The 108800-nt window shown below is 50.2% G+C and carries 112 protein-coding genes, 2 pseudogenes and 2 riboswitches (1 of these 116 cut by a window edge); of the genes and pseudogenes, 82 read left to right on the forward strand and 32 right to left on the reverse strand.

Annotated features, from left to right (window positions below):
• The 6 genes from pheT to sleB all read left to right on the forward strand — a co-directional run.
• Positions 1 to 1196, forward strand: the final stretch of a protein-coding gene (pheT, locus tag JQC72_RS06020; protein ID WP_205493763.1) for a phenylalanine--tRNA ligase subunit beta. Its footprint begins 1228 nt before the window's first position; the window shows 1196 of its 2424 coding nt (coding positions 1229-2424); the start codon falls outside the window, past its left edge; the stop codon is at positions 1194 to 1196.
• 203 nt (positions 1197 to 1399) lie between these two features.
• The gene (gene zapA, locus JQC72_RS06025) at positions 1400 to 1660 is read left to right on the forward strand and encodes a cell division protein ZapA (protein WP_419179842.1); all 261 of its coding nucleotides are present in this window, start codon (positions 1400 to 1402) and stop codon (positions 1658 to 1660) included.
• A 7-nt stretch (positions 1661 to 1667) separates the two neighbouring features.
• A complete protein-coding gene (locus tag JQC72_RS06030) occupies positions 1668 to 2219 on the forward strand; it encodes a CvpA family protein (RefSeq protein WP_205493767.1) in 552 nt (183 codons plus the stop codon).
• 470 nt (positions 2220 to 2689) lie between these two features.
• Positions 2690 to 3649 (forward strand): MTP-1 family protein, encoded by a 960-nt coding sequence (locus JQC72_RS06035; RefSeq protein ID WP_302104551.1) that lies wholly within the window; start codon positions 2690 to 2692, stop codon positions 3647 to 3649.
• Positions 3650 to 4714, forward strand: coding sequence for a BtaManbiosPhlase (locus JQC72_RS06040; protein ID WP_205493769.1), 1065 nt, complete (start codon positions 3650 to 3652; stop codon positions 4712 to 4714). It abuts the gene before it with no gap.
• A 301-nt stretch (positions 4715 to 5015) separates the two neighbouring features.
• On the forward strand, positions 5016 to 5858 hold the full coding sequence (sleB, locus tag JQC72_RS06045; protein WP_302104552.1) for a spore cortex-lytic enzyme: 843 nt from the start codon (positions 5016 to 5018) through the stop codon (positions 5856 to 5858).
• A gap of 42 nt (positions 5859 to 5900) precedes the next feature.
• Here sleB and JQC72_RS06050 read toward each other — a convergent pair whose 3' ends face one another.
• Positions 5901 to 6263, reverse strand: coding sequence for a cupredoxin domain-containing protein (locus tag JQC72_RS06050; protein ID WP_205493770.1), 363 nt, complete (start codon positions 6261 to 6263; stop codon positions 5901 to 5903).
• Positions 6264 to 6399: 136 nt separating this feature from the next.
• Positions 6400 to 6753, reverse strand: coding sequence for a phage holin family protein (locus JQC72_RS06055; protein ID WP_205493771.1), 354 nt, complete (start codon positions 6751 to 6753; stop codon positions 6400 to 6402).
• A gap of 109 nt (positions 6754 to 6862) precedes the next feature.
• Between JQC72_RS06055 and JQC72_RS06060 the strand changes: the two genes are divergently transcribed.
• Together JQC72_RS06060 and JQC72_RS06065 are read left to right on the forward strand one after the other, a co-directional pair.
• The gene (locus JQC72_RS06060) at positions 6863 to 9220 is read left to right on the forward strand and encodes an endonuclease MutS2 (RefSeq protein ID WP_205493772.1); all 2358 of its coding nucleotides are present in this window, start codon (positions 6863 to 6865) and stop codon (positions 9218 to 9220) included.
• Between the two features lie 295 nt (positions 9221 to 9515).
• The gene (locus tag JQC72_RS06065; protein WP_302104575.1) at positions 9516 to 10175 is read left to right on the forward strand and encodes an NfeD family protein; all 660 of its coding nucleotides are present in this window, start codon (positions 9516 to 9518) and stop codon (positions 10173 to 10175) included.
• A gap of 108 nt (positions 10176 to 10283) precedes the next feature.
• Here JQC72_RS06065 and JQC72_RS06070 read toward each other — a convergent pair whose 3' ends face one another.
• Complete coding sequence (locus tag JQC72_RS06070) at positions 10284 to 11447, reverse strand: S8 family peptidase (RefSeq protein ID WP_419179844.1); 1164 nt, start codon at positions 11445 to 11447, stop codon at positions 10284 to 10286.
• 599 nt (positions 11448 to 12046) lie between these two features.
• Positions 12047 to 13216 carry a S8 family peptidase gene (locus JQC72_RS06075; RefSeq protein WP_205493775.1) on the reverse strand — a complete coding sequence of 390 codons (1170 nt, stop codon included), beginning with the start codon at positions 13214 to 13216 and terminating at the stop codon, positions 12047 to 12049.
• 173 nt (positions 13217 to 13389) lie between these two features.
• On the opposite strand from JQC72_RS06075, the gene JQC72_RS06080 reads away from it, so the two are divergent.
• Entirely contained in the window at positions 13390 to 14010 is a 621-nt protein-coding gene (locus JQC72_RS06080; protein WP_205493777.1) for a hypothetical protein, read from the forward strand.
• A gap of 519 nt (positions 14011 to 14529) precedes the next feature.
• Here the strand turns inward: JQC72_RS06080 and JQC72_RS06085 are convergent.
• On the reverse strand, positions 14530 to 15900 hold the full coding sequence (locus JQC72_RS06085; protein ID WP_205493779.1) for an RsmB/NOP family class I SAM-dependent RNA methyltransferase: 1371 nt from the start codon (positions 15898 to 15900) through the stop codon (positions 14530 to 14532).
• Between the two features lie 193 nt (positions 15901 to 16093).
• Here JQC72_RS06085 and JQC72_RS06090 point away from each other — a divergent pair, with 193 nt between their 5' ends.
• A complete protein-coding gene (locus JQC72_RS06090) occupies positions 16094 to 16570 on the forward strand; it encodes a VOC family protein (RefSeq protein WP_205493780.1) in 477 nt (158 codons plus the stop codon).
• 388 nt (positions 16571 to 16958) lie between these two features.
• Here JQC72_RS06090 and JQC72_RS06095 read toward each other — a convergent pair whose 3' ends face one another.
• Positions 16959 to 18287: an NCS2 family permease gene (locus JQC72_RS06095; protein WP_205493960.1), complete on the reverse strand. Its 1329-nt coding sequence runs from the start codon at positions 18285 to 18287 to the stop codon at positions 16959 to 16961.
• 521 nt (positions 18288 to 18808) lie between these two features.
• On the opposite strand from JQC72_RS06095, the gene JQC72_RS06100 reads away from it, so the two are divergent.
• From JQC72_RS06100 to trxA, 6 genes are all read left to right on the forward strand, one after another.
• Positions 18809 to 20524 (forward strand): long-chain-fatty-acid--CoA ligase, encoded by a 1716-nt coding sequence (locus tag JQC72_RS06100; RefSeq protein ID WP_205493782.1) that lies wholly within the window; start codon positions 18809 to 18811, stop codon positions 20522 to 20524.
• Between the two features lie 224 nt (positions 20525 to 20748).
• Complete coding sequence (locus tag JQC72_RS06105) at positions 20749 to 21432, forward strand: cell wall hydrolase (RefSeq protein WP_205493784.1); 684 nt, start codon at positions 20749 to 20751, stop codon at positions 21430 to 21432.
• Positions 21433 to 21606: 174 nt separating this feature from the next.
• Positions 21607 to 22194 (forward strand): fatty acid metabolism transcriptional regulator FadR, encoded by a 588-nt coding sequence (gene fadR, locus JQC72_RS06110; RefSeq protein WP_205493963.1) that lies wholly within the window; start codon positions 21607 to 21609, stop codon positions 22192 to 22194.
• A gap of 123 nt (positions 22195 to 22317) precedes the next feature.
• Entirely contained in the window at positions 22318 to 23091 is a 774-nt protein-coding gene (locus tag JQC72_RS06115; protein ID WP_205493786.1) for an electron transfer flavoprotein subunit beta/FixA family protein, read from the forward strand.
• Positions 23092 to 23107: 16 nt separating this feature from the next.
• Entirely contained in the window at positions 23108 to 24094 is a 987-nt protein-coding gene (locus JQC72_RS06120) for an electron transfer flavoprotein subunit alpha/FixB family protein (protein ID WP_205493787.1), read from the forward strand.
• 263 nt (positions 24095 to 24357) lie between these two features.
• Complete coding sequence (gene trxA, locus JQC72_RS06125) at positions 24358 to 24675, forward strand: thioredoxin (protein WP_205493788.1); 318 nt, start codon at positions 24358 to 24360, stop codon at positions 24673 to 24675.
• Positions 24676 to 24723: 48 nt separating this feature from the next.
• Here the strand turns inward: trxA and JQC72_RS06130 are convergent, their stop codons facing one another.
• From JQC72_RS06130 to JQC72_RS06140, 3 genes are all read right to left on the reverse strand, one after another.
• Entirely contained in the window at positions 24724 to 25653 is a 930-nt protein-coding gene (locus JQC72_RS06130; protein ID WP_205493789.1) for a hypothetical protein, read from the reverse strand.
• Between the two features lie 150 nt (positions 25654 to 25803).
• Positions 25804 to 27114, reverse strand: a complete 1311-nt coding sequence (locus JQC72_RS06135; RefSeq protein ID WP_205493790.1) for a hypothetical protein — start codon at positions 27112 to 27114, stop codon at positions 25804 to 25806.
• Between the two features lie 175 nt (positions 27115 to 27289).
• Positions 27290 to 28342, reverse strand: a complete 1053-nt coding sequence (locus JQC72_RS06140; protein WP_205493791.1) for a proline-rich domain-containing protein — start codon at positions 28340 to 28342, stop codon at positions 27290 to 27292.
• Between the two features lie 286 nt (positions 28343 to 28628).
• Between JQC72_RS06140 and uvrC the strand changes: the two genes are divergently transcribed.
• On the forward strand, positions 28629 to 30431 hold the full coding sequence (uvrC, locus tag JQC72_RS06145; protein ID WP_205493792.1) for an excinuclease ABC subunit UvrC: 1803 nt from the start codon (positions 28629 to 28631) through the stop codon (positions 30429 to 30431).
• The gene (gene mobA / locus JQC72_RS06150; RefSeq protein WP_302104553.1) at positions 30415 to 31065 is read left to right on the forward strand and encodes a molybdenum cofactor guanylyltransferase; all 651 of its coding nucleotides are present in this window, start codon (positions 30415 to 30417) and stop codon (positions 31063 to 31065) included. The genes uvrC and mobA overlap by 17 nt, the downstream gene beginning before the upstream one ends.
• A gap of 72 nt (positions 31066 to 31137) precedes the next feature.
• Here the strand turns inward: mobA and JQC72_RS06155 are convergent, their stop codons facing one another.
• Entirely contained in the window at positions 31138 to 31944 is an 807-nt protein-coding gene (locus JQC72_RS06155; protein ID WP_205493794.1) for a DUF2935 domain-containing protein, read from the reverse strand.
• Between the two features lie 125 nt (positions 31945 to 32069).
• On the opposite strand from JQC72_RS06155, the gene JQC72_RS06160 reads away from it, so the two are divergent.
• From JQC72_RS06160 to JQC72_RS06210, 11 genes are all read left to right on the forward strand, one after another.
• Positions 32070 to 32816 carry a pseudouridine synthase gene (locus JQC72_RS06160; protein ID WP_205493796.1) on the forward strand — a complete coding sequence of 249 codons (747 nt, stop codon included), beginning with the start codon at positions 32070 to 32072 and terminating at the stop codon, positions 32814 to 32816.
• 250 nt (positions 32817 to 33066) lie between these two features.
• Positions 33067 to 33253: riboswitch (Lysine riboswitch) on the forward strand.
• Positions 33254 to 33378: 125 nt separating this feature from the next.
• Entirely contained in the window at positions 33379 to 34629 is a 1251-nt protein-coding gene (locus JQC72_RS06165) for an aspartate kinase (RefSeq protein WP_205493798.1), read from the forward strand.
• 623 nt (positions 34630 to 35252) lie between these two features.
• Complete coding sequence (locus JQC72_RS06170; RefSeq protein WP_205493800.1) at positions 35253 to 36875, forward strand: peptide ABC transporter substrate-binding protein; 1623 nt, start codon at positions 35253 to 35255, stop codon at positions 36873 to 36875.
• Between the two features lie 91 nt (positions 36876 to 36966).
• Positions 36967 to 37899: an ABC transporter permease gene (locus tag JQC72_RS06175; RefSeq protein WP_205493802.1), complete on the forward strand. Its 933-nt coding sequence runs from the start codon at positions 36967 to 36969 to the stop codon at positions 37897 to 37899.
• Between the two features lies 1 nt (position 37900).
• A complete protein-coding gene (locus tag JQC72_RS06180; RefSeq protein WP_205493804.1) occupies positions 37901 to 38818 on the forward strand; it encodes an ABC transporter permease in 918 nt (305 codons plus the stop codon).
• Between the two features lie 11 nt (positions 38819 to 38829).
• Complete coding sequence (locus JQC72_RS06185) at positions 38830 to 39846, forward strand: ABC transporter ATP-binding protein (protein ID WP_335342411.1); 1017 nt, start codon at positions 38830 to 38832, stop codon at positions 39844 to 39846.
• Positions 39847 to 39908: 62 nt separating this feature from the next.
• Positions 39909 to 40046: riboswitch (SAM riboswitch) on the forward strand.
• A gap of 15 nt (positions 40047 to 40061) precedes the next feature.
• Positions 40062 to 41225 (forward strand): homoserine O-acetyltransferase MetX, encoded by a 1164-nt coding sequence (metX, locus tag JQC72_RS06190; RefSeq protein WP_205493808.1) that lies wholly within the window; start codon positions 40062 to 40064, stop codon positions 41223 to 41225.
• Positions 41226 to 41446: 221 nt separating this feature from the next.
• Positions 41447 to 42097, forward strand: coding sequence for a succinate dehydrogenase cytochrome b558 subunit (locus JQC72_RS06195; protein WP_205493810.1), 651 nt, complete (start codon positions 41447 to 41449; stop codon positions 42095 to 42097).
• 16 nt (positions 42098 to 42113) lie between these two features.
• Positions 42114 to 43874 carry a succinate dehydrogenase flavoprotein subunit gene (gene sdhA, locus JQC72_RS06200; protein ID WP_205493812.1) on the forward strand — a complete coding sequence of 587 codons (1761 nt, stop codon included), beginning with the start codon at positions 42114 to 42116 and terminating at the stop codon, positions 43872 to 43874.
• A complete protein-coding gene (sdhB, locus tag JQC72_RS06205; RefSeq protein ID WP_205493814.1) occupies positions 43871 to 44623 on the forward strand; it encodes a succinate dehydrogenase iron-sulfur subunit in 753 nt (250 codons plus the stop codon). The genes sdhA and sdhB overlap by 4 nt, the downstream gene beginning before the upstream one ends.
• Positions 44624 to 44691: 68 nt before the next feature.
• Positions 44692 to 44973: a hypothetical protein gene (locus tag JQC72_RS06210; RefSeq protein ID WP_205493816.1), complete on the forward strand. Its 282-nt coding sequence runs from the start codon at positions 44692 to 44694 to the stop codon at positions 44971 to 44973.
• A 106-nt stretch (positions 44974 to 45079) separates the two neighbouring features.
• Here JQC72_RS06210 and JQC72_RS06215 read toward each other — a convergent pair whose 3' ends face one another.
• From JQC72_RS06215 to JQC72_RS06235, 5 genes are all read right to left on the reverse strand, one after another.
• Positions 45080 to 45964 carry a DUF1002 domain-containing protein gene (locus JQC72_RS06215; protein WP_205493818.1) on the reverse strand — a complete coding sequence of 295 codons (885 nt, stop codon included), beginning with the start codon at positions 45962 to 45964 and terminating at the stop codon, positions 45080 to 45082.
• Between the two features lie 88 nt (positions 45965 to 46052).
• On the reverse strand, positions 46053 to 48062 hold the full coding sequence (locus JQC72_RS06220; protein WP_205493820.1) for a penicillin-binding transpeptidase domain-containing protein: 2010 nt from the start codon (positions 48060 to 48062) through the stop codon (positions 46053 to 46055).
• A 79-nt stretch (positions 48063 to 48141) separates the two neighbouring features.
• Positions 48142 to 49683 carry a fumarate hydratase gene (locus tag JQC72_RS06225; RefSeq protein WP_205493821.1) on the reverse strand — a complete coding sequence of 514 codons (1542 nt, stop codon included), beginning with the start codon at positions 49681 to 49683 and terminating at the stop codon, positions 48142 to 48144.
• 472 nt (positions 49684 to 50155) lie between these two features.
• Positions 50156 to 50401 (reverse strand): DNA alkylation repair protein, encoded by a 246-nt coding sequence (locus tag JQC72_RS06230; RefSeq protein ID WP_205493822.1) that lies wholly within the window; start codon positions 50399 to 50401, stop codon positions 50156 to 50158.
• 45 nt (positions 50402 to 50446) lie between these two features.
• Complete coding sequence (locus JQC72_RS06235) at positions 50447 to 50779, reverse strand: winged helix-turn-helix transcriptional regulator (protein WP_205493823.1); 333 nt, start codon at positions 50777 to 50779, stop codon at positions 50447 to 50449.
• A 294-nt stretch (positions 50780 to 51073) separates the two neighbouring features.
• Here JQC72_RS06235 and JQC72_RS06240 point away from each other — a divergent pair, with 294 nt between their 5' ends.
• Positions 51074 to 52687 carry a M2 family metallopeptidase gene (locus JQC72_RS06240; protein ID WP_205493824.1) on the forward strand — a complete coding sequence of 538 codons (1614 nt, stop codon included), beginning with the start codon at positions 51074 to 51076 and terminating at the stop codon, positions 52685 to 52687.
• Positions 52688 to 52735: 48 nt separating this feature from the next.
• Here JQC72_RS06240 and JQC72_RS06245 read toward each other — a convergent pair whose 3' ends face one another.
• Both JQC72_RS06245 and JQC72_RS06250 read right to left on the reverse strand, forming a co-directional pair.
• The gene (locus JQC72_RS06245) at positions 52736 to 53470 is read right to left on the reverse strand and encodes a hypothetical protein (RefSeq protein ID WP_205493825.1); all 735 of its coding nucleotides are present in this window, start codon (positions 53468 to 53470) and stop codon (positions 52736 to 52738) included.
• Positions 53471 to 53596: 126 nt separating this feature from the next.
• Positions 53597 to 53806 carry an alpha/beta-type small acid-soluble spore protein gene (locus JQC72_RS06250; RefSeq protein WP_205493826.1) on the reverse strand — a complete coding sequence of 70 codons (210 nt, stop codon included), beginning with the start codon at positions 53804 to 53806 and terminating at the stop codon, positions 53597 to 53599.
• A gap of 185 nt (positions 53807 to 53991) precedes the next feature.
• On the opposite strand from JQC72_RS06250, the gene JQC72_RS06255 reads away from it, so the two are divergent.
• The 4 genes from JQC72_RS06255 to JQC72_RS06270 all read left to right on the forward strand — a co-directional run bounded on the left by JQC72_RS06255 (position 53992) and on the right by JQC72_RS06270 (position 57481).
• On the forward strand, positions 53992 to 54405 hold the full coding sequence (locus tag JQC72_RS06255; RefSeq protein WP_205493827.1) for a hypothetical protein: 414 nt from the start codon (positions 53992 to 53994) through the stop codon (positions 54403 to 54405).
• 27 nt (positions 54406 to 54432) lie between these two features.
• Positions 54433 to 55635, forward strand: coding sequence for a M24 family metallopeptidase (locus JQC72_RS06260; protein WP_205493828.1), 1203 nt, complete (start codon positions 54433 to 54435; stop codon positions 55633 to 55635).
• Positions 55636 to 56082: 447 nt separating this feature from the next.
• Positions 56083 to 56274: a helix-turn-helix domain-containing protein gene (locus JQC72_RS06265; protein ID WP_205493968.1), complete on the forward strand. Its 192-nt coding sequence runs from the start codon at positions 56083 to 56085 to the stop codon at positions 56272 to 56274.
• Between the two features lie 937 nt (positions 56275 to 57211).
• Positions 57212 to 57481, forward strand: coding sequence for a hypothetical protein (locus JQC72_RS06270; RefSeq protein ID WP_205493830.1), 270 nt, complete (start codon positions 57212 to 57214; stop codon positions 57479 to 57481).
• On the opposite strand, the gene JQC72_RS06275 is transcribed toward JQC72_RS06270, so the two are convergent.
• Positions 57465 to 57842: a helix-turn-helix domain-containing protein gene (locus tag JQC72_RS06275; protein WP_205493970.1), complete on the reverse strand. Its 378-nt coding sequence runs from the start codon at positions 57840 to 57842 to the stop codon at positions 57465 to 57467. The two genes, JQC72_RS06270 and JQC72_RS06275, sit on opposite strands and share 17 nt — an antisense overlap.
• Positions 57843 to 58037: 195 nt before the next feature.
• Here JQC72_RS06275 and JQC72_RS06280 point away from each other — a divergent pair, with 195 nt between their 5' ends.
• The 16 genes from JQC72_RS06280 to JQC72_RS06350 all read left to right on the forward strand — a co-directional run bounded on the left by JQC72_RS06280 (position 58038) and on the right by JQC72_RS06350 (position 66745).
• Positions 58038 to 58325, forward strand: coding sequence for a helix-turn-helix transcriptional regulator (locus JQC72_RS06280; RefSeq protein WP_205493832.1), 288 nt, complete (start codon positions 58038 to 58040; stop codon positions 58323 to 58325).
• A 10-nt stretch (positions 58326 to 58335) separates the two neighbouring features.
• Complete coding sequence (locus JQC72_RS16475; protein WP_302104555.1) at positions 58336 to 58470, forward strand: hypothetical protein; 135 nt, start codon at positions 58336 to 58338, stop codon at positions 58468 to 58470.
• Positions 58471 to 58623: 153 nt separating this feature from the next.
• Positions 58624 to 59139: a helix-turn-helix domain-containing protein gene (locus tag JQC72_RS06285; RefSeq protein ID WP_205493834.1), complete on the forward strand. Its 516-nt coding sequence runs from the start codon at positions 58624 to 58626 to the stop codon at positions 59137 to 59139.
• Positions 59140 to 59336: 197 nt separating this feature from the next.
• Positions 59337 to 59702, forward strand: a complete 366-nt coding sequence (locus tag JQC72_RS06290; RefSeq protein WP_205493836.1) for a DUF7667 family protein — start codon at positions 59337 to 59339, stop codon at positions 59700 to 59702.
• The gene (locus JQC72_RS06295) at positions 59699 to 59953 is read left to right on the forward strand and encodes a hypothetical protein (protein ID WP_205493838.1); all 255 of its coding nucleotides are present in this window, start codon (positions 59699 to 59701) and stop codon (positions 59951 to 59953) included. Before JQC72_RS06290 ends, JQC72_RS06295 begins: the two co-directional genes overlap by 4 nt.
• Positions 59954 to 59966: 13 nt before the next feature.
• A complete protein-coding gene (locus JQC72_RS06300; protein WP_205493839.1) occupies positions 59967 to 60791 on the forward strand; it encodes an ERF family protein in 825 nt (274 codons plus the stop codon).
• A gap of 17 nt (positions 60792 to 60808) precedes the next feature.
• Positions 60809 to 61000, forward strand: coding sequence for a hypothetical protein (locus JQC72_RS06305; RefSeq protein WP_205493840.1), 192 nt, complete (start codon positions 60809 to 60811; stop codon positions 60998 to 61000).
• 72 nt (positions 61001 to 61072) lie between these two features.
• A complete protein-coding gene (locus JQC72_RS06310) occupies positions 61073 to 61267 on the forward strand; it encodes a hypothetical protein (RefSeq protein WP_205493841.1) in 195 nt (64 codons plus the stop codon).
• Positions 61268 to 61314: 47 nt separating this feature from the next.
• Complete coding sequence (locus JQC72_RS06315; RefSeq protein ID WP_205493842.1) at positions 61315 to 62253, forward strand: hypothetical protein; 939 nt, start codon at positions 61315 to 61317, stop codon at positions 62251 to 62253.
• Between the two features lie 14 nt (positions 62254 to 62267).
• The gene (dnaB, locus tag JQC72_RS06320) at positions 62268 to 63584 is read left to right on the forward strand and encodes a replicative DNA helicase (protein ID WP_205493843.1); all 1317 of its coding nucleotides are present in this window, start codon (positions 62268 to 62270) and stop codon (positions 63582 to 63584) included.
• Positions 63581 to 63745: a hypothetical protein gene (locus tag JQC72_RS06325; protein WP_205493844.1), complete on the forward strand. Its 165-nt coding sequence runs from the start codon at positions 63581 to 63583 to the stop codon at positions 63743 to 63745. Before dnaB ends, JQC72_RS06325 begins: the two co-directional genes overlap by 4 nt.
• Positions 63733 to 64032: a helix-turn-helix domain-containing protein gene (locus JQC72_RS06330; RefSeq protein ID WP_205493845.1), complete on the forward strand. Its 300-nt coding sequence runs from the start codon at positions 63733 to 63735 to the stop codon at positions 64030 to 64032. The genes JQC72_RS06325 and JQC72_RS06330 overlap by 13 nt, the downstream gene beginning before the upstream one ends.
• A complete protein-coding gene (locus JQC72_RS06335) occupies positions 64029 to 64406 on the forward strand; it encodes a RusA family crossover junction endodeoxyribonuclease (RefSeq protein ID WP_205493847.1) in 378 nt (125 codons plus the stop codon). The genes JQC72_RS06330 and JQC72_RS06335 overlap by 4 nt, the downstream gene beginning before the upstream one ends.
• The gene (locus tag JQC72_RS06340) at positions 64403 to 64624 is read left to right on the forward strand and encodes a hypothetical protein (RefSeq protein ID WP_205493848.1); all 222 of its coding nucleotides are present in this window, start codon (positions 64403 to 64405) and stop codon (positions 64622 to 64624) included. Before JQC72_RS06335 ends, JQC72_RS06340 begins: the two co-directional genes overlap by 4 nt.
• Positions 64625 to 65837: 1213 nt before the next feature.
• A complete protein-coding gene (locus JQC72_RS06345; RefSeq protein WP_205493850.1) occupies positions 65838 to 66287 on the forward strand; it encodes an ArpU family phage packaging/lysis transcriptional regulator in 450 nt (149 codons plus the stop codon).
• A gap of 248 nt (positions 66288 to 66535) precedes the next feature.
• Positions 66536 to 66745 carry a hypothetical protein gene (locus JQC72_RS06350; RefSeq protein ID WP_205493852.1) on the forward strand — a complete coding sequence of 70 codons (210 nt, stop codon included), beginning with the start codon at positions 66536 to 66538 and terminating at the stop codon, positions 66743 to 66745.
• 505 nt (positions 66746 to 67250) lie between these two features.
• Here JQC72_RS06350 and JQC72_RS06355 read toward each other — a convergent pair.
• A complete protein-coding gene (locus tag JQC72_RS06355) occupies positions 67251 to 67421 on the reverse strand; it encodes a hypothetical protein (RefSeq protein WP_205493854.1) in 171 nt (56 codons plus the stop codon).
• A gap of 2417 nt (positions 67422 to 69838) precedes the next feature.
• On the opposite strand from JQC72_RS06355, the gene JQC72_RS06360 reads away from it, so the two are divergent.
• The 22 genes from JQC72_RS06360 (at position 69839) to JQC72_RS06460 (ending at position 89525) form a co-directional block, all read left to right on the forward strand.
• Positions 69839 to 70921: a GNAT family N-acetyltransferase gene (locus tag JQC72_RS06360; protein ID WP_205493856.1), complete on the forward strand. Its 1083-nt coding sequence runs from the start codon at positions 69839 to 69841 to the stop codon at positions 70919 to 70921.
• On the forward strand, positions 70872 to 71300 hold the full coding sequence (locus tag JQC72_RS06365; RefSeq protein WP_205493858.1) for an ASCH domain-containing protein: 429 nt from the start codon (positions 70872 to 70874) through the stop codon (positions 71298 to 71300). The genes JQC72_RS06360 and JQC72_RS06365 overlap by 50 nt, the downstream gene beginning before the upstream one ends.
• A gap of 106 nt (positions 71301 to 71406) precedes the next feature.
• Positions 71407 to 71736: an HNH endonuclease gene (locus JQC72_RS06370; protein ID WP_205493972.1), complete on the forward strand. Its 330-nt coding sequence runs from the start codon at positions 71407 to 71409 to the stop codon at positions 71734 to 71736.
• A gap of 97 nt (positions 71737 to 71833) precedes the next feature.
• Complete coding sequence (locus JQC72_RS06375; RefSeq protein WP_205493860.1) at positions 71834 to 72187, forward strand: P27 family phage terminase small subunit; 354 nt, start codon at positions 71834 to 71836, stop codon at positions 72185 to 72187.
• Complete coding sequence (locus tag JQC72_RS06380) at positions 72168 to 73859, forward strand: terminase large subunit (RefSeq protein WP_205493862.1); 1692 nt, start codon at positions 72168 to 72170, stop codon at positions 73857 to 73859. The genes JQC72_RS06375 and JQC72_RS06380 overlap by 20 nt, the downstream gene beginning before the upstream one ends.
• Positions 73859 to 75124 carry a phage portal protein gene (locus JQC72_RS06385; RefSeq protein ID WP_205493864.1) on the forward strand — a complete coding sequence of 422 codons (1266 nt, stop codon included), beginning with the start codon at positions 73859 to 73861 and terminating at the stop codon, positions 75122 to 75124. Before JQC72_RS06380 ends, JQC72_RS06385 begins: the two co-directional genes overlap by 1 nt.
• On the forward strand, positions 75093 to 75761 hold the full coding sequence (locus tag JQC72_RS06390) for an HK97 family phage prohead protease (protein WP_205493866.1): 669 nt from the start codon (positions 75093 to 75095) through the stop codon (positions 75759 to 75761). Before JQC72_RS06385 ends, JQC72_RS06390 begins: the two co-directional genes overlap by 32 nt.
• A complete protein-coding gene (locus tag JQC72_RS06395; protein ID WP_205493868.1) occupies positions 75761 to 76921 on the forward strand; it encodes a phage major capsid protein in 1161 nt (386 codons plus the stop codon). The genes JQC72_RS06390 and JQC72_RS06395 overlap by 1 nt, the downstream gene beginning before the upstream one ends.
• Before the next feature lie 18 nt (positions 76922 to 76939).
• Positions 76940 to 77194 (forward strand): head-tail connector protein, encoded by a 255-nt coding sequence (locus JQC72_RS06400; RefSeq protein WP_205493870.1) that lies wholly within the window; start codon positions 76940 to 76942, stop codon positions 77192 to 77194.
• A gap of 15 nt (positions 77195 to 77209) precedes the next feature.
• On the forward strand, positions 77210 to 77440 hold the full coding sequence (locus tag JQC72_RS06405; RefSeq protein ID WP_205493872.1) for a hypothetical protein: 231 nt from the start codon (positions 77210 to 77212) through the stop codon (positions 77438 to 77440).
• Positions 77385 to 77708 (forward strand): phage head closure protein, encoded by a 324-nt coding sequence (locus JQC72_RS06410; RefSeq protein ID WP_205493874.1) that lies wholly within the window; start codon positions 77385 to 77387, stop codon positions 77706 to 77708. Before JQC72_RS06405 ends, JQC72_RS06410 begins: the two co-directional genes overlap by 56 nt.
• Positions 77705 to 78067 (forward strand): DUF3168 domain-containing protein, encoded by a 363-nt coding sequence (locus JQC72_RS06415; protein ID WP_205493876.1) that lies wholly within the window; start codon positions 77705 to 77707, stop codon positions 78065 to 78067. Before JQC72_RS06410 ends, JQC72_RS06415 begins: the two co-directional genes overlap by 4 nt.
• A 1-nt stretch (position 78068) precedes the next feature.
• Positions 78069 to 78632 (forward strand): major tail protein, encoded by a 564-nt coding sequence (locus JQC72_RS06420; RefSeq protein WP_205493878.1) that lies wholly within the window; start codon positions 78069 to 78071, stop codon positions 78630 to 78632.
• 33 nt (positions 78633 to 78665) lie between these two features.
• Positions 78666 to 79052 (forward strand): HK97-gp10 family putative phage morphogenesis protein, encoded by a 387-nt coding sequence (locus JQC72_RS06425; protein ID WP_205493880.1) that lies wholly within the window; start codon positions 78666 to 78668, stop codon positions 79050 to 79052.
• A 44-nt stretch (positions 79053 to 79096) separates the two neighbouring features.
• Complete coding sequence (gpG, locus tag JQC72_RS06430; RefSeq protein ID WP_205493882.1) at positions 79097 to 79486, forward strand: phage tail assembly chaperone G; 390 nt, start codon at positions 79097 to 79099, stop codon at positions 79484 to 79486.
• Positions 79487 to 79656: 170 nt separating this feature from the next.
• Positions 79657 to 83481 carry a phage tail tape measure protein gene (locus JQC72_RS06435; protein ID WP_205493892.1) on the forward strand — a complete coding sequence of 1275 codons (3825 nt, stop codon included), beginning with the start codon at positions 79657 to 79659 and terminating at the stop codon, positions 83479 to 83481.
• An 18-nt stretch (positions 83482 to 83499) separates the two neighbouring features.
• Positions 83500 to 84942, forward strand: coding sequence for a distal tail protein Dit (locus tag JQC72_RS06440; RefSeq protein WP_302104578.1), 1443 nt, complete (start codon positions 83500 to 83502; stop codon positions 84940 to 84942).
• Positions 84942 to 87887: a phage tail spike protein gene (locus tag JQC72_RS06445; protein WP_205493894.1), complete on the forward strand. Its 2946-nt coding sequence runs from the start codon at positions 84942 to 84944 to the stop codon at positions 87885 to 87887. Before JQC72_RS06440 ends, JQC72_RS06445 begins: the two co-directional genes overlap by 1 nt.
• Before the next feature lie 14 nt (positions 87888 to 87901).
• The gene (locus JQC72_RS06450; protein WP_205493895.1) at positions 87902 to 88225 is read left to right on the forward strand and encodes a hypothetical protein; all 324 of its coding nucleotides are present in this window, start codon (positions 87902 to 87904) and stop codon (positions 88223 to 88225) included.
• Positions 88225 to 88365 (forward strand): CD1375 family protein, encoded by a 141-nt coding sequence (locus JQC72_RS16825; RefSeq protein ID WP_419179843.1) that lies wholly within the window; start codon positions 88225 to 88227, stop codon positions 88363 to 88365. Before JQC72_RS06450 ends, JQC72_RS16825 begins: the two co-directional genes overlap by 1 nt.
• Positions 88366 to 88371: 6 nt before the next feature.
• Positions 88372 to 88770, forward strand: coding sequence for a phage holin family protein (locus JQC72_RS06455; RefSeq protein WP_205493896.1), 399 nt, complete (start codon positions 88372 to 88374; stop codon positions 88768 to 88770).
• Complete coding sequence (locus JQC72_RS06460; protein ID WP_205493902.1) at positions 88767 to 89525, forward strand: N-acetylmuramoyl-L-alanine amidase; 759 nt, start codon at positions 88767 to 88769, stop codon at positions 89523 to 89525. The genes JQC72_RS06455 and JQC72_RS06460 overlap by 4 nt, the downstream gene beginning before the upstream one ends.
• A 737-nt stretch (positions 89526 to 90262) precedes the next feature.
• Here JQC72_RS06460 and JQC72_RS16830 read toward each other — a convergent pair.
• The 4 genes from JQC72_RS16830 to JQC72_RS06480 form a co-directional block, all read right to left on the reverse strand.
• The gene (locus JQC72_RS16830) at positions 90263 to 90868 is read right to left on the reverse strand and encodes a class I SAM-dependent methyltransferase (protein WP_205493974.1); all 606 of its coding nucleotides are present in this window, start codon (positions 90866 to 90868) and stop codon (positions 90263 to 90265) included.
• A 335-nt stretch (positions 90869 to 91203) separates the two neighbouring features.
• Complete coding sequence (locus tag JQC72_RS16480; protein ID WP_302104557.1) at positions 91204 to 91557, reverse strand: gamma-type small acid-soluble spore protein; 354 nt, start codon at positions 91555 to 91557, stop codon at positions 91204 to 91206.
• Positions 91558 to 91627: 70 nt separating this feature from the next.
• Positions 91628 to 91870, reverse strand: coding sequence for a WGxxGxxG family protein (locus JQC72_RS06475; RefSeq protein WP_302104558.1), 243 nt, complete (start codon positions 91868 to 91870; stop codon positions 91628 to 91630).
• A 396-nt stretch (positions 91871 to 92266) separates the two neighbouring features.
• Positions 92267 to 92914 carry a L,D-transpeptidase family protein gene (locus JQC72_RS06480; RefSeq protein ID WP_205493911.1) on the reverse strand — a complete coding sequence of 216 codons (648 nt, stop codon included), beginning with the start codon at positions 92912 to 92914 and terminating at the stop codon, positions 92267 to 92269.
• Between the two features lie 250 nt (positions 92915 to 93164).
• On the opposite strand from JQC72_RS06480, the gene JQC72_RS06485 reads away from it, so the two are divergent.
• Both JQC72_RS06485 and JQC72_RS06490 read left to right on the forward strand, forming a co-directional pair.
• Positions 93165 to 93992 carry an SDH family Clp fold serine proteinase gene (locus JQC72_RS06485; RefSeq protein WP_302104559.1) on the forward strand — a complete coding sequence of 276 codons (828 nt, stop codon included), beginning with the start codon at positions 93165 to 93167 and terminating at the stop codon, positions 93990 to 93992.
• Positions 93993 to 94266: 274 nt separating this feature from the next.
• Positions 94267 to 94684 (forward strand): annotated as a pseudogene (locus tag JQC72_RS06490) (hypothetical protein).
• A 71-nt stretch (positions 94685 to 94755) separates the two neighbouring features.
• Here JQC72_RS06490 and JQC72_RS06495 read toward each other — a convergent pair.
• The 4 genes from JQC72_RS06495 to JQC72_RS06510 all read right to left on the reverse strand — a co-directional run bounded on the left by JQC72_RS06495 (position 94756) and on the right by JQC72_RS06510 (position 98951).
• On the reverse strand, positions 94756 to 95013 hold the full coding sequence (locus tag JQC72_RS06495; protein WP_302104560.1) for a WGxxGxxG family protein: 258 nt from the start codon (positions 95011 to 95013) through the stop codon (positions 94756 to 94758).
• Between the two features lie 197 nt (positions 95014 to 95210).
• Complete coding sequence (locus JQC72_RS06500; RefSeq protein ID WP_205493982.1) at positions 95211 to 95726, reverse strand: DUF3231 family protein; 516 nt, start codon at positions 95724 to 95726, stop codon at positions 95211 to 95213.
• An 836-nt stretch (positions 95727 to 96562) separates the two neighbouring features.
• Entirely contained in the window at positions 96563 to 97600 is a 1038-nt protein-coding gene (locus JQC72_RS06505) for a cytochrome d ubiquinol oxidase subunit II (RefSeq protein WP_205493918.1), read from the reverse strand.
• The gene (locus tag JQC72_RS06510; RefSeq protein ID WP_205493920.1) at positions 97584 to 98951 is read right to left on the reverse strand and encodes a cytochrome ubiquinol oxidase subunit I; all 1368 of its coding nucleotides are present in this window, start codon (positions 98949 to 98951) and stop codon (positions 97584 to 97586) included. The genes JQC72_RS06505 and JQC72_RS06510 overlap by 17 nt, the downstream gene beginning before the upstream one ends.
• Before the next feature lie 525 nt (positions 98952 to 99476).
• Between JQC72_RS06510 and uvsE the strand changes: the two genes are divergently transcribed.
• From uvsE to JQC72_RS06525, 3 genes and pseudogenes are all read left to right on the forward strand, one after another.
• Positions 99477 to 100442: a UV DNA damage repair endonuclease UvsE gene (gene uvsE, locus JQC72_RS06515; protein ID WP_205493922.1), complete on the forward strand. Its 966-nt coding sequence runs from the start codon at positions 99477 to 99479 to the stop codon at positions 100440 to 100442.
• A gap of 219 nt (positions 100443 to 100661) precedes the next feature.
• Entirely contained in the window at positions 100662 to 102125 is a 1464-nt protein-coding gene (locus JQC72_RS06520; protein WP_205493924.1) for a recombinase family protein, read from the forward strand.
• 17 nt (positions 102126 to 102142) lie between these two features.
• Positions 102143 to 102232 (forward strand): annotated as a pseudogene (locus tag JQC72_RS06525) (helix-turn-helix domain-containing protein); the annotation flags it as partial.
• 502 nt (positions 102233 to 102734) lie between these two features.
• Here JQC72_RS06525 and JQC72_RS06530 read toward each other — a convergent pair.
• Genes JQC72_RS06530 through JQC72_RS06540 form a run of 3 tightly spaced genes read right to left on the reverse strand, consistent with a single transcriptional unit; the run spans position 102735 to position 105186 of the window.
• Positions 102735 to 102926, reverse strand: coding sequence for a hypothetical protein (locus tag JQC72_RS06530; RefSeq protein ID WP_205493926.1), 192 nt, complete (start codon positions 102924 to 102926; stop codon positions 102735 to 102737).
• Positions 102927 to 102942: 16 nt separating this feature from the next.
• Positions 102943 to 104934, reverse strand: coding sequence for a ferrous iron transport protein B (gene feoB, locus JQC72_RS06535; protein WP_205493928.1), 1992 nt, complete (start codon positions 104932 to 104934; stop codon positions 102943 to 102945).
• Between the two features lie 24 nt (positions 104935 to 104958).
• Positions 104959 to 105186: a FeoA family protein gene (locus JQC72_RS06540; RefSeq protein WP_205493929.1), complete on the reverse strand. Its 228-nt coding sequence runs from the start codon at positions 105184 to 105186 to the stop codon at positions 104959 to 104961.
• Between the two features lie 208 nt (positions 105187 to 105394).
• On the opposite strand from JQC72_RS06540, the gene JQC72_RS16835 reads away from it, so the two are divergent.
• From JQC72_RS16835 to JQC72_RS06550, 3 genes are all read left to right on the forward strand, one after another.
• Entirely contained in the window at positions 105395 to 105553 is a 159-nt protein-coding gene (locus tag JQC72_RS16835; RefSeq protein ID WP_419179845.1) for a pyocin-S2/colicin E7-DNase domain-containing protein, read from the forward strand.
• 48 nt (positions 105554 to 105601) lie between these two features.
• A complete protein-coding gene (locus JQC72_RS06545; RefSeq protein WP_205493930.1) occupies positions 105602 to 105823 on the forward strand; it encodes a bacteriocin immunity protein in 222 nt (73 codons plus the stop codon).
• Positions 105824 to 106267: 444 nt separating this feature from the next.
• Positions 106268 to 106417 carry a hypothetical protein gene (locus tag JQC72_RS06550; protein WP_205493931.1) on the forward strand — a complete coding sequence of 50 codons (150 nt, stop codon included), beginning with the start codon at positions 106268 to 106270 and terminating at the stop codon, positions 106415 to 106417.
• Between the two features lie 228 nt (positions 106418 to 106645).
• Here JQC72_RS06550 and JQC72_RS06555 read toward each other — a convergent pair whose 3' ends face one another.
• Together JQC72_RS06555 and JQC72_RS06560 are read right to left on the reverse strand one after the other, a co-directional pair.
• Positions 106646 to 106867 (reverse strand): hypothetical protein, encoded by a 222-nt coding sequence (locus JQC72_RS06555; RefSeq protein WP_205493932.1) that lies wholly within the window; start codon positions 106865 to 106867, stop codon positions 106646 to 106648.
• A 15-nt stretch (positions 106868 to 106882) separates the two neighbouring features.
• Positions 106883 to 107551 (reverse strand): hypothetical protein, encoded by a 669-nt coding sequence (locus JQC72_RS06560; RefSeq protein ID WP_205493933.1) that lies wholly within the window; start codon positions 107549 to 107551, stop codon positions 106883 to 106885.
• A 483-nt stretch (positions 107552 to 108034) separates the two neighbouring features.
• Between JQC72_RS06560 and JQC72_RS06565 the strand changes: the two genes are divergently transcribed.
• Both JQC72_RS06565 and JQC72_RS06570 read left to right on the forward strand, forming a co-directional pair.
• Positions 108035 to 108181, forward strand: coding sequence for a hypothetical protein (locus tag JQC72_RS06565; RefSeq protein WP_205493934.1), 147 nt, complete (start codon positions 108035 to 108037; stop codon positions 108179 to 108181).
• Positions 108182 to 108573: 392 nt separating this feature from the next.
• A partial coding sequence (locus tag JQC72_RS06570) for an SMI1/KNR4 family protein (RefSeq protein WP_302104561.1) occupies positions 108574 to 108800 on the forward strand: 227 nt, incomplete at its 3' end.

Consider the following 108800-nt stretch of genomic DNA (forward strand, 5'->3'; position numbering starts at 1 on the left):
ACGAGCTGACCGTGAAGCTGCGTCATGATCGGTTGACGCACGTGTTGGGCGTGAAATTGAAAGAAAAGCAAGTGCTGGATATTTTCCGTCGGCTGCGTTTTCCGGTAGAGGTGACAGATGGTGTCTACCGTGTACAGGTGCCGACGCGTCGGCCGGATATTGCCATCGAAGTCGATCTGATCGAAGAAGTGGCTCGACTCTATGGATACGACAACATTCCAGCCACATTGCCGTGGGGACAGCAATCGCCCGGCGGGTTGACCCGCGAACAACAGCTTGTCCGTGTCATTCGTCACACCCTGCGGACGTTGGGCATGCATGAGGTGATCACCTACAGTTTGACTTCCCCCGGACTGGGAAGCGAAATCGCCTCGATCAACCAAGAGGGGCAACCGATTCGGGTAGCCATGCCGATGAGCGAAGAGCGGAGCGTATTGCGGACAAGCCTGGTACCGCATCTGATCGAGACGGCCGAATACAACCTGAAACGGCAACAAGAACGCGTCGCCATCTTTGAAATCGGGAAAACCTACCATACAAACGAGAAGAAGTTGACCGATTTGCCGGAAGAACGATGGGAATTGGCCGGTCTGCTTGCCGGAAAATCGCTGCCGACCAACTGGCGTCAACCCTCGTCGCCCAATGATTTTTATACGGCCAAGGGCGTGCTGGAAGCCCTGTTGAACCGTTTGGGCATCCACAATGTGGAATACCGTGCGGTCCAACCGGTCGGTTTTCATCCCGGACGCACCGCGGAAGTCGTGGTGGACGGTCAGGTCATCGGCATTTTGGGGCAACTGCATCCGCAAGTGGCCCAACAATACGATCTCGGCCCCACGATGGTGTGTCAGTTGGATCTGTCGGCTGTCTTTGCTGCGGCACAAACGGATGTCCATTTCGAAGCGCCGAGCCGTCATCCCGCAGTAACCCGCGATTTGGCGTTGGTTGTGGATCGGGATCTTTTGGTTGGCAAAGTCGAGCAAGAGATTAAAAAAGCGGCGGGTGAATGGCTGGAATCGGTCACGTTGTTTGACGTGTTTACAGGAGAACAGATCGGGGAAGGAAAGAAAAGCGTAGCCTATTCATTGGTGTACCGTACGAAGGATCGTACGCTGACCGACGAAGAGGTCAACCGGGTACATCAGGCGGTGATCGATCATCTTGCAGCGACATGTGGTGCGCAGTTGCGCCAGTAAGGCTGTGTTCGCCAATTTCTTTTGGACGTAAGGGGAGGGTGTGCCTTTTCCCATATGCGAAAGGGGGAAAAGGCACACCTGAATGAAAGCAACCGACACACCCGGTCATTTCAAATCGAATTCTCAGGAACAACAGGGAAAACGGACCCCTTGTGTCGAAATGGATGTTGTCAGGCAGTCTCACCTTCACTTGGTGAAGGAGGTTGCAATCGATGACCAAAAACAAATTGAGCGTGGAGATTTTTGGACAACAGTACAATATCACCGGAAAAGCCAGTCCCAGCTACATGCGGGAAGTAGCCAACCATGTTGACGAAACGATGCGGATGATCTCGCAGGCCAATCCCCGGTTGGATACCACGCGTCTGGCGGTGCTTTCGGCCGTCAATATCGCGGATGCCTACATGAAACTGAAACGGGAACATGACGAGATCCTGCATCTGATCGAAGACGATCAACCGTGAGGAGCGGATGAGCATGCATATACTGGACGGGATCATCCTGCTCTTGTTTGTCGGGGGATTGTTGCGGGGATATCGGCGCGGCTTGATTATGCAGGCCGCGTCGTTGGCCGGTTTGATTTTGGCGTGGGTGGTGGCCTTTTACTTCACCGACGAAGTAACACCGGTTCTGCAGAAAAATGTCCCCTTGCCCGAATCGGTAACCGGAGACGGGTTGATGCGCCTGTTGCCGTTGGAACGCGCTCTGTATACGGTGATGGCGTTTCTGCTGTTGTTCTTCGGAACCAAACTGGTGATCTCGATTTTGTCCAGGTTACTCAATCAGTTGGCCCAGCTACCCGTATTATCGGTATTGAACCGAATCGGCGGCTTGGTTTTGGGCGCTTTGCAAGCTGTTTTGCTGGTATGGATCATGGTTAACTTGCTGCATTTCCTGCCATGGGAGAAAGGACAAGAAGCCGTGCAACAATCCGGCATCGCCCAAAACCTGTTGGAAGTAACCCCCCAATGGACAGCCGAGCTGAAACAGCTGCTGCATGACGCAATGCGGCAGAACTCATGAGGGGCGTACCTGGTGGGAACGGACGAACAGCTACATGACTGTGTTTCCGGAGCTCTGATATGCCTGACATGGTTGCTGTCAGGCATTTTTTTAACTGCGCTGCCCATCTGGATGTGCCATTTAAGTGAAGGGAACTTCCATGATAATGCCATTTTCCCATATATTTTCTGCAGTCATTTTGTTCATTCTACCGTTTTTCCTGATTCACAACGGGTTATATGATAGATTGGACGATGATCTGCAAATCCCTCAGTTGACTCATTTCGTTCAAGTCATCCTCATATTGTTTGTCAAGGTGGCGAAGTTGGACGGGGTCAGCCGGCTGCAAATTTTGTTCCAGGGGAGATGGCCATGTAAACGTCTTTTTCGCAAAAGTTGAAGGTGCCCGCTCATTCGCTTGGTTCTCCCAGAAGTTTCAACAGGGAATGCAATTTCATCTGAAATCGACATGGCATAAGGAGGATGAAACATTGCTTACCCTGAAAAAGAGCGGTGTCCAACCCTCTTCCGTGTTACTGGAGAAGTATGCGAAAAATGAACAAAAACCGTTCAACCCAACCAAAATGAATTTCATCGGAGTCGGGGAAAAGGATGTGTACAATATTACGGCACCTTTTCAAGATGGCGAAGAAACCGTGATCGCCGGCCGCGTGGAACCCCGTGACAGTGAGCATTCGGAAGTGATTTTCTTCGTTCGGCGCGGGGAGCAATGGATTCCCAAAGAAGACGCCCCGATCTTTTCGTTGCAGGACCCCTTTTTTACCCGCATCGGCGGGGAGTTGGTTTTCGGCGGTGTGGAGGTATTTCCGCATCCCGCCGATGAACGGGCGTTGAGTTGGCGCACGGTATTTTACAAGGGAGCCAACATTCATCGCCTGGAAAAGATGTTTACCGGCCCGGATGGCATGAAAGACCTTCGTCTGATCGAATTGCCGGATGGTTCCATCGGGGTGTTGACGCGACCCCAAGGGGAAAAAGGGGGAAGAGGAAAGATCGGTTTCGTGCGAATCCCTTCACTGGAACATTTGACGCTCGAAGTGATTCACGAAGCCCCCATCTTAGACCAATTCATGGAGGAAGAATGGGGCGGAGCAAACGAAGCCCATCTTCTGTCAAACGGGTTGATCGGGGTGCTGGGGCATATCGCCCGTATTGATGAAGAAGGAAAACGGCATTATTATCCAATGGTGTTTGCGCTTGATCCTATGACCGGTGAACATTCGGATATCCAGCTCATTGCGGCGCGTTCCGACTTTTTGGAAGGACCCGCCAAACGTCCGGATTTGTCCGATGTCGTATTTGGCGGCGGGTTGGTTCGCAAGAAGGATGGAACAGCAGACCTGTATGCCGGTGTGGGTGATGCTGAAGCACAGCGAATCACCATGCGTGATCCATTCCTCGCATTTGAAAAAATAAGGTGGGGAAAATAGATGGTCAACGTGTACCGGTATGAAGAAAATCCATTGATTACCCCGGCAGATATCAACCCATATCATGATGGATTTGAAGTGATCGGCGCTTTCAATGCCGGAATTGCGAAATACAAGGATGAAATATTGATGCTGCTCCGCGTTGCTGAACGCCCGATCAGTCATGATCCCAAGATCGTGAAAGCGCCGGTTTGTCATCCGGATACGAATGAATTGGAAATCATCGAATTTCACCGGGATGATGAGCGATATGATTTTTCGGACCCGCGAATGATTCGAAAGTCATCCAATCTCCAGGAAATTGAATACTTGACTTCCCTGTCCTATATTCGCATCGCACGCAGTAAAGACGGACGGAACTTTACCATAGACGAAAAGCCGTTTCTTTATCCATCCAACAAACTGGAATCATTCGGCATTGAAGATCCGCGCGTCACGCCAATCGGAGATACCTATTATATCTGTTTCACGGCCATGTCCCCGCTCGGCATTGGGGGGGCGATGGTATCGACCAAGGATTTTGTCACCATCCAACATCATGGCATGATTTTTCCCCCGGAAAACAAGGATATCGTGATTTTTCCGGAAAAAGTGAACGGAAAATACTATGCACTCCATCGCCCCGGACTCAAAAGCATTGGAAAACCGGAAATCTGGATCGCGGAATCCGACAATTTGCTTCATTGGGGAAACCATCAACACCTGATCGGTCTGAGAGACGGGATGTGGGACAGCGGACGCATTGGCGGCGGTGCTGTCCCCATCAAAACGGAAAGGGGCTGGTTGGTGCTCTATCATGGCGCGACGCCGGAGAATCGATATTGTATGGGCGGGTTGCTTCTTGACCTCAACAATCCTGCCGTCGTGATAGCCCGTTCCGACCAACCGATTCTGGAACCGGAAACGGATTATGAAAAGGAAGGGTTTTTTGGCAATGTCGTATTCTCGTGCGGGGCAATCGTGGAAGGCGACACGGTGAAAATGTATTACGGTGCCGCGGATACCTCGATGGCCTGTGCGGAATTGAGCTTGGAAGAGATTCTGGACTCCCTGACATATGGTTGAAAATGACAGGATGGGCATCACGTCGATGAACACGGGCGTTGGGGCAACGGACGACGTGATTGTGACAGAGGACAAGGCGCCTTACACGGGTCTGAAGGCGGCGCGTCGTCGCGTCCGCGATGACGCTCTGATCCGGTGTGGGCGGGCGCTGCCCTGCATGAGTTCGACCGCTTCCCGGGAAGTCAACGTGCAGAACGTTGGATGAACGGACGGATTGGTTGCAGCGTATGGGGGAATAGAATCTCATTCACACGGCATAATAACAGGAGAATTCCAACCTGAAAGAGGGTTGAACCGTGTGATGAGGCGGAAATGGCTTCTCTGTTGTGCTTTGATGTTGACCTTCTCCGTGATGGGAGAAGCGCTTGTTTCCGTGGTCAATAGCGATGCCCCCCGGTTGTTGTTTTCCGTTGTTCCCAACGGCGGACACGCTGTTTCCGTGCAATCGACGGCGAAAGCCAATGTGGAATCGCAGCACGTTGCCAAACGGGTTTCGCTGCCGGTTCCTCGTGCCAGAGTGTACAAGCCCGGCGACCGTGGAGGATATGTGTGGGAATTGCAGAGAAGGCTCCGGTTTTTGGGTTTCTACACCGGCAAGATCAACGGGATTTACACATGGCGGACTTACCGGGCGGTTCGGTTGTTCCAGTATTCGTTCGGATTGCGGGTGACGGGCCTGACCGATGCCAAAACCCGGGCAAAATTGTGGAAAGCGACGAGAAGATGGCGACCGGGTGGTGTGAGGACGGTTCAGGCGAGACGTGTATACCGGAAAACGGCTAGGCAATTGTCCTGGAATGATATCAAACTGATGGCCCATGCCGTTCACGCCGAGGCGCGCGGGGAACCGTACATCGGAAAAGTGGCCGTCGCGGCGGTGATATTGAACCGTCTCAAAAGCGATCGTTTTCCCAATACGACCGCCGGCATCATTTTTCAACCCATGGCGTTTGAGGCCGTGGCAGACGGACAAATTTGGATGCAACCGGACCGTGACTCATTCAAAGCGGTACGGGACGCGCTGAATGGGTGGGACCCCACCAACGGAGCGTTGTTTTACTTCAATCCTGCCCGGGCCAAATCGAAATGGATCTGGAGCCGACCCCAGATCAAACGGATCGGGAAACATATTTTCACCAGATGAAAACAGGGACCCACGTTTCAATGGGTCCCTTCAATCTGCTTCTTACTTGGCCACAATCGTTCCTTTCATCTTACCGTGGCCCGTTCCGCAGGGAATATTGCAGAAGAATGGGTAGGTTCCCGGCTTGGCGCGGACCACGGCGGTTTGACCATCTTCCTGCAGGTTGACATCAAGACCGGGTGCTTCCAAGCTGTGTATGCCGTTTGCTACTTTCAATTTCAGGGTGACATCTTTATTGGCAGGAATCTCAATTTTGTTTGGTTGGAATTGAAAGTTGGAAGCGGAAATTTCAATCACTTGACCAGAGGTTTTCCCGGCTTGCTGGGACTGATTGCCGCCGGCGCAACCGACCAACCCCAGCATCAGGGGCATGGCGATGGCCAGCGTGATCATTCCTTTCCTCATCGTGGACTCCCTCCTCCATTTTCATGGTAACAAAAAGTTTGCGAAAGCGGGAGTGCATCCATGAACAGTCGATGAACAAAGAAAAACCGCACATAGTGTGCGGTGAGAAGCGGGTGACATCCACCCTTCTTTCCGTTTATTTTTCCGGTTGGCTCGTGATACGCGCCTTGGTCGGCACGAACAGATCGATGATCCCGATCACAAGCGCGCCCAACAAGGCTCCCAGTAACGTGACACGCACGCCAGGTACGAAGAATTGCGTCATGTAGATCACGATCGCGCTGACGACGAACCCGACAACTCCCCTTGCATACGGAGACATGTCACGTCCGAACAGCGCTTCGATGATCCAGCCGATCACGGCGATTACCACGGCGGCGAGGAGTGCGCTCCAAAAACCTTGTACCTGAAAACCGGGGACCAGTGCTCCCACGATCATGAGCACGATGGCCGCCACAATAAATCGAATCAGATGACGCACGATGGTCATGATACAAATTCCCTCCTTTTGCTCTTAGTGTGTCATTTATCCGTCAAGTTATTACATCATGATATAATATGGTGGAAAAAACTCCTCGGAGGGAGAGGAGAGGAAACAAGTGGACCGTTTTATGCTCAATGTGTTGGAATATCCACGAATCAGGGAACAAGTGGCTGAAGAAGCCTCTTCCTCGCTGGGAAAAGAGCGGATCGCAGCACTGGAACCCACTGCCGATGCGGAGGAAGTATCGCATCGTCTGGCGGCAACGGCGGAGGGAATGGATCTGCTCAGGCTCCAAGGGGATGTGTCACTGGGAGGCGTTCGTGACATTCGTCCCTCACTGCGCCGTGCCGAAGTGGGAGGATTGCTGAATACAGGTGAATTGTTGGATATCGCCGGCACGGTGAACGCCGGCCGTAAATTAAAAAATCAGGTATTGCAGGTTGACGAAGAACATCCGCTTCCCATCATTCGCGGATGGGTGGAACGCATCGAAGGATTGCGTCCGCTGGAAGAAGAGATCACCCGACGGATTGACGAACAGGGAGAGGTATCCGACCACGCCAGCCCGAACCTGCGCCAGATTCGTCATCATATTCGGCAAGTACAGCGCGAGATCCGAACGACGTTGGAGGGCATCCTGCGGAATCCGGGTTACCAAAAAATGTTGCAGGAATCATTGATCACCCTGCGCAACGATCGGTATGTCATCCCGGTCAAGCAGGAATACCGTTCGGCATTCGGTGGCATCGTGCATGACCAGTCGGCTTCCGGCGCCACGCTGTTTATTGAACCGGCATCCGTGGTTGCGTTGAATAACCGTTTGCGTCAATGGGAGCTGGAGGAGCAGCGGGAAGTGGAACGCATTCTGCGTGAGTTGACGGCACAAGTGGCGGCCCATGTCGATGCACTCCGGCAAAATGTTGAAGCGTTGGCCGAGTTGGATCTCATTTTGGCCAAGGCCCGGTACGCCCGCCGCATTCGAGGGATTTGTCCACGGGTGGAGACGGAGCGCGTCATTCGGTTGAAACAGGCCCGCCATCCATTGATCCCGATGGAAAAGGCAGTGCCCATCGACATCACGCTGGGTGATCCATATCAGGGGATCATCATCACCGGTCCCAACACGGGTGGGAAGACCGTTTGCCTGAAAACGGTGGGGTTGCTGGCGCTGATGGCGCAAGCGGGTCTCCCCATTCCCGCGGAGGAAGGCAGCGCGTTCCCCGTATTCAGCGGGATTTTTGCGGACATCGGCGATGAGCAGAGCATTGAGCAGAGCTTGAGTACGTTCTCCAGCCATATGACACAGATCATCCGCATTTTGAAACAAGCGGACGATCACAGCTTGGTACTGCTGGATGAATTGGGTGCGGGCACGGACCCGACCGAGGGGGCGGCGTTGGCCATCGCCATCCTGCAAGATCTCCTGGATGAAGGTTGTCTGGTGGTGGCCACCACCCACTACAGCGAGCTGAAACAATTCGCCCATGCCCATCCGGGAGTGACCAACGCCAGTGTGGAATTTGACGTGCGGACACTGCGTCCCACCTATCGTCTGTTGATCGGCGTACCCGGCAAGAGCAATGCGTTTGCCATCGCCGAGCGGTTGGGACTGTCGCCATCCATCATTGAAAAAGCCAAAGCGCAGTTGTCCACGGAGGAACATCGACTGGAGGAAATGATCGCCGCGTTGTCCCGCGACAGGTCCATTGCGGAAGAAGAGCGCAAACGTGCGGAAGCGCTTCGCCAGGAAGCGGAATCCTTGCAACGGGATTTGAGGGAAAAACTGTCCCGTTGGGAGGAAGAGAAAGAACGGATGCGCGAATCGGCCCGACGGGAAGCGCAAACCATCGTCTCGCGTGCGCGTCGGGAAGCGGAAGACGTGTTGCGCCAGTTGCGTGAATGGGCCAAGCAGCGGCCGGACGAGTTGAAGGAACATCAGTTGATCGAAGCGAAGAAACGGTTGGATGACGCGGTTCCCGATGCACGACCCGTTGCCGCCGCATCCGTGGCCCAACAACGGAATGAACGGATTGAGCCGGGAGACGAGGTGATGGTGCTCACCGTCAAACAACGCGGCCGAGTGCTGGAGGACCTCGGCGCTGGGGAATATCAGGTTCAGGTGGGCATTTTGAAAATGAAAGTGCACCGCCGTTATCTGGAAAAGGTGAAGGCAAAGAAGAACGAGTCCGAATCCGGCGTTTCCACTTCGTATCGAAGCGCTTCAAACCATGTGCGTCCGGAATTGGATTTACGCGGTAAGATGGTGGAGGACGCTCTGGCGGAAATCGATAAGTATCTGGATTCCGCCGTCGTCGCCGGTTATCAGCGGGTTTCGCTCATCCATGGAAAAGGGACGGGTGCCTTGCGTACGGGTGTCCAGCAATTTTTGCGCCGGCATCCGCACGTCAAGGGATTCCGTTTGGGCGGACCGGGAGAAGGAGGCTCCGGCGTGACGGTGGTCGAACTGGCCTAAGATGTGAAAAGCGCTTCTCTCAGCAAAGCGTAACCTTGCCCATGTTCCGGCGATCCCCGGTTCCCCGGGCGGCCTTGTTTCACTTCTTTGCAGGGCACAGGCGGGTGGGCCGGGAAAAGCGATGCATGCGATATTCGCCAGAAAGGCCCCGGAGGACGGCTTTTATCATCGGGGACAACGGGAGGTTGGTCTATGGAGCATCTGCCGAAGATTCTCGGTTCGATCGCCTTGGTGTTTTTTGCTGTCGGTTTGATCTGGTTCATGTTACACGCTTAAAAGGGAGTTGGGATGTGTGATGGGAGCCGGTTCCGCTTTGCTGGTCTTTTTCAGCGCGTTTTTGTTGGCCGCTGAAATGCTCGCCAAGGCTCGGGGTTTGGCCGGGGTGGCGGGGTTGTTGTTGATGGGATGGTATGTGAGCGGACATTGGGGAACGACACCCGGTTGGTGGTTGGCCGCTGTGCTTGTCGGGATGGGACTGGTGATTCTGGATGGAAAACTGTTGCAGGACGGTACCCTGGCTACCATCGGTGTGATCCTGGTTTTGGTCGGGTTGGTGATTCCGACGGGGAACTGGCTGACGGGGACACTGGTCGCATTTGCATGGATCACGGGACTCGCTTTGAGTCCGCTGTCGTTGAAAGTGTTGCCCAAACGCGATTGGCTGGAAAAGATCGTCTTGAAGTTCGCCATGTCCAAAGAGACGGGTTACAGCTCGCTCAACCGCAACTATCGGGAACTGGTCGGACGCGAGGGGACGGCATTGACCGACATGCGCCCGTCGGGCACCATCCGCATCGGGGATGGTCGCTACAGTGCGGTCACCAACGGTCATTGGGTCCAAAAGGGAGCACGGGTGCGCGTATTGTCTGTGGATGGTGTCAAAATCCTGGTGGAAACAGTAGAGGAACCCTCTGATCCATCCACCGAAGATAACAGCGACACCATACCCGGTTGACTTGGAATACACGAATGAAAATTTCGTTGACCCGGATTCGAAAGCAGGAAAGTCCAGGCAGGATTAAGGCAGGAGCCATACAGCTCCTGCCTTGTATTTTTACTGATGTTAATATTGAACAGCCCGATAAGCGTTGATCCGGCCGTAGGTCCAGTATGTGCCGGTGCCGGAGATGGCGTCGGCCGTGTTTTGGATGGCGGCACGGATGTTGCTGTTGGAGCGGCCCTGTGCGGCCAAAAGTCCTGCCAGCCCGGCCACGTGCGGCGTGGCCATGGAGGTGCCGGAAAGCGATGCATAGGTGTTGGTCGGATAGGTGGAGTAGATGCTGGAACCCGGCGCGGCCACATCGACCCAGGAACCCCAGTTGGAGTAGCTGGCTTTCACATCGCTGGAAGTGGTGGCGGCGACGGCGATGGCGTTGCTGTAGTATGCCGGATAGCTCGGAAGGTTTGTACCGCTGTTGCCGGCGGCGGCTACAACAACGGCTCCTTTGTTCCACGCGTAATTCACCGCGTTTTGCAACGTGGTGGAACCAGCCGATCCGCCCAAGCTGAGACTGATCACTTTGGCGCCGTTGTCGGCGGCGTAGATGATGCCGTTGGCGACGGCGTCCAGGGTGCCGCTGCCGTTGTTGTCCAACACGCGGACGGCCAGAATGGACGCATTGGGAGCCATACCGGCAATTCCGGTCCCATTGTTGGTAACGGCGGCCGCAATCCCGGCGCAGTGCGTGCCGTGACCGTTGCCGTCATACGGATCGTTGTCACCGTCGACATAATCATGTCCCAAGACGACTTTGCCCGACAGATCCGGGTGATTGTATTGGACCCCGGTGTCGATAATGGCGATGCGGACGCTGCTGCTCCCCCTCGTAATATCCCAGGCGGCCGGTGCCTGGACTTTTTGCGGTCCCCACTGTTGCGTGGAGAAGTACGGATCGTTGGGTGTCCAGTCGGCGTGGTAGATGTAGTTGGGTTCGGCGTATTCCACATTGGGGTTGTTTCGGTATTCACGTACCGCTTGCGTTACGGATTTCCCGGACGGAATCTTTACGACGTCAAAGCCGATTTCTTTGCTGCGGAACAGCACCCGACCGCTTTCCTGGGAGTGAACCGCTTGCTTGGTGGAAGTGCTTGTTCCGTTTTTGAACTTGACAATGACCTCCCCGGGTGCGAAAGCGGCTTTGGCATCCGTGGAAGCTGCCTGTACACCACCGCTGGCGGGAATGGCCAACGCCGCCACCATCAGCAGAGCGACAAGAACAGACAACATGCGTCTCATAAAAAAACCTCCTTATTTTAGGAATGATAAAAATATTCGATCTTGATATCCGAATTCCTTCTGATGATTAAAAATTATTTTATAAATATTTATGAAGATGTTGGTATCTTGTCCATAGAGGGAAAGAACAGGAGAGAACTCCACCATGAATGGTGAATGGAGGGAGGAATCATTTTAAAAAAATAAAAAAATGAATATGGACGCTTATTAGCAAGAAAACAGGTGTATACTGGAGTTATTTTCGTCTCAAATGCGTAAAAAAGCGTTTTTCGCCGAATGTTGTCAATGACAGGGGGATGGGAGAGGGTTCTTGTTGATGGTTGTCGAATACAAAAAGGCTGGAATGCAGCGGTGACCACCTTGATCTTTGTTCGATTTCGAAACGGATCACTGTACGGTGCGGTGAGTATTGATCCTGTCGCAGGTCCGGCATGTGCCGGTATGGAAATTCGGTCGGCCGTGTGCAATGACGGATAGGATGGGAAGATTGAAAATATACATCCAACCGAAAAATTGAAGCTAAAAAAAGCGGGGAGTCCGCTTTCGGACTCCTCACGCTTGGCATCGATTACTCGCTTTCGGTGATAGTTTCAGTAACGGACAGCCTTGGAGGCGTTGATTCGACCGTAGGTCCAATACGTGCCGGTACCCACTGTTTTGTCCGCCGTTTTCTGAATGGCCTCCCGAATTGCGCTGTTGCTTCTTCCTTGCGCGGCCAGCAGCGCCGCCAGCCCCGATACGTGCGGTGTCGCCATCGAAGTGCCCGACATCGTGGCAAATTGGCCGTATGCAGACGGATAGGTGGAATAGATGTCTACTCCTGGCGCGGCAACGTCCACCCAATTGCCGAAGTTGGAGAAGTTGGCTTTGTTGTCGGATTTGTCGGTGGCTCCCACGGCGATGACCGAATCGTAAAAGGCCGGATAGCTGGGTTGGGAACTGTTGCTGTTCCCTGCCGCCGCGACGACAATCGCTCCTTTGCTCCAAGCATATTGAACGGCGTCTTTCAACGTTTGCGAATCATATCCCGAGCCGAGGCTCAGATTGATCACTTTGGCACCTTGATCAACCGCATGAATGATGCCGTTGGCCACATTTTCCAACGTACCGTTGCCGTTGTTGTCCAATACCCGGACGGCATAGATCATCGCATTGGGGGCTACACCCGCGATTCCCTTTTGGTTGTTGGTCGCGGCTGCGATCACGCCGGCGACATGGGTGCCATGTCCGTTACCGTCACTGGGGTCCCAATCTTGTCCCACATAATCGTATCCTTTGATGACCTTGCCGTAGAGATCAGGGTGATTGTACTGAACACCGGTATCCACGACCGCGACGCGGATGCCGTTATTGCTTTTCGTGGCGTTCCAGGCGTCGTTGGCGCGGATTTTCGGCAGTGCCCATTGTTTGGACAAAGCGGGGTCGTTGGGTGTCCAGGTCGCGTGAAAGTAATAGTTGGGTTCCGCATATTCCACCAGCGGATTGTTGCGGTAGTTTCGAAGCAGCTCCGTGACCGGTTTGCCGGAGACACGGATCACATCGAAGCCGATTTCCTTGCTTCGGAACAACAACTTCGCTTGGTTGGTCCGATGCAAAGAAGTAATTTGGCTCTGATTGATGTGGGGTTTAAATTTGACGATGATTTCACCGGGAGAATACGGTGCCGTGTCCGCGGGCGCCGCCTGTACATGCGGGGCAATGGGCAGAACCATGACCAACAGCAGTACAAAGGCGGTCAGCAACGCGAAGCTCCTTTTCATCCAATCCCTCCTTTTACATGGGACATCACTTTATTCAACGCGGTACCCAAAAATCCTGCAAAATCGGCGTTTCCAATTGTTGACCATGACCCGGCCTCAATGGATCAATCTTTGTCACAGAAGCAAACAAGCCATTGTCGGGGCTTCCGCGTAAACAGAGGATGGGAGCGTCTTTGGATCAAATGGTTGGACAGAGAGAAATGAAAGAGGGGGAATCTCCATCGATGGAATCATATCGACACTATATTTATCGAGTTTTTGAAAAGGCCATAAAATCATGGGATTACAAAGGGGACGTTTATGCCTTTTCCATTTATTTTTGGCAAGACTTTGAGGACTACAATGGATTCGACTTTGAGCAGACATGGGATATTGTCGAGCTGAACTATAACACCATACAGCAATGGGAAAAATCAAAAAATACGTCCTCTTCTTCTTTGGAGGCGAAATGGAGGTATGCATTCTGGTTACACGATGATCCGATTGTCATCGGCGATTGTCATGATACGGAAGGAAATGCATTGCGTCAAAAATGGATGCAATCTTTGGAAATTCCTTCAGACGCGGACCATTTTCAACGTGAGTCTTTCATCTTCAATGCATGGATTCATTTGGTTGTTTCAGTTGTAAAAGAATTACATCACAATCGAGTGACAGAAAAACGCTTCGGCAGACCCATCCCGTTTATTTTCTTCATGATCGGGGGTTACAGTCTGGTTGAAGAAACGGTTGAAGCAAACAAACCAGACATCCTTGATGATTATTTGGCGTACTGGAGCGCTCCCGATGGTTAAAGCGTTGGTTGGATGGATTGGGCTTGTCCCATTCAAAAAAAGAGCGGGGACTTTCAAGCAAATCATTTATCCCGCCGGGCATGTAAACGGATGCGGATCGCAGAAGGGGAGGTTGTGACAGGGGCGGAAGTGAGTACGGGACGGGGTTGGGGATCCGCATTCGTGGATTCATCTTCACGATCGAAATAATGGTAATACAGCCATTCCGGCTGCAACAATCCCATTGCGCTCATCGTGGGTGGGATGTAGTGAGGCCATGGTGGTCGGGTCGGTCTGGAAAAGTCGGATATGGTCCGCCACCTCCTTGAAAAATCGTTTTTCATAATCCAAATATATGAGCAATACGGTTTGTTTCATGTGGATAATCATGCAATATGAATGATGATCCGAGCAGTACGCACACGATGGGCGAATACTAGCGACCGCCACATTCTTCGCGTTGGACATATGGAAGTGATGGATAACCGAATCAGCAGGGGTGAACCGGAAACCCGCCCCTTTTGCGGGGCGGGATTGCACCTAATCCCAACGCAACCACTTGGGATAATGGTTTTTCAGCATGCCGCCGGATACTTTGGCCCATCCCAGCGGAAACCGTTCCACCCCCACCAGCGTCCATCCCTTGTCGCCATCGAAGGGGATCGTTTCACCCCGCAAGTATTGGTACAGACGGGGATCGTCCACTGCAAACGACACATATCGCTTTACATCGGCCGGCTTCAGGGTCATCGCCCAAGTGTGGGAAGGTTCCAACCGGTTCCGTTTGACCTGTCCCAAATACAAGCCGGGGCGTTCCACCTTCAGACCTTTCAGCGAAGGCAATTCGTCCGGCACCCGGTAGAGATGTTCACCGTACAGCGTCAGTGGCCAATCATCCCATTCGCATGTCAATGTGTCCAGGATAAAGGCGCGCAATTGCTTCACCGCATCGGCAGAGACGGGCGGCATTTTTCCCGGCCGGCGTTTGGTTCCTTCGGGGCCGTCCGTTTTTTCCAACAACGCCACGAAATGTCCTTCTCCCCGTAGATGGTGAGGCCACAGGCGGGAAGCCAACCGCAAGCTATCGGATCCGTTTACCCATTCTGGGCGGCCCGGTCGGTAATGAGATGCTTGCGGAACGGGAATGAGCGTAAACTCCGGGTGTTCGGACAAAAAGCGGTCGATGACCTGTTCGTTTTCCACCGGATTGAATGTGCAGGTGGAGTACACCAGTATACCGCCCGGCCGGAGCATGGGAGCGGCTGCGGCCAAAATCTCCGTTTGGACATCCGCGCACAGGTGAGTGGCCCGTACACTCCAGCGCTCACACACTTCCGGGTCTTTGCGGAACATCCCCTCACCCGAACACGGAGCGTCGATCAAAATCCGGTCGAAAAACCCGACGAAACGTTCCATCAATCGCTCCGGCCGTTCATTGAGGACGACGGCGTTGGTCACCCCGCACCGCTCCAAATTTTCCACCAACGCCTTGATGCGTTGAGGGGAAATCTCGTTGGCCACCAGCAATCCTTTTCCTTGCATTTTGGCGGCGATTTGTGTGGTTTTGCCGCCCGGCGCCGCACACAGGTCCAGCACCCGCTCACCCGGTTGGGGGTCCAGCGCCTCCGCGGGTGCCATGGCGCTGGGGTCCTGAATATAATACAACCCGGCCGCATGATAAACGTGCTTTCCGGGACGATCCCGTTCGTGATTATAATAAAAACCTTCCGGGCACCACGGGATGGGCTGGAGATCAAACGGACTCCTCTCTAAAAACGCCTTCGTCTCGATCTTGAGCCGGTTCACCCGCAACCCGCGTGCCGGTACTTCCTCGTAACTGGCGAGAAACGCCGGGAACTCGTCTTGCAACCAGGTTTTCATCTGTTCGAGATAATCTGTAGGAAGGTGCATGGTTTCAGTTCCTCCCGCGTTTCAGGTACCTCCCCATTGTAACAAAAAAAGCGATGGGGAGGAAAACGCCCCGTGACTCTTTGGTGCCGCTTTTCCGAGCGGAGTGGTAAATTTAATAAATGAAAAAGTTTGAAAAGTATCTGAATCGGGAAAAGAGCCGGTGTACACAACTCATTCACGGGAGGAATGAAGGATGAACCGTTGGGTGGAACCTTCGGGAATTTACGAAACACATCTGCATGTGCGGGATTTGGAAAGATCAGTCGCTTTTTATCGGGATCAATTGGGGCTGACCCTTTGTTTCACAAATCCCAAAAGGAATCTGGCATTTTTCTGGGTAGGTCAAGCGCGTCAACAAATGTTGGGGTTGTGGGAGAAGCCCGAGGATCAGATCGTTCGCAGTCATTTCGCTTTTTCCGTGTCATTGCGAGATTTGGAACAGGCTCCGGCATTTCTGGCCGAGCGGGGAATAGCCTGTCGCGATTTCTTTGGTAATCCCGAAGGGGAGCCTACCGTCCATACGTGGATGCCCGCCGCGTCACTGTATTTTGAGGACCCGGACGGGCACAGCCTGGAGTATATCGCCTTGCTGCCGGAAGGGCCGCGCCCCGAGTTGGGATCGATCCCGCTCAGCCGATGGCGGGAACTGCATCGTCAAACCGGAAAATAAAGGACAACTCGAGACAAAAAAGCGGGAACATGCCGCTCACGACGAGAACGATTGCGTTCGTATCCATCATTCCGTCAGGAGGCCATGCTTTCCCAGGTATCGACCATACCAAGCCCAACCGAGCGGAGAACCGGGAAAGGTGCGAGGAATCAACCACAGGCAAATTCCGCTTTAGCGAAGTGCACTTTGACCAGCGTCCTGCGTCCGGTTCGAAGCGGTCTTGTGCGGCTTCCCTGCCGGACGCAGGTGAGAAGCAGGGAAAGTGATGGACGTTATATGGATCAGATTGCTCCGTACTGTGGATGTTCAGCAGGAGACGGGAACGGAACTCGCCGGTTTTGCAACAAATGAGCCGCCTCCTTGGCGGGAGACGGCCCTTTACGATCAATCAACCATGATACAAGAAATTGATGATAAATGCCGCAGTGATCAGGTACAAAAACAGATTCATTTCTTTGTATTTCCCCGTCAATGTTTTCAGCACCGTGTAGCTGACAAACCCGAAGGCCAATCCTTCCGCGATGCTGGAAGTCAACGGCATCAGGATGATGGTTAAAAACGCCGGGACCGTATCGGTGAAATCATCGAACGAAAGGTTCTTGATCTCACTCAGCATCAGCGATCCGACCAGAATCAGTGCCGGTGCAGTGGCCACCGAGGGGATCAGCATGATCAACGGTGTCAAAAACAGGCTCAGCAGAAACAGTCCCGCCACCACCACGGCGGTGAGGCCGGTTCGCCCGCCTTCGGAGATGCCGGCGGCATTCTCGATATAGGCGTTGAGTGCGGTGGAGCCGAACGTGGCGCTCATCATCGTACCCACGGCATCAGCTTGCAGCGCGCGGTTCAAATTGGGGATGTCGCCGTTTTTGTCCATCAGTCCCGCTTTTTTGGACAAGCCGATCAATGTGGCCAGGTTGTCAAACAGCTCCACGATCGTGAAAGAGAAAATGATGGAAAAGATTCCGTAATGGATGGCGGCCATGATGTCCAATTTCCCAAGCGTGGTGGTGATGTCCGGCACGGTGAACGTCATCACGTCGGACAAACGGTGTGGTACCGGAGTCACGCCGAATGCCATCGCCAACAGGGTGGTGACCAAAATGCTGATGATCATGGCCCCTTTGATGTTGCGCGCCATCAGGATGACAGCCACCAACAGACCGATCATGGTCAGAATCGGACCGGGTTTTGTCACTTGACCCAGCGTGACGAAGGTGGCAGGACTCTTTACGATGATGCCGGCGTTTTTCAGCCCGATAAATGCGATAAACAATCCGATGCCCACCACGATGGCGGACCGAAGGACATCCGGCACGGCTGCCACCAGTCTACGGCGTATTCCGGTCACCGTCAGCAGGAAAAAGACGAGTCCGGAGATAAAGACGGCACCGAGAGCGGTCTGCCAACTCAGGCCTTGTCCGAGTACGACGCTGTAGGTGAAAAAGGCATTCAGCCCCATGCCGGGTGCGATGGCAACAGGAAAATTGGCCCACAATCCAAACAGCAGCGTACAAAAAACACTGGCGAAAATCGTGGCGGCAATGGCTCCTTCCTTGGGAATGCCGGCGTCGGACAAAATTTGCGGGTTGACGAAAATGATATAGCACATCGTCATAAAAGTGGTGAGCCCCGCAAAAACTTCCGTTCTGACGTCGGTTTTCCGCTCGGACAATCGGAAAAATCGGTCCAAGAAGCCTTGCGTGTTTTGCGACATTTCCGTTACCGCCACGGATTGCGGCGTTTCCACTTGTGAATCGGCCATGGGAAATCCTCCTTTTTGTCCATGATGTCCAATCTCTGTCAAGTTTGTTTGCAGATCATCGAGACCGCGGTTTTTCCATTCCCCCGACCGAAACCGCGGCACCTTCGACAGCTTTTCAGATGGGAAATCGAAACCGCTGAGGTTGTCGACCGTTTCGGTTTTACTCTGCTATGTTACTACAAAGAACGGAAGGGAATCTACCATTTGGCGTCTGTTTGTCATGGAAAAATCACGTTTATGCCCCATATATACCCGTGTCTGCTTGCTTAAATGTAATAGATAAAAGAACGAAATGTCTAAATAAGAAATAAAATGGAGAATGAGATCCCGAGATCAGTGATCTGAAGGAATCGGTGATTCAAAAACAACGGAAATTTCGGTAAAATAGAATTGGACGGAATGGTCAGTTTAATGCTGTAGACTGCCTGATTATGAATGATTATTCATTCATTAATCAAAGGAGGGTGTTTTCAATGACGAAAAATGAACGCATTTGGTGGCGCAGTTATCCTCAGGAAGTTCCAAAGCATTTGGAAGTTCCCGATGTGACGCTGACCCGGTTGCTGTTGTCGGCGGCAGAGGATTTTCCCGACAGGGAAGCAATATATTTTATGGGGAAACGCATTACCTATCGGCGATTGTTGTCGGACGTGTCCCGTTTTGCCCGGGCGCTGCAATCCCTCGGCGTTCAAAAAGGTGATCGTGTGGCGATCATGTTGCCCAATTCCCCCCAAGCAGTGGTCGCCTATTACGGGGCTTTGATGATCGGAGCCGTCGTTGTGCAAACCAATCCCATGTACATGGAGCGGGAGTTGGAGCATCAACTGCGTGATGCCGGAGCGGAGACCATCGTCTGTCTCGATTTACTCTATCCCAAGGTGGCCCGTGTCAAGGAGCAGACACGCCTTTCCCGCATCATTGTGACCCGGATCGATGATTACCTGCCTTGGCCGAAAAATTGGTTGTATCCGCTGAAGGTGTGGAAGGACGGCCAGCGTGTGGATGTGCCGTATCATGAGCAGGGAGTGTTTCGTTTTTCGCGGCTGTTAAAGAAAGCGCTTGCAAAACCGGTGGAAGATGTCAACGTTGACCCCGATGATTTGGCTTTGTTGCAGTATACCGGCGGAACGACCGGTTTGCCCAAAGGAGCGATGCTTACGCATCGCAATCTCGTGTTCAATGCGATTCAGTGCGCCCATTGGACACATGAATGCCGACGCGGAGAGGAAAAGGTGCTGGGACTGCTGCCTTTCTTTCATGTATACGGCATGACCGTGGTGATGAATTTCAGCGTCCACATGGCGGCTACCATGATTCTTGTCCCCCGATTCGATGTGGATGAGATGTTGAAATTGATCAACAAGGAAAAGCCCACGGTGTTCCCGGGTGCGCCGACGATGTACATCGCGTTGATCAACCATCCCGACATCAGTCGATACGATCTGTCTTCGATCCGTGCCTGTTTGAGCGGTTCCGCCCCGTTGCCGGTCGAGGTGCAGCAACGGTTCGAAGAGCTGACCGGCGGTCGTTTGGTGGAAGGCTATGGTTTGACGGAAGCCTCGCCCGTCACCCATGCCAACCCTGTTTGGGGACAGCGAAAAGCAGGCAGCATCGGTTTGCCTTGGCCCAACACGGATTGCCGGATCGTCGACCCTCATACAGGGGAAGAGCTGCCTTTGGGCAGTGTCGGTGAACTGCAAGTGAAAGGTCCGCAGGTGATGAAAGGATATTGGAACCGGCCGGAAGAGACGGCTCAAGTGTTGAAGGACGGCTGGCTGTCCACCGGCGACATCGCGACGATGGACGAGGATGGGTATTTCTACATATTGGATCGAAAAAAAGATATGATTATCGCCAGCGGTTACAACATCTATCCGAGGGAAATCGAGGAGGTGTTGTACGAGCACCCGGCAGTAAAGGAGGCCGCCGTCATCGGCGTACCCGATCCGTATCGCGGAGAGACGGTGAAGGCGTTTCTTGTGTTGAAGGAAGGACATCAGGTGACGGAAGAGGAGTTGACGGAATTTTGCCGCGCCAAGCTGGCACGTTACAAAATTCCCAGACAGTACGAGTTTCGTTCCGAATTGCCCAAAAGTGCGGTGGGCAAGGTGCTGCGTCGGGTATTGGTTGAGGAGGAGAAGAAAAAAGCCGCATTGTCACTGGAAAAAACCAAAACAGGAAATGATTGATTTCTGCACGATCCCATCAAGCACTTTTCAAAAACCGCTAACCGCTGACTTGGTCGATCATCTCGGGCTGTGTTGGAGCACAGCCTTTTTTGCTGCACAAATATGCCGATTTGTTGGTATGGATTGAATAAATTGGATGCCACAGTCGGAAATGGGTTTGCTATAATAGCGGGGTGTTCGAAAACCAAGCGATTTGAGGCGAAAAGTGGGAAGGAGCGGCTTACATGCCTATCATTCGTACTTTCATCGGCATGTCGGCCTGTCTTTTAACCCTTGTGGCAGTGGGATGGCAGAAATCGTCACTCCACAATCCGGTGAAGGATCAAGCAGTGAACCTGCAAGCGATACAGATGAAGTCAAATTCCTACCCGATGATGGAACAACCCCGTATGGTTGCAAAGATGGCCGACAAAACCAAACAGCCCGTTCATGCAACACATACAGCATCGACCAAAATAACTGCCGCCAAAACAAAGGAAAATAAATCCAAAAAAAAGACTGTGACGCTCAGCAGTCGGTCGACATCCGGTAAACGAGCTGTGCGTTACCATCTCTCGGCGCAAGATATCCGGTGGATGGAACGTGTGGTATACAGTGAAGCTCGGGGTGAACCGTTCCAAGGTCAGGTGGCGGTTGCAGCGGTTGTGCTCAATCGATTGGAATCCCCTCATTTTCCCGATACGATCCGGGGAATCGTGTTCCAGCGCAATGCGTTTACGGCTGTACAGGACGGCCAGATATGGTTAAAGCCGGACATCGAAGCGCGGCGCGCGGTGATGAAAGCCCTGAAAGGACATGATCCCACTGGAGGGGCGTTGTATTACTATAACCCCGAAATCGCCACCGCCGAATGGAGCAAAAAACGGCCGATCATCAAACGGATCGGTAATCACGTGTTCACCCGATAATCCCCGCATGAAGGCGGGGATTTTTTTGCGAAATTGATGTATAATGACGTTTGAATGCGCTTACATCCAACGCGGGCGGAAAAAAGTTGACAGATGATCCCTTTGTGACATAAACTAAAAATTGAATGAACAATCATTCATTTCGTCGATTTTATGATGGGAAGGGAAACAATGATGGCAAAACGGACGGGGGAAAAATATGAAGCGATCATCGACGCGGCGGTGCGTGTGATTGCGGAACACGGTTACCACAACGCGCAAGTCTCCAAGATCGCCCGCGAGGCCAAGGTCGCCGACGGGACGATCTATCTATATTTTGAAAATAAGGATGATGTCCTCATTTCATTGTTTAACGAAAAAATGGGGACATTCGTCCAGCAAGCGGAAGAAGCCATGAAAGGGATCTCGTCGCCCGCCGATCAGCTTCGCGAGCTGATCCGTCTCCATTTCAAATCCATGGAGGAAAATCGGCATTTGGCGATCGTGACGCAGATTGAATTGCGACAGTCCAATCCTGCCGTGCGCAAAGCAATCGGGGAGATTTTGAAAAAATATCTCAATCTGATCGACCGAATCATCTTGGACGGGATCGAACAGGGGATCTTCCGCAACGATCTGGATGTCCGCATCACACGGAAGATGATTTTCGGCGCGATCGACGAAATGGTCACTTCCTGGATTATGAAGGATTGCAAATACAGCTTGGTGGATCAGGTGGAGCCGATCGTGTCGCTGTTTTTGCAGGGGATCGCATTGCGCTGATGCGGCGGAGCCATTGGTGGAAGTCGCCATAGACGGAACCCGCTCCCAAAAGGAGGGGGCGGTCCGTTCTCATATTTATATTCCCTTTATTCAAACTAGTCTCCAAAGGGGGAACAGGACGTCATGAATATCCTGGTTTGCCTGAAACAAACCTTTGACACGGAAGAAAAAATCGTCTTGGAAGACGGGCGCATCAGCGAGGAGGGCGTAGAGTTCGTCATCAATCCATATGACGAATATGCGGTGGAGGAAGCCATCAAGCTGAAAGAGCAACACGGCGGAGAGGTGACCGTGATCACGGTAGGGCCGGAACGGGCGGAACAAGCACTGCGCACCGCCATGGCGATGGGCGCGGATAAAGGGATCATCGTCGATATGGAAGATTTTGAGGGGGAAGCGGATGAGTACACAGTCGCCCACATACTGGCCGGTGTGATCCGGGATTTGGAATACGATATCATTCTCACGGGATATATGGCCGTGGACGACGGCTCGGCCCAGGTAGGTCCCCGATTGGCAGAATTGTTGGGCATTCCCCATATTTCCACGATTACAAAATTGACGATCGACGGTGACACGGTGGAAGTGGAAAAAGACGTCGAAGGGGATGTGGAATACATCCAATCCAAACTGCCGATCCTGGTGACCGCGCAGCAAGGATTGAACGAGCCTCGTTACCCTTCGCTGCCGGGCATTATGAAAGCGAAAAAGAAACCGCTGGAGCGGTTGGACGTGGATGATCTTGATCTGGACGAAGAACTGTTGGAAGCGAAAACGGAAACATTGGAAGTGTTCCTGCCCCCGAAAAAGGAAGCAGGCAAAATCCTTGAAGGTGATCTGTCCGATCAGGTTCAAGAATTGGTCCGCTTGCTTCAGCACGAAGCGAAAGTGATCTGAGGGAGGAGCGACGAGGATGAGCAGAAACGTATTGGTATTGGCGGATGTGCGTGATGGCGCGTTGCGGAACGTATCATTGGAATGCTTGGCTGCTGCGGGACGCGTGGCCGAAGGCGGCAAAGTGACGGCGACCGTGTTTGGAAGCAAAGCGAAATCGCTCGCGGAAACCCTCGCTCATTACGGTGCCGATGAAGTGATCGTGGTGGAGAATGATCAGTTGGATCAATATACAACGGATGCATACTTCCAGGCCTTCAAACAGGTGATCGACACCGTCGGACCCGATGTGATCTTTACCGGGCATACTGCGGTGGGACGGGACGTCAGCCCGCGAATTGCGGCTCGTTTGGGAGTGGGACTCATTTCCGACTGCACCGACGTGCAACTGATCGATGGACGGATCGTGTTCACCCGACCGATTTATGCCGGAAAAGCTTTTGTCAAAAAAGTGGTGAAGTCCGGGATGGTGTTTGCCACCCTGCGCCCCAACAACATCCCGGCCCGTGAACCAGACCCGTCGCGAACGGCGGAAGTGAAGACGTTGGATGTGACATTTGCACCGGAAACACTGCGCACGATTGTCAAAGAAGTGGTGAAAAAGACGGCGGAAGGGGTCGACCTCTCCGAAGCGCGCATCATCGTTTCCGGCGGTCGGGGTGTGAAGAGCGCCGATGGCTTCAAACCGCTGAAAGAGTTGGCGGACGTACTCGGCGGGGCCGTGGGGGCATCCCGTGGAGCATGTGACGCCGGTTATTGCGATTATGCCCTGCAAATCGGGCAAACCGGAAAAGTGGTCACCCCTGACTTGTACATCGCTTGCGGCATTTCCGGTGCTATCCAGCATTTGGCGGGCATGTCCAATTCCAAAGTGATCGTCGCCATCAATAAGGACCCGGAAGCCAACATTTTCAACGTCGCCGACTACGGGATTGTCGGAGATTTGTTTGAAGTGGTACCGATGTTGACGGAAGAGTTCAAAAAAGTGCTGGCGCAAAAGGTGTGACGAATTGCCTCAACCGAATGAATCTGAAGGAACAATGAAAGAAGTTTACCCGGTACTGCGAGTGGGAGGCGGCTCTTTGCGAGATTTTGCCGGCCGTTTCCCCATCTCGCTTCATCGCTCGGGCTACAGGCGGTCAGGAGTATCCTGCCGCCCTCTTTCATACGTCTTCTCAATATTTCGCTACCCGAAAGGGTTGGAAGTTCGTCGGGTTCGGTGGTATACTGATTAATATCTGACGAACCAATGGATAAGGAGGGCTAGGTATGGCCATTGTGGACGTGACGGATCAAACCTTTGCCAACGAAGTAGAATCCGGCGGCACCGTACTGGTGGACTTTTGGGCTCCGTGGTGCGGACCGTGCAAAATGATTGCGCCGGTTTTGGAAGAAGTGGATGGAGAAATCGGCGATAAATTGAAAATCGCCAAAGTGAATGTGGACAACAACCCGGACACCGCCAGCCGTTTTGGTGTGATGAGCATTCCGACTCTGATGGTGTTCAAAAACGGCGAAATGGTGGCCAAAATGTCCGGTTATCAACCCAAAGAGCAATTGATGCAGTGGTTGAATCAATATTTGTGACATCATGCCAAAACCCGGCAACCGATTCCGTTGCCGGGTTTGATATTCTCAAGCGGTGACGGTTTGACCGTCCTTTTTCATTTGACGGCCGTTTGTTGACTTTTCCGGTGCTTGATTGTCCGTTTTGCTTTCAAACAGTTTATTGCGGATCAGATGGACATACCGGGTGTACAGCGTACCAATCATCAACATGGCGGGGATCATGTGCAACAACGCGAAGGACAGTCCCCCGAACCCGCCGCCGATGATATTGGCAATGGTTTGGTCACCGAAAAATTGGAGAACAAACCAGGGGCAAACGATGAGCATGGTTAGCACGGTCACACATACCGTTCCCAGAATCAAGGAGTAGAGAAAAGAAAGAACGGCTGGTCCGGCCTGGAGCCATAACAGGCGAAAGCTGTGTCTCACAGCTGAAAACACTCCTGTTTTCTCCACCATCAAGATGACAGGGCTGTGGACAGCCGCCACTGTCAAACCGAGCAATACCAGTCCGCCCACGGTACAAACCACTGTTTGTCCCGGTCCCGGTGGCATTGCCTCCGCAATTTGCGCAACGCCCCAACCCGTCAAACCGATCAGGATGGCGTGGATCAACGCCATCGGAATCATCCGCAAGGGATAGCGTATCCCGTAGTAAAAGAAATGGCCGACGGAAAAACGGTCATGCAACGTGACTTCCCGCATGGCTCCCATCAGGCCGCACAACAAAAACAACATCAAAAAGAGCAACAAAGTGGATAACAATCCCAGCCCCGTTTGCCATACGGGCGACAGTCGCGTCAAGATCCGGGGCAGTACATCCGCTTGCAGTACGGACATGGTTTCAACAGGACGAGAGAAGAAAGACGGCGCGACCATCCATATAAATATCACCGTGAACGTAAACATGACACAAAACGAGAAAAAGCCGCCCACCAACATGCTGAACCAAAGTTTGATGCCGTGACGGTTCAGGACAATCAGTGTTTCACGCAATCCGATCTCCCTTTCATCAATTGATCATGGCCCCCTTTGACACTCCATACGTAACGTACACCGGCACTCCCTATGGTCGCCGTGAGCTTTCAGGCGACTTTTTCTGTAAAAAAAGACGCCCGTAGGCGTCCGTTTGTTGTAGGGAATTTTTTACTGTTGCCGGGGATAGCGCGGCGGTTGGCTCGGTTTTTCCGGTTGAGGTTGTTGAGACGGTTGCGTTAATTGCGATTGTGACGGTTGCGGCATCTGCCAAGACGGTTTCACCTGCTGTTGGGTCGGATTGAAGGTAAAGGACGGTTGGAACGGCGATTGGAACTGCGGTCCCGATGATGGCTGTTGCGAAGGTTGTTGCGGTTGGGACCCACCCGTCTGAGCGCCGGAACCACCGGATGTTGTCGACGGTTGATGGGATTGCCCCCACGCACCCGATTGACTTCCTGTTGGCGGCTGGTTGGGTTGACTCCATGAAACCGAGGGGCTTCCCATTGGCGGTTGCGCCGGTTGACTTGGTTGCTGCCACGTTTGTCCCTGCGGATTCAAGCCCGGGTTGTACCCGCTGCCGAAACCGGTGGCAGGACCCTGTTGACGGGAAGCATCGCTGTAGCCGTGTCCTTGCCCTTGCCAATTGGCGTCCGCAGTCGGTCTGCTTCCCGGATACAGTTCGCCGCGCAGCCGGTTTTGGTAGCGATGGGCGATAAAGAGATTATTCACCGTGATCACATATACCCAAAAGGGAATGATGAGCAAAAAAACAAAGAATGCGATGATGGAGCTGGTCTCGGCAAGGAACCCCAAGATCAGATCGATAATGGAAGCGACCACCCAGATTCCCAATACGCCCAAAAACGTAAGGAACACAGAACCAAATTGCTGGCGGAGCAGACGGAAAGATTGACTGATGGAACGAAACACTTTTTCGTTTTCAGCGATAAGAATAATCGGTGCATTCATAAACGCCAGGACAGGGACAAAATAAGCCGCCAATGCTAAGATGGACAGAATCGACCCGATAACCAAACTTTTGTTCGCAAATGAAATAATGGCCCCAAAAAAGAACAGCAGAAACGGAATATAGGTCAGGGACATCAAAAAAGTGAGTCCGAGCATCTTGAAAGCGTATCGGAATCCCGTACGGAAGAACGAACCGATTGATGATTGACCATGGCAAACCGCCTCAACGGCAGATCCGATTGCTCCCGAACCCCAGATGGATGCGAACAAAAAGGTAATCGCATAATAAATGATCACACTGAAGCCGAAAATTCCCAAGATTTGTGCCGGATCAAAGTTGCCGCCTTGCAGTTTGTCCATGGCGCCTGAACCCAATATCGATCCAAACGTGACGAACAACAAAATCCCCATCACGAACGAAAGCAATAGCAAAAGTGCCAGCGATCCCAACAAGGTGCTTAACCAAACTTTCAGCGAATGCCGGCTCAAAACCGTTGAGAATGATGGCATGCAAACCCCCCCATTTCTTTATGTAAATGGTTGATGGCGTCAGGCGTTTCACAGACAAGATATTTTGTGAAACCCATGTGGTCGATCTCTATTTTACCTTTTTTTATGCCGATTTGAAGAGGATTTTTCATATTTTCTCATTTTCAAGCGCCCCGGGTCCCCGAGGCGCTTGTTCTCAATAACGAGGTGGGTGATTCGGATTTGAATGGGTCGGCGAATGAGGGTGATAAGGAAACGACGGCTGATATCCGGTTTGCGGTTGATAGGGCTGGTTTTGCGCAGGATACGGCCCACCTGGGGTTCCCCGGTCAGTTGTTCCGGGTCGGGGACCATATGGTGACGGTCCTGTCCCATAGGGTCCGCCATGATGCCCCATAGGTGAACTGTCACCGGAAGGACCGGGAGGCGGTGTCGGAATGATGGCCGGCCGGATTTTCATCTTGTATCGCCAGACGATCAACAAGGGAATCACTGCGATCAAGTAAATGTAGTAAAGCACGGTGAGAACAACCAAAATCCCCATGATCACCTTCAGAGCCAGGTTGTTCTCTGACAGCGGGATCAAGGGAAGCAAGAGTGCAAACGGAGCGGCGAACCATGCCAGTATCATGAGAAACGTCAGCAGTGACTGCCCCCATTTCCGCCAACTTGCCAACCACGCAAGTTTGATGGAACGAAACACTTTTTCATTTTCGGCGATCATGATCACATGAGAATGGCCCATCCAAATGGTGAGGAACACATAGACAAGGAGATACCAGATAACGCCGATGCCTTTCACCCAATCGGACTGACCCGCTGCCATGAAAAGAACAGAGGGCAACATCAACAACAAGCTGAGAATCAGGATGATGACATATTTCCCGGCGAAACGAAAGGCAAATCGGTATCCATATCGGAAGAATGAACCGATCGTCACGCGATCTTCAAAGACGGCTTGTACGGCAGGACCGTAATACCCTCCAACAAAAAATGAAATAATGGCCAAATAGAAAAGAAAATACAGTACAATTGCCGTCAGCCCCACAATTATGGCCTGAACTGAATTCAAATGCTCCAACATGTACTTGATTTCTGATCCCCAGCCCGTCACCGCCGCGACGCCGAAGATCAACATGAGCAACCCAAGGAGAACAACGGAAGCAATGGAAGTTAACATGAAACCGACCAAATAGCTCAACCATACCATCAATGAGTGTTTTTTGAGGACTGATCCGAATGACTGCATATCCAGCCTCCCATCCATTTTTGACCCCTATTATACCGCTTTTGATCTTCACATTGTTTCATTTTCGAAAAAAATATTGTAAAAGATCTTGTAAAAGGAAAATGGGTTGTTCTTGCAGAGGAAAAAGTGTTCTCTCCATCGATCTCCCGTGTATCCAGGATTAAAACAATAGTCGCTCAGATCGGGAGGTTTTTGCGGCAGTTTGACAGGCGAGCCGACGATCCAATCGATTTGGTGTAAAATATTTGGTGTAGCCAGTCAGCCAGGAGCGGAAGGGAGGAAACCAATGCGTCAAACCATCAAGGAAAAACTGCCGCTCCTACCCGATCAGCCCGGTTGTTATTTGATGAAAAATGAAGCCGGTGACATCATCTATGTCGGCAAGGCCAAAAGCCTGAAAAACCGGGTGCGGTCGTATTTCACCGGCAGTCATGATGCCAAGACCCAACGGTTGGTCTCGGAGATCGCCGACTTTGAATACATCGTGACGGGGAGTCCGATCGAGGCGCTGATCTTGGAATGCAACCTCATCAAAAAACATCGTCCCCGTTACAACGTCATGCTCAAAGACGACAAATCCTATCCGTATATCCGGTTGACGAAGGAACGACATCCCCGTTTGGAAGTCACACGCCGGGTGCGGAAAGACGGGTCCAAATATTTCGGCCCGTATCCGAACGCGGGAGCGGCACAGCAGACGAAAAAGCTGCTGGATAAGTTGTATCCGCTCAGAAAATGCAAAACGCTGCCCAAGCGTGTCTGTCTGTATTACCATCTGGGGCAATGTCTGGCGCCTTGTGAATACCCTGTCGACCGTCAGCGGTATGAGGAGATGACGGCACAGATTGTCCGCTTCTTAAACGGTGGATACCAAGAGGTACAGCGTGATCTGCGGCGCAAAATGGAAGAGGCGGCTGAATCACTGGATTTCGAGCGGGCCAAGGAGTACCGGGATCTGATCCGTCATATCGAGACGATCATGGAGAAACAGACGATTACGTTCCACGACAACGTGGATCGGGATGTGTTCGGATACGCCCATGACAAAGGGTGGATGTGCATACAGGTGTTTTTTGTCCGACAAGGCAAACTGATCGAACGGGATGTATCCGTTTTCCCGCATTACAACGACCCGGTAGAGGATTTTCTCTCGTTTGTCACGCAGTTTTACCACGACAATCCGGCACTTCCCAGGGAGATTTTCCTGCCGTTCGAGGTCAATCCGGAGTGGTTGCGTGAGTGGCTGGAGGGCGTTCATATCCATGTTCCGCAAAGGGGACTGAAGCGAAAGCTGGTTGAGATGGCACAGGAGAATGCCCGAATCGCCCTGGAAGAGCGGTTCCGACTGATGGAACGGGATGAAGAGCGAACGCAGCGAGCCATCCGACAGTTGGGAGAAGCGCTCGGTATCGGCGTGCCGCGACGGATCGAAGCGTTTGACAACTCCAACATCCAGGGGACCGATCCCGTTTCGGCGATGGTGGTGTTTCTTGACGGCAAACCTGCCAAGCAGGAGTATCGCAAATTCAAGATCCGTACGGTGGACAGACCGGATGACTACGAAACGATGCGTGAGGTGATTCGCCGCCGTTACACGCGCGTGTTGAAAGAAGACTTGCCGTTGCCCGATTTGATCCTCGTCGACGGCGGTCGCGGGCAGATGGCGGCGGCTCGGGACGTGTTGGAAAATGAGCTGGGTTTGTATATCCCCGTCGGCGGCATGGTAAAAGACGATCGGCATCGGACCGCGAGATTGTTGGCGGGCGATCCTCCGGAGACGGTGGATTTGCCCAGAGGCAGCCAGGAATTTTATTTGCTGCAACGAATTCAGGAAGAGGTTCATCGGTTTGCTGTCGCGTTTCACCGGAAAACCCGTACCAAGACAGCATTCCGCTCCAAACTGGACGACATTCCGGGTGTGGGGGAAAAACGGAAACAGATGCTGTTCCGTCATTTCGGTTCGATTGAAAACATGAAAAATGCCACGGTCGAAGAATACCGAAAAGCGGGGATCGGCGACAAACTGGCGCGCACCATCATCCAGGCGTTGCGGCAACACGGGGAATCGGAACATGATGCGATTCCGTGATGACCGAGGTACGGGCGTGATCGTGCTTGCCGGCGGCGCATCCTCCCGCATGGGAACGGACAAAGCGATGCTGCCGATCGGGGGAGTCCCCGTCATCCGTCACATCGTGGAGAAAATGAGTCCCATCGGGCCGGTGATGGTGGTGACGAACCATCCTGAGCGGTATCATTGGCTGGGGGTTCCCATGGTGAAGGATCGTGAACCGGGCCGCGGGCCGCTCGCGGGTTTGCATGCCGGTCTGTCCGCGGCTTTGAGCGAAACCAACCTTGTCGTGGCTTGCGACATGCCGTTCGTCTCGCTGAAGACAGCGGTGTGGTTGTTGTCCAGTCTGGGCAACGCCTTCGCTTGCGTTCCCACGCTGGGCGGACGGCCGCATCCGTTGTTTGCGGTGTATCGAAAAGCATGCTTGCCCGTGTTGGCGCGACATCTTCGCGAGGGACAATTGCAGGTTCGTCGGTTTTTGGCGGAGGTGCCCACCCGTTTTGTTTCCCTGGAAGAAGCGGGTCTGGGTGAGGAGGCCGAACGGTGCGTATGGAACATGAACCGGCCGGAGGATTACCGTCAGGCGTTGCGTATGGCGGAAGCAGACCGCACCTCCCCGGATAAACGGGACAACGGCTCGTCCGAAGAGTAACCTTTCCCCGCACGGCGTGTCCGACAATGGGGTGACTTTTGACGGGAAGCGGCTTTGCCCAGATCCACCCGCTCATTCCGTACGGGGTTTTCCGGGATCGCATGCGGGCGGCTCGGCACGGGTTTCTTGGGCCAATTTGTGGAGATAGTAGCATTCTTCCCGGAACATGTGATCCGGGATCAGTGCCGGTATGGCATCCAGTACGGTATGATGAAGTTCCATCTCTTCCAATTCAAGCAAGAAAGCTTGAAACAGGCGCATCTCCATCTCCACTTCGTGATTGAACCGGGATAGTGCGGGGAAATCGCGAAGACCTGTCCGTAAATAGCCGGCCATCTCCAACGCTTTGAGATAATAGGCGTCAAAATGTCGGACAAAGGCCCGGCTTTTTTTCTTCAGTCGCCGTTCCACCCCGTCCAGTCTTCCGTCCAACGCATTTGCGTGTCCTGAGGCATCCGGCAACCATATAAGATGGTGATGGATCGGGTGGAGCGGGGGAGGTGGTTCGTTTTTTTGGAGATAATGGAGAATGCGGAGGTATTCCTCCACTTCATTCACCATGTGATTGAGAAATGTGGGGGTAAAGCCCAGTGCGATTTCGCCGATCAGGAGCCGTTGGAGCAAATGCAGTTTAAACGCGCGGATATCCGAAGCGGCCCGACAAGCCAAGCGGCTGAATTCGGCAGGGTCTGTTTTCCCCGGACGGCGAGCCTGGTTCAACAAAGCGTCCATCCGTTGGATAAAGCCCTCTGCCCGGCGCACTTCTTTTTTCTCCCGTGGGGACAAGTTGTCCAACAGGAAGCGGGCGTGATCCCCCAGCACCTGCAGCCAAAAACGATGTTCCCACCAGGCTGATCTCGTCCGTTCTCCATGACCCATCTGAAACCCTCCTTTCTCAGCCAACATATGTGCTTGAAGGCTTGGGTCATGCCGGAGCGGTTTCATCCAGGTGGAAGATCCGGTACAATCAGAGTACTTGGTCCGAAATGATGGGGGGATGCAGGATGGCAGAACGGAAACGCCAACGTTTGGACAAAATCTTGTCCAACATGGGATATGGCACGCGCAAAGAAATCAAGAAACTGATCAAAGCGGGATATGTGACCGTGAACGGCGAATGGGCGGATGACCCCGGCATGCATGTTGATCCGGACATGGATGTCATCGAGGTGGATGGCGAACGTGTCATCTATCGCCGATATATCTATTTGATGATGAACAAACCGCAGGGGGTGCTGTCCGCCACCGAGGATCGGGAAAGTGCGGTGGTGGTGGATTTGTTGCATCCCGAGCACGCCTTCTTTGAGCCGTTTCCGGTCGGCAGGCTGGACAGGGACACGGAGGGCCTGCTGTTGTTGACCAATGACGGCAAACTGGCGCACCGGCTGTTGTCCCCCAAGAAACATGTACCGAAGACGTATTACGCAGAAGTGGAGGGGGCGGTGACTGAAGCGGATGCCGAAGCGTTTGCCCGAGGCGTAACATTGGACGACGGTTACCGCACCCTGCCAGCCGAACTGAAGGTGTTGCAATCGGGGCCGAAATCCGAAGTGGAACTGACCATATATGAAGGCAAATACCATCAGGTGAAACGCATGTTCCGGTCGGTGGGGAAGCGCGTCACCTATTTGAAGCGCATCGCCATGGGACCGTTGCCGTTGGACCCGAGTCTGGAGCCGGGAGCGTACCGCGAGTTGACCGAAGAGGAAGTGGCGGCGCTGAAAGGAGCCGGCTCCGGCTCTCAGGCGTGATTGAAGGGAGGCGCGGCGATGGGATGGTTTGGCCGCGGAGATATCAGGTAATTGCCCATACCGAATGGGTATTTGCGGGCGATTTTTTCAGTGTAGGGGCACAGGCTGGATGAGGGAATGGGAATCAAAACCGTTTCACCAAAAGAGTTTGTATAAACATGCAACGAAGTGATTGGCAAAATCCCCGTTTTGTGTTACAATGCATGAAAACCTTGAAAACAACTGAATCAAAGTTTTCCTCACTGCACACATGTGGAGTAGAGGTCGCGGAGCTTCAAGAGTACCTGTCGGGAGGGCCGGTCCCCGACGATCGGCAGGGAAAGGGGAGTCCGCCGAAGTTTCTCTCCTTGCCGGAAGGGGAGGAGCTGGGGTTGTCGCCGAACAGGGGCAACACTGTCACGGGAACGTATCGCGTCCCGTGGAGCACTATCTCACAGGGGACAGGTGAGGCTGACGAGCCGCGTGCATACACAAGGCGACAGCTGTCATCTCCGCTGTCGCCTTTTCGTATACCGCGCATCCCCTGCAATCACGAAGGGCGGGAGAGGAGCCGATTGAACCGATGGGTATCGTAGTACAAAAATTTGGCGGGACATCTGTAGGCAGTATCGAACGGATTCGCAATGTGGCAAGAAGGATCAGGGATGTACATGCCCAGGGGCACCAGGTGGTCGTCACCGTCTCAGCGATGGGCAAACAAACGGACGAGCTGGTGGCGATGGCGGGACAGATCAGTGACGACCCGTCCCCGCGGGAAATGGACATGTTGCTGACGACGGGAGAGCAGATCTCGATCGCGCTTTTGACCATGGCGTTGCACGAGATGGGGTTGCCCGCACGTTCTTTCACCGGATGGCAGGCGGGCATGGTGACGGATGACGTACATGGCAAAGCGCGTATCAAGCGGATCGATACGGAGAAGATACGTCAATGTCTGGATCGCGGTGAAATCGTCGTCGTTGCCGGATTTCAGGGGATCAGTGAGGACGGGGAGATCACCACGCTGGGGCGCGGAGGATCGGATACGACCGCTGTGGCGTTGGCCGCGGCGTTGTCTGCCGATTATTGCGAGATCAATACGGATGTACCCGGTGTGTTTACGACCGATCCGCGTATTGTCCCGCAAGCGCGGAAATTGGACGAAATCTCGTTCGATGAAATGTTGGAGCTGGCCAATCTGGGAGCGGCGGTTCTCCATCCCCGCTCCGTCGAGTGTGCCATGAAACACAATGTGCCGTTGGTGGTCCGTTCCAGCTTTACCGAGGAGCCGGGAACTTGGGTAAAGGAGAGTGTCACGATGGAAGATACGTTGCATGTGCGCGGCATTGCTTACGATCTCAACGTCGCCCGGATCAAGGTGCTGGGCTTGCCCAACCGGGTGGAGACGTTGTCCCGGTTGTTCTGTCTCTTGGCCGACGCCCATATCAATGTGGATATGATTGTGCAGAGCGAACATGACGCTGAAGTGATCGATGTGGCTTTCAGTGTGGGCGAAGACGAGTGGAAGCAGGCACGGAACGTAATCGAGCAAAACCGCGAGACGCTCGGATACGTCAAAGTGATCTCGGAAACGGGATTGGCCAAAGTTTCCGCCGTGGGTGCAGGCATGGTCACCAACCCGGGTGTGGCGGCACGAATGTTTACGGCTTTGACGGATGCGGGAATCCGGATCAAAATGGTGAGCACATCCGAAATCAAAATCTCTTGCGCGATTGCGCGGGAACGCGCGAAAGATGCGGTTCGTGCATTGCATACCGCATTTGGTTTGGATGTAAATATACAACAAGAGGTACCGTTGACCGCAGGTGTGTGATGCATTCGGACGGAGTGCCCCCTTGCATTCGGTGAACAGGTAACGGACGGTGTCGGATGTCTGCCCGACTCCGGGGTGTGTCCGGTGATGGCGGGGGGCAAAGCTTACCCGGCTTGACCGAGCATCGATGCAGAGAGTGCGAGGATGAAAATCACGGGCCTCCTCCGTGCGAAGCATACTTACCCTGCGTCCTGCGTTCCGGGTCGGAGCGGCCATGCCCTGCTTCCTTGAGGGCGCAGATGGAGCGAGCAGGGAAGGCGATGGACAGTATTCACCAGGCACGCCCTGGTCGGCATCCATGACTTGCAATCAAAAACATCACGATTTTCCACTGACATCCCAACGAAACAGGGATCGGAGGTTCGTTTGATCACGGGGCGTTTCCCGTAGGTCTCTCCACCTATCCGGTTCCTACTTTTGTTGGGATGTATTCATTTGTGAAATAAATTGAAAATTGGGGAGAAGGGAAGGATTTTTTCTATTGGGACGGAATATAGTTAAAGGGACAGTGCAGGTTACTCGCCCGTGCGCGGACAGGTTGTCCATTGTTTTTGTTTTACTTATTTCATCCTAAATGGAACGGGTGATCCGTTCGCAATCGCAAAATTCAAGGGGGTTTGTCTATGAAAAAATGGGTGGCAACAACAACCGCAATCCTCATGGTGCTCAGCATGGTGTTGCTGGCCGCTTGCGGTAAGGACGGCAGCAACGCCATGGCTGAAAAACAGGTACTGAATGTGGGTTTTATTTCAAGTGAACCACCAGCATTGGATCCGTTGAAAGGTACGGATGAAATATCCAGTCTGATTATGCGTCATGTCTTAGAGGGATTGGTTCGTTTGGATGAAAAGGGAAACCCCATTCCCGGTATGGCCACCAAATGGGATGTGATGGACGGTGGCAAAAAGATTATTTTCCACTTGCGTGACGCCAAATGGTCCAACGGCGATCCGGTGACGGCGCAGGATTTCGAATATCAATGGAAACGGATGCTCGATCCGAAAAACGCGTCCGAGTACGCTTACCAGTTGTTCTACCTGAAAAACGGGGAAGCGTACAACCAAGGTAAGGCAAAAGCGGAAGATGTGGGCGTCAAGGCGTTGGATCCCAAAACGTTGGAGGTCACCCTCGAATCTCCGACTCCGTATTTCATTTCGCTTACAGCTTTTCATGCCCTTTTCCCGGTCAATAAGAAGGTGGCCGAAAAGAACCCGAAATGGGGGACGGATGCCAAGACGTATGTCGGCAATGGACCCTTCCTGCTCAAAACATGGATACATGACAAGAAAATTGAATTGGTCAAGAACCCGAAATATTGGGATGCAAAGAACGTCAAGTTGACTCAGATCAACTTCCCGTTCATCGGTGACGAGCAAACGGAATACCAAATGTATGTGTCCGGCTCGCTGGACATGAACCGGAATGTCCCCACCGATTTGGCAGCTAAGTTACTTCAAGAAAAGAAAGCCAAGGTGATCCATCAACCTTCATTGTATTTCTACATCTTCAACACCAAGAAAAAACCGTTTGACAACGCCAAAATCCGGAAGGCCTTCTCCATGGCCATTGACCGGGAAGCGATCGTGAAAAATGTTCTCGGTCAGGGACAAACGCCGGCCACGGGTTGGGTGCCGTGGGGCATTCCTGACTTTGCGCAAAACAAGGAGTGGGTCCAAACCCATCCCTCGTACATTCAGCCCAAAGCCAATCCGGCCGAGGCCAAAAAATTGTTGCAAGAGGGTATGAAAGAAGCGGGGCTCTCGCAGTTGCCGGAGATCTCCATCATGTACAACACCCATGAGGGGCACAAAAAGATCGCGGAAGCCATCCAACAAATGTGGAAGAAAAATCTGGGTGTCGACGTGAAACTGACCAACCTGGAGTGGAAGGTGTTCCTCGATAACCAGACCCAAGGCAACTTCTTGGTGTCCCGTTTGGGCTGGATTCCCGATTATATGGACCCGATGACGTTCCTGGATTTATGGGTGACCGGCGGCGGGAACAACCATGCCAAATACAGCAACCCGCAATACGATGCGTTGATCAAGCAGGCCAAATCGACAGCGGACCAAAAGGTGCGGATGGAAGCGATGCACAAGGCGGAAGAGATTCTCGCCCGTGATGTGCCGGTTACTCCGATTTACAACTACACTCAGGTATATCAGTTGAAGGATTATGTCAAAGGAGTCAAGATTGAAGCTGACGGTTCGTTCACCTTCACTTACGCTTACCTGACGGAAAAATAAGGCGAAGGGGACCACGGTCCGGAGGGTCACCTGCTATGGGTGGCCTTCCTCATGTCCTTTTTTCATACCGGACTCTAGAGGTGGTGGATGCATGCTTCGCTATCTGGGACAACGCTTTGTGATGATGTTGGTTTCCCTGTGGCTGATCGCGACGTTTACATTCATGATGATGCTGGCAGTACCGGGCGACCCGTTCACCGGTGAGAAAAAATTGCCGCCGGAAACCCTGAAAAATCTCAGGGCGGCGTACCATTTGGACAAGTCTTACCCGGAGCAGTATCTCTACTATATGAAAAACTTGGTGATGTTGGACCTCGGTCCCTCGATCAAATACACCACCCGCACGGTCAACCAGATTATCAGCGAGGGATTTCCCGCATCCGCCCAGTTGGGAGTGCAAGCGATCATCCTGTCGCTCATCCTCGGTTTGACGTTGGGTGTGATTGCCGCGCTCCGGCAAAACCGCATCCCGGATTATACGGCCACCGTAATCGCCGTATTGGGTGTATCGGTTCCCAGTTTCGTGATGGCGCCGATTTTACAAAAATATTTGGGGCTGGAGTGGGAACTGCTCCCGATCGCAACCTGGGAGGGATTTGAATACAGCATCATGCCGACGATCGCGTTGGCCGTACTGCCGTTGGCGATGGTGACACGGCTGATGCGTTCCAGCATGCTGGAGGTGCTGAGCCAAGACTATATCCGAACCGCCCGGTCCAAAGGATTGTCCCCGAGCCGCGTCATCATGCGCCACACATTGCGCAACGCCATCTTGCCGGTGGTGACCATCATGGGGCCGCTGACCGCGGGCATTTTGACCGGGAGTTTCGTCATCGAGAAGATCTTCTCGATCCCCGGCATCGGGAAATACTTTGTCGACAGCGTGACCAACCGGGATTATCCGGTGATCATGGGGATCACGATCTTTTATTCCGCCTTCCTGATCCTGATGAACTTTCTCGTCGATATGATTTACAGCTGGATTGATCCACGGATCAAAGTCGGACACAAGGAGGCGAGCTGAGATGGCGATTCCGGCACAACGATTTGAACGGGTACCCAAACGGTCCCAAGAGGCGGAAACGATCAAGCGGCCCAGCGTCACCTATACCCAGGACGTCTGGCGACGGCTGAAGCAGAACAAGCTGGCGATGGCGGGGCTGGTGATCATCATACTGCTGGCGGTCATGTCGATCATTGGTCCGCATTTATCTTCCTATTCGTACTATGAGCAGGATTTGGACGGGAAAAATATGGCGCCTTCGGGCGAACACTGGTTTGGTACCGATGATTTGGGCAGGGATGTCTTTGTCCGCACCTGGTACGGTGGACGCATTTCACTGGAGATCGGACTGGCCGCCGCTTTGATCGATTTGTGCATCGGCGTATTGTACGGGGGCATCGCCGGTTATCGCGGCGGCAAGGTGGACGAAGTGATGATGCGGATCGTGGATATTTTGTGGGGATTGCCGTATCTGCTCACCGTCGTGTTGCTTCTGGTCGTGCTGGAGCCGGGTTTGGGCACGATCATCATCGCTTTGACCGCGACGGGATGGCTCAATATGGCACGGCTGGTACGGGGTCAAGTGCTGCAACTGAAACAACAGGAGTTCGTGTTGGCCGCGCGTACCCTGGGCGCCGATACCAAACGCCTCCTGTTCAAACATCTGATTCCCAATGCCATGGGACCCATCATCGTCATGCTGACGTTCACGGTACCCAATGCCATTTTCGCCGAGGCGTTTCTCAGCTTTTTGGGGTTGGGGGTGCAGGCCCCGCAAGCCAGTTGGGGTACGATGATCAACGACTCGTTGGTCGTCATTTTTTCGGAAGATTGGTGGCGGCTGTTTTTCCCCGCCTTTTTCCTCAGCTTGACGATGTTGGCATTCAACGTGTTCGGAGACGGTCTGCGTGACGCGCTCGATCCCAAGATGCGGAAGTGAGGTGGACAGACGTGGCATTGTTGGAGATTCGTGATTTGCATGTGTCGTTTCACACCTATGCGGGAGAAGTGCAGGCGGTCCGTGGTGTCAACCTGACGTTGGAAAAGGGAGAAGCATTGGCCATTGTCGGGGAATCGGGCAGCGGCAAAAGCGTCACGGCACAGGCGATCATGCGCTTGATCCCTTCGCCGCCCGGCAAGATCAAAAGCGGTGAAATCCTGTTTGACGGGAAAGATCTGTTGAAGTTGACGGAAAAAGAGATGTTCCGGGTGCGTGGCTCAGAGATCGGGATGATCTTTCAGGACCCGATGACGTCGCTCAACCCGACGATGACGGTGGGCAAGCAGATCATGGAGGGGTTGATTTGGCACCAGCGCATTTCCCCTTCAGAAGCGCGCCGACGCGCGGTGGAAATGTTGCGTTTGGTGGGCATTCCCAGCCCTGAGACGCGGATTAACAATTACCCGCACGAATTCAGCGGCGGGATGCGACAACGGGCCATGATCGCCATCGCATTGGCCTGCAATCCCAAGATTTTGATCGCGGACGAGCCGACCACGGCATTGGACGTCACGATTCAGGCGCAAATCATCGAACTGTTGAAGGAACTGCAAAAGAAAACGGACACCGCTGTCATTTTGATCACCCACGATTTGGGCGTGGTCGCGGAAATGGCGCAACGCGTGGCGGTGATGTACGGGGGCAAGGTGGTGGAGACGGGAACGGTGGAAGAGATCTTCTACCGGCCGCGTCATCCGTACACCTGGGGACTGTTGGCTTCCATGCCCCGGCTCGATTTGGACCGGAAGCAGGAGTTGAAACCGATCCCCGGGTCCCCGCCGGATTTGTTCGATCCGCCCAAGGGTTGCCCGTTTGCCGATCGTTGTCCGTACACGATGCACATTTGCAACGACGAGATACCCGAAGTGACCGAGGTTTCCCGGACGCATCGCGTCAATTGCTGGCTGGAACACCCGGATGCACCGTCCGTCACGCATGAGCCGATCATTCGCTTTTCGTCCAAGTAGACATTGACAGAAATTTCGATCCATCGTATCATAAGCTTCAAATACGAATATCAGGAAACACCTTCTTATCCAGAGCGGCGGAGGGACTGGCCCGATGAAGCCCGGCAACCACCCCGTTTACCGCGTGCATCCACGCACACGTCAAACGGCGGGGAATGGTGCCAATTCCTGCAGAACCGACAGGTTCTGAGAGATGAGAAGGGGGACGGACTGCGATGGCATGGGAGCAGACGACACCCTCTTCTGATCGAAGAGGGTGTTTCCTTTTGAAAAAGGAGAGAAAACGCGTGGTAGCCAGCGTCGATACGGTGACAAAGAAAACGGTGGCCGTGGGGCCGGTAACATTGGAATGCGGTGAAACACTTCGGGATGTGTGCATTGCGGTGGAGACAGTGGGCAGCCTGTCGGCGAACCGGGACAACGTGGTATTGGTTTGTCACGCATTGACGGGGGATGCGCATGCCGTCGGGGATGAACGGGAACCGGGCTGGTGGGACGGTTTGATCGGACCCGGTCGTTACATCGACACCAATCGGTATTTTGTCGTCACCACCAATGTACTCGGCGGCTGTAATGGCAGTACGGGTCCGTCATCCATCAATCCGGATACGGGGCGACCCTATGGTTCGGCTTTTCCTCCGGTCACCATTCGCGATATGGTCCACGTGCAGTATCGTACGCTTCAGAAAATGGGCATCGATCGGGTTCATACCGTCATCGGCGGTTCCATGGGGGGAATGCAGGTACTGGAATGGGGCATCTTATACCCTGAAGCGGTGGAGAATTTGATCCCCATCGCCACCACGGCCGCGTTGTCCCCCATGGCCATCGCCTACAACGACATCGGGCGCCAAGCCATCATGTCCGATCCGGACTGGCAGGGAGGCGATTACTATCCGGGGCCGGGGCCGAAAAAAGGGCTGGCCATCGCCCGAATGGTCGGGATGGTCACCTACCGGACGGACACATTGTTTCACCAGCGGTTCCAACGCCGTTTGCAGACCGATGTGCCGGAATGGTCCCGGGACGCGACGTTTCAGGTGGAAAGCTATCTGCGATACCAGGGAGAAAAACTGGTCAACCGGTTTGATGCCAACAGTTATTTGTGTCTGCTCAAAGCGATGGACACGCATGATGTGGGCAGGGGACGTGGCGGAATGGCGGCCGCGCTGTCGAAAATCCGCTCCCGCGTGCTGATCATCGGCATTGAGGAGGATCGGTTGTTTCAAATTGAGGAGCAACGGACATTGTTTCGGGAATTACGGGCGCAGGGAAAAGATGCGCAGCTGTGGGAATTCCGGTCCCCGTACGGCCATGATGCGTTTTTGATCGAATACGAACAGATGGGACCGGTCATCCGGCAATTTTTGGAGGGGTAGCGCCGGAGAGGTGCTGACCCCCTTTCCTTGACGCTGTTGAATGATTGGGAGTAAAATAAGGATGTTCACAAAGTTGAAACCCCTTTCTAACCACAGGGCTGCTCTTGCTGGCGGTCCGAGGGATTCGACACACTTGTCGAAACCTTTGGGAAGCGGTTTGACATCACGGCTTGATCGTACTATCAAAGTCCAATTTACAAGGGGTTATTGGAGGGCGCAAGATGAGCAATCACAGCAGTTTCTTCAACCGTCGGCTGCACTCGTTGCTGGGTGTCATTCCGGTGGGCTTTTTTTTGGTCGAGCACTTGTTGACGAACTATTTTGCGACCAGAGGCCCCGCTGTTTTCCAAGAAAAGGTGGAGTGGATCTGGGATCTGCCGTTCCTGCTCGCCTTGGAAACGGTGTTTATCTACCTGCCGCTTTTGTACCATGCGCTGTACGGTCTGCACATCGCGTTCCAAGCGAAAAACAACGTGGTGAATCACGGCACGTTCCGCAACTACATGTTTATGTTGCAACGTGTCACCGGCGTCATCACGCTCGTTTTCGTGGGATGGCACGTATGGGAAACGCGGGTTCAGGTGGCCTTGCGTGATTTGAACCCGCATGAGTTGACAGTGATGATGCACCAGATCCTCAGCAGTGACGTCAATTTTGCGTTGTATTTGATCGGAGTCTTGGCTGCTGTCTTCCACTTCAGCAACGGGCTCTGGTCGTTTTTGGTCAGCTGGGGCATTACGGTCGGGCCGCGTGCGCAATATGTATCCACTTGGGTGTGCATGGCCCTTTTCGTGGTTGTGTCGTACATCGGCGTCAGTGCCCTGTTCGCATTCCACAATCCGGAGTTTTTGAACCAGTTGGCGCAGCGTTAAAAGGGGGCAGTGTTCAATGAACGAAAAAATCATTATCGTGGGTGGCGGATTGGCCGGTCTGATGGCCGCCATCAAGACGGCGGAAGCGGGTGCCAATGTCGAGTTGTTTTCGCTCGTGCCCGTGAAACGTTCCCACTCGGTGTGCGCGCAGGGCGGCATCAACGGTGCGGTCAACACCAAAGGGGAAGGCGACTCGCCGTGGGAACACTTTGACGACACGATCTACGGCGGGGACTTTTTGGCCAACCAACCCCCGGTCAAAGCAATGTGTGAAGCGGCGCCGGGCATCATTTACCTGATGGACCGGATGGGAGTGCCGTTCAACCGGACGCCGGAGGGATTGATCGACTTCCGCCGTTTCGGAGGGACCAAGCATCACCGTACCGCTTACGCCGGCGCCACCACCGGGCAACAATTGCTCTATGCGTTGGACGAGCAAGTCCGCCGCTGGGAAGTGGCCGGTCGGGTCACCAAGTACGAGCACTGGGAATTCCTGAAGGTGATCTTGGACGATGAAGGCCGTTGCCGCGGGATCGTGGCGCAAAACCTGCGCAATCACGAGATCAAGGCTTTCCTGGCCGACGCCGTGATCCTGGCGACGGGCGGCTTGGGCATGATTTTCGGCAAATCGACCAACTCGATGATCAACACCGGATCGGCGGCGAGTGCCGTATATCAACAAGGTGCTTATTACGCCAACGGGGAGTTCATCCAAGTACACCCGACCGCCATCCCGGGCGATGATAAATTGCGCCTGATGTCCGAGTCCGCACGGGGAGAAGGCGGGCGTGTCTGGACCTATAAAGACGGCAAACCGTGGTACTTCCTCGAGGAAATGTACCCGGCTTACGGCAACTTGGTGCCGCGGGATATCGCCACGCGGGCCATCTTCAAAGTGTGCGTGGACATGAAGCTCGGGATCAACGGAGAAAACATGGTTTACCTCGATCTGTCCCACAAAGATCCCAAAGAGCTGGATATCAAATTGGGTGGTATCATCGAGATTTACGAGAAGTTCATGGGTGAAGACCCGCGCAAGGTGCCGATGAAAATCTTCCCGGCCGTGCACTACTCGATGGGCGGACTGTGGGTCGACTACAACCAAATGACCAACATCCCCGGTCTTTTTGCCGCAGGCGAGTGCGAATATCAGTATCACGGCGCCAACCGTCTCGGGGCCAACTCGCTCCTGTCGTGTATTTTCGGTGGCATGGTGGCCGGACCGAAAGCGATCGAATATGTGCGCGGATTGGAAAAATCAGCGGAAGACCTGCCGTCGACGCTGTATGAGTCCGTTGTCAAGGATGAAGAGGCCAAATACGAACAGCTGCTCAAGATGGACGGCACCGAAAATGCCTACAAACTGCATCAGGAGCTGGGTCAATGGATGACCGACAATGTGACGGTCGTTCGGTACAATGACCGCCTGTTGAAAACGGACGAGAAAATTCAAGAGCTGATGGAACGCTATCAAAACATCAATATGAGTGACACCGGCAAATGGAGCAACCAAGCCGTCTCCTTCACCCGCCAGTTGTGGAACATGCTGCAATTGGCCCGGGTGATTACGCTGGGAGCTTACCATCGAAATGAAAGCCGCGGTGCACACTACAAACCCGAGTTCCCGGAACGGAACGACGAAGAGTGGCTGAAAACGACCAAGGCCAAATTCACCGAGGACGGACCGGCGTTCGAATACGAACCGGTTGACATCTCGTTGATCAAACCGCGTCCGCGCCGGTATGACGTGGCGAAAGAGGAGGCGGCGAAACAATGAGCGAACAACAAACCGTACACCTGATCATCACCCGGCAAGACGGACCTGGTTCCAAACCGTACAAAGAAGAGTTCCGCATCCCATACCGGAAAAACATGAACGTCATTTCGGCGTTGATGGAAATCCAACGCAACCCGGTCAACGCGAAAGGCGAGGAAACCACACCGGTCGTATGGGAATCCAACTGTTTGGAAGAGGTGTGCGGGGCCTGCTCCATGGTGATCAACGGGCGACCCCGGCAAGCCTGTACCGCTTTGATCGATCATCTGAAACAACCGATCCGGATTGAGCCGATGCGCACCTTCCCGGTCGTTCGAGACCTGATCGTCGACCGGAGCCGCATGTTTGACGCATTGAAACGGGTGAAAGCGTGGATCCCGATCGACGGTACTTACGACTTGGGGCCGGGACCGCGCATCCCGGAAACGGTACGCCAATGGCGATATGAGCTGTCCAAATGTATGACGTGTGGTGTCTGTTTGGAGGCGTGCCCCAACGTCAACAGCAAATCCAAGTTTATGGGACCGTTTGTGGCCGGTCAGGTGGCATTGTTCAACTCGCATCCGACGGGCGAGATGAACAAGGACGAACGTCTGGAAGCGCTGATGGGCGAAGGCGGATTGCAGGAATGCGGCAACTCGCAAAACTGCGTGCAATCCTGCCCCAAAGGCATTCCATTGACCACCGCCATCGCCAAAATGAACCGCGAAGGAACCAAAATGCTGTTTCGCAAATGGTTGTCGCTATAACACAGAACCACGGATCATCTGATCCGTGGTTTTTTGTTGAGCGTATGAAACACCAGCAAGAGGGATGTTTGAATTCCTGGAAAACGATTTTCATGCATGTCATTGGAGCGAGCGAGAAACGACGCACCGGGAATCGAGAGTGGGTCAACCGCTTGCTCATGAGGCGTTGTCTGGTGCCCAAGGGTCACATTGCTTTCCCGGCTCGTTCCACCTGCGCCCTGCAGGACGCAGATGATAACCGTTCAGACCCGGTCAGCGCAGAGTGCGGGCAAAGTACGCTTCGCTTTGAGGAAATTGCCCGCGATTTCATCCTGCGCTTTCCGGGTCTGCGCTCAGCCGGGGCTTGGTAAGTCGCTCGCCTGGGGAAACATTGCTCTCTTACTGAATGTCGAGACACCCTGGACTCCGGAATACGCAAAACCCCCCTTGACTGTATCAAGTCAAGGGGGGTGGGTTTCACCGGAACAGAGATTTGATCCATTCGATCAACTGCGTGAACCATTCAACCAACATTGCGAAGAAGCCTTCCGCTTCCTTGGAGTTCAGGACCTGCTGGAATTGATCCTGGAAGTTTTTCAGTTGGTTGGTTACGTTGTCCCAGTTGATGTTCAGGTTGGACAAGTTTTGCGTAAACTGTGTCAGTTGGGTGATCTGTTGGTTGGTCAGATTGATATTGAGATCACCCGCCACATTGATGACGATGTCGCGGAATTCTTCCGGTGTCTGCGGTTGCTGTTTGGCTACCTCTTCCTTCAATCTCAACATGAATTCGGTCGCTTTTTCACTGCCGATCTGTTTGGCCAGTTCCGCAGTGCGCACGATTTCCTCGTTGGCGACCTGTTTTTGCTCTTCGCTGATCTTGGTACCGGTGGCCGCCTCAAACGCCTTCAGGATACCGGTCAGCCCGGCCGTGCCCGATACCGGTTTCGGTGCGGTGACGTACACGTCCGCATCTTTGACGCCGGCGGTGATCAAGGCATTGGCATACATCGTGTTGGTAATGGTTGTGATGTTGTGCGTTTGCACTTTGATACCCGACCCGGCGTCCGTCAACGTGATTTTCGCGGATGAGAGCGCCCGCGAACCGATGGTCGCCTTGCTCAAGTATTTTCCGAGGTATTGATGCTCTTCCGCATTGGTGACTTCGATGATCTTCACATCATTGGACACGTTCATTTCATTGAGAATGGCCTGGCGCTCCTGTTGGGTGAGGTCTTGTCCCAGCGTGACCACCGTCTCTCCCACCACGGCGTCGGCGGACGCGACGGACGGGAGAAACCAGGTGAATAAGAATATGCTCAGGATGCCAAGGCCGATGTTTCTCAGCCAAGTTTTCTTCATTTGCGTATAACCCCCTTCTCGTTATATATAGACGTAGTTTTCCCCGAAGATGTTTCGCTCATGGATGATTTTACATGGAAAGGAATAATCAAGAGCCGCCGGACGCATAATGTTGCTGAATAAATGTTTTCATCATCGGCTGGAGATAATGACTGCCGCCGCGATCCTTTACATCCTCCACAAACATGGTGGTGACGAGATCGGGTTGTTTGCCGGGTTTGCCGGTGATGGTGCACAACCATCCGTATTCCGTTCCGTTTTTGTCGTCTTTGCTTTTTTTCAATTCGGCCGTTCCTGTTTTGGCGGCGATACGTACCCCTGAAACGGACATACTGTGGGCGGTTCCGTGCGGATCGGTGACGACGGAAGTCAAGAGATCACTCACTTGCTGGGCCACCTGCGGCTTGATGACACCCGCTTTCCACACTTTGGGCCGGACGGGCTGTTTACCGTCCATTATCAATACGGGCTGCATGATGTTCCCCTTGTTGGCAAATGCCGTGTACATCATGGCCAGATGGAACGGACTCACTTCGATTTGCGCCTGTCCGTAGGAACTGTTGGCCAATTGCACCTCATTGTCGATTTTGCCGTTGGCGGCGATCTGAGAAGGCTCGATCGGGTAAGGGAAAGGGATCTCCTTTTCAAAGCCGAATTTTTTCAGGTACAGGTTCATGTTGCGTACGCCGATCATCAAGCCTGCCCGCGCGAAATAGATGTTGTCGGACCAGGCCAATCCTTTGCGAAGATCGATGGGGCCGCCCGGATTGTCAACCCGCGTGATATAAAAATCGCCCCAGCCGGGCTTTTGCCATTTGCCGGCGGAAGTATCAAAGGTGGTGTTGGGCTTTACTTTCCCCGTATCCAACCCGATGGCCGCCACGATGCTTTTCATCGTGGAACCGGGCGTGTAGGTGTATTTGAACCGGCTCATCAGCGGCATGGTCGGACCGTTGACCCGCTTCCATTCGGAAGAAGGAAACCCGTTGATGAACATATTGGGATCGTAGGAAGGTGCGCTCACCATGGCCAGCACTTCGCCCGTTTTCGGGTTGATGGCGACGGCGGCGCCTTTGTCCTTCCGAATACCGTTGTACAATCGGCGTTGTGTGTTCACATCGATGGTAAGACGAAAACTTTCGCCGTCTTGTCCCGGTCGTTGTGCCAACACTTTTTTCGTTTGTCCGTTCGCATCGACGATCAGCAAACGATGTCCGTGGCGGGGACGCAAACGTTCTTCCCACACTTGCTCCAAACCGCGTTGACCGACCCAGTCCCCTTGCTCATATCCCTGGTTTTTGAGTTTCTTCAACTGTTCGGAGGAGATGGGGCGTATGTAACCGATCAAATGGGCGGTCGCCTCTTTTTGCGGGTAAACACGCTTGCTCTCCATACGGATATCCACACCGGGGATTGCTTTCAACGCCGGAATTTTTCCGCGGTCTGCCAAGTCCAACGTGCCCACTTCCACCCGGTCCGATTGCTTCGACTTCAGTTTTCCGGCCAACCGGGCTGGACTCAATCCCAACAGTTGGGCCAACTTTTGCTGGGTTTTGGTGTCCGTGATTTGTTTCGGAAGAACCGAAACATGGTATTTGACTTCGTTGATGGCGAGCGGTTCACCATTGCGGTCGTGGATTTCTCCTCGTAGGTTTTCATTGGTGCGCTCGATTTTGATCAGGTCGTTTTCGCCGAGTCCGGGGAGGAGGACAGCGGTTGTCCACTGAATTCGCCATCCGGCCTCTTTTTCTTTCACCCATTGCGCAGCCGATTGAAACGTCAGATCACCGAACGCCTTGGTGGACCGGACCATCCGGAAGGGGATGACGTGTCCTTTCGGTTTGGCGGGTTCCAGTTGGATCTTTGTCTGACCGATCGAGGAAGCAACTTGACGGTGCTGCTTGACGAAATCCTGTTTGCTGATGCGCTTTTTGGATGTGGCACTCAGCAGGTCGTACATTTTTTCATATTGTCCTTGTTCCCACAATGATAGATAGTCTTCCATCGCAGGCATGGGTCCCGGGTCCGTTTCACAACCGAAAAGGAAACCGAAAGATAAGATACAAACGATAATGACAGAAAGCATGCTGGTACGCATGTGTGCTGTTCACCTCCGTCAGATGAAAATCGGGAAAGAGAAAGGGCGGCCGATTGGAACCGCCCTGGTTTGTACGAGGTCAGACGAAAACGGGGTCTTTGAATTGCGCCAGTTTCTCCAGTGCGCTTTTCTCCACGTCTTTATGCAGGCTGTTGCCGTGGGCATCCATCGTGACGATGGCGGCAAAGTTTCGCACACGAAGATGCCACATGGCTTCCGGTATGCCGAACTCCAGAAAATCGACGCCTTCAACGCCGGTGATGCAGTCCGCATAGTATTGAGCGGCGCCGCCGATGGCATTCAGGTAGACCGCCCCGTGTTCCTTCAGTGCGGACAGTGTTTTTTCACCCATGCCACCTTTCCCGATGACCGCGCGGATGCCGAATTTGCGGATGATATCCGCCTGATAGGGCTCCTCCCGGATGCTTGTGGTCGGTCCGGCGGCCTTCACTTGCCAATTGCCGTCCTTGTCTTTGAGCATCACCGGGCCGCAATGGTAGATCACGCCGCCGTTGAGATCCACCGGCGAATCGTGGTCAATCAGGTATTTGTGCAAGGCGTCCCGGCCGGTATGGATCAGCCCGTTGAGAATGACGATGTCACCTACACGCAGTTGCCGGATTTGTTCTTCCGTGATCGGCGTGGTGAGGGTGATTTCGCGGTTGCCCTTCTTTTCGCCGACCCATTCGCTCATTTCGGGTGCAGGAATATCCTCCACCTTCGGTGCGTCGGTATACAGCCATCGTTTGATCTCGCCGGTTTCGGGGTCCAGAACGACGCCTTGCCGACGAAACGCCCAACAGTTGTAAGCGACGGAGACGAAGAAGCTGGCCGGAATCCGGTTGATGGCACCGATCTTGCAGCCCAACAGTGTGACATCGCCACCGAATCCCATCGTACCGATGCCCAGCTGGTTGGCCGCTTCCATGATGTACGCTTCCAGTTTGGCCAACTCTGGATTGGGGTTGACGTCGTGCACCGGACGGAACAGTTGCTCTTTGGCCAGTTGATATCCGGTCGTCCGGTCTCCGCCGATGCCCACTCCGATAAAACCGGCACTGCAACCTTGGCCTTGGGCTTGGTAGACGGCGTGCAGGATGCATTTGCGGATTCCATCCAAATCCCGTCCCGCTCGACCCAATCCTTCCAGTTCACAGGGGAGGCTGTATTGGATGTTTTTGTTTTCACAACCGCCGCCCTTCAGGATCAGGCGCACCTCGATTTCGTCTTTTTCCCACTGCTCAAAATGAATCACCGGAATCCCCGGCCCCAGGTTGTCGCCGCTGTTTTTCCCGGTAAGTGAGTCCACGGAGTTGGGACGCAGTTTGCCCAAGCGGGTTGCTTCGGCAATCGCTTCGTGGATCGCTTCCTTCATGCGGATTTGGTTGATACCGACGGGGACCCGAATCTCAAACGTCGGCATCCCGGTGTCCTGACAAATCGGGGAAACGTTTTCTTCCGCCATCCGAATGTTGTCCGAGATGGTGGATAGCGCCAAACCTGCCCGTGTGCCCGCGTTTTCACGCATTTTGGCGCGTTGGATGGCGGCACGCACATCCGGGGGCAGATTGGTCGAGGTTTCCGTGATCAATTTCAGCATGGATTCCTTGAGCGCGCGCATGTTCGAAACCCCTTTTGCCTTGGATTTCTGTATCCTTTGATCCTATACTATCTTGACTTGCTCTGCACGGCAACGGCGCCAAAAGCACTCCTTGCCGCGGGCTTCTCGCTTCATCCGGTGTGGCAGATCCACATCCATCCACGAAGGCTTCGCCCAAGCCTTCTTCCGTTTCTCTCACGAAATCTCACCAGCATCGTGGTTTTCAGTGTTTCCGCATTCCACAGATTGATTGTATCAAAATTCGGTCGGACTGACGAGAGGGCCAAGGCCCATCATATTCGACGATTATTTATCATCCCGACCAGAATAGAGTGAACCGGATCGTGTCAGGTTGTCCCGCCAGCACCCAATCACACGAGCCGGATTTTCTTATGCAAATGAAAGAGGACGCGTTTCTTCCCTTTTCACACAGGGAGATGACGCGCCCCGTTACATGATCATCCTCTCAACGCTATGGCGGGCAGTTAACCGATTACATCAGTCGGTTCCGTTCAGCGGCTTTGATAAACTGCTGTTCCGATTCGATCAATCCGCACACACCGCACTGCACGCGGACTTTTTCGCCACTATAGGGAATGTACAACGGATCGTCGGGATTGATGCTGCCCACGATCTCCCCCGTTTTCGGGTCCTTTCTCACCGAATGCGCCACTTGTTCGATCACATGAAACCGACTGCGGTTGGTCCCGCACGAGGGACAAAGGTAGGGAGTTTCCATCCCCAACACCTCCTGTCCCTAGTAGGCTGCCCGCTTTGTCGACGATCATACCTGTTCGGCTTCTTTGAACTCCACCCATTGATCAGCCCATTTTTCGATGGACTGGATGACGGGAGACAGGTCTTCCCCTTTGGGAGTCAGACTGTACTCGATCCTGACAGGTGTCTCCGGATACACTTTGCGTTCCAGAATACCGTGTGCCTCCAGCTCCTTTAACCGTTCGGCCAGCATCCGTTCGCTCATTTGCGGAATCTGTTCACGGATGTCGCGAAAGCGGCGCGGGGCGTCCAACAATACGCGGATGATCAAACCGGTCCACTTCTTGGCCAGGATCTCCATCGCCGCTTCATATTTCGGACAGATGCAACGGTCTGCCATGGTTGGCTCACCTCACTTCTATTATTGTAACAAAGAGAAGCGAAAACGTCATTATATCGCGGTTTGTTTCAGTTTATATAAAGAAGTAACATATTTAATTTAAGTATAGCCAGTTATCCCCCTCGCTTACCCACGTCCGGTTAAAAAGGGAAATACAAGAGAGGGCGAGAACTAAGTTTACTGGGTGTGACTGCTCATCTGTCAGTCCGACATCAGAGATGCGGAGCAAAGTTGGCAGATTGCACATCGTGGATTGAAACCATTGAAAGGGCAACAGCTGAGAGGAGAGAGAGGATGGACCAAGAGGCAAAAGCTTTTTTGCAGGAATGGGTTCCGCAATGGGAGCAGGCGGATCGACGCCTGAATAAAGCATATTGGAATGCAAATACGACCGGCGAAAAAAAGCATGAGGAGGCGCTTGCCGAAGCATTGCGGGAACGCATGCGGATGATGGCCGACCCTGAGCGGTTGGACCGGCTGGCAACGTTGCGGGAAGCGGAGATCGTCGATCCGTTGCTTCGCCGACAGTTGACCCTGTTATATAACGAAATGGCCATGAGCCCGAGCGATCCCCGGCAAATTGAAGAGATGGCCCGTCTGCAAACGGAAATCGAGGGGGCGTTTGTCAGGTTTCGTTCTGAGGTGGCGGGAAAAACGGTCACCGAAAATGAGATCAGGGAAATCCTTCGCACCGAAAAAGATCCGTACAAACGAAAAAAGGCGTGGCGCGCCAGTAAGCAGATTGGTGTGGTGGTGGCTGATTCCATCCGCAGATTGGCCGAACTGCGTAACGAACTGGCGGCAGAGAGAGGGTTCCGCGATTACTATCATATGTCGCTCACATTGAACGAGATAGAGGAAGAGGAACTGTTTGCGGCTTTGGAAGCGATTCGTTCCCGGACGGATGGGCCGTACGCCGACCTGAAAAAGGAGATGGACGCTGTATTGGCCAAACAGTATCCCAACCTGCGGCCGGAAGGGTTGCGTCCATGGCATTATACTGACCCGTTTTTTCAGGAAGCGCCGCCGGTGTTTGACGTGGATTTGGATTCCCATTTCCGTGAGCGGAAGCTGGAAGAGCTGGCGGTTCAAACCTTCCGCGGAATGGGATTGGACGTGGAGGACATCCTCAGGCGCAGCGATTTGTACGAGCGGGACGGAAAAAGCCAGCATGCGTTTTGTTTGGATATGGACCGGCGCGGGGATGTGCGGGTGCTGTGCAATTTGCGGCCCAACGCGAAATGGATGGAAATTTTGTTGCACGAGCTGGGCCATGCCGTCTACGATGCCAATCTGGATCGTAAGTTGCCCTATCTGCTCCGGCGTTATGCCCATATCGCGACAACGGAAGCGGTTGCCATGATGATGGGCCGGCTGATCCACGACCCGGTGTGGTTGATCGAAGTGGCCGGCATTCCTGAATCATGGGTTGCGGAGAAAGAGGCGTCACTTCGCAAACAATCTGCATTGTCCATGCTGGTGTTCATTCGTTGGTGCTTGGTGATGATCCATTTTGAACGGGACCTCTATCGTGATCCGACGGGTGATCTGGACACGTTGTGGTGGGATTACGTCGAGCGGTTTCAATTTGTCCCCCGTCCGGAGGGACGCCGTGCTCCGGACTGGGCGGCCAAGATTCATCTGGGCACCTCTCCGGTGTATTATCAGAACTATTTGTTGGGAGAATGGATGGCATCACAATTTTTCCATGCCTTGCAATCAAACGGGGGAGCGTCCCATCCACTGGTCAACAACGCTCATGCGGGTTCATTTTTGAGAGAGCGAATTTTTCTCCCCGGTGCACGGTATCATTGGCAGGACCTGCTGGAGCAGGCAACCGGTGAACGGTTGAACGTCGAACGGTTCCTGGAGCCCTTTGTGGCTTCGGACGGGTCTGTGAGGAAATAGAGAACATGACTGGATGATTCAAGGGACCTTTGGATCATCGGTTTACCATCACATTTTCTCGTCGCTTCCTTGTTCAGACTGAATCAACTTGTGATATCGTTGTTTCACATGTTGAAAGTGTTCGCGGATTTGGGTTTTGGACCATCCCTTTTCCATATATAACAGCAGATGGTCCAACAGGGTGGGATACCAGGACAAACCCAATGAACGCTGGGCAAAGGCATGGGCGGCGATTTCCCTGGTCTTCCCTACATAGTCCCTCCGCGTGAACGGTCCCCAACGTTTGACAGGGACTTTGGGCAGGGTGCGATCCGTACGGCCGATGGTGTGTATTTCCAGATGATGAAACCACTCGTGAGTGAGATGCAATGCCACCAGATCATCTGATGAGACACGGTATTCGAAGCGTTCAAAAAAATGAGCCAACTGCTTGATGGAAGGACGATAGATGTCGATGGTCGGGGGTTTGCCGCGATATTGGGCGCGCGTTTCGATGCGAGGAGAAGCATGGTCGAGAAAGCGCACCCGGATTCCGCCGGCGATCAGGCGATTGATCAGATCGATGAGCTGACCATCATAGGGATTTTTTTGGGCGGCCTGTTCACCCCATTCCATGGATGAACGAATATACATACGCACGTCCGAGGGGGAGAGTTGGGAGAAGTATGCATCTTGTTCCAACTCCATGAAGGCCAAAACGGGTGCAGGAGGCACAGGCCAGTGTTGTTCCAGGGGGACGGAAGCGAGAGAAATGGTCGACAATCCGGGTGTTTGGCGGATCATGGCGATTCCTCCGTCGAATGAGCTGAGCGTTCACTGCAACGTTATGTCGAATACGGCTTGGTTCATTCGCACAAACGAACAACCCCCTGTAACAGGGGGTTGTGTGGAAGAAAGAACCATGATTGTTTATCGGCGAACCGCCGCAGCAGCTTGTCCGCTCATTTGTTGTTCAGCCAAAGCGACCAGACGTTTCGTGATTTCTCCACCAACGGAACCGTTGGCACGGGACGTTGTGTCGGGCCCCAGCTGAACACCAAATTCCTGGGCGATTTCGGCTTTCATCTGGTCCAGGGCTTGACGGGCCCCGGGAGCCAAAATACGGTTGTTACGTGGCATTCTTTCCACCTCTTCGTTATGGATTGGCTTGCAAGCTCTGTTTGTAGTTTGTGATACAAAGTCCGAATTATACCAATCCATCCGAAAAAATCCGATGAGTAGACGAGTCTGTTGACAAAGTCGGAAAAACCCGTGTGAGACGGCTTTTCTCGGGTATGATAAACCGAGAGGAGTGATCGATACCCATGTTTTTCCACGGGATTCCCTTTGTCCATCTGGTCAAGCAATTTCCGGTATTGCAAGCTTCCGATGGTCCGCGCAAATCTCCTGACAAACGGCAAGATGCCCGGCGTCTCATACGGCGTATCGGGTTTGAGCCGGTTCATCTGTTGCGGTCTTCGCCGGTATACTCGATCAGGCGTTGTTTGGAGGAATGTTTGCAGTACGGTGACACGGTGTTTGCTTTTTCAACCGTACCATTTCCCCGTGTGCAGCTGAGTCAGCACGAATGGGGCGTTCGCCGTTTACCTCTTCACGCGGCGGATTGGGCCGTCACGACGGACCGGCGGGCCATCAGATGGACGCGGGAGCATATTCCTTCCCTGCCCGTTCTGTTTTGTCAAGCAGGGAAGCCACCGTTTTTTCGCGAAAGGGGATAAAGACAAGAAGGATTGGGAGGGATCGGGATGGACAACCAACTACCACTTGTACCAGTGGAAGAGATCGAACGGCGTTACCGACGGTTTCAGCAGACGTTGGACCGGATGGAACTGGACGGCGCCCTGATCGCTCAAAATATCGATTTGTACTATTTGACTGGAACGATGCAAAACGGTTTGCTTTTCGTTCCCCGGAAAGGTGAGCCGTGTCTATATGTGAAAAAAAGTGTCGCCCGTGCGAAGCGTGAATCTTCCGTGCCGGTGGAGCAGATGGGACGAATGCGGGAATTGCCGCAACGGATGGCGGAGCGCTTCGGACCTGTTCAACGCGTGGGAATGGAATTGGATGTACTGCCGTATGCACAGGCGACGTTCTACGCCGATAAATTGTTCCCGAAAGCCGAATTGACGGACATTTCATTTCCGCTTCGGCTGCAGCGGGCCGTCAAATCAGATTACGAACTGAACCAATTAAAACGAGCAGCGGGTTGTGTGCGGGAGATCGTGGAAGCGCTTCCGGAGATGTTGAAACCCGGTATGCGGGAAGTAGAGCTGGTTGCCGAAATCGAACGGCGTTTGCGGATGAAGGGGAATATCAATCTATACCGTATGCGCGCCTTCAATCAAGAGCTTGTATTGGGTATGGTTGCCTCAGGAGCGGCTGCTGCTGCTCCCACTTACTTCGACGGGCCCGCTGGTGGGATGGGATTGAGTACCGCCAGCCCGCAGGGAGCCGGTTGGAAAGAAATCCGGGTGGGTGAGCCGATTCTGGTGGATATCAGCGCGGTGATCGAAGGATACATCATTGATCAAACGAGGCTGGCGGTCATCGGCGAGCTGGAAGACGATCTGGAACATGCCTACGGGGTTGCGCGTCAGATCCTGAAAGCAACGGAAGAAAAGGCGAAACCGGGAGTAACATGGGAATCGTTGTACATGGATGCGCTGAAAATGGCGGAAGAAGCCGGATTGGCGGATCATTTCATGGGATACGGCGAAGATCAGGCCAAATTTTTGGGACATGGCGTCGGATTGGAGCTGGATGAACTCCCGGTTTTGGCACGCGGGTTCGATCAACCGTTGGAAGAAGGCATGGTGATCGCGGTGGAGCCGAAATTCACCTTTCCCGGACGGGGTGTGATCGGTATCGAAAACACGTACGTCGTAACGGCGGATGGCTTGAAGTCGTTGACCACCGCTTCCGAAGAGATTGTTCGGGTGCGGGCATGACACGCCATCAGGATCATGTCCCTGAGGGACACTGCAACAGGTTGTTCCCGGATTGACCGTTCGAGGGAACAGGACACCCTCTTATGGGGGAACAAGTTCAAATTCCCCGTCGAATGCGGAGCTTCAGACGGAAAAATCAGGAGACACCAGACTTGGTCAGCAAGAGCCCTTCGTCTGTCACGAAGGGCTTTTGTGATGCTGCCGCAGGGAAAAGGAGTTGCAATGGGTGACAGAGTGTTAAAAAATCGCTTGACAATGGGTTTTTATCACTCACGGAAAGAAGACGATATGCATACGATGACACCGTGTCGAGGGTTTCAGGCTGAACAACCGGATGATCGCCTATTTTAACCTCTCCCCATCACCCGCGAATAAGCCTGTTCATACAATAATCTGACTGAGTCCCGACCCTCGTGTTCTAAGAGCTCGAGCAAAGAGGGGTGGCATATTTTGACCAACCAGAAGGGGAAGCCCCTGTTGACCAACAGGGAGAGGGAAGTGTTCGAGTTACTGGTCCAAGACAAGACCACCAAGGACATTGCTCAACAACTGTTTATCAGCGAAAAAACCGTCCGCAATCATATTTCGAACCTCATATGTACCTATTGCAGAAAAGTGTTTATGTTCTTCAACAAGTGACCTTGAGCGCGATGGTGACACACTATATATGACTTAAGAATGGGGACAAAAATGCGCTTTTCAAAAAGCACAGTAAGAAACCACCGGCAGGTGGTTTCTTTTACGATGCTCCAGAGTGGCTCCAAATTCCGCGAATCGTTGCCGGCCCCCTAAATAAAGCTGAATGCTGTATATGAAAAGAAATGAACAAAATCACTTTGCTAAAATATTCGTTAATCGAACATTTTCAATCTCAAAACTCCCATTCGCTAGGTCTTCATTGGTAGTTGCGGCTAGTGCTTCGTCGGAAAGTCTCAAAAAGGATCGTTTTTGAGACTAAGGTCTACTGTGGTCAGGCATACTGTCAAACAAAAAACGCCATCTCGGTGGGATAAGGTAGTTTGCGGTGAGGCTCGGTTGTTCTGATAAGAAAGCCGGTATCAGAAGTTAGACGGATTCACGAAAAGTCCCATCAATAACGATTACAAAAGGGAAGTAACCGAGGAAGAGGGGGATACCAGAGCCGAGTTGGATTTTTTTACCCAGCGTTTTGTAGGGTTTTTCTTTTTGGCGAGTTTTATTTCCAATAATTTACAGTATATAATGTGTGAAGAAGCACGCCGACGGGGTGTGGTTCCCACACCAGATTACGCATTACGCAAAACTCCTTCAAGCTTACCATTTGGATATTTTACACATACGAAAGGATATCTAGTTTGTGTTTACACTGTACGTTGCAATTCCTTAATCACGATTTCCCCAGGTTCATTCCTACTAAAATAATATCTCTTTATAGCTACCTCCTCTTAACAAATTTATATCATCGCCGTGATTCCCTTTGTAGTCCATCTTTCCCTCCCAAGTGACGGATGACAATTTTATAAGACGTAGGTTATAATGAGAACATACATTCGCATTAATACGAAATTCCTAAAAACACGAAAGGGGGGAGGGTATATTGGGGGAAACAAGAAAAAACCACCCGGCGGCGGGTGGTTCTGTGGAACATTATAGAAAGGATATATCCGCACTAAGTCTACTACATATTGATACGTGTGCCAATAGTGAAGATGAAGAAACGCTAGAAGAAACCTTGGAAAGGGCAGCGCGTTACTTTGGGTTCGGTCCAACAATGGATGCATATAAAGTATGTGTATGGTTACGGGACAACAAGAAATTGACCGATCATGATATTCAAGAAATTGAACGGGTTATTCGGTATGAGTAGCCGATTCTTCCCGTTCAATGGCAGCTTGGATAATTCTTTGGATAAGCTTCCGTTCTTCCTCGGTTAGCTCACGCCCACCCCAATGGGCCCTTTTTTTGTTTAACACTTCTTTTAAGTCAGCGTATTCGGTTTCACTGGTGTTTTCATTGATTTTTACATTTGGATCATCAATTCGACCTAGAAGATAGTCAGTGGTGGTGTGAAGTTCGTCTGCCAGTTTCAGTAGCATCTCATTGGAAGGTGTACTGTATCCATTCTCATAGTTTGAGATCGTTCCCTTTGTCGTATTTACTCGTCTTGCCAATTCTTCTTGAGAAAGCCCTCGTGCTTTTCTAATAGATCTTAGACGAACCTTTATCATCGACGTCTTTGACATTTTTGTTCCCCCCTTTTGTGGGGCGGTTTGTCCCAATGTACAAGTAAATTGTACACATAATCGGATTTGAATAAAACAATCGTACAAGAAAAACATACAAAAAGGGTTGACGTACAAGAAACTTGTATGTTACAGTTGGGTTGTGGTTGTTCAAGAAACTTGTACCGAGAGGTGAAGCTGATGAAAAACATTGCTCTAAGATCAGCACGTCTTGAAAAGGGATTGACTCAAGACGAATTAGCCAAAATGCTTGGATACAAGGGAAGACAGTCGATTTCAAACTGGGAAAACGGTTATGTAGAACCACCACTAAAAGTCGCAATCAAAGTGTCAAAAATCCTTGGAAAAGATCTAGAGTATCTTTTTTCATGCTACAAAGTACAAGAAACTCATACAAATAATGTGACTCAGGATGAATCCCTCGATAGTGGTCCCGTACAACTGTCCAACGTGCATAGCATACCTTGAGGTGGTCTATATGCCATCGACTAAGCGGGCCATCCTCCGGATCGGCAAGGAGACATACGGGACGAAAAAGCTGGAGGAAGCATTCCGCGAAGCGCTCGCACCTTACTTCTCCGAAGCCGAGAAGGAGAATGAGTCCAAGAACTAACACGGGCATCACCTGCGAGGCGGGTTGGTTCCCGCCTGGAGGAAAGACAAGCCCGAAGTGGGACAAGTAGTACTCATTTTATCCATTAGAACCGTACCACAAAAGTCAGTGACACAGAACAATGTGAATGTCACAAGGAGGCGACATGATGACATGAGTGTGGGGATTGTCCAGAGAGAAGCCAGAATGGGAGCGGGAGTGACACAAAAAGAGCTCGGACGAAGACTGCATCTAAGTCGATCGATGATTGCAGAGATCGAAGCTGGAAGGAAGCGATTACCACGGGATGTTGCTAAAAAAGCGGTTGAGACCCTCAACTGTGGATTCTACGCCTTGGAGGTTGCAGCGGAACTCACCGGGATAGGTATCGGAAAGTTGGACGGCGACAGTATCGACCTACATCGATCCGCATTAAAGGAAAAGTCTTTGGAAGAGCTTCAGGAAGCAATATCCCAAATCTCCGCAACCAGCTTGTCAAGAAAACCCGACCGTTTGGACCAAATGGCCCGCAACGAGATTTCCAAAGTTATTGAGGAGTCAATGGATGCGGTGGTGGTGTTGATGAACTTCATCGCTTCCATCTGTCAGGAGTACGGCTTTAGCTGGAATGATGTGTGGCAAAAAGAACGCCGAAAGCTGGAGGCGAAGGGCTACAAAAAAGCCCGCTGAGGAGGTGAAACGATGAAGGTCAAGGTTGGTGACTGGCTTAAAAAACCGTTGTTAAGCCGATGGATTATCCTTCTTAACTGTGCAGCGGTGCAAAAGCATCAGAGACAAATAAAAAAAGCCCATTAATAGGGCCAAATCACTCACTACCCTCAGCTTACCAGATCGGGAGGCTGAGGGCAACCAGGAGGATACCAAAAGTGAAACCATACCATAAGCGATTGGCGGAGCTTTACGCCAAATACAAACAAGGTCACTGGTTGTCAGTAATGGAGATCCGGGATTGGAAGGAATCACTTGATGCTATTTACCACCAGTCCCCTAAAAGCTTCGAGTTTGAACAGCGACTCGCCGACGTTTGGAAGGTGATTAAGGATAATGGGCAAATGACCGGGAACATCATGACCGCTCTACGGAAAGCACTGGATGACAATCTGGACCACTGTTTCCGGATGAGTATGTTGGGTGAGATATCCTTTATCGCCTATGAGATGCAAGATATCGACTGGCAACACGAGATCTGTACGAAGATCGACAAAACCCTGGGAGGAACGATCCCATCATGATGGTGGATGTGATAAAGGTTCTTGACCACGAAAAAAGTCGGGACACCTTGTCATACAGTCACCGAGCAACGGTGGAGATGAAAAATCCAGTGAATCTGGCTGATCCGCAGGCAGTTTCTCGCTTTGCGTTTGAGACGGCGATCCGGGTGCATTATCATCCTGCCGGCTACGGGATGTGGCACGTGGGTGTAAAACAAGTTGCCGATGGGTTGTATGAGGTCAGTTGGTGTTCAATGACATCCTGCGATTAAGGGGTGACCAATGATGAAAATCACTGATAGCATTGCAAACATCTCCATGGCACTCAGTAAGTTTCAGGCTGCCGTAACCAATCCAAAAAAAGAATCGGTGAACCCTCATTTCAAATCCAAGTATGCCGATCTTGACTCCATTATCAACGCCATTCGGCCGGCATTGAATGAGTGTGATCTAGCGTTTATACAAAACCCCGTCAAAGATGAAAACGGAATAGGCGTCTATACAATCCTCCTTCACAAATCAGGCGAGTACATTCAATTCGATCCGGTATATATCCCGATCAAAGCGGAGACACCCCACCAAGTAGGAGCCGCGATGACATACGCCCGCCGTTACTCATTGGGTGCAGCTCTCGGGATCGCCACAGATGAAGACGATGATGCAAACTCTATCCAACCGATGACCGGAAGAGAGACGACTCAACAAGCGAAACGGCCAGTCAGACAGGAAACGAAAGGTCACCAGGCTGGACAACGAGCGGAACGGAACCTGAATCAGTGGAAGCAGTTGGCCAAGGCCAATGAACACACCCAATCGGAAGACAGCGAACGTAAACGGTTTTTCGCCATATGCGCCAAGAAGAAAATCACTGAAAAGGCACAAAAGGCTTTAGTCTTCGGTTTCACTGGAAAAGAGAGCCGGAAAGATGTCACGAACGAGGAGTTTAAGGTGATCTCTGATTTCTTAGAAAAAGCCACAAGGCAAGAGATCGAAAAAGCGATCAATGAAGCGATTGAGTCAGTAAAGAGACAAAACACTCCAGACATGAGTGGTATCTCCGATGAAGAGATCATGAATCTTTTGGGTGATCCTGATAAACAAGCGGTATAACAGGAGGATGATTTCCGATGGCATTGGAGGCAAAACGGTTGCAGAAATTGTGGCCGATTAAGGAACGGATCGACTTCCACCTGGATGATCTGGAGAACGATTTGCGTGGGTTGAACCAAGCAATTGAGTTGGGGCACTACGAAGCTGTTCGGCAGATTGCGAACGATATGAGCTGGACCATTGAGAAACTGAGAGAGCTGAATGGATAAAGGCACTCCGGGCCAGACAAAAAACATCTCTCTGGGAACTGGCAGAACTCACTCTTGAATGAGGTGATAACGATGGCGGTATATCAAGCGGAGTATTTCTTTGAAGGCAATTATGGCATGGACTATTTGAATCATGGTGATTTGGTGCAACTTCCAAACGGAACACGGTTCCGTGTTCTTTGGACCAAGAAGCACGGCAAAGAGTTAGTTTACAACACCGATACCTTAGGTCTGATCTACGCACGTGAATTGAAACGAATTGGCTAACGGGCGGCCACTGCCGCCCATCCAAACCAACAGGGGAGTGATTGAATATGGCAAGACGCCGGATGGTTGACCCAAATTTTTGGGAGTCCGAGGATGTAGCCGCATTGACCCATCGCCAACGGTTGCTGTTGATTGGCCTTTTTTCTAATGCTGATGACCACGGGCGTGGTCGTGCCCATCCCTCCTATGTTCGGTCGAAGGTATTTCCCTATGATGACATCACTTTACGGGAGATCCAGCAAGACCTTGATTGTATTGCTCAACGAATCAATATTCGTTTCTACACCGTAAATGAAAGCCGCTATTACGCCTTCATGAACTGGGATAAATGGCAGACCGTCCAGAAACCGCAACCCAGTAAGATTCCGGAGCCACCAACTGAAGTAGTCCAAGAGATTAAACAAGATGAGACCGAGGGCGTACCAGAACCAGAACCTTTTGAGAATCATTCCGGAACGAGTCTGGAACAAGTCGAGAATGATTCCGGAATGGGTCAAGAATCATTCCGGAACGATTCTCTCCTAAAAGAAAAGAAAGGAAAAGAAGTAGTAGTAGTAAACGCTGCTGCTACTGACGGTGATGATTGGTTCGAGAATGATTACTCCCCTGAACAACAGGAAGATATCAAGAGAGTGTCCGATCACTGGAGAAAGAAACGGGCGATCCTTCACATCTCTCCTGATGATCTTACCGCCATTGAGGACTTGGTGGTAAGGGAAAAGGTTCCGGCTGACGAGATCATCCAGGGTATTGATCGGATCTTTGATGAGTTTGCCAAGCGAAAGAAATACCGTGGTCAGAAGATCAACACTTTCCGGTATTGTGTACCAGCGATTCTGGAGGGCTTTGATCGTAAGCAGGCGGGGGCTAATGTCCGACCATTCCGCAATGCGTATCCTGAGCCGGCACGGCCTAATGTGATTGATGAAGGTGCGGTGGCTAAATACCGGGCGATCCTTGACAAGCAGAAAAAACAACGCGCTTAGTGGGAGGGGCCACAGTGGAGGAGTTCGTGCCTTACGATGCCCGTTTGGAGCAGGAAATTATCGGGTGCATGATCTACGAGCCCACTTGTGTAGCGGATGTAATCGAAATGGTCAAACCACAGCACTTTTATATCCAGAAACACCGGGTACTTTGTCAGGAGATCTATCGATTATGGCAGCAGGATGAGAGCTTGGTCAATCTCACAGAGTTGGCTCCTTTCCTGCAGAAAGAGGGCATCAAAGTCAGCGATGTGGTAGCCATGGTTGATCTGGTGACCTCAACCAGGACTGTACGTCATCATGCTGAGCGCTTGAAGCTGATTGCCTCACTTCGGGCAGCCACGGAATTGGGCCGGGAGATGGCATCCAACGTACACCTTCGGGATCGGACAGAGATCCGGGAGACGCTCAACCGGTTTGAGCAGCGCCTTTCGCAAATCACGGAATCATCGACGAATATGCAGACGATGACCTGTATCAACGATGCCCTATTGCGGTTTAACGATTGGTTTGAACGCGTATGCGATCGAGGTGCAGGTGTAACGGGTATACCGACCGGATTTGATGACCTGGATGCTATCACGGCCGGATACCAGAAGCAGGACCTGATCATTTTGGCTGCTCGGCCATCCATGGGGAAAACAGCCTTTGCTCTTGCCTCCGCTATTCATATGGGCCAGAAAGTACCAGAACCCATCCTGTTCTTCGAGCTGGAGATGAAAGAAGAGGATTTGATCAAGCGAATGATCGCAAACAAGGGTATGGTCGACATTCACCGGATCACGATGGGGGACGTGGATGAGGAATTGCTGGAGAAGGTCACCTTTGCCCAATCGGAGCTGTCCAAGTTGAATCTGGTGCTGGATACACAACCTAGCATCACGATCCAGGAGATGAAGGCCAAGGCACGGCGGTTGAAACGGGAACAGGGTCTTTCCTGTGTCATCGTGGACTATATTGGCCTAATCCCTGGGGAACGCGGAATGTCTCGATATGAGACGGTGTCCGAGAACACGCGGCAACTGAAAAACATGGCCCGGGAGTTGAATGTTCCAGTAATTGCTCTTGCGCAATTGTCGCGTGGGGTGGAACAACGGCAGGACAAGCGACCGATGCTCTCTGATCTCAGGGAGTCTGGAGAGATCGAACAGACGGCGGATTTGGTGATGTTCCTGTACCGGGACGATTACTATCATGCGGAATCTGAGAAGAAAAACGTTGCGGAAGTCATTGTGGCCAAGCATCGCAACGGGCCGACGGGCAAGGTGGAAATGTTGTTCCTGAAGGAATACGGGCAGTTTTTACCGCTCACATGGAGGGATGAACGGTGAGAAACCGCTGGCACGTCTATGAGTTTATGAAGGCCGTCACCTTGGAAACCGGCAAGCCACCGCGCTGGGAGGACGTATTCGCGGCTTTCCCAGATGTATCCCGTGAGGAGATCGGCGAGGGAGTAGCCGAGTTTGAGGCGGTGATGACATGGGGGATGTAGTCAAGGTTAAGAAGTGGGCATATGATCCGGAAGTCTTGATCGAACGGATGCATATGACCAGGAGGCGCCGGAAAGTATACGTTGCCCTGGAGGATCTGGACCTCATTTTTGATGAGCGGGATTTACCAGAGATTATCCGGATGTGGGAGGACGGTTTAGCTCTGACTGACATTGCACGTTCATTCAAGAGGGATCCCGATGAGATTACATGCCTGATCATGAGTCTTGCGAGAGAGAATCGAATCCGCCCACGAATTGTCGGGGCATATGGGAGGCGGAGAAGATGATCTGTTTCAGTGTACCAGGTCGACCGGTGCCGGCGGTGAGGATGACCCAGCGTAGTAAGTGGGTGAGTAAACAAGCTGGTCGGTACCTGGCATACAAAAATCAGGTAGCCTGGGCAGCTAAGGCGGCACGGATTCAGCGGATTGACGGACCGGTTGAGGTGGAGGCAGCGGCATATCTGTACGGCCGGCGAGAACCGGACGCGGACAACCTGGCAAAGGCTTTTCTAGATGGATTAAACGGTATTGCTTGGACAGATGATCGGCAAGTGAGGAAGCTAACAATTGAAAAGGTGAAAGTGGCCACTAGAGAAGAGGAACGAGCGGAAATCATCATCAAGAAGGCGGCCCAGGTTAGTGGAGGGATGCATGAATGACGAGATGGGAATACAGGATCATTCAAAGAGAGCTGACTGAAGTGGAGTTGAACCGATTGGGAGAAGAGGGGTGGGAGCTTGTTGCAAAAGAGCGGTTCGTACAGAGAAAAATCCATCACAAATGGTATTTCAAACGACCAAAGGAAGAGTCGGAGGAGCGTGTCCGGGTAGAAGTCACCAATTACACACCCGAAAAAGAGGTGGCCGGAAGTGCTTAAAGTCTTGTCCCTTTTGGTTTTCATTGGTGGAGCGTTGATGTGGATCAACAATGATGTTGAATTAGCAGCTACTCTGATGGCTTTCGGGTATTTGTTCGCGATGCTTGCAGATTAAGGAGGCCACTGGATGAAGGACAGATACCCATGTCAAAAACTTATGCAGTTGATGGGACGGCGGCGGTATCTGGAAGAGTTCCTGCTTGAACCGATTCGGATTAGACGGGGGTTGTCCCGACGTGAATTTTTGGACCAAGCAACCGAAGGGCTTTTTAAAGAGATGAGGCGGAAAGTGGCAGAAAGGCATAAGAAATATTTTGGGAAGGAAATTTTGTGATCAAGCGAGGGGGCAGCGAAATGAGTAAGAGCGCGAACGAAGAAGGTAGGAGGCAGGTATGATGAAAAAAACCTACCGAGGATGGTAGGCGAGGGGTTGTCATGGGCCATACAACAGGATATGTGGTGAAAAGATGTTGTTGATAAAAATAAAAAGTTTCCCCCGCCAATCGGGCAGGGGGTCGCCTTTACATCGAGGCCTTAACAATGTACTTTTAGCCCCGTTAATGTGTTGCCCAATTCAATGAAAAAAAATTCATTACCACAGAAAAAACCGATCGTCGAGATCGGCTCATAGAAGCTATAGGGAAGCACCGGGGGTTACTAGCCCTGAGAATAAAGTATTCATCCTATGCTCTAATTAGTACAAAGCTGTATATAAAATGTGAATAATTTGTGGATAAGCTCACCTAAAGGTGAGCAAAAAGAGGTGTGACCGTATGTGACAATATATATGTTGGTTTGGATCATGGGATGACAAAAATGGGCTTAGCCTAAGGTAAGAATAACTGACGAGACCACACATTAGTGTAGCCTCGTCCTCAAGAAGGTGAAACTAGCGGCACTACCCAGGTAGGTGGGTAACCTAGGTGTGCATTATTATCATATATTAAACCCCTTTTGGAGATTCGTGTCGCAAAGGCTGAAATCGATGTGCTAGGTGAAAGCATGAGCCAGAAAGGGCTTTATAGCAAAAAAATGGACCCGCATCTCGTGGGTCCATCAATCGGCAGAACGTGAAACAAGTTATGGAGTGAACATCACGTATTATTTTACAAATAATGTAAATCTAGATCAAGGTACATGATTCAATTTCACCGTTACGTAAAAAATGGCTGGTCATGTAGCCAGTAGCCAATCACAAAAAGGAGTGAGAGAAGTGGGAGCAGTACCAAAGAACGTGCCTGTTATTAAATATAAAAAGCCGTCTTACCGGCGTCAGGTAGAGCATTTGTTACGGGAGTACCCGGTCCTAAAAGCGGCTATTGAAAACGAACGACAATTGGAGCGGGAGGGCCTTGGGAATCTGTTCCCCACCTGCACTCCGATGTATGAGGAGTCGGTGAGCCGTGGGCATAGCGAGTACCAATCCACCACGGAACGATATGCCATCATCCGGGCTACCAAGATGGTCAGACTCCAACAGATTGAGCGGGCATTGTTGGTTTTGAATCTGGATGAGCGGTATTTAATCGAAAAGCGGTACATGGATCAATCTCCTGCAGACGATATGATTGTTTGTGATGAACTTGGGTGGAGTAAGCGAACCTATTACCGGATCAAAAGACGGGCATTGGATAAACTGGCTATAGCGTTGAATTTAATTTAAACGGCCGGGCACTACTTCCCGTACTTAGTTAGGAAAGAAAATCGCATATCCCGCGATTAGAAAAAAACCTAAGTTGGAAAAGGAAAATCACCAATTCAAAAAATCTACTTTTACCCTAGTTAAGAAACCTAATCAGGTGTTGATTCACCGAATAGAATATAGCACAAGATACAGGAGTTCACTTTGTTGTTGTTTCTTTGAAGAGAATACTAGTAAATCTAGTTCAAAAACGACTAGGAGGTGATATCATGGAATTTTGGAATACTGATTGGAAAAAAGATGATGATCGGAAAGATCATGATCGGAAAGATCATGATAGGAAAGATCGGAGAAAAGATTTTTTCAAAAGACACGATGATGACAATGACAACAAAAACAAAAACACCAACATTATTGACATTGAAATTGATATTGATGTCAGAAAAAAACATGATCACAGAAAGAAAAAAGACGACTAAGACTAATTAAGGTTTCACCAATCTCCTGTATCTAACGACCGCAATTAGCGGTCTTTTTTTAGTAATAAAGACCGTTTGGCAACTTTTTGGCAACCTTATGGCACCAATTGACCGTTTTTCGGTGTTAACATGGTATTGGGGTTAGTTGCAACACCATCGCAATATGTAGGTGGTTGGAGCGGGGACAAATCAAATTATCAACGGAGGTGAAATCCTCCGTTACTGACGCTCATCACTTCCCCGCTTCATTCTAAAGTTCGGAGTTTCCCGGAAGAGGGTGCAACCGAGTGAACAACACCTATTACACCCTCATTTGATTCTTTACAATTACTCGTTTTGATTGTCCATGTTCTCAAAGTGGTCAGTAGGTTGGATGATTGTTCCACAGTTAGGGCATTGGATTAAGCTGTTAAGATACTGTTTTTTGTCGACTTGAAATACATTACCACATTGACAGGCTATGGTTACGATTTCGTCCAATGGCTTCACCCACCTTACGCCTACTTTAGTTTTTTGTCTCTTTAAAGTCAGAAGTAGAAGATAACTGTTTGATAAAATTGATAATCCCATTTTTTGTTTGTGGATCTAGGTACTTCTCATATAAATTGATATTAACCGGAGGATAATTATGTTGCTCTTCTTTGTTGTTTGAATAACTTATTTGTTGAGCTTTCATAATGTGTGTCCTCCTATATAGTATAGTTAATATAAAAGTGTATAAGCGGTGTATCTAATTAGACGTGAAAATCCTTATCCCTTTTTTGGTTTTTGAACACTTTATAAATCCAGTGTAATCCAAACATATTAATAGATTGTCATTTCTATTAGTGATTAGAAAGATTACTTCCCGGATGAGGGTACAACCGGGTAAACAACACCCTCCCAGGGCAACATGCCCAAAATACTACGCCGATCCAATCTCAAATGACCCGGACTTAGGTTGATGATCTGGATTGTTGGCACAAAACCACGGAGCGACGGTGAGCCATGATTGCGGACCCATAGGGGTCTTTTTTTATTATGGGTTGCATGGAGGGGTAAAGATGCCCAACGATCACAGGTTCGAATCCCGTGCAACCCACCAAAAAGAAATGGCCTAAAAAGTTAATCCCCGACTATGGGCAAGGGGTTTTGCCTTTGCAATGAGGCACAAACAAAAACGAAAAAACCGATCGTCTGATCGGTTAATTGAAGCTTATAGAGAAGCACCAAGAGCTGACAAGCCGGATTTAACTCCATTTAAAAAAGCTAAGGAACCTCTTACATATATTCCATATCGGTTGGATTTTTTTCCAAAAACCCATTATCGATTGAATCGCCTTGGGCATGGGAATGAAATTCAACAATTGTGCCATTAAACCGCTGATATTAATTCCTCTCAAAGTAGGCAAAGAAGTGGTGGACATTTTTTTAAAAATCCCCCTTTCGTTTTCTGAGGATAAGTTATTCCGATGTTCTATTTGTGGAAGGGCAATAGTTTACAGTCATATGTGCATTTTTTGAAAAGGTAAATATCCTAAACATAATTATGTACTTGACTATTTAAAAATAATGACATTAGCGGTTTCCTAAAGAAAAGAAGATGAATAATGTGTTTTGGAGGAAAGGAGGGAGATGGGATGAGCTTTGGTTTCGGTGGTGGTTTTAGTAGTATTGGGCTGCGTCGTCTTTTGATTTTCCTGCTGGTCATCGCTACGATCTTTGTCTTTGCTGGAGTTGGATTTGGTTACTAGGGTGTGTCTTACAAATTAGGAGCACATAATGGCCCTATTTGGCCAACTTTGTGACACCAATTGACCGTTTCATCGCAGTATGTAGGTGTTAGTATGAAAACCGATCATCCGATCGGTTTTTCAAATAGCCCTGAGGCGAAATAGGAAGCACCGGGATAGTTCATCCAAATAGGTTAGACACGTTACCATGACAATGCTGGATTAACCGTTAAGAGGGAGGCCACACATCAGTGTGGCCTCTACCTCAATAAGGTGCTCAATCAAGGTATGGTGGGGATAACCTGGCTTGTGCATTATAATTGTTTTCTAATCGTTTTGCAAAGCTGTACAGAGTAAACATTTGATTCAGATTATAGGGATAATTGGGTAACAGTTTCACAACGTAGCTGTTGATCAGGAACTACTATCCCTCCAATAAGAACTGCTAGAGGAACTATCCCAATGTGCGCTGTCCCAGTAATGGCGATGATGATGCTTTAGCATGTGTTTCAAAATCTTGCTGGCTTTTTTACAATGTCGATGCGCTTTGCGCAATTTGTGGTAATCCATCATTGTGTGATCCGGATAATCAAACATCGGATACATAGGAGACATTGGGTCCGTAGGCATTGGATACATAGGAATTGGCATTGGAGGTATTACGTGTTCCATAAAATCCACTCCTTTTAAGCCGGTTAGCAATGATATCGTATGACCGTCTATCCGCATTGGAACTAGGTTATTTGCCTAAATTTCGTGTCTTAACGAAATTTTGGAGTCACCATTATTAATCAGGGAATAATATGCTGACAAATTGGTCTGGAGGTTATTCACATGGGTTATTTGTTCTACTGATGTTATTTCCCAAGACCTCCTTGGTTATTGGTGGTATATGTTTTAAGGAAATCCTGTAGGACCGGTCGTGGTTGTCGTAACCTCAAGGACTCCAACGGCTTCCATATACCGATAAGGTGATTCTATGCAAATCACCGCCCGGATGAGAGGAAAACCGGGTAAACAACCCTCTCCCAGGGTCACAGGCTCAAAATACTATGCCAATTTCTCTGATAACGACCAAGTGCCATCGAGTTTCTCCTCGAATGACGGTGATTGAGGATGTACTCAAAACCACAAGACGTGAGCCATGATTTCATGATTTGCGGACCCATAGGAGTTTTTTTATTGCCAGTGACCTAAAATTTGTCACCCTAAAGCAGTAAGGGATATGTGTTATTGGACGTTTTCTTTTGACAAATGAATGAAAAAAGCTATTAAATACATTTACACGAACAAGAGTTCGGACTATAATAAAACCATCACCTATGTTCAGGTACAGGAAAATAAATACTTCCCACGAATATTAAAGTGGGAGGTGTTTTTTATGGATTCTATTATCAAATTAAAAAGATTTTCCGAAATAGACCTAAATGATCCATTTTTTGATTCGTTAAAGGAAGATTATCAAGGGTTTGTCAATTGGTTTAATAAAAAAAGTGAAAAAGGAGAAAAAGCTTATGTATTAGAGGATAATGGGATTCAAGCTTTTTTATACTTGAAAATAGAAAAGGAAAAAGATGACCAAATTAAGCCTCCTCTTGAGAGTGGGACTAGAGTAAAAATAGGTACTATGAAAGTTAATCCACATGGAACTAGATTAGGAGAAAGGTTCATTAAAAAAGCTTTTGATTACGCCTTGTCAAACAATATTCCAGAATTATATGTTACCGTATTTCCTAAGCATGTGGCTTTGATCAATCTATATAAAAGATATGGGTTTAAATTACATGGGAAGAAAATTACAAGTGATGGCGAAGAATTTGTTTTTAAAAAATCATTTTTAGAAAAGCAAAATGATGTTTTGTTAGATTATCCAGTTGTCAATCATTTAGGTCGAAAAAAATACCTTTTGGGCATTTACCCAGTATTTCATACTAAACTATTCCCTGATTCAAAACTACATAATGAAAGCTTTGATATGATCGAAGATGTCTCGCATACTAATAGTATTCATAAAATCTATGTATGCAGAATGAAAGACGTATCAAAATTAGACAAAGGTGATGTTCTAGTTATTTACAGAACATCAGATGGTCGAGGCCCTGCATATTATAGATCCGTCGCAACATCAGTTTGTGTGGTTGAAGAAATTAGGGATATTCGCCAGTTCAGTAACTTAAAAGATTACCTGAAATATTGTGAACCCTATAGTGTCTTCGATACAAATGATTTGCGGCGTTTTTACTATAACAAAAAGTATAAATATATAATTAAAATGACATATAATATTGCCTTGCGTAAAAGACTAAATAGGAAAACGTTGATTGAGGAAGTTGGTCTAAATAGGTCTGAGTATTGGGGATTCATAAAATTGAATGATGATCATTTCGAGAAGATACTAAAGTTAGGTGGTATTTATGAAAGTCTTGCTATCAATCAAACCAGAGTTCGTGAAAAAAATCTTTAGTGGTGAGAAGAAATATGAATATAGAAAGGTGATATTTAAAAAAGCAGTAAGCAAAATCGTTGTTTATTCAACTAAACCCGAAGCAAAATTAATCGGAGAATTTAGTATAGAGGATATTCTGTGTGATACCCCTGAAGAAATATGGAAGGAAACCAAAAAGGAATCTGGGATTAGTTATTCATTTTTTAAATCTTACTTCCAAAACCATGATGAAGGATATGCAATTAAAATTGGGGATATTCACTTATATAGCGAACCTATCGACCCGAAACTAATTGACCATAATTTTAGACCTCCTCAGTCGTTTTGTTATGTTGATGATGATTTTGGTGAACAGAAAATTAGAAGTCGGTTGGGTGTGTCGTCTTGTATTAATTAAGCAGTTTGCAATCTTTTATAACAAAAACATCTCACACAGGATCTTTTTCTTTTGACGACATAGAAAACCGGTGGGGTTGAAACCTACCGGTTTTCTTTCATTCTTAATGACGCTTGGAGGTGGGGGAAATGGGAAGAAGGCATTGCCATTCTACAACAGTCCATCATGGAGAAAAACAAGGAAAGCAGTATTAGCAAGGGATCATTACCTATGCCAGATATGCCTGAAACGTGGTGTCTTGGAACCTGCCGTAATCGTTCACCACATCGACCATCTGAAGGAAAGACCGGACAAAGCATTGGATGAGGATAACTTGCAAAGCGTATGCGCTGTATGCCATAACCGATTACATCCGGAAAAGGGGAAACAGCAGGAAGAACTCAAGCAAAGGAAAGCGCGCGTCATCCAGGCGAGGGCGAATCCTGAGATCATATAGCCCCCCTACCCTGAAAGTTGGAAGGAGGGGGCTGGTGACCGGCGCGGCCCCTTCGTTTACAGCGCGGGGCAATTTCATACGCGAGGGGGGGTGCAAGGTGTACAAACCAAAGAAGATAATCAAGCACAAAGAAGCCAAGAAACTGTTCCAGATCATCACGCAGGAACTGGAAAAAGAGGGGAACCTCAATGACCGGACGATGATCATCGTTGATAATATGGTGTTGCTGGAACAGTTGAAACAGGAACACATGGACGATATCAAGGAACGTGGCGTGGTGGAACTGTTCAAAAACGGCTCCCAGGAGATGTTTCGGGAAAACAAATCGGTTGACAAAATCCTGAAGATCGTGGAGCAACAACGGAAATTGCAAGCTGAGCTGAAACTAACACCCGCCTCTGACAAGCGGATCGCGGAGGTGGTGACAGTGGATGAGTTCGAAGCGTTCTGATCTGCTTACCACCCCATACGCCAAGGATGTCATTGCCGGCCGAATTATCGTTTCCAGGAAGGTCCGGCAGGCTTGTGAACGCCATTTAAGAGATTTGCAGCGCCAAGGAACAGATGATTTTCCCTATGTATTCGATGAGGAAAAAGCCTTGCGGCCGATTACGTTCATCCAACGGTTTTGCAAGCCATCCAAAGGTAACTACAAGCGCTTGGAGCTTCAGTCGTGGCAACACTTCGTGATCGGCTCCCTATACGGTTGGGTTCATAAAGACACCAAGCTCCGTCGATTCAAAGAGGGGCTTATTTTTGTTGCTAGGAAAAACGGTAAAAGTACCATGGTTAGCGGTCTGGCCAACTATGGATGTTCCAAGGATGGTGAGAAAGGCGCAGATGTTTACCTTTTGGCCAACAGTATGAAGCAGGCACGGGTCATCTTTGACGAGTGCCAAAAGATGATAAAGTCATCTCCACTTCTGTTCAAACACTTCAGGACGTTACGGGACGCAATCCATTTTGATCAGACGTTCTCGAAGATTGAACCGCAAGCGTCCGACAGTGAGAAGCTGGACGGTTTGAATACTCATCTCGCCATATTTGATGAAATCCACGAGTACAAGGACTACAAGCTGATTAATGTCATTAAAAACAGTACCGGTGCCCGGACACAACCACTCATCCTGTACATCACAACCGCCGGGTATCAGTTGGATGGGCCGCTGATGGACTATTACGAAAAGGCGGCTGACGTGCTAGAAGGCGTGATTCAGGATGAACGGTCCTTTTATTTTATAGCCGAATTGGATGAGGACGACGATATCGACAATCCGCACAATTGGGTAAAACCGAACCCGAACCTGGGTGTAACCATCGACCTTGACACCATGATCGAGGAGTGGAATGCCCGGAAGAGCATCCCGGCGGAGCGAAACGACTTCATCACCAAGCGACTGAACCTATTCGTTCAGTCCGATGAGCAGTCTTTCATCGACTACGAAGTGATCAAGCGGAATGATGGATGGGTGGACCTTGCCAAGTTGTCTGGCCGGAACTGTGTGGGTGGATTTGACCTGTCCCAGACCGAGGATTTTACTGCTGCATGTCTGGAGTTTCCGCTCGATGATGGGCGGGTTTTTGTGTTGTCACATTCTTTTGTGCCACGAAGGAAAGTAGAGTTGGACAATGAGAAACTGCCTTTTCGAGAGTGGGCAAAGGAAGGATTGCTGACGATTTGTCCGGGAGACTATGTGGATTATAAATATGTCCTTGATTGGTTTTTAAAGCAGTCGGAGCGGTTTGCTATCGATCTGATCACCTACGATCCGGCCAATGCTTACCGGTTGGTAGAAGATTTGAAAGTGCACGGGTTTCAAACACAGGTTGTCCGACAAGGGGCGTTGACACTCAGTCCAGCGATGAAGGACATGAAGGAACTTCTGCTTGATGGAAAGGTGGTATACAACCGGAACAAGCTTTTCCGCTGGTACCTCAACAACGTGAAACTGGTGGAAGACCGTAATGGCAACTGGATGCCGACCAAACAAAACCGGTATCGGAAGATCGACGGATTCGCCGCCTGGCTAAATGCTCACACCGAAGTGATGAAGCGCATGGCAGTGCCGCAACCCAGCGGGGAAGTAGAATTTGTTTCGATCAATGACCTGTTAAGGGGGTGATGCAACTGAATCTACGGCAACGGCTCAAAGTCGCCTGGAATGTTATACGGAACAAGTACAGCGAAGCTGGATACGATTTTGTGAAGTGGTTTTCACCGAGCAATATCTTTGCCAGTAGAACGGGGAACATACTTGCAACGAACGAAACCATTTTCGCGGCGATCACCCGGCTTTCAAATGCCATGGCGAGTTTGCCTTTGAAGCTCTATAGGGATTTCACGCCGGTCAACAATCGGATCTCGGACATGATAGCGAACTCGCCGAATCCAAACATGACCAGTTTTGAGTTTATCCGAACCCTGGAAGTGATGCGCGATACCTTCGGGAACGGCTACGCGCTGAAGATGTATGACGGGAACTATCAAGTGGAATCGCTTCTGCTGTTGGACCCGTCCAGAGTTGAACCAGTCATCGAGGATAATACCTATGAACTTTGGTATGAGGTTCAAGGCAAAAACGGTCATTACTACGTTCACAACATGGACATGATTCACGTCAAACACATCGCCGTAACAGGTCAAACGATCGTCTATAACTCAGTCGGATACAAGGGAATCAGCCCGATCGATGTCCTTCGAAACACGGTGGATTATGACTGGAAAGTCCGGACTTTCAGCCTGGATCAGATGGACAGCGCCATCCGGGCGTCGTTCATCCTGAAGATGAACACGACCCTGTCGAAAGAGAAAAAGACTGAGATCCTGAACAACTTCAAGGAGTTTTACCAGGCCAACGGAGGCGTGATCATCCAAGAAGCCGGGACCGAGATCAACCCGATCGAGAGAAGTATCATCGACACGAAAGTGTTTGATGTTGAGAAGATCACCCGTTCCCGGGTGGCCACCGTCTTCAACATGCCAGTCCATATGCTGGGCGAAATAGAGGGTACGAGTTATTCCAGCATGGAACAATTGTACCTTGAGTTTGTACAGGGGACACTTTTACCGATCGTCCGGCAGTACGAACAAGAGTTCAATCGAAAGCTGCTAACGGAACAAGAGCGTTTGCGTGGACTTACTTTCAAGTTCAACGTGAACGCTCTTTTGCGTGGGGACATCAAAACACGCGGGGAGTTCTATTTCAAGGGGATCCGCTCCGGGTGGTTTACTCCTAACGAGGTACGAGCGTATGAAGAGCTTCCGCCACTTGATGGAGGCGAAAAGCTCTATATGAGCAAGGACTTGGCCCCGATCGATGATCCTACACGGACTGGAAAGGAGGTGAACGCGAAGAATGAGCCAAAAACCGACGCCGGTAGTGGATAAAAACCAGAATGAGATCCGTACACTTCTTATCCAGAGCATCGAAACACGTTCTGTAGGCGAATCTGGGACCAAGATCACCGGCTTAGCAGCCGTCTATGATGAGTTCACGCCGCTGGTAGATTGGTGGGGCGACACCTTCTATGAACGCATCCAAAAAGGTGCGATGAAGGACACCCTTGCGGATGGTCATGACATTTTCGCGCTGAAAAATCACGATTGGAGTGCCATTTTGGGGCGAACAGGGGCCAATTTGACGCTTTCTGACACCGAAAATGGCCTGTTTTTCGAGCTTACGCCTAATAATTCGACCCTTGGTCGCGATATTTTGGAGGATGTAAGAAGCGGGCTTATCAGGGGCTGCAGCATCGGATTTCGTATCCTTGATCAGTATTGGGAGGAGCGGGATGGCGATTGGTTCCGCACCATCACAAAACTGGAACTGCGCGAAATTACGCTTACGCCGATCCCGGCATACACGTCTACGAGCGCAGAAGTACGAAGTCTCACACCGGATACGGTCAAAAAAGGTGGGGAAATGCCTGAAATCAGCGCTTCTGAACAAGAAGAAAGGCAAAAAATCCTTTTGGAAGCCAATCGAGTCTATGAATTTTTGAAAAAACAAGGAGGTTATTACTGATGCCGACGATTTATCAAATGAAACAACAGCTTGCCGACCTGGGAGCAGAGTTAAAAGCAATCACGGATGAGATCCGTTCCAAAGCAGGCGACCCGGGAGCAAAACTTGAGGAATTGCGAGACTTGAAGCAGAAACAAGTAGACACCGAAGAGCGGTTTAAACTCTTGAAAGAGGAAATCGAGAAGCAAGAAAAGGAAGAACGGGCAAAATTGGAACTTCAGTTCAAGCAAAATCACCCCGTTCTCGGTACGGACAACAACAAACAGCGCATGATTGCAGCCAAAGCGGACCTGATTCGCTCGGCAATTCTAGGTCGCCAAATGTCTGAAGAAGCACGGAGCCTTTTGGGCGCGATCAAACAAACCACGTCTACAGGCGGAGAGAAATTCCTGCCGACCAACATGGCCAATGAGCTCGTTTCCGAGCCGTTTACGAGAAATCCGTTGCGTGGAGTCATCCGGATGACGAACGTAAAAGGATTGGAAGTGCCGAAAATTGCATTTACCCTTGATGATGATGCTTTTATCGGTGATGAAGACACCGCAAAAGAGATCGATTTGACGGGGGATAAGGTTTCGTTCGGCCGCTTCAAGTTCAAGGTAAAAGCCCGAATCTCAGATACCGTTCTCCATGGCTCGGACTTAAACCTGGTAAATTACGTGGAAAACGCCTTGCGCTCCGGTCTGGCTGCCAAGGAGAAGAAAGTATCCTTCGCTGCCACTCCGGCAACTGGTGAGGAGCATATGAGCTTTTATTCTACGCAAAATGCGGTTAAACATGTGACGGCTGCGGATAAATACAAGGCTATCAAAGCGTCTCTGGCTGATCTGCATGAGGATTTCCGCGAAAATGCGAAGATCGTCATGACTTTCGCTGACTATATGGACATCATTGAAACGTTGGCCAACGGCAACACCACCCTTTACAACGCACAGCCGGAACAAGTTCTCGGTAAGCCGGTTATCTTTTGTGACTCCGCCGTTGACCCGATCATTGGCGAATTTAACTATGCCCATCTGAACTATGATGGCGATATGGTTTATGACTCAGATAAAGACGTAAACAAGGGGGAGTATCTGTTCGTCCTCACAGCATGGTTTGATATGCAGCTCTTGCTGAAATCCGCATTCCGCATTGCGAAAGTGGCACCCCAAGCGTAAGTGATGGGGGCGTGAAACATGGATCTGACACTTGATGAGCTGAAAACCTATCTTCGGATCGATGGGAGCCAGGATGATGGCATCCTCGCTCTCCTCATAGATAGCGCAAAGGAGTATCTGGCAAACGCGGGTGTTCCGGAATCCGACAGCAAACTGTACAAGCTGGCAGTGATGCTTTATGTCGCGCTGCATTATGAAAATCGCGACCCTAGTGCGAAGATGGACAAATTCAACTTCGCGCTAGAGAGCATCATTTTGCAGTTGAAAGATTAAAAAGGGGTGATACTCGTGCGGAAGTATCGCGTAACTGCTGACTTTATCGACAAAAACACAGGCAAATATCACCCAGTCGGTGGGGTTTATGAGACGAATGACGCCGACCGCGTAGAGGAATTGAGAAAAGGAGGTTTTTTGGGGGACGAAGTCGCTGAACCCCATAAAGGAAAGGGAAAAGGAAAAGGCCATGAGAATAAACGATCTGCGGCACAGGGTAACGCTTCAAAAAAAGAACGTGATTAAAGACAGTGAAGGCTTAGTGACTGAAACCTGGATCGATGTAGCCACTGTTTGGGCAGCAGTGGAGCCACTTCGCGGGCGGGAATACTTTGAAGCTGCAGTGGTCAATGCGGAGAACATCGTCAGGATCCGGATGCGGTACAGGGATGGAGTGAAACCGGATATGCGGGTTATTTACTCGGGACGTATCTTTAACATCACCTCCGTTATCGATATCGATGAACGGCATCGGGAAATGCACCTGATGTGCCGGGAGGTGACGGCGGGATGATCAACGTCAAACCGGAAGTGTTACAAGCGCTGGAGAACAATCCGGCGCTTGTTGCTTTACTCGGTGGGAAACGGATTTACCAGATCAAAGCTCCCGATCCTGAAGAGTTCCCGCGCATTACTTTTTTCGAGTTGACGAATTTCGATCAAGATTTTGCTGATGATACTGCGATCAGCAGCGAAATCCACATTCAGATCGATATCTGGAGCAAGGAAAGTACATCCCCAATCGCGCTGGAAGTGGACAAAACCATGAAGAGCATCGGGTTTCAACGTAATTCGTCCCATGACTTTTATGAAGATGACACTCAAGTTTTCCATAAGGCGATGAGATATTCGACCATTAAGGAGGTTGGTTGAAATGGCAGTGCAAGTGGGTTTGCGGGACCTTTATTATGCTGTGTTGACGAAAGACGATTCCACTGGAGTTACGTACCAAACGCCGAAAAAGATAGCGGCGGCGATCAATGCCAAGATTTCGCCCAAAACCAACTCGGAAACGCTTTATGCAGATGACGGCCCCGTGGAAACCGCCTCGTCCCTCGGTGAGATTGAGGTGGAACTGGAGGTAAGCGATCTGCCATTGGACGTCCAAGCAGAGTTGTTGGGGCACACCGTAAGCCAGGGCGTCATTATTAAGAAATCCACGGATATTGCTCCCTATGTGGCGATTGGCTTCAAATCGGTCAAGTCGAACGGGAAATTCCGCTATGTCTGGCTTCTCAAAGGAAAATTTGAAGTGCCTGAATCGGAATACAAGACGATGGAAGATAAACCGGAGTTTCAAACGGCGACAATCAAGGGAACCTTCATTCGCCGGGATTGGGATAATGCATGGCAGAAAATTGCTGATGAAGATCATCCCGACTATGTCCCCAATATCGGTCAGAACTGGTTCAGCGCCGTAGAACCACCCACAGCCTAATACATTTTCGGTAACAAAACAGGGGGTGGCGGGATGACAGATATCGACTGGTCCGGGGTCGAAGAAATGCTTCTTAACATTCAGCGTCTGGGCCAGAAGGTATCCCGCCGGGAAAATCAGGCGCTCAGAGCTGGGGCGAAGGAGCTGCAGGAGACCATGGCCCGGAATGCACCTGGACCCTCCTACAAGAAACGGGTTCACCTGAAGGACAATATCCAGATGAGCAACGTAAAAAGGAAAGAGTATGGTAAAGCGATTGAGGTGGGGCCGGGGAAAACATCTTTCTATGCTCGATTTTTGGAGTTTGGAACATCGAAGATGTCTCCGCATCCGTTTGTCGGTCCAAGTATCGTGGAATCCCGCGAACGGGTACTGAAAGCGATGGCCGATGAATTGCGGAGGGGAATGGGTTTAGGTTGAGGGCCGGATGACCGGCCCTTCCACTTTTATTTATGGAGGGTTGTATGATGCTGAAAATCCAGCTTCGATTGCATGGCGAAACCAAAACTTACTGTCAGGACTTTATTTCCGGTTATCTGTTCCGTCGGGCACTTGATTTGGACGATAAGCGAAACAAGTTCCTGAAAAAGCTACTGGATCAGGAAAATGAACAGGATATGACCCAGGAGCAGGAGGAGCTGTTAAACGAGTTATACCATTTCGTTTCAGAGGTTTTTGGGGGGCAGTTCACACCTGAAGAATATGAGCGTGGAACCGATGCTCGGGAGATCATCGACCAGTCCTGGGCGATTGTTCATGGCATCATTAATCAGGTAATGGAGCCACTAAAAGAGCTGGATGATGATGGAGATATCAAAAAAAAGAAACATCTGAAGCCGAACCGGCGGAAGTAGTGAATGAATTGTATCTGAATCTCATGCAACAAGGCTGGAAGCTCCATGAGATTGACCAAATGGATATGGTCTTTTATATACGGCTGTATGCCCATGTCGCGAAGAAGCAACAAAAAGAGGAAAAGGTCTACATTGACCAGATCCTCTTTTAGGGAAGGGGGTGGAGCAGCATGGCAGAATCGCTCGGCGAGATCAGGGGTCAGGTCAAACTGGAAACCAAGGGATTTGAGCAAGGGATTTCACAAATCAACCGTCAATTGAGGCTGGTCAAAAGTGAAATGGACACCAGCTCAGCAAAAATGCGGGCATTTGGGCAATCGCAGGACCAATTGAGGCTCCATGCTAATTTGCTGGCCAAACAGATCGATCTTCAAAAACAAAAAGTCTCTCTGCTTTCTCAAATTCATGAGGCATATAACCAAAAACTCGGTGCTAATGCCACTGAAACGGAGAAAATGGCGGTTCGATTGAATCGAGCTCAGGCTGAATTGGCCAATATGGAAGGGGCACTCAGGCGTGTAAATACCCAAATGGACCAGCAACGCTCGTTGTTTGGCCGCTTTGGTCAAAATATGTTCCACATCCGGGAACAGGCGATTGAGACGGGGATTGCCCTCGGTGCAATGTCGGGCGGATTGGCGGTTGCATTGGGGAGCGCGGTCAAGAAAGCGGCGGACTTCGAGGCCCAACTATCCAGTGTAAAAGCGGTGACAGGGGCTTCCAATACAGAAATGGAGCAGTTTCGCCAACTGGCGATCCAAATGGGGGCCAATACCAAGTTTAGTGCGTTGGAAGCCCTCCAAGCCATCGAGGAACTGGCGAAGGCGGGTGTTTCCATCAGCGACATTTTAAATGGTGGTTTGAAGGGAGCCCTCGATTTGGCGTCGGCTGGCGAGTTGAATCTGGCTGAAGCGGCGGAAATCGCCTCCACTGCACTGAATGCCTTTAAGGCGGATCATCTGTCTGTTGCACAAGCGGCTAACATCCTGGCAGGTGCGGCAAATGCATCGGCAACAGATGTTCAGGAACTGCGCTACGGTCTGGCCGCCTCTGCAGCGGTTGCTTCAGGCGCTGGCCTGTCCTTCCGTGATACGGCCACTGCATTGGCGGTGTTTGCGCAAAACGGCTTAAAAGGTTCTGATGCGGGCACGTCACTCAAAACAATGTTGCTGAACCTCACCCCGTCATCAAAGCAAGCCGCCGAGGAAATGAAAAAGCTCGGCATCATCACCGAGGACGGGAAAAACCAGTTCTTTGACGCCCATGGCAAGGTGAAATCCTTTGCAGAGATTGCTGGGGTTCTCCGGGATAAATTGAGGAACTTATCCGAAGAACAGCGGAACCAAGCACTAAAAACGATGTTCGGGACCGATGCGATCCGGGCGGCCAATATCGCCTTTAAGGAAGGAGCGGAAGGCGTCCGACAAATGGCCCAGGAGATGTCCAAAACCACGGCGGCGGAAGTGGCCCGCCAGCGGATGGACAACCTCAAAGGGACGATGGAGCAACTGCGTGGCGCTTTTGAAACAGCCCAGATCGAAATGGGAACCATGTTTTTGCCGGTTTTACGTAGCCTTGCCAACGGAGTTCAGAGTGTGGTGGATTGGTTCTCTCAATTGAGTCCGACCACTAAGGAAGCCATCGGGATTTTTGCGGGTGTTACTTCTGGTGTCCTGGCACTTGGTGCCGCCATTGCGGGGATTATTGCCATTGCGAACCCCTTCACAGCAGCAATTGTCGGGGCGGGCGTGGCCATCGGCGGGCTGGCGGCATTGTCTCACAAACTATCCGCAGACATGAAACAAGCGGAAACGGATGCCAGACGGTTCGGTGTTGGTGTCTCGCAAGGGACGATCCAGGCGGCCAAGGGCTATGTGGATTTGCGGGATAAAGCGATGGTCAACCTTGCACGGTTGCGAATCGCTTCCGGTACCGAGGCAAAGAAAATCGTTCAGGAAACGGTGACGATATTTGCCCAAATGGGGGATAAAATCGTCGCCGAGCTGAACAGGGACAAAATCAATGTCCAGAAGGCCACGGCCACCATGCTGTCCCAGGTGCCCAACGCACTGAAGCCTGCGGTTCAAAAAGTGGCGGATGATGCCATCAAGAAAATTGACGCCCAGATCAAGAAAATCCAACAGGCCAATCAGATCGTCCGAAAAGGATTGCTGGAGTATGGTGGGAATCTCGCCAAAATGCCGAAGAAGTTTGCAGCCGAATACCAGCAAGCATTTCAGGCCCTGGACAAAGGGTCACAAACCTTTGTCAAGAAAATCGGCGATCTGAACAGCTATATGAAGAAGTTTGAATCAGAGCGGGGGAAAATCTCGGTTGAAGGTGTCAAGCAGTGGATGTCCACGATCGAGAAAACATACCAGCATGCTGTCAATGCGGCAAAACAGACATCCAAAGAGCTGAAGGCTATTTGGGAGGAACAACTGGCCAATGGAAACATTACACGGGAACAGTATAATCAACAAATCGCGATTATCAACCAAATGGAACAGGAAAAGATCGCAGCTGCACAACAAAAACGCGCCCAAGCAATCCAGGAATTGCGAAAGAGTATGTCGGAGGAAGCGCAGCAATACCAACTCGCAACCGGAGAAATGCTGGATAGTTACATGGGATATGTGACAGCCAAGGCCGGATTGATGAAATCCGATGCCCAGCTGAACGCGGAAGGGAAAAAGAACAACGAGGAATTTGTCAACAGTGTGAGCCAATCCGCCGATAAAGCGACGGCGGCAGCGCAAAAAGGGCGCGAGCGGTTAATCAAACTGTATGGCGATATGGGCATTGTGGCCATGGAATCCTTCACGAAAGGGCTGCGTTTCCAAAGCCCTGAGATCATCGCGCAGAAACTAGGCCTCGACTTGAAGTCGAAGATGAAGATCGATCTTGGACCCGATGGAAAAGTCACTGCCGAATCGTTTGTCAAAGGTCTGGCAAATGGCACCTATGGCTTTAACCAGGTGGCCGCATACTTCAATAACCACTTAAAGCAAGGGATGAAGGTGGACCTGTCTCCTGAAGGAAAGCAAAACATCGCGACACTTCGGGCAGGGATGCAGGCGGGAATCGTTGATGTAAACAAAGTGGCCAGCCTGCTCGGTCTGGACATCAAAAGCAAAGTGAAGGTCAATCTCGGGCCTCAGGGACAATATACCGTTCAAACGATGTTGAAAGGGTTACAGGACGGTAAGGTTGATATTCAGACGTTCGCTAAAGGGATCGAGAAGTTGCTCAAAACCAATGCGAAAGCAAACCTCCATCCGGAAGGGAAAGCAGCAGGCGACTCCCATGCCAAGGGTCTGAAAGCCAGCCAACCCAATGTCCAGGCGGCGGCCATTGCCCTTAGATTGGGGGTTCAATCTCTATTAGGAAAGACAACGGATGGAGGCGGTGGTAATAAGGCGGGCAGTCAATTCGCCAGCGGGATTTTAAGTAATAAGGGAAAAGCAGCGGGAAATGCCGCATCTGTAGCAAATACCGCCAAGGGTAACCTGCAGGTTGACGCATATGGACTGGGAGGAAATGTGTCCAGCAGTTTTGCCTCGGGGATCCTGGGCGGAAAATTTGGTGTTATCTCTGCCGCAGCGTCGATTGCCAGAGCGGCATGGAACAGCATTAAAAACACATTGGGGATAGCGTCACCGTCCAAAGAGATGATTAAGTTGGGGAAATTCACAACTGAGGGTTTTGAGCGGGGGATGAAATCCCGTCTGTATCAAGTCCAGCAGCTTAGTAAACTGATCGCTGAGACAGCCATGCCGTCTGTGAAACAATCCCCCATTTCCAATGCAAGTGGGAACACGATTCAAACCGCGAGTTCCAACGTAACGGTTCCTGTCTATGTTTCATTGCGATTTGACCAGCCCGTGTTTTTCAACGATCAATCGAGCATGCAGAAACTCGCCGACGGGCTAACTCCGTTAATTGCAAAAGCGGTTAATAAACAGGATATCCTGCTTAACCGGGCGAAAGGGTGATCCAATTTGGCTAAATTGATGCTGAACAACGTGGAGATCCCTTCTTTCGTCAAAGTGGGGAAAATCAAGAACCCTCCCCATCCACCAATTTCGTTAGTGACAACTAACATACCCGGGCGGGCGGGGAGCTATTATTTTGGCCAGAATCTCGGGGAAAGGACCATCACGGTTCCCCTGACTATTACCGCCGATTCTATTCTTGATATCCCCGCGAAGAAAAGGGCGCTGATGAGTTGGTTGTTTTATGATGATCCGATGCAGCTCATTTTGCCTGATGAGCCGGATAAGTACTACATGGCCAAAGCATCAGGAGAGACGAATATAGATAAGATTCTCCGTGTGGGATTTGGAACAGTCACCTTTGTTTGTCCGGATCCCATCGCCTATGGAGTAACCGAAAAAACGGCCAATTTTGTTCCGGGTGACACCAACCCGCTTCAAGTAGTCAACAACGGAGATTTGGATGCGTACCCACAGCTCCACTTTGAATTTACCGGGAACACTACCGAGTTTGGAATCTTCTCCGCCGACGATTATATTTACTTTGGCCAAGCCGCCAACGTGGACACCCAGACGGCCGTAACCAAGAGGACGAAGGTTCTGGACGATGATTGTTCCAGTGTTGCGGGGTATACGGCTGGTGTTGGGGTAGACGGCGGGACGGTGGCTGGTACTTTGTCGTCAGACGGAACCAAAATCCGCGCCAGCGATTACGGAAGCGGCTCCACCTGGCACGGCCCGGCGGGGGTGAAATCCCTCGGACAGCAGATCCAGGACTTCACTGTTCAGGTGGAGGCAGGGTTTAAGGCCGGTTATGCCTACCAAGTGGGAAGGTTGGAAGTTTACCTGTTGGACATCAACAACGCGGTGATCGGTAAAATGGCGATCCGGGACAGCAGCGTTAGTCTGGACAACCCGTATTTGGAGGCCCGTGCCGGGAACTTGTCGACCGGACGGGTCTTTGTCAATTTTACCGGGTCGGTAGGAAGCTGGAAGCAGTTCAACGGGCCTATTCGATTGACTCGGATCGGGAACCGATGGGAGTTCAGTGCCTCGCGGCGGGACAACAACGGAAAGCTGTATAAGACTTTTTCATACAGCTTCATCGACAAGGACAATCTCTACAACCAAAAACTGGCCGCCATACAGGTCCATTTTGGGGTGTATGGGACACGGCAAGCGATATCCACCAACTATATTGAGCAGATCCAGGTGTGGAATGAGAAGACACCGGCATCTACCGAAGTACCTTATGTATTTGAGGCAGGAGATATCCTGGACATCGACTGTTCTTCGGGGCAAATCATCAAGACCAGTAACGGAAACCAAGAGGAATATTACTATGCAATGGATCCGGGAAGCAATTTCATCCGTTTGATGAAAGGAACCAACGCGCTTTCTGTCTATCCGTCCGACATCATCACCAATTCGTATCTGAAGTATCGGGAGAGGTGGTTATAATGGCCAAGATCCCCAATCTCTATATACTGGACCGGTTTGAAAAAGCCATCGGGGTCTTGAACCCTTCTCTCCCGAATGCATGTCCGTTTTTCGATGATGTCCGAACGGAACGAATCCAATATGCCTATCTTACGTATGAGTTTTCCGTTCCGGGTGATCATCCTGCAGCGCATAATTTGGTCGTTGGCAATCTGATTGTCTATCCATTCAGACCGGGTGCCTACAATCTCTTTCGGATCGTGAACACGGAAGAAGATCATTCCGAAGAGCGATATATTAAGCGGATTACGTGCGAAAATGCCGCCGTCGGAGACCTGATCAGCAACATCATCCTGCCGACCAAGTTGTCCAGCTACACGCTTCCACAGGCCATTTCATATTTGCTCCAAGGCACCAACTGGCAGGCGGGTGAGGTGGAGCTCGCCGGGACCCAGGATATCGTTTTCGATGATGTGGCCACCTCACTGGATGCACTTCACCAGGTAATGGACAAATTCGGAGCGGAAATCGAGTTTGTTGTGCAGTTTAACGGTTTGAAGGTGACCAACCGGCTTGTTCATGCCAGACTCCAACGTGGTCGGCAATTGGACAAGCCGTTTGTTTATGGGTTGAATCTCAAGGGAGCCAAGCGGAAGGAAGATTATACCCAACTGGTCACGGCACTCTATGGGATCGGGTCCAAAGATTCCGCCGGTAACCTGCTCACCTTTGACACCTACAACCCGACACTTTCTTATCCGTATGAGAAACCGGCAGGGGCCAAATGGGTCGGTGATCAGGATGCACTTCAGCGGTGGTCGAAGAACGGAAAGCACATCTTCGGCATCTACAAGGACGACAAAGCGACCAACGCGGTAGAGCTGTTCAACAATACGTTAGCGGAATTAATGCGGCGGACCCGGCCACAACTCACTTATGAAGTGGATATCGCGTTGCTCCCCGACGACGATATCCGGTTGTATGACACGATTCTGGTGAAGGATACCACCTTTGAGCCTGAGATGGTGCTGGAGGCTCGGATTGTTGAGGTGAAAGAGTCTCTTACCGATCCGAGTAAGAACCAAGTCACATTGGGGGACTATCAGCCGATCCAAATCACCCCGAATGATACGATCAAAGAGATTCAAAAGCAACTCAGAGATACATTGGATACGGCCAAGAGAGCGGCGGGAACGGGGGCACATGTCATTGCCAACACACCGAAACCGCTGGCCAATGGTGACTACGCGAACTTCAACCATTCCCTGACCATTCAGGTGACAGAGAATGTCCATTTGGGTTATGTCAGCGTTTTTTGCGACACGGCGGGACAGTCAGGAACGGTGGAACTGCGTGATGGTAGCGGAAATGCTATTGAGAAGCGTCAGTTCACAAACCTTGTTGCCGGCGAAAACCGTTTGAAGCTCGATTTCCTGTTACGTCAGGAAGTGGGTACCTATCAGTTGTATGGTGATTTCTCTGGCAACACTTACCGGACTACGAGCGGAGTTTCATTCCCGTATGATTCCGGTTCCTTTAAGGTCGTGGGTTCGAGCTCAACGTCGGGTTACTGGTATCACTTCTATGACATTTCGGTTGGTGGTCCCGGCGTCAAAGGAGCTTATGGCCAGGAACTGCGTCTTGGGGATATCGGTAGCCGATACGGAAAGGTTGTAGCCTATGATTCCAACGGCGAAACGATTGCCATCATCGACGATACCCAGGTGACGTTTGGCACGGTTGTGGCTGAAAGCGTCCAGGCTCCGAACGTCGTGACCACTGGGATTCCGGCAGGAACTACTATTACTTATTATGTGAACGCAAATACGGGAAGCGACGACAATGATGGGAGTAGCAGCGCACCGTTGGCTTCCGTGTATGCCGTCATTAATCGACTACCACGTGTATTTGACGGCACAGTGAAAATCTACCTGCAATCCGACATCTACGAGGACATTATTCTGTCAGGGTTCATCGGCAGCGGCAAGATCGTCATCGTGATGAATGGATACACGATGACGGGAAGTTTTATATGCAAATCCGTCAAGATGCGGGTGGAACTATACGGTGGTACGGAATACACTTCGTATCTATATGGGCGGATCAACGCAAAGGCCAGCGAAAACATCGGCGTGATTCAGATATTTGAAAGTGATTATTTCTACGGAAGCTACCTTAAGGTATACGGCAACAGTAACTGTACGGGCGTCGTCACCACTTACGACAACAGTTTCGCCTATTACGCCAATTGTGAGTTCTACAATGCGAACAGTGCTTGTGTTTACTCTGGGTACGGTGCTACGACTATGCTCAAATCCTGCGTCGGAAGTGGCGCGACTTACGGGGTGATGGCGGACTATGCGGGATATATTGGCTGGAGCACCCTGATCCCAGATGGTGCGGGAAATCCAATCCGTGCTGTTAACGGTGGGATGGTGAACCCCTCATCTGTCGGACAGGGTCAGAGCGGTTCGGGAACAGGGGGCTCGACGCCAACAGCACCGTCTGTTTATACATGGGATTCTACAAGCGGTGACTCGTGGCGCACCGTTTACAACTCGTGGCGGGGAGATGGAACAGTCCGCCAGGGCGACTGGCAAGGCTATGGTTTGCACACCGGCATCTGGCTGTTTTCGTCTGGGCTGTCTAGTACCGTTACAGGCAAGACAATTAAACGGATTCGTGTATATCTGAAGCGGCTAAGAGGCGGGAACGACAAAGTAACCGTCACGCTTCGGATGCACAGCTACATGTCTAAGCCAGCGGGACAACCGTCTGTACTATCGCCGACATACAACGTCACGTTTTCCGTCGGCGAAGCGAAATGGATCGACTTGCCTTCAAGCTGGTTTTCCTACTTCTCGAACGGTACCGCGAAGGGGATCGGTCTGTACACGTCCAATGACAGCGATGCTTACTACGCCGTGTTTGACGACAGCGCAAAGATAGAGATCACCTATGTCTGATGGAGGAGGTTGCCATGAAGTACGTCAGTTGTACGAGGGACGGTACCGTCGTAGAGGTGTTCGAAAACATCACCGAACCCGAATATGACGAAGAAAAGAATATAGTCCGATTTAAGGACAGTGCAGGAAATGGCGTCATGTTTTCCGGTATGGCGCTTTTTTTGTTTCTGCCTGACTCCGTTGCAATTGCCGAAGGGGACACGGTCACCCCCGAGCTACAGGCGCAGGACATTCGTCATGAGGTTGTGAAACAAGCGCTGCCATACAGACAGCAGATCGACCAAGATGAGACATTGGTTTATCTGTTTGAGACACTTCTCGCAAAGGGGGTGATCTGATGCACCCGTTGGCTCCGTCTTATGCCCGACTCATACTGGCGGGATTGAAGACGATCGATGATGTGCCTAATGTCGGTACACTTCGCCAGGATGTTCAAACATGTATTAATGAACAACAAACACAATCAGGGAGTGGGTGATACAACATGGAGACGACGTTTAAATTGTTTGTTGCCATGGGCGGCGCTGCCGCCTCTTTTTTATGGGGAGGGTGGTCATCGGCATTGCAAACACTACTTTTATTTGTCGCCCTCGATTACCTGACTGGATTCGCTGCAGCTTTTAAAGAGGGGATATTGGCGAGCCGGATCGGGTTTCAGGGAATCGCCATGAAGGTGGGAATTTTTGCGATCGTAGCCGTGGCCCATCAGGTGGATGTCATGTTGGGTGATGGCCATATTTTCCGGGATGGGACAGTTACGTTCTACGTTGCTAATGAAGCCCTCTCCATCATCGAAAATGCTGGGAGGTTGGGTCTGCCCATCCCGCCGAGGATTCAGCAGGCAGTGGAGATATTACGTGGAAAGGAGAGCGTTCGTAAATGAGCAAAGTTTTGATTTGCCTTGATCCTGGTCATGGAGGCCCTGATAGCGGGGCGGTGTCGAAATCTGGTTTGCGTGAAGCGGATGTGGCCTTGACTTTGGCCGAGAAAGTGAGCGCGGCTCTCGGGAAATATGACGGGGTTGCGGTCACGTTTACCCGCGACCGCAACAACAGCAAAAATTATCCTGCACCGCCTGAAGGCTTGCGGAAGCGGATCGCCTACGCGAACGCAAGCGGAGCGGATGCTTTTGTGTCTTTGCATTGCAACTCTGGAGGCGGCAAAGGTTTCGAGTCCTTTGTGGCTGGCAACTGTTCTGCCTTCTCCAAAAAAATGCAGGCTGTGTTGAATGAACACATCCTTGCGTACCTGAAAGGCTACGGCATTGGTGCACACGGAACCGCGGCCAAGGTTGACAGCCAATCGGCCCGTGGTCGGATCGGTGTGTTGCGTGACACCAAAATGCCTGCGGTGTTGCTGGAATGCTTGTTCATCGACAACCCGAATGAAGAAAAATTGTTGCGTGACGGGAATTTCCTTGATGGGTTGGCCCAATCGATCGCGGCAGGCGTGGCCTCCGCGTTTGGCCTGAAAAAGAAAGCGACACCCCAACCAGTTCAACCGCAAACGAAACCGATGCATCGTGTCATTGTAGACGGCAAACCGGTTATTGATTCCGCCTATAAAGATAAATTGTTGGCGGCGTTGGCGAAGGCGTTGGACAAGTACCAAGATAAAGTGGAGATTACCAGGAGGTAACAGAAAGGGGATTGGTGGAAGAGGTCCAATGATTTAGAATAGGATTTGACCAAGACAGACTGAGTCTAATAAAAACTTGGGCGGTGTTTTACTGCCCAGGTTTTTACATCTCATCTAAGAAAGGGGAGAAAAATGATGTTAAACCATAGTATTTTATTAAAGCAGCACATAAAGTTTGTTTTGTATTCTCAGATATCGGGCCTCGTGCAATTGAGACGTATTTCAAGTTTCAAGATTCCTACACGGAGCATAACTCGTCTAATAACGCTTAGCGTTAAACCTGACAAGAGGAAATTCGTCGTCATCTCGTTTCCATTTTGAGTGTAAATTTACGACGCATGATCCCACTTATTCCGCCTCCTCTTCATCCTCTAACAGCCATCCGGGAACTGGAGCAAACAGTGCCCAGAGAATCAGCAGACCCATCACCACAGGAAGCACCAACATTTCCATCATTCCATGCCCCCCTCACTCAAAATTGGTTCAACCGCCCAGGTAAGAAACGCCCCATTTTCACGCCCTTTTTTAGTCCTAACAACGATTTCCCCGCCGCCCGAGAAACTCAAAGGGTTTGACCTCCCGGTTCAGTTGGTCTTCCTCGGGAGGTATACACATTAATGGAATTGTATCCACAACTTCGTAGAGGCGGCCTAGTGTATAATACATTCCAATGCCGTATGAACCGCGGTAATACAAACGGACGATCTAACGAAAATGAGATCTTAACATCCACTTGGTTAGTGGATGTTTCTTTTACGATTTGGTTGTGCACAAAAAAATAATTCGTGGTAAAAAAGACATTTCCGAAACCGTTTCAAAACCTGGCAACCATAGTGATGATGTTGAAACAGATGGAGATAGTCTTCTTCGTTACGTATATACTCTCCACGATCAAACCAGGTCATAAAACGGTTGGAGAGTGGTTTATCGGAAAATAAGCAGGGCTCAATCACGATAATAGTTCCAGTTGGTTTTAAAATTCGTGTAAACTCCTCCATATAGAGATGGATCTCTTCTGAAGCAATATGATGTAAAACAGCGACGATCAAGATATAATCCATGCTTTTATCTTCAATAGGGAAATGATTATTTTGAAAAACATCAAAAGTGTACTCAGGATAAAGCTGTTTTGCAAAAGCAATACGTCGATGGTCAGGATCTAGGCCTATGTAACATTCAGAAGAAAAGATCGGGCAATTAGCTCCTGTACCTGAACCAAAATCAAGAATATGCCTTCCTTGAACAGGAAAGTGGTCTAAAATTAAATTATGAATATATTTTTTAGTAGACCATTTGGGACGAACCAGCCGATGGTATAGATATGGAGATAATTTGATGGTAATACCTGTTCACCTGCTTTCCTGTATAGATTTACAGCTAATCTTCCCCGGTTTTCCGAAAATATGTATCAAAAAACTTCTAGTGCCCTTACTGAGGAGGGATTACCATGGCTGACGTTGCAATAATCAGACCTGTAATCTGAGCTAGATCGGAAAAGACTAAACCCTGGTTGCAACAAGAGTTAGAAAAAAAGGGATACGAGGATATGGTGAACAGCAATGATTCGGGAGCATTTGGTGCATTGGTATTCAATCCATACTACTCCGCATTGTTCGCGGGCCTCCTGATAAAAAACAAATAAAGAGCACCTTTACAGAGAAAAGTGCTCTTATGATCGTTATTGCTGCTTATTGTTAGCGGATTGTTGATTTTGTCGACGAACTTCTTGAACGTTAGTTTCACTTGCAAATTCAGTTCCAAAATTTTGGGGAGCGCTCCCAGTTAAACCATAACCCTGAACGGCTTGGCTAGCACCAAGAGATGATTGAAGTTGTTGAACAATTTGCTGAATCTGGTTCAATTGTTGGGCGGCATTTTGCTCGCGTTGATCAAAGTTATTTACGGTGCTCCCTTGTTGAAACTGACGAGCATTTTGAAGTTCATTTTGTTCTAACTGTTGGGCAATTTGTCTGATTTGTTGTAAGGCTTGCTGTGCTTGTTGGGCAGCCGTGTCAATTCGACGATATGGCATTTTACTCACTCCTCATCTTAGTTTTAACCTAACCTTTTGGCCACGATAACTTTGTATTTATCGCCCACGGTTATCGATCGCGACCGCGCAGGCCCAAGAGTCCTAACAGACCGGCTAATCCAATCCATCCCCAGTCACGATCGTTATCCTGGGTACCTGTGGCAGTCCGCTGGATGTTGTTCATCATACCCCGGTTATTGTTGTCATTCACTTGAACAACTTGACTAGCCATTTCCGCCGAAACATGAGGAACCTGAAAAGCGAATGCGGTCAGCATTACGGTGGTCACAAACAATGCAAAGAACTTTTGCATGGTGATACCTTCCTTTCGGTTATGTTTGCTTTTAGATTCCCACCCTTAATGTTTTTTCATACAGATAATTTTGTATGGCTGTTTTAAATGTGATCTGAGGTTTATTTTTTGTTGAATCTTACATAATAAGCATATTGACGTTTTATTTCCCTCCTTAAAGTGGTCAAACAGACCATCTTTAATCCACTCAGTTCACCGACTCGACTGAGTGGTTTTTTTATGTATAAAATCATCTCATTTGAGAACTCTAATTATTCACAGTCGGAGGTCAAATTAACGAAGACATAATCGTAGCAGAAATGTTGTTGGCTCGCCATCGGCGGAAACGCCAAAATAGCTATTTATTTGTGAATCGTTGCCGTACCCCGTATAAGAAAATGGGGCTTTTCGGCGTGTTTATTCCCATAATCCCAATTGCATGTATTCAACCAACTTAATTTGAGCAGTTACCTTAAGACGGTGATCTCTTTGATACCTCTTTACCGCTTCTTCCAAGCCAGCTCCAAACAATCCATCCATTGGCCCGTGATAGTATCCCGCCGCTCGTAGGCGGTTTTGAACCAAGAGGACCAATGATCCTCGGTCCCCACGAACCAGTGTTTTCGGAAGCCCTTCTCCCAGACCCAGAATCGGACCCTCAATGTATACCCGGGTTCCCAGAGGAACTTTTGGAAACAGCGCCTTGATATCCGGATTCAGCAGGCGAATACAACCGTGGCTTGTGTGACGACCGATGGAATGAGGCCGGTTTGTGCCGTGGATTCCGTACTTACCCCATGGAACATTTAGTCCCAACCATCGGGGACCAAAACCTCCCCCCCAATCTCTAGACTTTTCGACCACTTTCCAGTTTCCGATGGGAGTGGGGGATTGTTCTTTTCCGACACCAACAGGAAAGGTATCGAGAATTTGATTCCCATCCATAAGGTAAAGCTTTCTTTTCCATAGGTCGATGTGAATCCAGAGGTCGTCCCCGGGTTGTATTGAACTAAAAACGCTTGAATGAAGAAACAGGCTCAAGACGAGAGTAATGATCGGTTTCAAAGTGCTTCCACCTACTTAAAAGTGTATAAGCAAGATTTATCTTACCCTTTAGATCTTCGGAAATACGCCATGGCCAATCCCCTTGGGTATTTGAATTAAGGGTACTTTGTTTGGGAAAAATATCCAAAAGGGCTGTTAAGCGGAGTCCAGGATAAAAAATCCAAGGACAATAAAATATCCAAAATATAGGTCAAAGAACTGACGCTGACAGGTTAGTCCCTGTTTCATTCAAATTCATGAGGTGTCGAGTATGTGGTGGTTCTGGGTTATCCTCTTGATATGGACACTCTTTCCTGTATGGCAACAATATTGGATCAATTCTCAACGCATACGGGTAATCCGGCAAATGGAGCGTCAACGGGGAACACGAGTGATCACGTTGATTCATCGTCAAGAGACAATTAGATTTCTCGGGATTCCGCTCAGGAATTATATCTCGGTGGAGGACTCTGAACAACTTCTTCGTGCCATTCGTTTAACTCCCGACTCAATGCCAATTGATCTCATCTTACATACACCGGGCGGGCTTGTTTTGGCATCGGAACAAATCGCACGTGCACTAAACCACCATCCGGCCAAAGTCACGGTATTCGTTCCACACTATGCGATGTCTGGTGGAACCATGATAGCACTCGCGGCCGATGAAATCGTTATCGATGAAAATGCGGTCTTGGGGCCTATTGATCCACAGATCGGACAGTACCCGGCTGCGTCACTTATCGAAGTGGTGGCACAGAAACCCATTGAAAAAGTGAAAGATAATACCTTGGTATTGGTTGATATCGCACGAAAAGCGCTCAAACAAGTAGAAACCTTTTTGACGGAGCTCCTTAAGGACAAGATGGATTTGGCTAAAGCGCAGGAATTAGCCCATGTTTTGTCCTCTGGACTCTGGACACATGATTATCCAATCACTATAGAGAAACTCAAAGGGTTCGACCTCCCAATTCAAGTTGGCCTTCCTCGGGAGGTATACACATTAATGGAATTGTATCCACAACCTTCGCAGAGGAGGCCTAGTGTACAATACATCCCAATGCCGTATGAGAGTAGCGGTGATACAAACGGCCGATCCTAATATGGTTTTTTACCAGCATCACTGGCCGTTCTACGACAAAAATTCCGGGAGATAATTTATCTGTTGATACAAACCCGCCCAGGTTGTGAGGCACTGGGCGGGTTTGCTGAGGCTGGAAGAGGCACAGGAGGATGTGTGATATGTCCCCTTGCCTTGGGAAACATTTATTGATATAGAGTAAATGTTTTGATAAATGATAGTAGTTATTCCTCATATTCATCCTTGAACGTGATATATTTTAATTAGAATATTGCCAATAATAAGGGGATTACAAATGAAACTCCTTCGCTCTCTTGTGATTGCTGTGGCGCTGGTAGTGTCGTCTATTACAGTTTTACCTTCTCATAGCACTAATGCTTATAGCAGCTACGACGTTGTACTTTATTTCCCGCTAGATCGATATCCAGAAACCGGTGATCATATTCGCGATGCCATTGCAGGCTGGCCAACCGGATGTTTGTACGATCGAACGGGATGGAGCGGATGAAAGACGGGAGGAATCGCTTGCTCCTTATCCGCCAATCAGTGGATATGATCGTGATGAGTGGCCAATGGCTATGTGCCTTGAAGGCGGTGCAGGAGCAGATGTTCGTTACATCAGCCCGAGTGATAACCGTGGAGCAGGCGCATGGGTGAGCAACCAACTTGAGGATTACCCGGACGGTACTCGGGTGAAATTTATTGTTCAATGATAAAAAAGAGCTACCCTTAGCGGGTAGCTTTTTGTGTGTTCTGGGGAAACAGAATGGGCAAGTTTTATTATTTATCGCCCTCGGTTATCGCGATCGCGACCGCGCAGGCCCAAGAGTCCTAACAGACCGGCTAATCCAATCCATCCCCAGTCAAAATCGTTATCTTGGGTACCTGTGGCAGTCCGCTGGATGTTGTTCATCATACCCCGGTTATTGTTGTCATTCACTTGAACAACTTGACCAGCCATTTCCGCCGAAACATGAGGAACCTGAAAAGCGAATGCGGTCAGCATTACGGTGGTCACAAACAATGCAAAGAACTTTTGCATGGTGATACCTTCCTTTCGGTTATGTTTGCCTTTAGATTCCCACCCTTAATGTTTTTCATACAGTGAATTTGTGCTGTTTTGAGTGTGATTTGAGGTTTATTTTTTGTTCGATCTGACAAAATAAGCATGTGATATATAATTTCCCTCCTTAAAGTGGTCAAAGAAAGACCCGGTAAAGATGTTACCGGGTCTTTTTGTCAGACTGGTTCTGTTTGCTTCACTTGGAGTGGGGGCAAAACGAGCCACCCTTTATCTTTGTTCATCTTTAAGAGTTGGCCAGCATACTGGGCTTTCTTCATGTGAAAAGCACCAAACATGGCTGCGATGTCTTCCCGGGTGCATTGCCCCATGGCTTGACTGCAAGCAACCAATCCTGCGGCGTAGTCCATGGACAGGGCGGCGGCGATTTCAGGATCATTGAACCGGGCTCCAGGAGGGATGTCCTCCAAATTTGCCTTTGGTCGTTCAGGTGGAGCCGGAGGGAGGGACACCCCGTTTTCCTTCAACAGTTGGGTGGTTTGTTCGATTTCCGGTTGGATGACGTTTCGAATGGTATCTTGCAGAAAGGTCCGGAGATCTTGATCACCAGCATGGTTTAAGTAGGTTTGGTATCCCGCAAAAAAACCTTGTGCAGCTTGTGCAAAACTCCATACACTGAAGACTTCACCGTAGTGCATGGGCTCCTTCTGTTGATCACCACTTAAAATCCCCATGATCATCCTCCTTAGTTGAATGTTAAATCCTGATACTCTAATGGGTATAAGAATGGGATCGACGGTTATAGGTTTTGATGGTTCCTGTTTTTTATACTGGCTTTTGTTGGGATAAGAAATTGGTGAGGTTAGTGACCATATTATTTCCATACTCGTTTTTAGATCATTCTCGCTGCAACTTGTAGATGATCCCTTTCAATGGCCCCAAAACATCTTCCGTGTTTTTATATGGTCGCTTCGTTCCGCTTTCTCCCCAAAATAAATTTTGCCACCATCAAAGTCCGAATGCTCTCCATAGACGCCCCTGAAACGAGCATCTGGAATCCCAATGATCCACTTGATGAATTGCCTTATGAATTTCGGCTGTTTGTCGGGTCACCGGCAACCCGACAAATACGCTGGTAACTATGAAACTGAAGAGTACGTGGAAGATCAATACAAGGATATTACCATAGAACAAAGGGTGTTCTTTTAGAAAGAGGAGGATACCAAAAAAAGCTGGATATAAAGTAAAAAAAAGAAACCCGTCCAGGTTGTGAGGCCCTGGGCTCGGTCATAGTCCTTTTTGCGAAGATAAATTTCTTGTGTGGTAAAGTAAATAAACTGGTCCCTTACTGTCAGAGACCTGTTTATCATTCATTTTATCCTCCAATAAAAAAGCACCTATAAGGGTGCTTTAAGATAATCATTTGACTTGGTTCTATTTACAGTGGCTACAAATCAGTGATTATGAGTGTTATCATCCTATGACGTGGCGTCAGCCGATGATGTACTATCCTAATATATGATGAAACACCATTACTATTTGTTTTCCACACTGGACCGCATGCCAATGGTCATGAGTTCTTTCCTTCCAGATATCGCTTGTCCTTCATGAACAGGCGCCAAAATAACACAAAGCCTGGCAATAAAATCGCCAACCCGATTGTGAACACTTTCAACAAGGAGTAAAAGGTGTTGATCTGCGTGAACGCTTGATTGACGGTCAGATACGGATAAACGATATACGGCAGGTGTGACGCGCCATAGGCAAAAGTAGCCAATGCGTACTGGATGGCCACAAACACCACCGCCACCCGCGGCCGCCCAATCTTTTTGTCCTTCGTTTTCCACCACAAGGCCACGTAACCGATGAGAAAAGCGATGATCGACCACACATACCAAGTATTGTACCGCAACAACCGGTCCAACAGCCAATCTGCTTCCGGTTCCAGTGTATAAAGCGTAAAAACCGCTACCAACAACGTGATCGGACCAAACGTAATCGCATATCGGCGGTACACCTCATACGCGCTATCATCGCCCGACTCCCTGGCATAATCGGCCAAGAAAAGCGAAGACAAAAAGAGCTCCGACGACAAACCGAACAAAATGTACAAATAGACAGACGGGCTGGTCAACCATTTGCCGAATAACAATTCTTCCTGCCCATGGATCATTTGCACAAATCCCCCCTGGGTGACGGGCAACGCACTGATCAAAAGTGCGGGGATAAACAGAGCGGTCAGTCCCGACACCACTTGCAACGCCTTTCTGTACCGCTCGACTGAAAAGGCAAACACCATAAAGGCGCTGCGGATTGAAATTAAGAGCATAATGATGCTGACCGGCACAATCAGCACCGTACCCAACATATAAGCAGCCTTCGGGAAAAATCCGACGGTCATCACTACCAGGAGCACAAGGATGGTATTGGTCACTTCCCAAGTCGGCGACAGAAAACGGTTGGCGATTTTGCCCGCCTGCGTATGCTGGTTCGCATGAACCATCGCCCAAAAGCTGGCGCCAAAATCAATAGATCCGGCCAAGCTGTAAATATAGAGCACAACCCAGACCGTCAGGATGGCAATGGATGGTTCAATGGGCTGCACCATGGGTATCCTCTCCTAACGTTTCGTTTGACTTAAGATCCAAGGCAATCGGGTGGCGTTTGAAATAATGGGTGAGCACCAAGCAAACGAGCGTGCCAAGGAAAAGGTAAACAAGGGCAAACGCGACAAATAGCGCCCCCAAATGTTCCGCTTTCGTCGCCGCCTCCGCCGTAGTTTGGATATGGTAAATCGTCCAAGGTTGGCGTCCGCTACAACTGAAAATCCAGCCGAATTCAATCCCTAAGATGGACAAGGGGCCTGTCGGCAACAGAAGGTACAGCAGCCATTTCGGCCACCACGGTTGACCATTCCGTTTGCGCAACCACCAAACCAACAAGGCCAAGCCCGCCAAACCCAACAATAGAAAGCCAATACCGACCATGACGTTGAACAGGGTATGGGTATAGGCTGGTGGCCACGTCCAGCGCGGAAATTCCTCCAAACCCTTCACCACGGTGTCGAAGCGATTGCCCGCCAAAAAGCTAAGCAGATAAGGAACTTCAATCCCACCGATGATTTCCTTTTTTCGGTAATCTACATAACCACCAATCGCCAGCGGTGCATAACGCTGCGTTTTAAACAAGCCTTCCGCCGCCGCCAATTTCTCCGGGGTGTACTCATGCAACCCTTGCGCCGATTCATGGCCCGACAAGGCGGTGAGGAATGACATCGCCACCGCCACTACCAAAGACAGCATCAACGCTTTGGTGTGGATCAAACGTTCGGCCTGGCTGGTTTTCAGCAAGCGGTAAGCTGCAACGGAAGCAATCACAAAAGCGCCGGTCATCAACGCGCTGACCACAACATGGTATGCAGTCTCATAAAAGCTGGGGTTAAAAAAGGCTTTCCACGGATCCACATCATAAATCGTCCCGTTGGGCTTGACTTTAAAGCCGGCCGGTGTATTCATCCAAGTATTGACGGAGGTGATCAAAACGGCTGACGCGGTCGCTCCCAATGTCACCAAAAACGCTGCAATCACCCGATAAGGCGGACGCAACCGGTCAGCGCCATAAACATAAATCGATAAAGCCAACGCTTCCAAGAAGAAGGCAAAAATTTCGACTTGAAAGGGAACGGCAATCACTTGGCCGACAATGCGCATAAACCCAGGCCACAATAAGGACAGTTGCACTCCGACGATGGTGCCGCTGGGAATAGCTACTCCCAACAGGATGGCCACGCTTTTGGTCCAACGCTTGGCCAAAATACCAAAATCACGGTCTTTCTTCCAATAATGGATCAATTCGCTCAAAAAAACCATAGCAGACAAACCGATCGCCAACGTGGCAAAAATGATATGGAAAGCCAGCGACGTACCAAAAAACGCCCGTGCCAGCGTTACTGTGTCCATAGGTAAACACTCCTTCGAGCAATTGAAATTCAACTCTAGTGTCCGCCCAAAAGAGGGTTCTTAAACATAGAAAATCGCAAAGGACATCCCCGACGTCCTTTAGGCTTTCCCTTACCCGAGCGTTACTTACGTATCCGAGGTGGCCGACACTTGGATATAGAAGATGGAGATCGGTACCGGAAAACAGAAACGGTCAGAGCAGGAAAAGGTGGTGAACATCGAATTGCATTTATGAATCACAAAGCGGTGAAGAGTAGTTTGAAGTGCGTGGGGAAGGATCGGTTTTTGTCGGAGACGGGCACACACGGATGACACGCCAGGCATCCACTACTTGGTTCGGCGATACTTGGATAAGTTTGGGCTGGAGGATTGTTCTTCTCATTTTCTCCGGCTCTCTTTTTGCCGTAGGAGCGGAACGCCTAAGGATAACTCCTAAAACCGTTTGTCCGGTGTTGGCCTTGTTTCAATATGCTTGCCCAACATGTCGTCATCCATTTTTGGGCACCCTTTAAAAGGGTGAGGCAAATGATCGTGCGCTTTGGGTTTGTGGCGATGAGCATGCGGGTAAAAAACGCGTCGCCCTCCAAAAACATGACGGAAAAAACATTAAAACAAATCGGTAATCGCGGGTTGGCTGCCAAAAAAGTGATTCGCCTGGCCAAAGAAAACCTAAATAACACGAAGAGAATTTTGTATCATGCGCTTGCCCACGACATTCGACTTTATCGTTTTTCTTCCCGCTTAATCCCCCTGGCCGCCCATCCGGCTTTTCAAAAGGTAGACTTCGTGCGTGTGCTTGTGCCCCAGTTGCGGGAAATCGGCCAAATCGTTCGGGAAAACGGCATGCGGGTAGGCTTTCACCCCGAGCATTTCACGGTCCTCAATTCACCGCGCCCGGAAGTGATCCGTTCCTCCGTGAGAGACCTGATCCGCCAGATCCGTATGTTGCGCGCGATGGGGCTGGATGAGGCGTACAAATGTAATATTCATGTTGGCGGCGCGTACGGGGACAAAGACGTTTCAGCCGAACGGTTCATTACCACATTTCGGAAGTTGGACTCGCGCATCCAAGCCCATATTTGTCTGGAAAACGATGATACCACGTTCACGGCCCGTGAGACGTTGGAGATCGCACAGACGGTGGGGGTGCCGTGCGTTTTGGATTTGCATCATCATTGGTTAAATCACGGCAAGGAAACCTTGGAAGAATTATGGCCACAAATTGCCCAAACATGGGCAAAAGAAAGGTTTCCTCCCAAGATTCATGTTTCCAGCCCCCGCAGCGAATCGGACCCCAAAAGCCATGCAGATTATGTCCATCCGGGCGATTTGGTGCCTTTTTTGCGTTTGGCCGCTGGGTACGGAGAACGCTTGGATATCATGATTGAGGCTAAACGAAAAGATGAAGCTTTGTTTCGACTGATGGAGGAATTGGCAAAGATGCCGCGCATCAATCGGATCGACCAGGCGACGATCGAGGTGGAGAAATGAAAAAATTGGTGAGTCAAGCGATTAGCGGTTTCCCCATTTCCCGAATGACCAGACTGCCGGAGCAAGTGGCCAGTGTACTCCTTGAATAACCGACATAATGTTCACTAAGGTTCAGATATGCTCGGGAAGCAATGTCCACTAAGGTGACATCAAGATTGAAAACGGCCCTCTGTTCCGTCAAAATAGGTAATAGCAACCATTTTGCAAACGGAGGACGCTATGAGCGCGAAATACGCCGTCTATGTCCGGGTATCCACGGATAAGGACGAACAGGTCTCCTCTGTGGAGAACCAGATCGACATCTGCCGGAACTGGTTGGAACGAAACGGGTACGAGTGGAATGAGCAGAACGTATACAAAGATGAAGGAATCAGCGGCACTGTGTTCCTGGATCGTCCGGCCATTCAGCTTCTTTTGGAAAAGGCGAAGCGTCGGGAGATCGATATGGTAGTGTTCAAGTCCATCAGTCGTTTAGCTCGGGACTTGAAAGATTCTCTTGAGATCCGGGAAGTGTTGATTTCCCACAACGTTCGGATCATCTCAGTGGAGGAAGGCTACGACAGTCATAAGGCCGGCAAGAACGATATGGCCTTTGAGCTTTGGTCGCTGTTCTCGGCCCAGTACAGTCGGACGTTGTCTGCGGGGACGGCTGCTGCTTTGGCGGCCAAGGTCCGTCGTGGGGAGCACATTGGGCGAATCCCCTACGGATATCGAAGGGAGGATGGCTTTCTTGTGATCGATGAGGAGGAGGCCAAAGTGGTCCGACAGATTTACGACTGGTACAATTCCGGTTGGGGATACAAGCGGATCACCAATGAACTGAATGCCCGAGGGATCAAGCCCAAAGTAAAGAGTAAATGGCAAGTCACATCCGTTCAACGCCTGATCCAAAATCCCATCTATTGCGGAGATTTCATTTTGAACCAGTACACAACAGTCAAGGTTGGCGGCCGACGGAAGCAGATCCGGAACCCCCGGGAGAAGTGGATTTATTTCAAGAACCACCATCCGGCAATTATCTCACGGGAGGAATGGCGTAAGGCCAACAAGAGCCAGGAAGAAGCCCTCCGCAGAAAGATCACCCCGTGGAATGAGTTCCGTGGATTAGCAAAGTGCAGTGAATGCGGATCAAATATGGTCATTAACTCCACGAGTCGCAAGCGCAGGGATGGAAATCGGTATTGGAACTATATGAAATGTAGCAGATACCGGCGTGGCGGCGGCTGTGTGAATCATGACCCCATTCTTTATGAAGACTTTCGGGCGCTCATCCTGAAGCAGCTTATGGAGAAAGGCCGGTCCGTTTCCCTGAATTTCACGAGCGACTTTGAGATCCGGAAGGAAGCTGAGTTACAGCAGTTGATGAAGACCCGGGAACAGGCAGAGAACCGAAAAAAGAACCTGGTGGATCTCTATCTTGATCAATTGATCAGCAAACAGGAGTTCGAGGAAAGGCGCCGCGAGATCGAGGAACAGATCCAAAGCCTGGAGGATCAAATTTTCTTATTGCGGAAAAGGGAGTATACGGAGAATAACATCCAGACCATCCAAGAGGCTTTTCAGTTACTTGAGGATCAAGATCAGGATCTGTATAAGGCTTTCCAAGTACTGATCGAAGAGATTCAGGTTCACCCCGATGGAACGATTGACATCGCCTATACGTTTGAAAAGCCCGTGTCATAATGTCTTTGCAATAGGTACATATTAGGAACGTGATGCAGAAACTCAACGTAAAAGGACGGTCGCAGGCGGTTGTTGAACTTGTGCGATTAGGAGAGTTGAAAATCTGACCCTCGTCACGCAAAACCCTACGTAACGTAGGGTTTTTTGTCTGGGGGAAAGGAACCATCAACGGAAGGAAATCTTCTGTGTTCCTCTTCGGCCGGTCAAGTCAATGGTGGCAATTCCTTGGCTCGAAATGTTGTTTTCCCGGCAAACTTCCGATCCAAAAACGTAGATGAGTTGAAGATAACTTACATATTTACATTAATATAACTACGCCGGTAACATTGTTCGAAGGTTTTTCCATCCGGAACCATGGGTGATCGAAGGAGTTAGACGATTTAGAATAATCGTGGACCAAGATCGGATCTTTAGAATAAATCGGGTTCTTTTCTTTAAAGTTTCTGGAAGGCATTTAAAACTCGATTCACATCAAATCATGGGCTGTCAAAAAGTTATCTCTGTGTAACGTCGCCGCATGCGCCTTAGCAAAAACAGACGTAGACCCGTCCATCAATTAGGAAAAGGACGGGTCTCAATCATTTGATTTGCAGATATCCCGAAAAAAATTTATGGCGCTTGAGACAACGTTTGGTGCCCTCCATCTTTTGCAGCTCTGTCCTGTACTTTGTATTTTTTCAGCGAACAATCGCAACTGGCACAGTCACTAGTCGAGCAACAGCCTACGTTCATACGGCGCACAAATTTGTAGAGCTGCCAGCCGGCAAAGCCGAGCACGGCCGCTATCACCACGTAGATCATGGTAATCTCCCCTTTCCTAAAGGATTAGCTGACTGACATGATAGACGGCAAATGCCACGACCCAGGCTATTGCCAAACTGTAACCAACCGAGATCAGTGTCCATTTTGAGGAGCCGGTCTCGCGCCACATCATCACCACGGTAGACACGCACGGTGTATAGAGTAGAACAAAGAACAGAAACGCCAGTGCCACCGGCTGGGTAAAAGTATGGTGCAAGAGATCGCCGAGCTTGCCGTCGTCTCCGGCACCGTACACAATGCTCATTGTGGACACGACCACCTCTTTCGCCAGAAAGCCAGTCACAAGCGACACCCCTGCCTGCCAAGTAGCAAAGCCGAGCGGCGCAAACAGCGGTGCGATCAAGCCGCCGATTGCGGCGAGCCAGCTATCCTCTATCGGGACAAATCCGTGCCAAGAAAAGTGGCCGAGGAACCAGATCAACACCGACATCCCAAAGATAATGGTGCCAGCCTTACGGACAAAACCTTTGGCTTTGTCCCAAGTATGCAGGAGCAGACTTTTCAACATCGGTGCACGGTAGGGTGGCATCTCCAGTAAAAAGGTACCTTCTTCGGTGTGTACAAATTTTTTCAGCAAAAACGCGGTTAGAATTGCCACCACGATCCCAGTGACGTAGAGTGTGAATACCACGGCAGCCCCGCCGTGTTTGAAGAAAGCGGCTACGAATAGAGAGTAGACCGATAGCCGTGCTGAGCAGGACATGAATGGTGAAATCAGGGCAGTGATCAGGCGGCTTTTCGGATCTTCCAACGTACGAGTTGCCATGATTGCCGGAACATTGCAGCCGAAGCCGAGAATCAACGGGATGAACGCTTTCCCATTCAGTCCGATCATTGACATGAAGCGATCCATCAGCACGGCAGCCCGTGCCATGTAGCCGGAGTCCTCCAGAAAGGAAAGACAAAAGAACAGAATGCCGATCTGCGGCAAGAATACAAGCACTGAGCCGACACCAGCCAGCACGCCGTCCGTCATCAGCTGAGTGAACCAGTTCGGACTGCCCATCGCGGTGAGGCCAGCCTTCAACCAGTCCGTAAGAGGGCCACTGAGCCATTCGTCGAGTTGGTCAGACAGCGAAGTGCCGATCCAGCTGAAGGTGATTTGAAAAATAAGATACATGAATCCGAGAAAAATAGGAATCCCGAGTACAGGATGCAGAAGAAGGTTGTCGATGCGGTCACTCCAGGTGCGACCCGCCAGATTTTCGCTTTGTTGTGTCACTTCGCAGATGATCTTTTCAATAAAGTCGTAACGCGCGTTGCGGATACGGTGCTCGATATCTGCGGGACAAGCGGCGCGTACTGCCTTCATTTGCTGAATCAACCCAGCCGACAACAGGTGACGTAAGATTTCTTCTACTGTGTCGTTTCCTTCCAGCCACATCAAGGCCAGCCAGCGACGGCTCGGGTGAAAATTTAACGGAGACGAGGCCAGCAGAGTGTCCAGATCGCGGACGGCCGCTTCAACCTCGGTGGGATACGGTACGGTCAGTGTGGCGTCCTGCACACCCTCGCGGAGCAAATCGATCAGTTTGTCGTGTCCGTTTGCCTTGCGTGCGACCATTGGAACGACAGCGGCTCCCAGTTTCTGCGCAAGGGCAGCGACGTCGATCTGCAGGCCACGGTCTTTGGCGATATCCATCATGTTCAAACAGACGACGCTCGGCAGCCCCATTTCAAGTAGCTGTACGGACAGGTAGAGATTGCGCTCCAGGTTAGAGGCGTCTACGATGTTGATCAGCGTGTGCGGCGACTCTTTAAGCAGGTAAGTGACTGCCAGCTGTTCTTCCAGAGACTGAGCGGACAGGCTGTAGATGCCAGGCAGATCGACGAGTACATACTCAGGAAGTTTTTTGATCATGCCTTCTTTTTTCTCTACCGTTACGCCCGGCCAATTACCGACATATTGCCGTGTCCCGGTCAAAATATTGAAAAGCGACGTCTTTCCTGCGTTTGGGTTTCCAACCAACGCCAGTATCTTGTTCATGGCCAGAACCTTCTCTCTACAAACTCACGAGACGGACTCGATCTCGATGTTTTTTGCTTCGGTCATCCTGATGCTGACCTGATAACCACGTACCTGCACGACAATCGGCCCCCCAAACGGAGCTTTCCGTACGATCTGTACTTCGGTGCCCGGAAGCATGCCGAGGTCGAGAATGCGCTTCTTGTATGTGGGGTTTACCATAAGGTCAATCACTTTTGCTTTTTTTCCTGGATTGCAATCGGAGAGACGCATTGGCCCACACTTCCTTATCTATTAACTCTTTTCCACCAAAAATGATAACGTTTCTCATTTTCATTGTCTAGAACCTTTTTCTGGGGTGTAGCGAAAGTGATATATCACTAGCTTCTTGACAACCGGTGTCCTTGGATTGTAGTAGCAAATTCTAAACAGGCAAGTGAATTTAGCGCTAGTAATGTTTCAAGAATGAGCCCCTATTGCAATTCCTGAACAGTGGCATGGTGGACAGCGTAGTTATATACTTCATCATAGAAAAACTATTCATGATGGCGGAGACGTATATGACTTAGATAATTTAATTATTGTAACACCTAAAATGTATCAGGAGATGCTAGATAAGTGTTATCATTTTGGACGTTAGTTCTAAGAGGTGATTTTCATAAATGATTTTATTAGGACAAAAGAAGAATTGATAAATGTAATTAAAAAGTTGATAAATGTTGAATACTCGGAGGAAGAAGAGGCTCAGATTCTTGAATTGATCGAAAAAACTGTTCCAGATTTTAAAAAGCTAATGACGTTGATTTATTGGAATGATAAAGAGCTTACACCTGAACAAATTGTTGAGGAAGCTCTTAGTTACCAACCAATTATCACTCCTCCGCCAAATAATGATTTTGAGAGGTCCTAATGCTACCAAAAGAGCTGCACGGACTTCGCTTTGGAGGAGGTGATGTTCCAGAGTAACGGAGCAATTCCTCCTTACTTCCCAGTGCCAAAACATCAAGAAAATGATCTTGCTCCTTTGAATGAGGCCTGAAGGCAAGCCCTTTCTCCGAGATCTCCTTTTATTCCAACAACTATACAAAACCCAGCGGTTTTTTCGCTGGTTTTGTCATTTAGATCGGCTTTTAATAAGCCGGTTTTTGTTTAATCAATTTTTTACAATAATATCATTAGGTAGTAGAGTAGAGATACAACTTCTTCCAAGACGGCTGGTTAGAGGAAAGTGAACAGCTGACAAGGAACTCACTGCTTTAATAAGTGCGATTGTCGCTGTTGGTCGCCGCCTGATTCTTGAATGGCAAAAGAGCGCTTTCGGTTTGAAAAACATTCAGGTTAAGAGGGAAGGGACATGAAAAAGCTGTGGGTCCTTCTGTTTACTGTGGTGTTACTGGCCGGTTGTACCCCTCTCCGCCTGAGAAACCAAATCCACCGGATGATCAGCCCAAGGGTTATGAGTCATCAATTGATGACGTTGTGGACGGGGATACCGTTCATTTGAAAAATCCTGAGTTGGGAACTACCAAAGTCCGAATGCTTTCCATGATTCGCGGACCCATAGGGGTCTTTTTTTATTACATGGGTTGCACGGAGGAGCCTATCCAACGATTACGGGTTCGATTTCCATGCAACCCACTAATTTTAGGAACTAAATCCATCCCCGGATCGTGAAATTTATTCAATTTATAAGGAGTAAGAGTACTCAAATGGGTTGAATCAATGAGACATATCAATATGCTCCCATCACTGATAATTCTTCAGCGCTGTTTTTTACCTCATCAGGTACTTGGATTTCTTCGGGGTGCTTGCCTTTCCAGATGGCTTTAAACTGGTGATCAAAGTTCTCTTCATAATGGAACCCGTCGATTTCAACCAGCAATATAGCCCGTAGTTCATACGAGATTTCCATGGGTACGAATGTGTGTTTGTCGATGGTGATTGTTTGGTTCAAACTCTTAATTTTGTATTATTTAACATCTTCACCAAATTTATCTTTATATAAGCTTATAAACGGTTGAACTTCTTTCAAATAAATGTCATTTGTGGTCTCATCAGTATTTTCGTTCAACATCATTTTGATGATGTAAGATTGGTTTGTTTCGGTCATTTGAATCGCCTTGCTATTTTTCCATGTAGCTAATTGCTCGTTAACATCATCGAATTTGAAAAATGTAAAAGCGGGATGGGGAGGGATAAATATCCGAACAGGGTTGTCCGAAGTAACCATTGATGTTCTCCAACCCTTGTCATTATATAGATAAAAGCGGTTACCGTCATCATACACTTTGATAAGCTTTTCATCTTGATCCTCATTAGATTCCTCAATGTTTTTATAATGAAATGTCCCTTCCGCATAATAAGCCGGGGGATAATAGGTCATGTCGGTGTCTCCTTGAAACCCAATTGTTAAGGGGTTTCCATCAAAATCCGAACTGAGGGAGTGAGAAACTTGATAACGGGCGCCGTTCTGCTTCAGATGCTGTTTTGCGTTGGATAACACTTCTTCCAGTGTTAGTTTTTTTGGTTGCTGTTTAGTAGTAGACACTTGAGATTCGCTATTGAGGACAGGATTACATCCAACGAGTAGCAAAAAAAACAGCGTAAAAGACAAAAATATGTGCCACTTGGTGTTCACTTGTACTCCCCTTTCTATGTTTTGGTGCTATTTATCTACGATACTATTTTTCCAAACTAAAAATAAAAGTAAAGAACTTTTGAGGAGCGACTTATCGGGCAGAATATAACGGTTATATGGTAAACGATCTGTAAACGCACAAAGATGGTTGTCTATGGTTTTTCCGTTGCGTTGTTCGGGCTGTTGGTCTTTTGGATTTATGCCGTGACTTATAGGGATTGAGGTGGTGGCCATGTAATGGGCAAGGGGGAGGAATGAATGAACAAGATTACTATCAAAATGAACGTCAAAGAAACGAATGCTAAGGAACTTTGAAAGAGGATAACGGAACAACAAAAAAGGATGAATGGCTTCTCTAACTTCCGATAAAGCGCTAGATAAAATTCAATTGGTCAAAACCAATATTCATGAGTTGTGCAACCATACAGGCGGACGTTAACTTTGGGGCGGTGGACGATGACAAAGACGAGGGGGGGATACAAAATGGATCAAAATACCCGAATGCTTGTTAAACAAGCTATTGATGAAGAACAAGAAGCGACGATCCAAAAGTTTCGATTTCTCATCCAGCTTGGGCATAATGCTTATGGAGATGTAGATGATGATATGCCAATGTCTACTCAAAATTAGATAAAGACTACTGGGACATTGTTAATGATGAAGAATTAGTTGAAGAGATTGACGAGTTTGCAAAAAAGTACTTTGTTTCATTTTTCCAATGGTGTTTTAACGCAGCAGATGGAAAGAAATCACCGATCCCCATTTACTTGTTTTACCCTAATTCCGGCAATGCCTATGATTTAAAGCAAGAAAAGTGGGTTGAAATGGTGTAAGCAATAAAAGAAACCCGTCCAGGTTGTGAGCCCTGGCGGGTTTCTTTGAGACGTTCGGGCAAACGGAAAAAAACTCCCTTTACCTCTATTTGTCCCAACATATTAATTGCCACATTAGGGATTAAAAAGGTGAAATCATCCTGGATAGGACCAATATGAAACTTGGAAAAAGGGAGATTGGAAATGGTAATGAAGGAATGGATTCATCAATACCTTCAAGGTCAGCCAGCGGAAGCAATCGGAGGCCCTGTCCCCATGTCTGAGATTGAAGATGCCGAACAAGAATTGGGTGTTATCTTGCCTGATGACTATAAAGAATTTATCCACTTTTATGGGTCAGCAGGTTTACCTATTTATCAAATCCTGGGATTAAGGGAAGCACCGTTTGCTTATCTTACTAGGGCGTGTCTGGTGAA

The sequence above is a fragment of the Polycladomyces zharkentensis genome (assembly GCF_016938855.1).
Classification (GTDB): domain Bacteria; phylum Bacillota; class Bacilli; order Thermoactinomycetales; family JIR-001; genus Polycladomyces; species Polycladomyces zharkentensis.

What these genes read in the sequence shown, in the direction of transcription:
- JQC72_RS06030 (WP_205493767.1), top strand. Translation starts at nt 1,668, where the DNA reads ATGAGCATGCATATACTGGACGGGATCATCCTGCTCTTGTTTGTCGGG.
- JQC72_RS06040 (WP_205493769.1), top strand. Translation starts at nt 3,650, where the DNA reads ATGGTCAACGTGTACCGGTATGAAGAAAATCCATTGATTACCCCGGCA.
- sleB (WP_302104552.1), top strand. Translation starts at nt 5,016, where the DNA reads ATGAGGCGGAAATGGCTTCTCTGTTGTGCTTTGATGTTGACCTTCTCC.
- JQC72_RS06050 (WP_205493770.1), bottom strand. Translation starts at nt 6,263, where the DNA reads ATGAGGAAAGGAATGATCACGCTGGCCATCGCCATGCCCCTGATGCTG.
- JQC72_RS06055 (WP_205493771.1), bottom strand. Translation starts at nt 6,753, where the DNA reads ATGACCATCGTGCGTCATCTGATTCGATTTATTGTGGCGGCCATCGTG.
- JQC72_RS06065 (WP_302104575.1), top strand. Translation starts at nt 9,516, where the DNA reads ATGGGAGCCGGTTCCGCTTTGCTGGTCTTTTTCAGCGCGTTTTTGTTG.
- JQC72_RS06070 (WP_419179844.1), bottom strand. Translation starts at nt 11,447, where the DNA reads ATGTTGTCTGTTCTTGTCGCTCTGCTGATGGTGGCGGCGTTGGCCATT.
- JQC72_RS06075 (WP_205493775.1), bottom strand. Translation starts at nt 13,216, where the DNA reads ATGAAAAGGAGCTTCGCGTTGCTGACCGCCTTTGTACTGCTGTTGGTC.
- JQC72_RS06085 (WP_205493779.1), bottom strand. Translation starts at nt 15,900, where the DNA reads ATGCACCTTCCTACAGATTATCTCGAACAGATGAAAACCTGGTTGCAA.
- JQC72_RS06090 (WP_205493780.1), top strand. Translation starts at nt 16,094, where the DNA reads ATGAACCGTTGGGTGGAACCTTCGGGAATTTACGAAACACATCTGCAT.
- JQC72_RS06095 (WP_205493960.1), bottom strand. Translation starts at nt 18,287, where the DNA reads ATGTCGCAAAACACGCAAGGCTTCTTGGACCGATTTTTCCGATTGTCC.
- JQC72_RS06100 (WP_205493782.1), top strand. Translation starts at nt 18,809, where the DNA reads ATGACGAAAAATGAACGCATTTGGTGGCGCAGTTATCCTCAGGAAGTT.
- JQC72_RS06105 (WP_205493784.1), top strand. Translation starts at nt 20,749, where the DNA reads ATGCCTATCATTCGTACTTTCATCGGCATGTCGGCCTGTCTTTTAACC.
- fadR (WP_205493963.1), top strand. Translation starts at nt 21,607, where the DNA reads ATGGCAAAACGGACGGGGGAAAAATATGAAGCGATCATCGACGCGGCG.
- JQC72_RS06115 (WP_205493786.1), top strand. Translation starts at nt 22,318, where the DNA reads ATGAATATCCTGGTTTGCCTGAAACAAACCTTTGACACGGAAGAAAAA.
- JQC72_RS06120 (WP_205493787.1), top strand. Translation starts at nt 23,108, where the DNA reads ATGAGCAGAAACGTATTGGTATTGGCGGATGTGCGTGATGGCGCGTTG.
- trxA (WP_205493788.1), top strand. Translation starts at nt 24,358, where the DNA reads ATGGCCATTGTGGACGTGACGGATCAAACCTTTGCCAACGAAGTAGAA.
- JQC72_RS06135 (WP_205493790.1), bottom strand. Translation starts at nt 27,114, where the DNA reads ATGCCATCATTCTCAACGGTTTTGAGCCGGCATTCGCTGAAAGTTTGG.
- JQC72_RS06140 (WP_205493791.1), bottom strand. Translation starts at nt 28,342, where the DNA reads ATGCAGTCATTCGGATCAGTCCTCAAAAAACACTCATTGATGGTATGG.
- uvrC (WP_205493792.1), top strand. Translation starts at nt 28,629, where the DNA reads ATGCGTCAAACCATCAAGGAAAAACTGCCGCTCCTACCCGATCAGCCC.
- mobA (WP_302104553.1), top strand. Translation starts at nt 30,415, where the DNA reads ATGATGCGATTCCGTGATGACCGAGGTACGGGCGTGATCGTGCTTGCC.
- JQC72_RS06155 (WP_205493794.1), bottom strand. Translation starts at nt 31,944, where the DNA reads ATGGGTCATGGAGAACGGACGAGATCAGCCTGGTGGGAACATCGTTTT.
- JQC72_RS06160 (WP_205493796.1), top strand. Translation starts at nt 32,070, where the DNA reads ATGGCAGAACGGAAACGCCAACGTTTGGACAAAATCTTGTCCAACATG.
- JQC72_RS06165 (WP_205493798.1), top strand. Translation starts at nt 33,379, where the DNA reads ATGGGTATCGTAGTACAAAAATTTGGCGGGACATCTGTAGGCAGTATC.
- JQC72_RS06170 (WP_205493800.1), top strand. Translation starts at nt 35,253, where the DNA reads ATGAAAAAATGGGTGGCAACAACAACCGCAATCCTCATGGTGCTCAGC.
- JQC72_RS06175 (WP_205493802.1), top strand. Translation starts at nt 36,967, where the DNA reads ATGCTTCGCTATCTGGGACAACGCTTTGTGATGATGTTGGTTTCCCTG.
- JQC72_RS06180 (WP_205493804.1), top strand. Translation starts at nt 37,901, where the DNA reads ATGGCGATTCCGGCACAACGATTTGAACGGGTACCCAAACGGTCCCAA.
- metX (WP_205493808.1), top strand. Translation starts at nt 40,062, where the DNA reads ATGGCATGGGAGCAGACGACACCCTCTTCTGATCGAAGAGGGTGTTTC.
- JQC72_RS06195 (WP_205493810.1), top strand. Translation starts at nt 41,447, where the DNA reads ATGAGCAATCACAGCAGTTTCTTCAACCGTCGGCTGCACTCGTTGCTG.
- sdhA (WP_205493812.1), top strand. Translation starts at nt 42,114, where the DNA reads ATGAACGAAAAAATCATTATCGTGGGTGGCGGATTGGCCGGTCTGATG.
- sdhB (WP_205493814.1), top strand. Translation starts at nt 43,871, where the DNA reads ATGAGCGAACAACAAACCGTACACCTGATCATCACCCGGCAAGACGGA.
- JQC72_RS06215 (WP_205493818.1), bottom strand. Translation starts at nt 45,964, where the DNA reads ATGAAGAAAACTTGGCTGAGAAACATCGGCCTTGGCATCCTGAGCATA.
- JQC72_RS06220 (WP_205493820.1), bottom strand. Translation starts at nt 48,062, where the DNA reads ATGCGTACCAGCATGCTTTCTGTCATTATCGTTTGTATCTTATCTTTC.
- JQC72_RS06225 (WP_205493821.1), bottom strand. Translation starts at nt 49,683, where the DNA reads ATGCGCGCGCTCAAGGAATCCATGCTGAAATTGATCACGGAAACCTCG.
- JQC72_RS06230 (WP_205493822.1), bottom strand. Translation starts at nt 50,401, where the DNA reads ATGGAAACTCCCTACCTTTGTCCCTCGTGCGGGACCAACCGCAGTCGG.
- JQC72_RS06235 (WP_205493823.1), bottom strand. Translation starts at nt 50,779, where the DNA reads ATGGCAGACCGTTGCATCTGTCCGAAATATGAAGCGGCGATGGAGATC.
- JQC72_RS06240 (WP_205493824.1), top strand. Translation starts at nt 51,074, where the DNA reads ATGGACCAAGAGGCAAAAGCTTTTTTGCAGGAATGGGTTCCGCAATGG.
- JQC72_RS06245 (WP_205493825.1), bottom strand. Translation starts at nt 53,470, where the DNA reads ATGATCCGCCAAACACCCGGATTGTCGACCATTTCTCTCGCTTCCGTC.
- JQC72_RS06250 (WP_205493826.1), bottom strand. Translation starts at nt 53,806, where the DNA reads ATGCCACGTAACAACCGTATTTTGGCTCCCGGGGCCCGTCAAGCCCTG.
- JQC72_RS06255 (WP_205493827.1), top strand. Translation starts at nt 53,992, where the DNA reads ATGTTTTTCCACGGGATTCCCTTTGTCCATCTGGTCAAGCAATTTCCG.
- JQC72_RS06260 (WP_205493828.1), top strand. Translation starts at nt 54,433, where the DNA reads ATGGACAACCAACTACCACTTGTACCAGTGGAAGAGATCGAACGGCGT.
- JQC72_RS06275 (WP_205493970.1), bottom strand. Translation starts at nt 57,842, where the DNA reads ATGATAAAGGTTCGTCTAAGATCTATTAGAAAAGCACGAGGGCTTTCT.
- JQC72_RS06280 (WP_205493832.1), top strand. Translation starts at nt 58,038, where the DNA reads ATGAAAAACATTGCTCTAAGATCAGCACGTCTTGAAAAGGGATTGACT.
- JQC72_RS16475 (WP_302104555.1), top strand. Translation starts at nt 58,336, where the DNA reads ATGCCATCGACTAAGCGGGCCATCCTCCGGATCGGCAAGGAGACATAC.
- JQC72_RS06285 (WP_205493834.1), top strand. Translation starts at nt 58,624, where the DNA reads ATGAGTGTGGGGATTGTCCAGAGAGAAGCCAGAATGGGAGCGGGAGTG.
- JQC72_RS06295 (WP_205493838.1), top strand. Translation starts at nt 59,699, where the DNA reads ATGATGGTGGATGTGATAAAGGTTCTTGACCACGAAAAAAGTCGGGAC.
- JQC72_RS06300 (WP_205493839.1), top strand. Translation starts at nt 59,967, where the DNA reads ATGAAAATCACTGATAGCATTGCAAACATCTCCATGGCACTCAGTAAG.
- JQC72_RS06305 (WP_205493840.1), top strand. Translation starts at nt 60,809, where the DNA reads ATGGCATTGGAGGCAAAACGGTTGCAGAAATTGTGGCCGATTAAGGAA.
- JQC72_RS06310 (WP_205493841.1), top strand. Translation starts at nt 61,073, where the DNA reads ATGGCGGTATATCAAGCGGAGTATTTCTTTGAAGGCAATTATGGCATG.
- JQC72_RS06315 (WP_205493842.1), top strand. Translation starts at nt 61,315, where the DNA reads ATGGCAAGACGCCGGATGGTTGACCCAAATTTTTGGGAGTCCGAGGAT.
- JQC72_RS06330 (WP_205493845.1), top strand. Translation starts at nt 63,733, where the DNA reads ATGGGGGATGTAGTCAAGGTTAAGAAGTGGGCATATGATCCGGAAGTC.
- JQC72_RS06335 (WP_205493847.1), top strand. Translation starts at nt 64,029, where the DNA reads ATGATCTGTTTCAGTGTACCAGGTCGACCGGTGCCGGCGGTGAGGATG.
- JQC72_RS06340 (WP_205493848.1), top strand. Translation starts at nt 64,403, where the DNA reads ATGACGAGATGGGAATACAGGATCATTCAAAGAGAGCTGACTGAAGTG.
- JQC72_RS06350 (WP_205493852.1), top strand. Translation starts at nt 66,536, where the DNA reads ATGGAATTTTGGAATACTGATTGGAAAAAAGATGATGATCGGAAAGAT.
- JQC72_RS06355 (WP_205493854.1), bottom strand. Translation starts at nt 67,421, where the DNA reads ATGAAAGCTCAACAAATAAGTTATTCAAACAACAAAGAAGAGCAACAT.
- JQC72_RS06360 (WP_205493856.1), top strand. Translation starts at nt 69,839, where the DNA reads ATGGATTCTATTATCAAATTAAAAAGATTTTCCGAAATAGACCTAAAT.
- JQC72_RS06365 (WP_205493858.1), top strand. Translation starts at nt 70,872, where the DNA reads ATGAAAGTCTTGCTATCAATCAAACCAGAGTTCGTGAAAAAAATCTTT.
- JQC72_RS06370 (WP_205493972.1), top strand. Translation starts at nt 71,407, where the DNA reads ATGACGCTTGGAGGTGGGGGAAATGGGAAGAAGGCATTGCCATTCTAC.
- JQC72_RS06380 (WP_205493862.1), top strand. Translation starts at nt 72,168, where the DNA reads ATGAGTTCGAAGCGTTCTGATCTGCTTACCACCCCATACGCCAAGGAT.
- JQC72_RS06385 (WP_205493864.1), top strand. Translation starts at nt 73,859, where the DNA reads ATGCAACTGAATCTACGGCAACGGCTCAAAGTCGCCTGGAATGTTATA.
- JQC72_RS06390 (WP_205493866.1), top strand. Translation starts at nt 75,093, where the DNA reads ATGAGCCAAAAACCGACGCCGGTAGTGGATAAAAACCAGAATGAGATC.
- JQC72_RS06395 (WP_205493868.1), top strand. Translation starts at nt 75,761, where the DNA reads ATGCCGACGATTTATCAAATGAAACAACAGCTTGCCGACCTGGGAGCA.
- JQC72_RS06400 (WP_205493870.1), top strand. Translation starts at nt 76,940, where the DNA reads ATGGATCTGACACTTGATGAGCTGAAAACCTATCTTCGGATCGATGGG.
- JQC72_RS06410 (WP_205493874.1), top strand. Translation starts at nt 77,385, where the DNA reads ATGAGAATAAACGATCTGCGGCACAGGGTAACGCTTCAAAAAAAGAAC.
- JQC72_RS06415 (WP_205493876.1), top strand. Translation starts at nt 77,705, where the DNA reads ATGATCAACGTCAAACCGGAAGTGTTACAAGCGCTGGAGAACAATCCG.
- JQC72_RS06420 (WP_205493878.1), top strand. Translation starts at nt 78,069, where the DNA reads ATGGCAGTGCAAGTGGGTTTGCGGGACCTTTATTATGCTGTGTTGACG.
- JQC72_RS06425 (WP_205493880.1), top strand. Translation starts at nt 78,666, where the DNA reads ATGACAGATATCGACTGGTCCGGGGTCGAAGAAATGCTTCTTAACATT.
- gpG (WP_205493882.1), top strand. Translation starts at nt 79,097, where the DNA reads ATGATGCTGAAAATCCAGCTTCGATTGCATGGCGAAACCAAAACTTAC.
- JQC72_RS06435 (WP_205493892.1), top strand. Translation starts at nt 79,657, where the DNA reads ATGGCAGAATCGCTCGGCGAGATCAGGGGTCAGGTCAAACTGGAAACC.
- JQC72_RS06440 (WP_302104578.1), top strand. Translation starts at nt 83,500, where the DNA reads ATGCTGAACAACGTGGAGATCCCTTCTTTCGTCAAAGTGGGGAAAATC.
- JQC72_RS06445 (WP_205493894.1), top strand. Translation starts at nt 84,942, where the DNA reads ATGGCCAAGATCCCCAATCTCTATATACTGGACCGGTTTGAAAAAGCC.
- JQC72_RS06450 (WP_205493895.1), top strand. Translation starts at nt 87,902, where the DNA reads ATGAAGTACGTCAGTTGTACGAGGGACGGTACCGTCGTAGAGGTGTTC.
- JQC72_RS16825 (WP_419179843.1), top strand. Translation starts at nt 88,225, where the DNA reads ATGCACCCGTTGGCTCCGTCTTATGCCCGACTCATACTGGCGGGATTG.
- JQC72_RS06455 (WP_205493896.1), top strand. Translation starts at nt 88,372, where the DNA reads ATGGAGACGACGTTTAAATTGTTTGTTGCCATGGGCGGCGCTGCCGCC.
- JQC72_RS06460 (WP_205493902.1), top strand. Translation starts at nt 88,767, where the DNA reads ATGAGCAAAGTTTTGATTTGCCTTGATCCTGGTCATGGAGGCCCTGAT.
- JQC72_RS16480 (WP_302104557.1), bottom strand. Translation starts at nt 91,557, where the DNA reads ATGCCATATCGTCGAATTGACACGGCTGCCCAACAAGCACAGCAAGCC.
- JQC72_RS06475 (WP_302104558.1), bottom strand. Translation starts at nt 91,870, where the DNA reads ATGCAAAAGTTCTTTGCATTGTTTGTGACCACCGTAATGCTGACCGCA.
- JQC72_RS06485 (WP_302104559.1), top strand. Translation starts at nt 93,165, where the DNA reads ATGTGGTGGTTCTGGGTTATCCTCTTGATATGGACACTCTTTCCTGTA.
- JQC72_RS06495 (WP_302104560.1), bottom strand. Translation starts at nt 95,013, where the DNA reads ATGCAAAAGTTCTTTGCATTGTTTGTGACCACCGTAATGCTGACCGCA.
- JQC72_RS06500 (WP_205493982.1), bottom strand. Translation starts at nt 95,726, where the DNA reads ATGGGGATTTTAAGTGGTGATCAACAGAAGGAGCCCATGCACTACGGT.
- JQC72_RS06505 (WP_205493918.1), bottom strand. Translation starts at nt 97,600, where the DNA reads ATGGTGCAGCCCATTGAACCATCCATTGCCATCCTGACGGTCTGGGTT.
- JQC72_RS06510 (WP_205493920.1), bottom strand. Translation starts at nt 98,951, where the DNA reads ATGGACACAGTAACGCTGGCACGGGCGTTTTTTGGTACGTCGCTGGCT.
- uvsE (WP_205493922.1), top strand. Translation starts at nt 99,477, where the DNA reads ATGATCGTGCGCTTTGGGTTTGTGGCGATGAGCATGCGGGTAAAAAAC.
- JQC72_RS06520 (WP_205493924.1), top strand. Translation starts at nt 100,662, where the DNA reads ATGAGCGCGAAATACGCCGTCTATGTCCGGGTATCCACGGATAAGGAC.
- JQC72_RS06530 (WP_205493926.1), bottom strand. Translation starts at nt 102,926, where the DNA reads ATGATCTACGTGGTGATAGCGGCCGTGCTCGGCTTTGCCGGCTGGCAG.
- feoB (WP_205493928.1), bottom strand. Translation starts at nt 104,934, where the DNA reads ATGAACAAGATACTGGCGTTGGTTGGAAACCCAAACGCAGGAAAGACG.
- JQC72_RS06540 (WP_205493929.1), bottom strand. Translation starts at nt 105,186, where the DNA reads ATGCGTCTCTCCGATTGCAATCCAGGAAAAAAAGCAAAAGTGATTGAC.
- JQC72_RS06550 (WP_205493931.1), top strand. Translation starts at nt 106,268, where the DNA reads ATGAAAAAGCTGTGGGTCCTTCTGTTTACTGTGGTGTTACTGGCCGGT.
- JQC72_RS06565 (WP_205493934.1), top strand. Translation starts at nt 108,035, where the DNA reads ATGGATCAAAATACCCGAATGCTTGTTAAACAAGCTATTGATGAAGAA.